We start from the raw sequence: 115,343 nt of genomic DNA on the forward strand, positions 1-115,343 counted from the left end.
AAATCCTGGGCGGACAGCAGCACGCTGGTTTGCCGCTGGAACAGGGGGAACACTTCCCGCAGCTGCTCCAGCAGCAGGGCGTGTTTGTCCTGGCTTAGAGCGAAGAAGGTTTCGTTCTGCGTCTGGCGCAGGCTGTCGCGCAGGATCTCTTCGGTTTCCGGCGTCAGCAGCCAGACCTGTATCCCGCCGTCGTGGCTGTACTGGTGGCAAATGTGTTCTTTGATGTCGATGCGAACCTGGTCGACCAGCAGGCCCACATCGCGCTCGTGCTGGCCATGCACAATCAGCGATTCGGTAATGCTGCGCACCGAACGCAGCGAAATACGTTCGGCCACCAGGCGCTGCAATACGGCGCTCAGGCGGGTGATCGGGAAGATGCGCTGGAATTCCTGCGCCAGCTCCGGCAGGTCCATCTCCAGCCACGAGATAATGGCGCGGGTCTCCTGCAGGCCGATAAAGCGCGGGCCGCTGGCAAAGAGCGCTTCTTCCATGCGGGCCAGCAGCAACTGGTGCGAACTCCAGGATTCCATCTGGAATTTATCCAGTAGCGGATCGTTTTCTTCCAGCCACGCCCAGCCTTTTTCCTGCGGATAGGTTTCGGTGCTGAGTTCGGTGCCGGTCTCTTCCTGGGCCAGCAGGCGGTAGTCCAGCGCCCGCTTGCTTGAGGTAAAGGTGCCAATCACTTTCGGCACTTCATACACCAGAAAGCGAAATTCATCGTCAGGCTGGTACGGCGAAAAATCGATGTTGAAGACCGGCAGCGTGAAGCCGTACTGGTTCACGATTCGGTTCCGCAGGCGACGAATGTCTTCGATAAGCGCCATGGCCGCCGGGTCACCCGCGCGAGCCGACGAGAAGCTGAGGACAAACAGGCGGCTGGGGTTGAAGGTACGAATATCTTCTTCGCCGTTGGCTTCCGGGGCGACAACTTCGCCGCCGGTGCTGGTGGCCGCCGCGCGTTTGGCGCGCCACAGCTGGAACAGCCCCGAGCCCAGGGTGATGATGCCGAGCACGATAAATACCGCCGTGGGCATGCCCGGCAGCAGGCTGAAGCAGAACATGCCGATGGCGGACATGATCCACGCCTTGGGCTGATTGGTCAGCTGGTCGCTGATTTCGCGGCCAATGTTGTTGTTGGGGATATCCTCGTTGGCCGACACGCGTGTGATCATCATCCCGGCGGTCAGGGAGATAAGCATCGCCGGGATCTGGTCAATCAGGCCGTCGCCGATGGTCAGAATGGAGTAGACATTGGCGGCATCGCCCGCGGCCATGCCCAACTGCAGCACGCCAATACAAAAGCCGCCCACCATGTTGATGCTGAGGATCACGATCCCGGCAATGGCATCGCCTTTCACGAACTTCATGGCGCCGTCCATTGCCCCGAAAAGCTGGCTCTCTTTCGCCAGATCTTCACGTTTGCTTTTGGCCTGCTGGACGTTAATAAGCCCGGCGCGCAGGTCGCTGTCGATAGACATCTGCTTGCCCGGCATGGCATCGAGGGTAAAGCGGGCGGCCACTTCGGCGATACGCTCCGAGCCTTTGGTGATCACCAGGAAGTTCACCACCGTCAGGATCAAGAACACCACCAGCCCCACCGCCAGGTTGCCGCCGACCACAAAGTTGCCGAAGGCGGTGACGATATGCCCGGCGTTTTGCTGCAGCAGGATCTGGCGCGTGGTGGAGATAGACAGCCCGAGGCGGAACATGGTGGTCAGCAGCAGCACCGCCGGGAACGTGGTGAACGCCAGCGGTTTAGGCAGGTACATCGCCGTCATGATAAGCAAACACGACACGCTGATATTGACCGCAATCAGCACGTCAATCAGCCCCAGCGGCAACGGGATGATCAGCATGAACACCACCGCCAGCGCGATGAAAGCCCCGACGACTTCGGAGCGTTGCATGGCGGTAATTGCCAGCCGGTTAAGAAGGTTAAACAAAGCGTTCATGGCTATTCAATCCTGGTGAAGTCCGTTTACTGCGCCAGCTGGCTGCGTTTTTCCCACGCGGCGTATTCGCCGTTCAGGGTGCGCAGCAGAAGCAGGGCGTTGCTGCGGGTTTCATCATTCCCGCCCCAAATTTTTTCCGGCAGCGCCTGAAGCAGCGTCAGCAGACCGTTGAAAAAGAGCGACTGCTGCAAGGGTTTTTCACCCACCACCTGCAGTCCAAGCTGGGTAAGGTCGCGGGAATAGAAGCCGTTGCGGCACATGCTGAGCAAAGAGCGCGTCATGACATCGGCCCCCATCGTGACGTGGGAATATTTGCTCTTCAGACGGTCGAGGAACTGGGCGACTTCCGACAGCGTGTGCGTAATTGCGCGGGTGTCGTTCAGCCCGGAAAGCAGGCGGCGCAGGGCCGTCGGCGGGGCGGAAGGGGCCAGCGCGGCGATGTCATCGGAAAGCGCGCGCTGTAATGTGCGCAGTGCGGGCACGAAGCCGTCGACGCCAAACTTGTCCAGCAGCACGTCCATGATGTTGTCGGCGGACTGCTGGTTGATCACGCCGCTGTAATAGAGCTTGCGCATTTCGCGCTTCTGCGCCGGATCGCTACTGAACGCGGCAATCGCCGGGGCGGTATTCACCCCCGCGTTAATTTTTTCCGGGTGCTGCTGTTGCAGGTCGGCAAGCATTTGCTCGACGCGTGCCGCCAGCGCCGGATTGCTGCCGTTGCGCAGACGCATCGCCATCAGGCTGAGGGTGACAAATGCGGAGGCCGGGTCGTGATTGGCCTGTTCGAGCAAATCATCCAACGTCGGGGTCTTCCCGTCGCCACCCGACAACATCCGTTCGAAAACCGATTCCTGCTCGGCCTGCTCTTTCCCCGACGGGCTTTCCAGCAGTTTCCCCAGCTCCACAAGGTGAGTGACCTTGATAGCCGCCACGGAGATACGGCGCAGCTGGGTGGCCTGCGTGCGTTGCTCCTCGTGTTTGATTTTCTGCTCGATGCTTTCCGCAAAGGTCGATGCCATCGACTCCTGGGCGGCACCGGGCCGCTGCGGCGCGGGTGCTGCACGGGTAGCGGACGATGAACTACTCGCCGCGCTCTTGTCGTTGTTAGTGTCGCTGATTAGCTCATCGACCAGCGCGTCCGCCTGTTCGGTTTCGAGACGCAGATTATGGTGATGGTGGTGCTGGGGGATTCTCATGTTCATTGCGGTGTGCCTTACCCGATTCGCCTGTCAGTGTGTGGGCTAAGGCCTGGGGCGGTTCCCCGATAAATAAAAAATTTCCGCCGCTGGGGATGTGTAAAAAGTTGCACAAACTCGTTTTCTGGCTGTGTGTGTTTTTGCTCATATTAATCTGATTTGTAAAAATTAAACGTTAATAATCAGTATGTTAACTTGGTGTTTTTCGCTGGCATGGCACTTGCTATAGGACGAACTCCTGAATCTATTCCATAAAAGGTGTTCACTATGTCAGCAATGTTTGATTTCGAATCACAGGTTTTCCCGGATGCACAGTCTGCTTTTGAGTCCAACGTTGTGCAGGGCGAGTTTCCGGTGGTTAACTGGGAGCGCGTGATGCGCGACAACGAACAGCGGCTGTATAATTTTATTCGTAAACGCGTGGCAAACTTTGCCGATATAGAAGACCTTGTGCAGAACACCTGGTATGAGGTGATCCGTAACAAGCACAAGTTTTGCGGCACATCGCGCCCGGAAACCTGGATGTTCGGGATTGCGGTAAACCTGGTGAAAAATCACTATAAATCGGTCAAAGTGAGCTATCTGCACGATGAGTTAAACGATGATGTGCTCGGTACGCTGCTGCATTCGGAGCAGCCGGAAGGGGTGACTGAGGGTAAGGACATCCTGTCGAAAGTGTTGCAGCGCATTGCGCAACTCCCTGAAGATTATCAGCAATTATTACAGCTGATCGTTGATCACGATATCAGCTACCAGGAAGCGGCTGACCGGATGACTATTCCTATCGGTACCGTGCGTTCCCGTCTTTCCCGCCTCCGGCAGTCTTTGAAACAGGATCTGGGGTGGGACAGTCTGAACTGAGCGAGCGGTGCTTCGTTACTCCCTGAACGAGAAGAATCACACTCTATGAAACAAGACGGCGGGCCGCACCCACGGCCCAATGATACTCAGGCATTGCTGAGCGCCGCTTTCAATAGCATGCGCGAGCTGGTTTTCATTGTTGACAGGGATTTCAATATTGTTTTTGCCAACCACAAGGCGCTCAGTCTTTGCCAGCCGGAAGATGCCGGCCAGGCAAGGGCCGGGCATCTGGTGGGCGAAAATATTTTTACCCGGCTGAGAGGCTATGGCGATCTGCCGCTGCTGGCGGTGGTTGAGCAGCAGTTAGATCGGCCAGAACATTCGCCTTACGGCGATAAAATTAACGCCCGGTTTCAGGCGGCAACGCAGGCTATCCCGGTTGAAGTTTGCCCGAGCCGCTTCGAGTTTCAGCGGCAGAACTGGGTGATGATGGTGGTGTGCGATACTCGCTATCGTAATGATATTCATCGTTTTTACTACGATCGTGAAAACGAACTTCGCGACATTCTGGACAATATGCCGGATGCGATTCTGCGTGTGGACAGTGAACAGAGGCTGCTCTATGCCAACGAAACGGCGCTACAGTGTATGCCCAAGAGCGCGGCGGCCATCGGGCTGAAGATAAATTCGCTTATCGGGGATTCGACGCTGATGGAGCAGATCAGCTGGTCGTTGCAGCTGGTGCTGAATAAGCATATTCAGCTGGAGGCCGTGCTGCACGGCGTGCGGTCCGACTTGCGGGTGTCGAGGATTTACCAGGCGCGTTTTATTCCTGAATTTACCCAGCAGCAGACGCTAAAGTCCGTGTTGGTGATCGCTCGCCCTGCCTCCCGGCAATATTTTGCCGAACAGCAGGTGCGGCAGACTCACGAACAGCTGCGGCAAATGACCCAGAAACTACAAAGTAGCGTCGAAAACGAACGCAAACATATGGCGCGGGAAATCCATGATGAGTTGGGCCAGCACCTGACTTCGCTGCGGGTGGGGATTTCTCTGCTGGGTCAGAACCATCCTGCGCTGCAGCATGAAGTCGAACCGCTCACGCAACTGGTGGATGGCACCATCAAAGTGGTGCGAGATATCGCCACCCAGCTGCGCCCGGCGGTGCTGAATATGGGGCTAAAGCCCGCGCTTATCTGGCTGCGGGACCAGTTCAACAAGCACCGTTCCGGCGTGTGTACGCTGACGATTCAGCCGCTGCCGGTGTCGCTGTGTGACGATGAGGTCACCGCGATTTTTCGCGTGGTGCAGGAGTCGCTCACTAATGTGCAGCGGCATGCCAAAGCGCGGGAAGTGGAGGTGAAGGTGCTCACAAGGGGCAACGTCGTGCTGATTTGTATTAATGACGACGGGCAAGGGTTTGACCCCGGCCAGGTATCAGATGGGGCCTTTGGATTATTGAGTATGCGGGAGCGCTGCATGATGAAAGGTTGGACGTTTAACATCCACAGTTCGCCGGGCAAAGGGAGCTGTGTGCATATCGAGATCCCTTATGCCCTGCCGGCTCCGGCTAAAGTTTATGATAGCGAATAGCAAACTTGATGATGTCGGCGTTGTTGTCGAACTGCATTTTTTCCATCATCCGGGTCTTGTGGGTGCTGACCGTTTTGTTGCTGATGCTTAGCGTTTCTGCGATGCCATTGATGTTTTCGCCGCTGCTCAGCAGGCGGAGGATCTGCTTCTCGCGCTGGGATAGCGTGGCGTAGCGGCGAAGCTGGTCGTTTTCCTGAGTTGAAAAGACGATAGCTTCCGCCAGCGAAGGGTCTATGTAGCGTTGGCGAGAGGCGACGCGATGGATAGCGTGCAGCAGCGTTTGCGGAGCCTGATCTTTAGTAATGAACCCGTGGGCGCCGCTGGCGAGGACCATTTGGGCGATTTGCGGCTCGTTGTGCATGCTCAACACCAGCACTGGCAGCATCGGCCACAGGCGGGTGATTTGCTGTACCAGCTCCGGCCCGGAGTCGCCGGGCATGGAGAGATCCAGCAGCAGGACATCAACATCGATTTCCGTCAGCAGCGACAGCACCGTTTTGCCACAGCCCGCTTCCGCCACCACTTTGATTTTCTTATCCAGTGAAAAAATCTGTTTCAGTCCCTCGCGCATCAAAATGTGATCGTCCGCGAGGAGGAGTCTGATTGCCATACCGTCTGTCATCCATAATTTATAGTTATTAAATCGTTCTTTTTTATAAAAATAATTATCACGCACGATTTGCAAAGACGCGTGTTAAATGAACATAGCAGCCTCGCTGCGGCGAATCTAGCTTTGCCGGGGGTGATAAGGTTGCAGCTTGTTACAAGTTCTCCCCGGAACCCGCTCCGTCTGTCTGCCACTTACGCCCCATGTTCCTCACTGAGACAGGTGAAATCATGGTGATTGCAGAGCAGCTTTACCACAAACTCCAGCCGCTGTTTAAACAGCTGAATGCCCCCGGCATGGTGTTCAACGCCCAGGGCTACTACTCGTTAACCCTCGACGGCGGCCAGCAGGTTTTCCTGGAGCTGACGGAAAACCTGACGCTGGCAATGATGGGCCTGCTGGCGCTGCCGGACAATCCCGGCGAGGCGCTGCTTCTCGAGCTGTTACAGGCCAATCTGAACATTGACCAGCGGCCGGCCATCACCGTTGCTGCCGACAAAGACCGTGCGCAGCTGGTCGTCTGGGCGGCGTTGCCGCTGGACGAGCTGCACCTCGACACGCTGCTTCCCTTGTTGGAGCGTTTGAGCTGGACGCTGTCGGTGATTGGCCGCTGGTGCCAGCCTGCCGCGCCGCGCGAGCGCCAGGCAACGCCAGAGGCAGAAAAAGATCGGCTGCAGCGCCGCCAGATTGAAGCGCTGATGCTGCGACGTTAACGCCCCACCAAGGAGAAAAGATGAGTACGATTTCTGCCAGTCATGTTGCACCACATATCGCCATTGAATATCACCGCCCGGAAGATTATCTCGCTGCCGAAAGCGCTTTGCATAAGCTGCTCAGCCGGCCCAATGGCCGAAGCCTGGTGGATGAACTGCGTAATCTCAGCACCCAGGGGCGGTTCGTTAAAGTGAAGGTGACGGCGATGGCGAATACGGTTGCCCGCCCGGTGTTGACCGACTCTCAGGTTCGTCGGTTTCACCTCCCCGGCAGCGAATACGATAAGGCGCACAATAAAAAAGCGACGCAATTAGCCCAAAAACAGCCGCTCGGTAAGAAAGGCGAGGGGACCAGCGTCAGCGTCGACTGGAACCCGCGGCAGTCCGTGGCTATTGACGCCCATGGCCGCCCAAGCCTGCTGGACGATCCTTCGCTGGCTTTTGTGTCGCTTGCCCATGAGCTGGTTCACGGCTACCGCATGATGAAAGGGACATACACCGGAGGGACTTCCGACCGCTACGATACGGGCTCGCCGGCCGGGCAGGAGGAATCCCGCGCGGTGGGCATCGGCAAGTATGCAGGCGAAGCGCTGTCCGAAAACGGTATTCGCCAGGAGCACGGTCTGCCGCTGCGCGGGCAGTACGCCGCAGGGTAAATTCTTCCGCAGCAGGAACCACCGCGCCGCTCTCCCCACATAACCTGTTGACGTAACAACTAAAGTGGGGAGATATCATGCCGTTAAACAACGTTGATACCAGCCTGCGGGTCGATCCTGGCCTGATAAGCGGTAACTCAAACCGACGGGTCTCCATGCGCCTCGCGCTGGAGCCTAATAACACTCAGCATTTCGATTGCACCGTGAACGTGTCGTCGCGCCGGGCGGACGCGCTCTATTACGCCAATAAGGCAATAGATGATACCTGGCGCATTCTGGACATGGGGTCGGGCAACCAAAAGAACCACGTTCGCGCCACGATGGCCGAATCCTATAAGCGAACGCTTCTGTCGCAGAAGGGAACGGGTAACGGGGACTACACCGTGCGCGCCTGGGAGGCCTCTAAGTTTCGGGCGGGCAACTGCGGCGAAATGGCGGCGGTGAATGCGCTATTGCTGGCGAACTCCCGCGTCAAACAGCCCGTATCCGTGGTGCATAACCGCGCAGTAGACCACGCCTTTGTGATCATCGGCGACCCGCGCGAAAACGGGCGGTCTGTGGTGTCTGACCCCTGGCCGGAATTTGGCCGGGCGATGCGAATAGAAGACGCCAAATTTGGCGATACTTTTGACGTAGTGCATTCGTATCCTGTTGGCCACAGGGACGATGATGTCCGCGAGAAGCTGCTGCGTGGGGAGAAAGCGACGCAGGCGGAAGTGGATAAAGCGTTCCGCAAGGCCGCGCCAAAACTCGCCAAGCTCAGCCCTGAAAAACTGCGTGACTCGGTGGTGGCGGGGCCAGGATACGTGCAGCGCCATGCCTCCAATAACCTGGGGATTCAGTACAATGGCACCGACAGCCGCGGCGTTGTGCAGCACTTTGACCAGTCGCTGTCCGTCGGGCAGATGCGCTCCCGAATGATCGGGCCGCAGGCGGCGGTAGATGCGCAGCAGCGTGGAACGCCTGCGCCTACGTTCACCAGTAACGACAGGCCTCGTCAGCGCACGGAATCGTTCGCCGCAGAATCGTCTTCCCGTGGTCGTCGTCCGAGAACGGCATCCAATGCAGTCCCACCCGCAGCGCCTCGCCGCCGGGCAAACTCCGTAGATATTCGTCCGGCCCCGGTGCCGATTTATGCCCCACCGCCTCCCGCGCCGGGAGGAATGTACAGCACGGTTCCGCTGCCGGGTCATGGCCCCGCGTTCAACTACGGCCCGCCGCCTGCAGCCGCGCCGGTTTACAGCTACGGCCCGCCGCCCGCCGCCGCACCGGTTTACAGCTATGGCCCGCCGCCGATGCACGCCCACGCGCCTGTGCACCCGATGGCCAGCCGACCGGTTTACCGTGAGCCGCCTGTTATCCCGCCTGATGTCTATGGCACCGCGCCAGCCCCGACCCGGACGCGGCCTCGCTCTAACTCAGTCACTGCCGCTTTCCGGCGAATTATAGGTAACTAACGATGCCCGCACCTTCAAAATTAGCGCAAATTTTGCAGCCGCTGTTGACCGATGAGCTTGGGCAAAGAGTTGAGCTTGAGAATGCAGAAGGCTATTCCGTTGAGCTTGGCGAGGGCGTGACGCTGGAGATCAGTGAATCTCCGGTTGGGCACCTGCTGCTGAGCTGCATGTTGCCCGTTCAGCCCACCCGGCTTAGCGACACCGACACACTCACGGTGCTGCTGCAGGCCAATTTGCTGGGGATGGATTATCCCCCGGTGCTCACCGGGCTGCTGCCCGACCAGCAGCAGGTTGTGCAGTGGAGTAGCCTGCCGTTCCATCAACTGGAGCCGGAAGTGCTGAAGCGGCTATTTAACCGTTTTGCGCAGCAGGCCGAAAAGCTGGCCGCGTGGTTAGTGTAAAAGCGGTCTCCACGTTTTAGCCGCCCCTGTGCGGTTAAAACGTTTTTCTGAATGCACCTCCCAGAAGAGGCAAAAAACGGCAGGGTCAGGGGAGTAAAAGTAAAACAATAGTGGCTGTTTATACAGTATCTCGTCATAATTCGGGCCACAGACGCCGTTCTGTGACTTAAATTATTCAGAGAAAGAAGTGAAGTTATGGCTTTGTCGTCGGCGCAAAAAGCGCAAATCGGTGCCTGGTATAAGGCGTTACAGCAGCAGATCCCGGATTTTATTCCGCGAGCGCCTCAGCGGCAGATGATCGCCGAGGTGGCGAAGACCCTTGCCGGTGAAGAAGGGCGGCACCTGGCTATTGAAGCGCCGACCGGCGTCGGCAAAACCCTCTCTTACCTGATCCCCGGCATTGCTATTGCCAGAGGGGATCAGAAAACCCTGGTGGTCAGCACCGCCAACGTAGCGCTGCAGGACCAGATTTACAGCAAAGACCTGCCGCTGCTGCGCAAAATCATTCCCGACCTGAAGTTTACCGCCGCCTTTGGGCGTGGGCGTTATGTGTGCCCGCGCAACCTGGCCGCTCTGGCGACCGACAATTTTACGCAGGGCGATCTGCTGGCGTTTCTGGACGATGAGATGTCGCCTACCAGCAAAGCCGAACAGCAGCGCTGCGCCAAACTTAAAGCCAGCCTCGACGGCTATAAATGGGATGGGCTGCGGGATCACACCGATGAGGCGATTGACGACGATCTCTGGCGGCGGCTAAGCACCGATAAAGCCAGCTGTCTGGGGCGAAACTGCCACTGGTATAAAGAGTGCCCGTTCTTTGTGGCGCGCCGGGAAATCGACGAAGCGGAAGTGGTCGTGGCTAACCACGCGCTGGTGATGGCGGCGCTGGAAAGCGATGCGGTGCTGCCGGAGGCGAAAAATCTGCTGCTGGTGCTGGACGAAGGCCATCATCTGGCGGACGTAGCCCGTGACGCGCTGGAAATGAGCGCGGAGATAACGCCGGGCTACAGCCGCCTGCAGCTCGACCTGTTCAGCAAGCTGGTGGAAACCTGCATGGCGCAGTTCCGGCCCAAAAGCCCGCCGCCGCTGACCGTGCCGGAACGCCTGACCAATCACTGCGACGAAGTGTACGAGCTGCTGCAGTCGTTTAACGCGATCGTTAGCCTTTGGCTGCCGGGGGAACGGGAAGGCGAACACCGCTTTGAAATGGGCGTCCTGCCCGAAGAGATCATGGTGATTTGCCAGCGCCTCGCGAAACTGATGGAGGCGCTGCGCGGCCTGTCGGAAGCGTTGCTTAACGATCTTAGCGAAAAAACGGCCAGCCACGATATCGTGCGTTTGCACCGGGCTCTGCTGCAAATGAACCGGGCGTTAGGCTTCTTTGAAGCGCAGAGTAAGCTGTGGAAGCTGGCGGCGATGGAGCAGGCCTCCGGTGCGCCGGTGTCGAAGTGGGTGACGCGCGAAGTTCGCGAGGGGCAGCCGCATTTGTTCTTCCACTGCGTGGGGATCCGCGTCAGCGATCAGCTGGAGAAAATGCTGTGGCGCAAAGTGCCGCATGTGATTGTGACATCCGCCACGCTGCGCTCGCTCAACCGCTTTGACCGCCTGCAGGAGATGAGCGGTCTGCGCGAGAAAGCGGGCGACCGGTTTATCCATCTGGACTCGCCGTTTAACCATATTGAGCAGGGGAAAATCGTTATCCCCAAAATGCGCTTTGAGCCGCTGATGGAGCACGAGGCGCAGCACATTGCCGAGATGGCCGCCTTCTTCAGGGCGCAGCTGGCGAAAGGCGAACATAAAGCGATGCTGGTGCTGTTCGCCAGCGGCCGCGCCATGCAGCAGTTTTTAACCCACGTTACCGATCTGCGGCTGATGCTGCTGGTGCAGGGCGATCAGCCCCGTTACCGGCTGGTGGAGCTGCATCGCCAGCGCGTTCAGGCCGGGGAAACCAGCGTGCTGATTGGCCTGCAATCTTTTGCCGAGGGGCTGGATTTGAAAGGCGAGCTGCTGACCCAGGTGCACATTCATAAGATTGCCTTCCCGCCGGTAGACAGCCCGGTGGTGGTCACCGAAGGGGAGTGGCTGAAAAGCCTCAACCGCTATCCTTTTGAAGTGCAGAGTTTACCCAGCGCCTCTTTTAATCTGATTCAACAAGTTGGGCGTTTAATTCGCAGCCACGCCTGCTATGGTGAGATAGTCATTTACGACCGCCGCCTGCTGAGTAAACGCTACGGCGAGCGTCTGCTGGCCGCGCTGCCGGTGTTCCCGATTGAACAGCCCGACGCGCCGGAAGCAAAAGTGATAATAACGACGCCGAAACACACTGTACGGCGCAAACGTGTGAGCAAGAAATAGCAAGGAGAGTCTGAATGGACTATCGCAAAATCATTAAAGAAATTGGTCGTGGGAAAAACCACGCCAGAGATCTCGATTTTGATACCGCGCGAGGGCTGTATAGCCACATGCTGAAGGGCGAAGTGCCTGAGCTTGAGCTGGGCGGGGTGCTGATTGCCCTGCGTATTAAGGGCGAAGGCGAAGCGGAGATGCTCGGTTTTTATGAGGCGATGAAGCAGCATGTCATTACGCTCACGCCGCCTTCTGGCAAGCCGATGCCGATTGTCATTCCTTCCTATAACGGCGCCCGTAAGCAGGCTAACCTCACGCCGCTGTTGGCGCTTTTGCTCAATAAACTTGGCTACCCCGTTGTGGTTCACGGCGTGAGTGAAGATCCCACCCGAGTGCTGACGGAAACTATTTTTACGCTGCTGGGCATTGAGCCGACCCGCCATGCCGGGCAGGCGCAGGCGAAGCTTGAATCTCATCATCCCGTCTATCTGCCGATCGGCGCGCTTTGCCCGCCGATGGAAAATCAGCTGGCTATGCGCTGGCGTATGGGCGTGCGTAACAGCGCGCACACACTGGCGAAACTGGCCACCCCGTTTGAGGAGAATGCCGCGCTGCGTTTGGCGAGCGTTTCTCACCCGGAATATGTCCCGAAAGTGGCGAAGTTTTTTGCGGATATCGGCGGGCGTGGGCTGTTAATGCACGGCACGGAAGGTGAAGTGTATGCCAACCCGCTGCGCTGCCCGCAAATAACGCTGATTGATGGGCAGGGCACCCGTATCGTGAGCGAGCGGCAAGCCGAACATGAAGGTGTTGCGCTGCCATCAGGCAAAGATCCTGAAGTTACCGCCCGCTGGATTGAGCGCTGCGTGGCGGGCGTTGAGCCGGTGCCGCAGTCGCTGAAAATTCAGATGGCCTGTTGCCTGGTTGCCACCGGAGAGGCTGCAACGCTTGAGGCCGGCCTGGCGCGGGTTGCCGAAGTTTTCTGAATACTAAACAAAAAAAAGCCCGCGACAGGCATCGCGGGCAAACAAGGGTAACATCAGGGTTAAACAAGGGTAGTGCAATCAAGGCCGATGAGGGTACCAGCCTTGATGAGGGTATGACTTGAGCGCGGGATTATTTGTAGATAACCGCGGTGCCGCTCATTTGGCCTTCGGTGTTAGCAGAGGTGATCGCGTAAGAGCTTGCGCCGGCGGCTTCTGCTTTAGCGGCCAGTTTTGCTTCCAGGCCGTCCAGAGTTGTTGCGCCAGTGGCGGAAACAACGCCAATTTTATTCAGGTTTTGCGCCTGGGCTTCGTTTACGGATTGGGCAGCGAAAGCACCGAAAGACAGAGTAGAAAGAGCAATTGCAGCTACAGCATATTTGATGGTTTTCATGGCTAAATTCTCGCAGGTTGTTCTGTTAAGGTGACGTTGTTCCGTCGATGTGATTATGGTCACACTTTTCTGCGGAAGAATAAATCGAAGAGAATTGACGACCTTAATCAAAAAAATTGAATTAGTTATAACGTATTGAAATAAATAGTGATTACGGGGTAAATAGTTTCACTGCGTGACGTTAACCCTGGAAACACTTAGTTTGCGCACATTTTGCTACTCTTTTTGTCAACGCTGGTCTTACCTGATGAGCAATCGCTTGCGCCTCTTTTTCAGCCTGATGTTGATGATTTGCGCAGTAAGCTGGCGGGGAAGCTTTTATACTGTTGTCTTTCCTTTTTAACCCGACGGATGAGGTTCGATGGAGATAAAGCTGCACTCCAACGCCACAACAACGCCGCGTACGCGAAAGTACATTCAGGAGTCCGCGAAAACGGACGGTGAGCTGGCGGAGGAGCTGAACATTTCTGTCGATACCGTTCGGCGCTGGCGTAAACGCGACGACTGTTACGACAAATCTCACCGACCGAATACCATTCATCGCGCATTAAGCCACGAGCAGGAGTCGATGCTGGTGTTTCTGCGCGTGCGCCTGGCGCTTTCCCTGGATGAACTTCTCGAAGCCGCTCGTTTGCTGATTCAGCAGGGGATTTCCCGCGCTAGTGTCAGCCGTATGCTGCAAAACTGGCAGCAGTCGCGCATGGCTAAACCGACGCTCAGCCAGACGCCGGGTCATATTGTGCTGGATAGCTTCCCGCTGCCGGAAATCATTAGCCATAAGCAAGGTGAACTGCTGGTGTTCAGCGAAAGAACCTCGGGGTATATGGCCGTTGCGCTACGTGAGCGCGGCAGTGAAGAGGTTCCTGAGCCGTTGGTGGGCTTTCTACGGGAGGGGTTGCCGCTGACCGTGCTTTCCTTAACGGCGAAATCCTGCCCGTTTACGCAGAAGCTTGCCGGAGCGCTGGATGTGCCTTTACATGCGGCGGCGCAGGAGAACTGGCTGGAAAAAGCCGGGCAGGGCAACTACCAGCAGCCGCTGGAGACGCTACTTAACGGCGAGCGCTTTGATAAGCGGCTGGGGCTAGGGGCAGTGCTGCTGGAGTTTGAGGATCTGCTCAATAAAAGGATTATTCGCAGCCGGCTGAAAAACCTGACGCCCGAAGCGTGGTTGAAGCTTCATCATCCCAATCGTTAGAGCGCCCCTTCGGGCGCTTAATTCATGGCAACGCTATTTCCCCTCACACAGAGACAGGAAATACTGCGTCAGCAAATGCGCGGGGCGGCCGCTGGCCTGGGTGAATTTCCCTCGCGACAGCGCGGTACCGCTGACGTCCAGATGCGCCCACGGACGCTGGTGGCAGAACTTACTCAGGAACTGGGCGGCGGATACCGCAATGGCGGCGTTGTTGGGCGGCGTGTTGGTGTAGTCGGCAATCGCACTTTTGACCTGGCCGTCAAAGCTTTCGTCCAGCGGCAGCGGCCAGACGCGATCCTGGGTCAGGTTACCCGCCTGCTGCAGGCGCTGGCTTAGGGCTTCATTGTTACTCATCAACCCTGAAATATCGTAGCCCAGCGCTTTGACTACCGCGCCGGTCAGCGTGGCAACGTCAATCATTTCGGCGGGCTTAAAACGTGCTGCGGCATAGCTGAGCGCGTCGGCGAGAACCAGTCGGCCTTCGGCATCGGTATTAATGATTTCCACGCTGGCACCTGCGTGGGAGCGCACGACGTCACCCGGCATCATTGCTGTGCTACCGGGCATGTTTTCCGCCAGCGCCATAACGGCCACGACGTTAATGGGCAGGTTAAGGCGCTTCACCGTTTCCATCATGCCGAATACCACCGCCGCACCGCACATGTCGTATTTCATGGTGCGCATGCCTTCGCCTTCTTTCAGCCACATGCCGCCGGTATCAAAGGTGATCCCTTTCCCTATGAGAGCATATACCGGCGATTCTTCGTGAGCACCCTGCCAGCGTAGCGTCACCAGCCGGGGAGGGTTGACGCTGCCTTTACCCGTGGCGTGCAGGCAGCCGAGGCCGTGGTCAAAAATAGCCTGCTCATCCAGAATCTCACACTGGGTTTGCGGGTGCTGGCTGGCCCAGGTTTCTGCCTGCAGTGCCACATCCTGCGGGCGGCAATCCAGCGCGGGCAAATCCGCCAGCTGGCGAGAGAGCAGCATGCCCTGGGCGATGGCTTCGGCCTGGGAAGCCAGACGGCGAGCCAGCGCATTGTTGGGTTCGGTAATCAGCCACAGTTCGCCATTGCTTTGCCGCTCGTCTTCGCGATAGCCCAGCTGCGGCAGCTGATAGAAGCGGTTGAAAAGGGCAATTAGCAGCGTGCGCAGGCGAATAAACGTGGTTTCATCCGCCAGATTAAAGCCAGCAAGATCCAGTGCAACGGGCTGCAAAACAGGGGAGGGCAACAGCGTTTCAACGGCAGAAAGCAGCTGGCGAAGCACGGCGGGTTGAGCTATTTCTGCTGAAGGCAGCAGCGACAGCCGCTCACAAATACCCTGTAAACCAAAGATGGTTGTTTGCGGCTCATCGTGGGCAGACATCTCTTCCAGCAAGGGCTGAAGCGCATTTGGCCAGCGGCTTAGCGAGGTGTCCCACAAGATAAGATGGGCGTTGTTAAAGGCTGCATCGGGCGAAACGAGTCTACATTTCATTGGATTACCTCCGCAGTGATGCGCTGTTTGTAGGCGTCCAGCCACTCGCTGTCTGCCGGGCGGATGACCGTGCGGTCGCCGTCCCTGGCGGTAAGAAACACCTGGGCGGGTTGCGCCGGGGTGGCAACAGAGAAGGAGAAGTTGTCGATGGTTGTCGCCGCGCCGTATTCGCCCCGGTTATTCATGCAGACGACGGACAGGTCGCCTGCCCGGCCATAGCGGGCAATCAGTCGGGCTTCAAGATCGTACACGGCGGACTCAGCCGCACGCTGGGGCGACATGCCGCGCGCCATGCGGCTGACGATTTCATAGCTGATACAGCCTTTCATCAGGTCTTCCCCGAGGCCCGTCGCCGTCGCGGCACCCACTTCGCTGTCGGCGTAGAAGCCGGAGCCGGAGACCGGTGAGTCGCCCACCCGGCCAGGGCGTTTCATAAAGAGGCCGCTGGTGGAGGTGGCGACCGACATTCGTTTCTGGCCGTCAAGGGCGATAACGCCCACTGTGTCGTGCCCGGTATACGGGCTCAAGCCGCGATCCAGCGTTTCTCGCTTACGCTTCAGGTAATGGTTGTACGCACGCTCGGTCAGCATGGTTTTTCTTTCGAAGCCCCGGTCTTTAGCCCAGACTTCGGCGCCCTGGCCGACCATAAAACTGTTGAACCGCTCTTCGCTCAGGGCTTTGGCCACCAGAATCGGGTTGGCGATGTTTTTCACCCCGGCGACGGCACCGAGCGCGAGGCTGGTCCCGTCCATAAAGGCTGCATCGAGTTCGACTTCGCCTTGCTCATTCGGCAGGCCGCCATAACCGACCGATTTATAGAAGGGATAATCTTCCACGCATTTAACCGCGTGCACGACGGCATCGCTCGCCGAACTGCCTTGCTGCAGGCGTTCAGCGGCTTCGCCTATCCCTTCCCATGCCATACGCCAGGTGGCGATCGTTCCCCAGTTTGCTGCTAACGTCATGTTTAACTACTCCGTGGCGGGTTTACGTTCAGTCACTTGAGCCGGTGATTCATTGGCCCGATATTGCCGGTCGACCACTTTCAGGAACGGCATATAAATCAGCGCCCCGATGCACAGGTTGATTATCTGGATAACCGCGCCGCTCAGGTGGCCGGTGACGATAAATCCGCTTAACACCGGCGGCAGCGTCCAGGGGATATACACCCCGGTGGTGGTGGCTACCATGCCGATGGACATCGCGATGTACTGCACGGTGACCAGCACCAGCGGCACAAGGTTGAACGGGATCAGCATGACCGGGTTCATGATGACCGGCAGGCCAAAGAGCACCGGCTCGTTAATGTTGAAGATGGAGGAGCCGACGGCCAGGCGCGAAACGTTTTTGATGTGCTGGCTGCGGGCAAACAGCAGCATAGCAATCACCAGAGACAATGTAGCGCCCGCGCCACCCATCCAGATCATGTCGTAGAACTGTTCCGTGACTACGTGCGGCGGCGGCATCCCGGCCTGCGTGGCGGCCAGGTTATCCATTTGGTTTTCCATCCAGAAGGGGCGAAGGATGCCGTTGACCATCGAGCCGGAGTTAATGCCCACCGACCACAGGCTGGTGATGCTGAAGCAGGTGAACAGAGCGCCAATGTAAGAGGTGCCGAAGTGGCGAATAGGCGTCGCCAGCACTTCATACACGAACTGGTGAATGGTGTGGTAGTCGGTTTTGGCGAACAGCACGCGAACCGCCAGCGCGATAATCAGAATCAGCAGCGACGGAATGAGCGCAGCAAAGGATTTCTGCACCGCCGGTGGGACGCCATCCGGCATTTTGATCACCCAGTTCTGGCGCAGCATCCAGGCAAAAAGCTCCGTGCTTGCCAGCGCGCCTAACATCGCCACAAACAGCCCCTTCGATCCCAGCCATTCCATTGGGATAATATTGCCGATGTCCGGGTGCTTAGCGAAAGGCGTGAGGATCAGAAAGCAGGAGAGGGACAAAATGCCCGACGACATTCTGTCGATGTTGTAGCGTTCTGCCAGCCGGTAGGCCACCAGAAAACTGATAAACACCGCCATCGTAGAGAAGATGGCGTTAAAGGGGATCTCAACGGTGGCGGACCACCCCTCACCAAAAACTGAAGCCATAAACTGCTGGTAATGGGTGCTTGGGAAGGACGAGATCACCAGCAGAATGGAACCAACGATAATAAACGGCATGAACGAGATATAGGCGTCGCGAATGGCACCGAGGTGGCGCTGTTGCGCCATTTTGGCAGCCAGGGGCATCAGCCGGGCTTCTAATGCGGCCATCAGGTTTTTCATTTTACCGCTCCGTAAGTAATCACAAGAGACAATTCTTGCGTGCCTCTACCTTAGTGGTTGTTCGGGGCGAATAAAGTGAGTTAATTCACAGATGAGTCACATAAGTATCATATGATTACTTAAATTATTTTAGAGGAAAAGTGCAATAAAAATGCCCCGCAAAGCAGGGCATTATGTTGGCTGGGAAGCGGACTATTTGTAGATAGTGGCGGTCCCGTACAGGCGGTTATCGCCGCCGGCGGAGTTAATCACATAGCCGGTTGCACCCTGTTCTTTGGCTTTTTCCGCCAGTTTGGCCTGCAGATCGTCAAGGTTGCTTGCTTTGGCCGTTACGGTGCCGATAGGTTGCATCTGTCCGACGTTTGCGTCACTCATTTCCTGGGCTGCCATGGAGGCAAAAGGCAGTGCAGCAAGAGAGATAACCGCAGAGAAATACAGCAGTTTTTTCATCTTTACATCCTCTTGAGCGTTGAGAGCAAAACACCTTTTTGTTGTCTGACAATTACAGTCTAGTTCCCCTTGGCACAGACAATGACGCAAAAAATTGATGGACTTGTGCGTGTTTTTTGAACGATAAAACTTGACCGAAAACTGACAAAAAACAGACATGTAGGTGGCTGATATTGTTGGTTTAGCGCGCGTCGGGGCGAACCAGGTCAAAACGCTGCGATTCATCAACCGTGTAATAAGCGGTTGGCCCTCCGGCCCGCAGCACGGGTTGAGCCAGTGCGGTCTGGTAAATACCGTCGATGAGCAAGTGTTCATCGATGTGCACGGCAACCACTTCCCCCAGCACCAGCCAGCTGTTCAGCTCGTCGCCGTCGGCAGAGGTCAGGCGAATACACTGCGACAGGCGGCATTCAAAATTGACCGGGCTTTCTGCCACCAGACTTGCGCTGACCTTCGTGCCTGCAATCGGAGTCAGGCCAGCACGCAGGAACTCATCTTCTCCTCTGGGGAGCGTGACGGAGGTTTCATTCATCCGTTCTGCCAGCGGGCGCGTGGCCAGGTTCCAGACGAATTCTTTGGTGTCGAGGATATTCTGGACGCTGTCTTTCCAGCCGGTGCTGGAAAAACCAATGATCGGTGGACGATAGTTAAAGCAGTTAAAGAAACTGTAGGGCGCGAGGTTGCGCTGGCCCTGCAGGTTGCAGGAGGAGATCCAGCCGATAGGGCGCGGCCCGACAATGGCGTTCAGCGGATCGTGCGGTAAACCGTGGCCTTCCGAGGGCTCGTAGTAATAACGTTTTTTACTCATTACGCACCTGAATTCATGTTGGAAAGGTCAAATCGTCAGCGATGTATTTACCCGACGCGGAGAGCAGAGTATCTTACGCGCCCACACAAGGAGAAGCCCCCAATGAAAACCCCTGCCGACACCAAGCCTGGTTTGCATCCGCGTAACCGTCACCGTAGCCGCTATGACTTTGCCGCATTAACCGCGAGCAGCCCGGCGCTGGCCGAGTTTTTACGCCCGGGGCCACACGGCGACACAACCGTTGATTTCGCAAATCCGCTGGCGGTGAAGGCGCTGAACCAGGCGCTGTTGGCGCATTTTTATCAGGTTAAGCAGTGGGATATCCCCGAAGGGTTCCTTTGCCCACCGGTGCCGGGACGGGCGGATTATATTCACCATCTGGCCGATCTGCTGGCGGAAGGCAACGGCGGCGTGGTGCCTGCCCAGGCTTCCGTCCTGGATGTCGGCGTCGGCGCGAACTGCATTTATCCGCTCATCGGGCAGCACGAATACGGCTGGCGTTTTACCGGCTCCGAGCTGGACGGCGATGCGTTTCGCAGCGCGCAGCAAATTGTAGACGGCAATCCAGAGCTTAGCCGCATGATCCGCCTTCGTCGCCAGAAAAATGCCGACTGCATTCTGGACGGTATTATCCACAAAAATGAAACCTATGATGCCACGCTATGTAATCCGCCGTTCCACGATTCAGTTGAGGCGGCACGCAGCGGCAGCGAGCGTAAGCGCCGCAATCTTGGCCAGGACGCAGGGGCCGCGCTGAACTTTGGCGGTCGCGAGCAGGAGCTGTGGTGCGAGGGCGGCGAAGTAGCCTTCGTTAGCCAGATGATCAAAGAAAGTAAAGCGTTTGGCCGCCAGGTGCTGTGGTTTACGTCGCTGGTTTCAAAAGGCGAAAACTTGCCTGCACTCTACCGCGTGATGCAGGAAAACGGCGTGGTGAAAGTGGTGAAAAAAGAGATGGCGCAGGGACAAAAACAGAGCCGTTTCATCGCCTGGAGCTTTATGGATGATGCCCAGCGTGCACGCTGGGCGAAAACTCGCGGGAAATAAGTTAATCCGTTGGGTTAGCAGGCGGCAGGCACCGGGCCTGCCGCCTGAGAAGAACGTTATGCGACGTGCTGCAGGAACTCGCGCAGGCGCGGGCTCGGCGGGTTGTCGATAAGTTCTTGCGGGTTGCCGTCTTCCGCCACGCGACCTTTGTCGATAAAGATCAGGCGAGAAGCCACTTTCGCGGCAAAGCCAACTTCGTGGGTAACGATAACCATGGTCATGCCTTCTTCGGCCAGGTCCTGCATCACTTTCAGCACTTCATGACGCAGTTCCGGGTCGAGGGCCGAGGTTGGCTCATCAAACAGCATCATTTTCGGCTTCACTGCAAGGGCACGGGCAATGGCCACACGCTGTTGCTGGCCACCAGAAAGCTCTGACGGATAGTGATGCGCGCGTTCCGCCAGGCCAACCTTCGCCAGCAGCTCTTTCGCCAGCTTCTCAGCCGCATCTTTTTTCATGCCGCGGACGCGAATCGGACCGAAGGCGACGTTTTCCAGCGCCGTCAGGTGCGGGAACAGATAGAACTGCTGGAACACCATGCCAGCTTCCTGACGAATCAGGCGATCGTCTACCTTCGGATCATTCACTTTCAGGCCGTCAACAATCAGGTCACCGCTGGTGATCTCTTCCAGCTTGTTGATGCAGCGCAGCAGGGTCGATTTGCCGGAGCCGCTTGGCCCGATAATCACCACCACTTCACCCTGTTTGATGTTCAGGTCAATATTGTGCAGCACCTGGGTTTGGCCAAAGTGCTTAGAAACGTTTTTAAATTCAATCACAGGATTTTCATCCTTCTTTCAAGGCGACGCAGCACGAAGCTCAGCACCAGAGTAATAATCAGATAGAAGACCGCAACGGCGCTCCAAATCTCCAGCGCGCGGAAGTTACCGGCGATAATTTCCTGACCCTGACGAGTCAGCTCTGCTACACCGATAACGATGAACAGCGAGGTATCTTTGATGCTGATGATCCACTGGTTACCCAGCGGCGGCAGCATACGGCGCAGTGCCAGTGGCATAATGACGTGACGGATGGTTTCACGTTTTGATAGCCCAAGCGCAAGGCCCGCTTCCTGGAACCCTTTATGAATAGAGAGCACCGCACCACGGGTGATTTCTGCGATGTAGGCTCCGGAGTTGATCATGATGGTGACGACCGCCGCGCTGAACGGATCGATACGCAGATCGGTAAAAGCCATCGGCAGGGCGAAGTAGATAAACATCACCTGCACCACAATTGGCGTGCCGCGAATCACTTCGATGAAAACAAGCGCTACGTGGTTGGCAATCCAGCCGCCGTAGGTACGAGCAAAGCCCGCCACTAAACCAATTACTAAACCGCCGCAAAGACCCAGGATAGAAATCCATAGGGTCATCTTAGCGCCTTCAAACAAGATGGGAATTGCAGGCCAAATGGCGCTCCAGTCAAACTGCATGATGTGTTCCTGTTGTCTACCGTGATTCACCTCTTGGGCTTTCAGGCCGGGGCCTGGCAGCGTGAGAGGCGTTTAATAATAAGAGGGGCGAAAGGCGCCCCTCAGAACTTATTCATACTTAGAATTATTATTTAGGTTCGGTACCGAACCATTTTTTGTAGATTTCGTTGTACGTGCCGTTCTCTTTCAGGGTTTTCAGCGCGCCGTTGATTTTGGTGCGCAGTTCGTCGCTGCCTTTAGGCAGAGCGATACCGTACTGCTGGGCTTCCAGAGACTCACCTACGGCTTTGAACTGACCGTTACCGGCGGTTTTGATGAAGTACAGGATGTTTGGCGTGTCGTGCAGAACCGCGTCAGCGCGGTTGGTGCCCAGTTCCATGTAGGCGTTGTCGATGTTCGGGAACTGACGCAGGTCTTTGGTTTTGATGTTAGCTTTTGCGTAATCAACGGAACCGGTGCCGCCTTTAACAGCAACCACTTTACCGTCCAGATCTTTCACGCTTTTGATGTCGTTGTTATTGGCTTTGACCATCACCAGCAGGCCGCTTTTGTAGTAGCCGTCGGAGAAGTCGATCGCTTTTTCGCGCTCAGGGGTGATGGTGATCCCGGCCAGCGCCAGGTCAACGTTTTTAGTTTGCAGGGCAGGGATAATGCCGCTGAAGTCCATTGGCTTCAGGGTATAGTCCAGCTTCAATTCTTTGGCGATAGCCGCCCACAGATCCACGTCAAAGCCGACATACTGATCGCCTTGTTTAAATTCAAAAGGAACGAACGCGGTGTCGGTCGCAACGACCAGTTTTTTATCTGCGGCATGGGAAGATACAGCGAAAGCCAGGGTAAGTGCAGCCAGTGAAACTTTCAAAATCGACTTCATAGCATTTCCTTTGTTAATCCACGGGGCGATCCCCTGCGTCAGCGGCGACTCATGAAAGAATCGTGCCAAATTTGCAACTTACTGTTTTTGCAAGGATGTGATTATTTAACATTGCACATTGAGCGTTGCAAGCGGGTCATAACGCACCGTTATGGTGCACCATTTTGGTGCGCGAAATGGACCGGCAGGGCAGGGGTTAGTTTTACCGCGAAATCAGTGGACAAAACAATCATTCGTTAACGATTGTGTGAGGTGATTATTACATTTGATTAACTTTAGACTATGAATTAATCGATGGTCTGCGCTGTTTTGGTGCAGGCTCCGCCCCCGGGCGGAGGAGGAGCCATAGGAAAATGCTCTGATTACTCGATATTGGACTCAATGAACCACAGGAATTTGTCCAGATCGCGGGAAGCAGCGGTCAAAATATCTGCGGTATCTTCGTCTTTTGCTTCCCCAACTGCTTTACGCACATCGTTTGCCACAATGGCATAGCGATCGGCCAGCTCTTTCAGGTGTTCCTGAACGGTGTGAATATCCAGCGGGTAGCTTTTCAGCGGGGTTTTGCTGTTGATCACCTGAGTGGTGCCCAGCGCTACGCCGCCAAGCTGCACGGCACGTTCTGCCATGGTGTCCAGGTGCTCGGTCAGCGCCGTGCGGAAGCCGTCCAGCATTTCGTGTACGGCAATAAAGTTAGCCCCGCGCATATTCCAGTGAGCCTGTTTGGTAATCAGCGACAAGTCGATGAACTGGACGACCTGGCGATTCAGCAGCTCGATGGTGGCTTTTTTCTCGCTGTCTTTCACATCATTGCGGGTATATAGCAGGTTTGTAGATTTAGTTTTTACCAGTTTAGCGGTACTCATAATCTTTCATCCTCTTGATGTTGGTGTCCCAATGAATTACCGGCAATAAGTATAGCACCACATTTTAACTTTGCTGGTGAGGGTAATACCTATCAAACTGATAGTAAGAGAAAAGTGGAAAACAACAATTTGTTAATTAACAGATGGTTATTGAGTGTTTTTAATTTATGTCAAAAATGATGAATAAATATGACGGCGAAAAGAAAATAATTCTTATTGAGTATTACAGTTGGCGGAGAATATAAGTGCTTGATTAGGAGTGAGGCATTTAATGCGGTAATTATCACCGCATTAAATGCAGGGTGACAGATTAATTTATGTCGACGTTTTTAATCTGTGCTTCGCGCTTCATGGTCAGGGTTGAGCCCACCGATGCCGCGATAATAGAGAGCAGCGCTAACCACTGAACCAGCGTCAGATGTTCGCCGAGGAATAGCATACCTGACAGCGCCGCAAGGCCAGGCTCGAGGCTCATTAGCGTGCCAAAGGTGCGGGTAGGGAGTCGCGTTAACGCAATCATTTCAAGCGAGTAAGGCAGCGCCGTGGAAAGCACGGCAATTGCCAGGCCGACAGGCAGCAGCGACCACTGCAGCAGCGAGCTGGTGGCTTCCCAGGCGCCCAGGGGCACAAAGATAATGGCCGCTATCAGAGAACCAAACGCGACCGTGGCCGGGCCGTGCTCCGCGCCCGCTTTTTGCCCGGCGATAATGTAGATGGCCCAGCAGGCACCGGCCCCAAGTGCACAGGCGGCACCGGCCAGATCTACGTGGGATATGTCCTGGCCCAGGGGAAGCAGGAACCACAGCCCCGCAACCGCCAGCACCACCCAGATAAAGTCCACGGCACGGCGTGAGGCAAAAAGCGCCACGGCTAGCGGCCCGGTAAACTCTAGCGCCACCGCAATGCCCAGCGGCACGGTGCGCAGAGAGACATAAAAGAGGTAATTCATGCTGCCCAGCGCCAGCCCATAAAACAATAAAGGCAGGCGTTGTTCCGGCTGAAAACGCAGGCGCCAGGGTTTAAAAATCATCGCGAGAATAAGGGTGCCTAAAAACAGGCGCAGTGAAGTGACGCCCTGAGGACCTATTAGCGGGAATAATGATTTTGCCAGTGAAGCGCCGCTTTGAATCGAGGTCATGGCGATAAGTAAAACCACGATCGGCAGCCAGCGCGGCATATTACGGGAGGTTTGCGGCATCCTGTACCTTGTCAGTATTTGTCTGTGTTTGGTCAAGAAAATAAAAGTCTGCCCAGTCTAAAGGATTAAGTTATGGCTGGTTGAACTTTCATTAAGAAAAATTCTCATGACGTGGAGTACGATCGGGGAACTTTTGTCAGTTTGTGTCAAAAAAAATTCCAGAATTATCTGAATGACGATGTTGTTAAAGGGATTAGAATTTGCCGTCGAAAGGTGGTATCTGCTGATTTTTTAGTGATTTAGCATGTAGTGGAAATGTTATGTTACAGGAAAAAGATCGTTAGACAACACAATTGGCGAAGAGTTTCTGTCATGGTTTTGTTATATTTAAAACTTAGGACTTACTTGAAGCACATTTGAGGTGGATATTATGAAAAAAATTGCATGTCTTTCAGCTCTGGCCTGTGTTCTGGCCGTCTCCGTAGGTACCGCATCTGCAGCAACCAGCACCGTAACCGGTGGCTATGCTCAGAGCGATATGCAGGGCGTTGCTAACAAAGCTGGCGGTTTCAACCTGAAATACCGTTACGAAAATGATACCCCGCTGGGCTACATCGGCTCCTTCACCTACACCCAGAAAAGCGACACTTCTGACGGCGTGTACAACAAAGGCCAGTACTACGGTATCACCGCTGGTCCTGCTTACCGCATCAACGACTGGGCAAGCATCTACGGTGTTGTCGGTGTTGGCTACGGTAAATTCCAGCAGACTGCATTCCCAGAGCATAACTCTGTGAGCGACTACGGCTTCTCCTACGGTGCTGGCCTGCAGTTCAACCCAATCGAAAACGTTGCTCTGGACTTCTCCTACGAGCAGAGCCGTATTCGTAGCGTTGACGTTGGCACCTGGATCGCTGGCGTAGGCTACCGCTTCTAATATCCCTTCCGGGATATAAATAAAAAATCCGCCCAAGTGGCGGATTTTTTTTATCGATCAACTGGCAAAAGTTAACGTGTCCTGGTTTCAAACATATCCGTCTGCAGGTGAGTATAGTCCACTTTCTTCAGGTTGAAGTTGGTGATCCAGATGGGGCCGGCCTTTTGCTCGGAAATAAACTTGTACTTTGGCGTAAGTTCTTTCGCCTTAATTCCCGTCCATGCAGAGAAGAAGTTGAGAAAATCATTGGCGCTGCGGCGTGCTTTGATTAGCCGGTGCGTGGTGTCATCGCTCGACAGCACCATAAACGGTACCTGGAAATTCTGCTGGAACTTATCGTCGTGCGCCAGATATTGCACGTCGGTGCCACGTTCTTTGAACGCCAGTCCGTGGTCAGAGAAATAGACCATTGAGAAGCTGTTCCCGGTGTTTTGCAACTGCAGATAAAGCTGTTTTAGCAAGTCGTCGGTTTGCGTCATGCTGTAGAGATAGCAGGACGTCTCTTTAGACTGTACAAAATCTTTGTATTTCCCCTGGGTGCGATCGCAGGCCTGCGGGTGTGAGCCCATCAAATGCAGCACAATCAGCTGCGGCGTATTGCGCTGAGTGGCAAAAACCTGAGCCGTCATTTTTAACAGGGCTTCATCGCGTGTGTTTTTGTCAGCCTCAAAATCCCCGTTTTTCAGGAACTGCACTTCGTCCGCACGTTTGGCTATGCTGGCGATGGCGGTATCGTACTCGCCGATTTGCCCCTGGTTTGAGAACCACCAGGTCTGGAAGCCCGCGCGGTTTGCCAGGGTAACAAAATTGTCCTGATACTGGGGTTTACCATCCACGACGCGGTTCAGCGTCAGCCCCAGCGATTTTTGCGTTGAGCCGCTGGCGGAGACGTAATCCATAAACAGGCTGCCTTTCACCTGGCTTGCGAAAGGGGTGTTGTCCCAGTGGCCGCCGAAGGCACCCAGCGCATCACGCCGAGCGCTTTCGCCAATTACCACGACATAGGTATGATATTTAGGCTGAACCGACAGCACGTTCCACGAGTCTTTTTGCTGCGACAGTTCTTTCATGCGCGCCTGTTCCTCGACAACTTCGTGGTTGTTGACCACGACATCTTTCACAAAGCGCACCACCGGGTAGCCGGTATCTTTAAATTTAAACACGCCGCCATAGGCGAGGTTAGTTACCGGCGTGACAAAAAAACAGACCACGCTGACGGCCAGACATAAGCTATCGAAATGACCCCAGGAACGTTTTTCTTCAGGTTTGCGGCGCAGCGCCATCACGCCAAGGGCGAGAATAAAGAGAGAAACCACGTAGCTGTACCACGGGAAAATGGTCATGATTTCCGTGGACTCTTCAAAGTTGGTTGAGTGCAGCGCCAGCAGGGTATTGAAGTTAGGGGAGCCGTAGGCCTGGCCGAACGGGAAGTACATCGCCGCCACGAGGCTGCAAAGCCCAAGCAGGATCTTTTGTGCTCGCGGAGCCGTGCGCCACAGCAGCATCAGTACGCAGCTAAAGGCGATGGCGTAGAGCAGGCTGAAGGCATAGCCCAGCGCAAAGTTTATCAGCAGAGACTGCAAAAAATAGAAACCAGCCCACGGATTCAACATGATTCCGCGTGCAGTCAGGGTATCTTTAACCGTTACATTCATCTTTATTATGGTCTTGCAAAACGCCATGCGGTGACCCTGGCGATAAGGGTAGAGCCTGCCTGACAGACGGAAACGAAGGGGAATTGCACCGCATCTGCGAGCCGCTTCATGTGCAGGGCTGCAAGAAGATAGAGCTGTGAGATAAGAATATCAACTGATAACAGAGCGAGGTTTTGCGAGGCTGATTGCAAATCCGACAAATGATGGGGTTAAAGCTCGGCCAGATTAGCCATTAACGGGAATTTTGCAGGGGGATTGTGACAAAAGAATGAACGCTTGCGTGAAAGACTAAACAAAATCGCCAGGCGGCGGGGCCTGGCGTTATTGTTGTTTTTCTTCTTTCTGCTGGGGTTTACCGGCAACCCAATCACAAATCATGTTCAGCAGCATTAAGCGTACCTGGAAGGGAGATTGTGTAAACACGTTGATGCACCTCTTAAATTCGTTCATAGCGTCCTCCTGTTAGCCGTGTGACCGTTTTTCCATAAACAAGCCTGACTGGATTACATACAGGTATAGCACAGGCTATATTTTATAGCCATGGCTATTTCGTTAATTTTTTGTGGATGAGCAATGCTGGTTTACAATAAAGCCTTCCGTCGTCAGATGACGACGCCGCGCCACTGGAAGAGGAAGCACTATGAGCCGTCGGGCAGGGCAAAAGAACAGCGAAAAAGTGACGCCATTACCGAATATTGAAGAGCATGTTGAGGGCTTCAGGCAGGTACGCGAAGCGCACCGTCGTGAGTTAATTGATGATTATGTTGAGCTGATTTCGGATTTGATTCATGAGGTCGGCGAAGTTCGCCAGGTGGATATGGCGGCCCGTCTTGGAGTTTCCCAGCCGACGGTTGCCAAGATGCTAAAGCGTTTAGCATCCGTTGGGCTGATTGAGCAGATTCCATGGCGTGGCGTCTTTTTAACACCGGAAGGTGAAAAACTGGCGCAGCAGAGCCGGGAACGGCACCAGATTGTTGAAAACTTCTTCCTCGCGCTGGGCATCAGCCCGGAGACCGCGCGTATTGATGCAGAAGGTGTGGAACACCATGTCAGCGAAGAGACGCTGGAGGCTTTCCGCAAATTCAGCGCTGAGCGGGGTATAGGCTAAACATGCTGCTGCGTCTTGCGCAGCCGTTCCTGCGCGATCGATTCCTGCATTTATTGTTGTTAATCGGCGTCGCCCTGAGCCTGGCGGTGCCATTCCGCCCGGCTTTATGGCCCGCCGCCATAGACTGGCACACCATTATTACCCTGGCCGGGCTGATGATGTTGACCAAAGGCGTCGAGCTGAGCGGTTATTTCGACGTGCTGGGCCGCAAGATGGTAGCGCGCTTTGCCAACGAGCGGCATCTGGCGCTGTTTATGGTTATGGCGGCGGCGTTGCTGTCTACTTTCCTGACCAACGATGTCGCGCTGTTCATCATCGTTCCGCTGACCATCACGCTGAAAAAGCTCTGCTCGGTACCGGCCAGTAAGCTGATTATTTTTGAGGCGCTGGCGGTCAACGCCGGCTCTTTGCTCACGCCTATCGGCAATCCGCAGAACATCTTGTTGTGGGGGCATTCCGGGCTCTCTTTCGGCGCGTTTACCTGGCAGATGATGCCGCTGGCGCTGGCCATGACCGTCAGCCTGCTGATCCTGGCGTGGATCTGCTTCAAACCAAAACCGCTGCGTTACCACGGCGAAGTGAATGACAGCCGCTGGCAGCCTAAGCTTGTCTGGTGCTGCCTGGCGTTTTACATCGTCTTTATTCTGGCGCTGGAGCTAAAGCTTGAGCTTTGGGGGCTGGGGCTGATTGCGCTTGGGTTCCTGGGGCTGGCGCGCAAAGTGCTGCTCAGTATCGACTGGAGCCTGCTGGTGGTATTTGTGGTGATGTTTATTGATGTGCACCTCATCACCCAGTTACCGGTACTGCAGCATTCGCTTCAGGGCGTGGCGCAGCTCCCTGCGGGCGAGTTGTTTGGCCTCGGTACTTTGCTGTCACAATTTATCAGCAATGTGCCTGCTACCATTTTATTGTTGAACTATGTACCTGCCTCGCTGTTGTTAGCTTTTGCGGTCAATATCGGCGGTTTTGGCCTGTTGCCTGGCTCGCTGGCGAACCTGATTGCCCTGCGTATGGCGAACGACCGCCGTATTTGGTGGCGCTTCCATCTCTATTCCCTCCCTATGTTGCTTTGGGCCGCGCTGGTCGGCTACGGCTTATTACTGCTTTTACGCTAGCGCCCACTCAGGCAGAAACAGGCAAGGAATGAGCAGAAATCCCCCATTCCAGAGTCGCGCGCGACGCGTATAACTGGCAGTCCGCACTCTTCCTTCCTGAAATCCTGAACATGAGGTACCGCTATGCGTTATAAAAAATTAGGAAATACCGGCCTGTTTGTTTCAGAGCTTTGCCTGGGCACCATGACTTTTGGTGGTGAAGACGGCATATGGGGCAAAATAGGCCAGCTCGCGCAAAATGATGCCGACAAGCTGGTTGCGCGCGCACTGGAAGCCGGGATTAACTTTATTGATACCGCCAATGTTTACTCCGGCGGGCGTTCGGAAATCATTACCGGCCAGGCGCTGAAAAACCTTAACGTGCCGCGCGAGAATGTGGTGGTGGCGACTAAAGCGTTTGGTGAAACCGGCACTGCCGGGCCGAACTCTCGAGGTTCATCGCGTTTTCATCTGCTGAACAGCGTCAAAGAGAGCCTGCAGCGGCTGCAACTGGACTATATCGACCTGTACCAGCTGCACGGTTTTGACCCCGCGACGCCGATAGAGGAAACGCTACGGGCGCTGGATTCGCTGGTGCAGCAAGGCCTGGTACGCTACATCGGCGTTTCCAACTGGGCGGCCTGGCAAATCATGAAGGCGCTCGGGATCTCCGAACGTCTGGGGCTGGCCCGCTTTGCCTCTTTGCAGGCTTATTACACCCTTGCCGGGCGCGATCTGGAGCGAGAGTTGGTGCCAATGATGCAAAGTGAAGGCGTCGGCCTGATGGTGTGGAGCCCGCTTGCGGGTGGGTTGCTCAGCGGCAAGTACGAGCGCGACGGTAAAGCCGAAACCGGCAGCCGTCGCCTGGAGTTTGACTTCCCGCCGGTTAACAGAGATCGCGCGTTTGACTGCGTGGATGTGATGCGTGAAATCGCCGAGGACAAAGGTGTTTCCGTGGCGCAGATTGCGCTGGCCTGGTTGCTGCATCAGCAGGCGGTGACGACGGTTATCATTGGTGCGAAGCGCATTGAGCAGCTTGAGGATAACATCGCCGCTACGGGCGTGCAGCTTAGCGCGGACGAGCTTGAAAGGCTAAATGCGGTGAGTGAGCTGCCGCGTGAATATCCGGGCTGGATGCTTGAGCGGCAGGGGGAGTATCGCCGGGAACAGCTGAGAAATCAGTTTTAGGTGGAGAGGCTGTTTTTCCCCTCACCCTAACCCTCTCCCCTGAGGAGAGAGGGGACCGATCGGTGTTTTTTATTGCTTTATGTTTCCCCCTCTCCTTTTTAAGGAGAGGGGCGGGTGAGGATAAAACTACCGGCTCAGCTTCAAATGCAGCAAAGGGAAAGGATTCCCTTCACCGTCAAGTTCAGACCGCCCGGTCTGAGCAAATCCCATATGCAGATAGAAACCTACGCCCTGCGGATTCTGCTCATTCACATCCACCTCATCGACCTGCAAACGTTCAATGGCGTATTGCACAAGCTGCTTGCCTACGCCCGTGCCGCGGCTTTCAGGCGAAACAAACAGCATTTCAATCCGGTTTTCGTGGCAGCCGATAAAGCCCAGAGGCTCTCCGGTTTTGCCGCATGCCTGCAGAATCGGGATCTGCGGCATGTAGAGTTCGCGCACCTGTGGCTTCAGCGCCCTGATATTTTCCTCAGGTAAAAAATCATGCGTGGCGCGAACGGATGCTTCCCAGATTTCCGCCAGCGCATCAAAATCCGCCGGAGTGGCTTGTCTTATCGTTAACATTCTTGTTCTCAGAGGTCGTTAGTTAAACGGCGCTTCTTTCTTCAGGATCTTGTCGATCACATCCAGCACGCCTTGTTGATTGCAGTGCCCGGCCTGATGGCTGGCAATGCGCTTGATCTTGTCCGGAGCGTTGGCCATCGCAAATCCGTATTGCGCCTGGGTCAGCATCTCGATGTCGTTGCCGCCGTCGCCAAAGGTCACCACTTCGCTGTCCTGGATACCCCATTTCTCCTGCAGGATCCGCAGGCCGTTAGCCTTATGAATGCCCGGAATAATCAGGTCGATAGAGCCGTGCCCGCTGGTGACCGGCACCATAATGCCTTCCAGCTCTGCGCCCAGGGCGTCCATGGTTTCATCGAGCTGGCTGTCCGGCAGGTTCAGGGCAAACTTGAAGAACACGTCGTCGAGGCCGGAGAAGTTTTCGACGTGTTCAAGGCGATGGTAGAACTTCGCCGCCAGCGCTTTGAAATCGTCACTATAGGCGTTGAGGGTATAGCCGTTATGCTTGCCGCAGGCGATGATCTCCACGTGAGGCAGGGTCAGCAGGTGATCGACCACAGTATTGAATTCTTGTTTGGTCAGCTCGCCGTTGAACAGGTCTTCGCCTTCGCTGACCACCCAGCCGCCGTTATCGGCGACAAAAGAGATCTCGTGGGCAATCTCCGGGAAGAAGGAGATCAGCTGGAAATACTGGTTCCCGCTGGCCACCACAAAGCGGATACCTTGCTCTTTCATCTGCTGGTATTGCGCGGCAAAGCGTTCACGATTGTAGGTTTTTTCGTCATTAAGAAAAGTGCCGTCCATGTCTACTGCAATCAGTTTGATGCTCATTGAACTCTCCATTATTCAGTTTCTAAAGTCTGCCCGGAAGAATGCCCCGGTTTAGCCACAGCGCGGGCGACCAGCGCCGCAATCACCATTAACGTCAGCACAACTAACATGGCCTGGCGCAGCCCATAATGCTCGCCGAGGAAGCCCAGCAGCGGCGGCCCCACTAAAAAGGCCACATAGCCCGAAGCGGCAACAACGCTGACGCGGCTGGCCGGATCGGGGCCGGTATCACCCGCGGCGGAAATGGTCAGCGGGAAGCCTAAAGAGGTGCCCAGCCCCCACAAAATCACCGACACGCCAGCAAGGAAGGCGTTGTCGACAAACACAATGGTGCCGATACCAATAATGCCCATGATCGCACAGGCGCGGACCACAATAACCCGGCTATAGCGGTCGATAAACCAGCCGCCGGTGAAGCGCCCGACCGTCATACCTAGGGTAAAGCCTACGTAGATAAGCGATCCTGAGGTCGGACTAAAGCCGTGCCCGTCCACCATCAGCAGCGGCAGCCAGTCGTTGGCTGAGCCTTCGGCAAAGGCCATCGCCAGCACGACAAAACCAATCAGCAATAGCTGAATATCTTTGTAAAACGGGCGATGCGGCTCGTGTGTTTCGGCTTTCTCCGGGTTGTCTTTGCCCACGCCGTGCGGCACGGCGATCAGCGCGATGGCAATCGGCGCAATGGTCAGCAGACCAATCAGCAGCAGGTGCCCCCAGGAAACGACGTTCCACGCGGTCAGGGTCAGGCCAATTCCGGCGCCCACCAGCGTCCCTAAGCTAAAGAAACCGTGCATCATTGGCAGCACCGTTTTCTTCATCAGGCTCTCAATAATGGCGCCTTCAACGTTCATGGCCACTTCTGATGAGCCCATCCCGCTGCCAAGCAGCGCCAGGCCGAAGGCAAATAGCACCGGGGAAGCAAGGTACAGCGCGAAGCTCATCATTAACATTCCGGCGACCATCAGCGTCATACCGCTGCGAATAATGGTGCGGGTGCCAAAGCGTTTCACCAGCCAGCCGGAACAGAGAATACCGCCCATCGAGCCTATCGACAGGCCAAATAATACGATGCCCATTCCGGCCGTCGAGACACTGAGCGTATCGCGGATGGCGGGCGTACGTGTGGCCCAGGATGCCATCACCAGGCCCGGAAGGAAGAAGAAGGTGAATAACGCCCAGGTACGGAGCTGTAAGGCTTTTCTCTGCGAAACAGACATGAACAACAACCAGTGAAAGAGAAACAGGGGAGCAGACTAGCAAGCTTGTGTACATTTGTACACATCCCGGTATAGACTCTTTGTCATACTCTAAATTCAGGTAGGTAATGATGAGCAAAGCCCCGCGCCGGAATGACCCCGAACGCCGCTCGCGTATTTTGCAGGCGACGCTGGATATGGTGGTAAAGCACGGCATCAGCGATATCACGCATCGCAAAATTGCCGCCGAGGCTGGCGTTTCGCTGGGGTCGATGACCTATTATTTTGCCGGGATCGAGTCGCTGCTTTGTGAAGCGTTCACTTTGTTTGCCCATCAGATGTCGGACAGCTACCGCGAGCGTATGCAGCAGGCCACCAATCGCGATGAGGCCTGCGAAGCGATTGTGGATATGATTTGCGGCGGCTGCGTGGCCACGCCGTACAACATGCAGGTGATGTACCAGCTTTATGCTTATGCCAGCTGCAACCCGCAGCTAAAAGACATCATGCAGGAGTGGATGATCCGCAGCCAGCAGGCGCTGGAGCCGTTTTTCGATCCGCTAACCGCCCGAGCGCTGGATGCTTTCCTGGAAGGCATGACGCTGCACTACGTCACCGATCGCGAGCCGATGAGCCGGGATGATATGCGGGTGATGGTGCTTAGGATTGTGGGGACGGGGGATGCAAAATAAAGCGAGCAGAGTGGTTAGTAAGCGTTTGTTATTATAGCCCTAAAAAATAAAAACCCATCAACCTTGAACCGAAAGCGGCGGGGTTGATGGGCTCCACAAATTGGGGACATCAAAGAAAAGCAGTGGCACTAATTCAGACTGACGCCCCGGAAGAAAGTTCGCTCAGGTATAAAAAAAAAGTATTTTTCTTTGTCTGTGGTTGCGATCACAAACCTGGCCATATCACGACAATTAACGTCCCGGCCAGCGTTAACAACACGTTAGCGATAGCGTAGGTGCCGGCGTACCCCAGCGCAGGAATGTTGCTGCGGGCGGTGTCGCTGATGATTTCCATCGCTGGCGCACAGGTACGCGCTCCCATCATCGCGCCAAACAGCAGGGCGCGGTTCATGCGTAAGACATAGGCGCCGAACAGGAAGCAGATAATCACTGGCACCAGGCTCACGATAAGTCCGGAAATCAACATCTGGCCGCCTACAGCACCGAGGCCGTTGCTGATGCCGCTGCCGGCGCTCAGGCCAACGCCCGCCATAAACACCATCAGGCCAAACTCTTTCACCATATTTAGCGCACCTTGCGGAATGTAGCCGAAGGTTGGGTGGTTGGCGCGCAGGAAGCCAAGCATGATGCCTGCGAACAGCAAGCCAGCAGCGTTCCCGATGCCGAAGCTGAACGAGCTGAACTGGAAGGTGACCATGCCCACCATCAGGCCAATAACAAAGAAGGCGCAGAAGGCCAGCAGGTCGGTTATCTGGCTGTGGATGGAGATAAAGCCGATGCGCTCGGCAACGGTTTTCACTCTTCTGGCATCGCCGCTGACCTGCAGGACATCGCCTTTGTTCAGCACAATATTGTCGTCGATTGGCATTTCAATCTGGCTGCGGATCACACGGTTCAGGAAGCAGCCGTGGTCGGTGAGCTTGAGCTGCGCCAGGCGACGGCCCACGGCATTGTGGTTTTTCACCACAATTTCTTCGGTGACGATGCGCATGTCCAGCAGATCGCGGTCGAAGACTTCTTTACCGTTTCTGAAGCTTGGGTCAAGGCGCGCATGCGAGTCGGGGTAGCCCACCAGCGAGATTTCATCGCCCATTTGCAGCACGGCATCGCCGTCCGGGTTAGCCAGAATGCCGTTGCGACGAATACGTTCGATGTAGCAGCCGGTCTGGCGATAAATCCCCAGTTCGCGCAGATTTTTACCGTCGGCCCAGGCAACCAGCTCTGGCCCGACGCGGTAGGCGCGGATCACCGGGAGGTAAACTTTGCGGCTGGCGTCGGTATCCAGACCGCGCTCGCGGGCAATTTGTTGGGCGCTGGTCTGCAGATCCTGATGCTGCAGCTTCGGCAAATAGCGAGCCCCCACGATCAGGCTGACCAGGCCAATCAGATAGGTCAGGGCATAGCCGAGGCTCAGATTATCCAGCGAGGTCGCAAGCTGCGCGGCGGGGATGCTTGAATGGCGCAGGGTATCGCCCGCTCCGACCAGCACGGGCGTGGAGGTCATAGCGCCGGCGAGCATACCGGCTGTCAGGCCAATATCCCAGCCAAACAGTTTGCCCAGCCCTAACGCAATCAACAGCGCGCTGCCGACCATCACCAGGGCCAGCATCAGGTAATTTTTGCCGTCGCGGAAGAAAATAGAAAAAAAGTTTGGCCCGGCTTCGACGCCTACGCAGAAAATGAACAGCATAAAACCCAGGTTTAGCGCGTCGGTATTGATCGAGAAATGCTGTTGCCCGAGTAATAAAGAGACCACTAAAACACCAATGGAATTACCCAGTTGCACCGGACCGAGGCGTAATTTCCCCAGGCAGAGTCCGAGCGTTAGTACAACAAATAACAAAAGGATGTAATTCCCGTTTAACAAATCTGCGACGTTTATATTCACGAAGGCTAACTTCTTGTTTACCAGTAAGCTGTTGAAAGAGATAGAGTTATGCGCTAAGGTTTTGACGGTTTCGTCAGCGACGACCGGCAAATTATCACGCATATAAATATCTCACGCGACGACCGAATTTCCGCCGCTAGTTTAATCTTTCTCTGTATCAGCGGCTAGTAAGAATATTGTGCTAAATGTGGCAATGCTTTATCGGCACGGATGGCCAGGCATTATCAAATCGGGTAAAGACGCTGCTGAATTTTCCGGCGGGGTATTTTCGAGCAAAAGCAGATGTCAGGAGGTAAAATGCACAGACGCGCGCAAAGGTGGCTAGGAATTACCTGCTGCTTCGTGCTCTTTATTCTGGTTTTTCTTTCGCTGCGCCTGGACGTGATGGGGCGGTTTATTGCCACCGGGCACTATGAGCTTGGACTGTTGTTTTTCCTCTTCCCGGGTGCCGCGGCCAGTTTCTTTTCCCAGGGCGATAGAGTCGTCAAACCGCTAGTAGGGGCAATGCTTGCGTCACCGTTCTGCCTGTTGATAGCTCACCTGTTTTTCCCCGTCACGCGCTCTTTCTGGCAGGAAATGGCCTGGCTGCTCAGCGCGGTCTTCTGGTCGTCCCTCGGTTCGCTGTGTTATCTGCTATTTTTTATGTGTAAGAACCGGAATCGCACGCATAAAAAAACCGACTCCTAAGAGTCGGTTTTCTGCATTCTTAAAGCTTACTGTGCGGTCTGGAACAGGTTCAGGTGTTCTTTGGCGTAAGCTTCAAAATCGGTGCAACCGCCAATGTGCTTCTGATCCAGGAAGATCTGCGGCACGGTTTCAACCGGTTTACCCACGGTTTTTTCCAGGTCAGCTTTAGTGATGCCTTCGGCGTGGATGTCAACATAGCGGAAGTTGAAGTCATCACGCTCGGCGGTCAGTTTCTCAGCCAGTTCTTTAGCGCGAACACAATATGGGCAGCCAGGGCGTCCAAAAATTACTGCAAACATGCTCTCTCCTCAGTTTTTATGGCCGATACGAACCGGCGAATGCGCTTATAATGCCGACATCCGTCACATTTTTAAAGAAGGTCGTGCCTGTTAGTTCGATGCCCGTAGACTATCTCCTTTAAGTGGGAGGGGCGCGGCCTCGATGACAGCTGGCCTGAACACAGGAGGCGCTGATATGCGCGCGGTCGGATCGTTACCCAAATCGGTGGTGGTGCTGGAAGCGGTGGGCATAGGCTTTTTGGCGCTTGCTTTTCTTTCGCTGCAGGGATACCTGACGCTGCCCGCATCTGTGGCCACTGCAACGGCGGCGATAGTCATGGTATTTATTGGCCTTGGGCTGATGCTGCCGGCGGCAATCATCATGACGTGGAATATTGCTAAACGTCTCGCACCGCAGCTGACGCAGCCTGATTCAGCTTCAAAACACTCTGATTTAAAAAAGCCAAAGGAAAATCGCGATGACGCCGACCATTGATCTGCTTCGTTCCCACCGTTCAATTCGTCATTTTACCGGGGAACCCATTACCGACGAGCAGCGCGAAGCTATTATTGCCAGCGCACAGGCGGCTTCGACTTCCAGCTTCCTTCAGTGCAGCTCAATCATTCGCATCACGGATAAAGCGTTACGTGAACAACTAGTACCCCTGACCGGTGGGCAAAAACATGTGGCGGAGGCGGCCGAGTTTTGGGTGTTCTGCGCCGACTTTAACCGCAACCTGGAAATCTGCCCGGATGCCCGGCTTGGGCTGGCGGAACAGCTGTTGCTTGGTGCGGTTGATACCGCGATTCTGGCGCAGAATGCATTTACCGCTGCAGAATCGCTGGGGTTAGGCGGCGTCTATATTGGCGGCATCCGCAACAATATCGAAGCGGTGGGAGAGCTGTTGGGCGTGCCGAAATACGTGTTGCCGCTGTTCGGGCTTTGCCTGGGCTGGCCTGCCGCCACGCCGGATATCAAGCCGCGTATGCCGGCTGCGATGCTGGTGCATGAAAACCGCTATCAGCCGCTGAACAGACCGCTGCTGGACGAGTACGACGAGCAGCTGGCGCAGTATTATTTGAGCCGGGACAGCAACACGCGGCGCGACACCTGGAGCGACCACATCAGCCGTACCATCATTAAAGAAAGTCGGCCTTTCATTCTGGATTACCTGCATAAGCAGGGCTGGGCGACCCGCTAATTCACCCGGTTGCCAGGTCATCAACGCGGCGATCGATACATTTTCAGTATTAATCGTGGCCTCAAACGGTATTGGTTTCATCCGTCGGTGAGTCGTTATAACTGCTGAAGTTATAACGACAATCTGACAAGGAACCTTCTATGCCTACCTCTGTTTTTGAGAATTCCCCTTTCTATGCCGCCGACATTATTCGCGCCCGCATTAACGGCCTGGTACCACGCGTTGCTTTCATTCTCGGCTCCGGGCTGGGGGAACTGGCGGAAAAAATCGACTCCCCAGTAACGTTTTCCTACGAAGAGCTGCCCGGGTTCCCCGTCAGCACCGTCCACGGTCATGCGGGTGAACTGGTCGTCGGCACGCTGGCTGGCGTACCGGTAGCCTGTATGAAAGGGCGGGGGCACTTTTATGAAGGGCGTGGGATGTCAGTGATGACCAGCGCAATTCGCACTTTTAAGCTGCTGGGATGTGAAATTCTGTTTTCTACCAACGCCGCCGGTTCTCTGCGCCCGGAAGTGGAACCCGGAAGCCTGGTGGCACTCAGCGATCATATTAATACGATGCCGGGCACGCCGACCGTTGGGCCAAATGATGAGCGGTTTGGTGAGCGCTTTTTCTCGCTGGCAAACGCCTATGATGCTGACTATCGCGCCGTACTCCAGCAGGTTGCGCGTGAGCAGGGGTTCCCGCTACACGAGGGGGTGTTTGTTTCTTATCCAGGGCCAAACTTCGAAACTGCAGCGGAAATTCGCATGATGCAAATCATTGGCGGCCATGTCGTGGGGATGTCGGTTGTGCCGGAGGTGATCAGCGCTCGCCATTGTGGCCTGAAGGTGGTTGCCGTCTCGGCCATTACCAACCTTGCCGAGGGGCTGGGGAGTATTCAACTTTCCCACGAACAGACGCTGAAAGCGGCTGCGCTGTCGCGGCAGAACTTCATTAACCTGATTTGCGGCTTCCTCGGCAAACTGGCCTGATCCCCCATTGACCAAGGCAGGGAAAACAGATGGCGATTAAACTCCGCTTAAAAATCATGCTGTTTTTGCAGTACTTCATCTGGGGGGCGTGGCTGGTCACTTTGGGCTCTTACATGATCAATACGCTCGGCTTTAAGGGCGCAGATGTTGGCATGGTTTACAGCACCAAAGGGCTTGCTGCGCTGCTGATGCCGGGCCTTATCGGCATTGTGGCCGATAAATGGCTCCCGGCCAATCGGGTGTACTCTCTCTGCCATTTTGTCGGAGCGGGGATGCTGGTCTGGGCGGCCAGCATCGACCAGCCTGGGTTGATGTTTTGGGCAATGCTGGGTAATGCGCTGGCCTTTATGCCGACTATCGCGCTGTCCAATACGGTATCTTACGCCTGCCTGGAAAAAAACGGACTGGATACGGTGACGCATTTCCCGCCTGTGAGGGTGTTCGGTACCGTGGGTTTTATTGCGGCGATGTGGACCGTCAGCCTGATGCGCATAGAGCTGAGCAGCATGCAGCTCTATGTTGCCGCAGGGGCTTCCGGGATGCTGGCGCTGTATGCGCTTACGCTGCCGACTATTCCGGTGATAAAAAGCCAGGCCACGCGCAGTTGGGTGAGCCGCCTGGGGCTGGACGCGTTTGTGCTGTTCAAAAAGCCACAAATGGCGGTTTTTTTCCTGTTCGCCATGCTGCTTGGGGCGGTGCTGCAAATCACCAATACTTTCGGCAACCCTTTCCTGCATGATTTTGCCCGTCAGCCAGAGTTTGCCAACAGCTTTGTGGTGCAGTATCCCTCTATTTTGCTGTCCGTCTCGCAGATGTCGGAAGTGGTCTTTATTTTGACGATCCCCTTCTTCCTGCGTCGTTTTGGCATTAAACAGGTTATGCTGATGAGCATGGTCGCCTGGGTGCTGCGCTTTGCGCTGTTCGCCTGGGGCGACCCTTCGGCTTTGGGCTTTGTGCTGCTGTTACTGTCGATGGTGGTGTACGGCTGCGCCTTTGATTTCTTTAATATCTCTGGCTCCGTTTTTGTTGAGCAGGAGGTGGACTCACGTATTCGCGCCAGCGCTCAAGGGCTGTTTATGACGATGGTGAACGGGGTTGGGGCGTATCTCGGGGCGATTGTCAGCGGTTATGTGGTGGATTATTTCACCATCGATGGCGTCAAAGACTGGCCGACCATCTGGCTGGTTTTTGCTGGCTATGCGCTGGTGCTCGCCGTCGTCTTCCACTTTAGTTTCCACTATCGCCACCGTCAGCAGAGTGATTCTTCGGCATCGCTCGCACATTAAGGCGCCCGGCCTTACAGCAAGCGTAAGCGATGGTAATTTATGAGGCTTGCCACTCAGGGAGCCTCATGAATACATCTCAGCGTATCTATCGCACCGATCTTAAGCTGCTGCGTTATTTTCAGGCCGTCGCCGAGGAGCTTCACTTTGGCCGGGCCGCCGCACGGCTGAACATGTCGCAGCCTCCCTTGAGCTTTCATATCAAAGAACTGGAAGCTCAACTGGGTACAGTACTGTTTATCCGCCATTCCCGGCACGTGGCGCTGACTCACGCAGGCGAAGTCCTGCTGGAAGAGACAAAACAGCTGCTGAACAACGCCAGCCTTGCCCTGGCCAGGGTTGAACAAATTGGCCGAGGAGAAGGGGGCAGGATCCAGTTAGGGATTGTCGGAACCGCCATTTGGGGCGGGCTGCGGCTTGGTCTACAGCGGTTTATTGCTGACTATCCCGCCATTGATGTGACCTTCCGCGAAAAATCCCCAGGGGATCAGCTGGCCTTGCTTGATCGCCACGAGATTGATGCCGGGATCTGGCGGATGGAAACCAGCCCGCCAGGTGGACTTAAGAGCGAAAAGCTGCATGAGGCGACATTTATGGTCGCGCTGCCGGAGCAGCACCCGTTAGCCCGGCAGCAAACGGTGGACATTACCCAACTGCGGCATGAAGCGTTTGTGACGATGACTGCCATTCACTCTGACTGGACTTTCCTACAGCGTGTTTGCCGTGAAGCTGGTTTTACCCCGAGGGTTGTTCGTGAGGCGGTGGAGCCGCAAACCGTGCTGGCGCTGGTGAGTATTGGTTTCGGGCTAACAATTATGGCCGACAGCTACGCGCAAATGAACTGGCCTGGCGTGGTGTTTCGCCCTCCGGTCAGGCCGATTCCTGCCGATCTTTATGCCGTTTTTGATCCGGTGCATCTTACTTCGACAACAAAGCAATTAATTGAGGCACTTAAGAAGTCTCCCGTCGATTAGCACATCGTTGAAAGGTGAGGGCAGTGGTATGATTAGCGGGCGGTTAATTTTGGTCTGGTTGCTTAGAGGTGCAGGTTGAAAATCGCTATTTTATCCCGGGATGGAACGCTCTATTCATGCAAGCGCCTGCGAGAGGCGGCAACGCGTCGCGGTCATCAGGTGGAGATCATCGATCCCCTTTCTTGCTATATGAACATTAATCCGGCCGCGCCTTCCGTGCACTACAAGGGGCGTCAGCTGCCGCATTATGACGCGGTTATCCCGCGTATTGGCTCGACTATTACCTTTTACGGCACGGCGGTGCTGCGCCAGTTCGAAATGCTGGGAAGCTATCCGCTGAATGAGTCGGTGGCGATCACCCGCGCGCGGGACAAGCTGCGTTCGCTGCAATTGCTGGCGAAGCAGGGAATTGATTTGCCGGTGACGGGGTTTGCCCACTCGCCGGACGACACCAGCGATCTGATTGATATGGTGGGCGGCGCGCCGCTGGTGGTGAAGCTCGTTGAAGGCACGCAGGGGATTGGCGTGGTGCTGGCCGAAACGCGGCAGGCGGCGGAAAGCGTGATTGATGCGTTTCGCGGCCTCAACGCCCATATTTTGGTGCAGGAATATATCAAAGAAGCGAAGGGCAGAGATATTCGCTGCCTGGTGGTAGGGGATGAGGTGGTGGCCGCCATTGAGCGGCAGGCCAAACCCGGCGATTTTCGCTCAAACCTGCACCGTGGCGGCGTCGCGCATCAGGTCACCATTACTGACCTCGAACGAGAGGTGGCGCTAAAAGCGGCCAGCACTCTGGGGCTGGATATTGCGGGGGTGGACATTTTACGCGCCGACCGTGGGCCGCTGGTGATGGAAGTGAACGCCTCGCCGGGTCTGGAAGGTATTGAAAATACAAGTGGTGTCGATATCGCCGGGCTGATGATTAAATGGATAGAGCGGCAGGCCCGCCCTGGGTACTGTCTTAAAACCGGGGGATAATCGCCAAATCGGCGCTAATGCATAGTATGACGTGTCATTTTTGCGTAAGATGGCACGTTAATTTTTGAACAGGTAATGAGGTTTTTGCGTTTATGGATTCACTCGTGGTCCCGACTCTGGACACTTTACGCCGCTGGCTGGATGAAACTGGCGTAACCTTTTTCGAGTGCGATACCTGCCAGGCATTGCATTTGCCCCATATGCAGAACTTCGATGGCGTATACGACGCGAAAATCGATCTCGTGGACAACATTATTCTGTTTTCCGCACTGGCAGAAGTTAAGCCGTCGGCGCTGCTGCCGCTGGCATCCGATCTCTCCTCGATCAACGCCAGCTCGCTGACGGTGAAAGCGTTCCTCGACATCCAGGATGATAACCTGCCCAAGCTGGTAGTGTGTCAGTCGTTGTCTGCCTCAGTGGGCATTACCCGCGAGCAGTTTGCCGCCTTCGTTCAGCAGAGCGAAGAGCAGGTTTCGATGGTGATCCTCGAGGCTTGCGCTAATCAGCTGCTTTTTGTGGCCGAAGAAGAAGAGCGCGACGGCACAATTATTCACACCCACTCTCTGCACTGATCCTTTCTTTTTTTAACGCAGCGGCCACCAGCGCCGCCGCGTTCTGCATGTTTTTATTCTGTCATAAAGCCGTCACAGCCAGACAAATCCCTGCCATAAGGCGCGTTTTTGCCGCCTGAATAGACGAAAGATGTCTAAAAAGTTGATAAAAGGCGTTTTTTCATCCGGGCTATAGTCGCCAACCCTGGCTACAGTTATTCTTGCTTGGCCGTAAAAACGAGCAACGTCTGCGTGAAGATTACCCAAATTCTTTTTCAGCAGAATGAATAGAGATGCATGAATTTTGCATGCTAAAAAAGCGTGCGGTGAATGCGGATAAGCCACATTGCGTAAATTCGGCTCATTCGAGCCTGGTTTGGCCTTTATTCAGAAGGAATGAAATTATGCTCTACCTACGTAAAAAAGGGTTGTTGGGGATGGTTGCTGGCGCGCTGATGGTGGCTTCTGCCGCCAGCTCTGCCGCCGAACAAAAGACGCTGCACGTTTATAACTGGTCTGATTATATTGCCCCGGATACCCTGGCAAACTTCACCAAAGAGACCGGCATCAAAGTGGTCTACGACGTGTTTGATTCCAACGAAGTGCTGGAAGGGAAGCTGATGGCGGGCAGCACGGGCTATGACCTGGTTGTGCCGTCTTCGCAGTTCCTTGAGCGCCAGGCGCAGGCCGGCATCTTCGAGCCGCTGGATAAAAGCAAACTGCCGAACTACAAAAACCTCGATCCGGAAATGCTCAAGCTGGTGGCGCAAAACGACCACGACAACAAATACGGCATTCCGTACATGATGGTGACGACCGGCATCGGCTACAACGTCGATAAAGTGAAAGCCGTGCTGGGGAAAGACGCGCCGGTGGACAGCTGGGATCTGATCTTCAAGCCGGAAAACCTTGAAAAACTGAAAAGCTGTGGCGTGTCGTTCCTGGATGCGCCAAGTGAAATTTACGCCACCGTGTTGCACTACCTGGGCAAAGATCCGAACAGCACCAACGCCGCGGACTACACCGGGGCGGCTAACGATCTGCTGATGAAGCTGCGGCCAAATATTCGTTACTTCCATTCGTCGCAGTACATCAACGACCTTGCCAACGGTGACATTTGCGTGGCGATTGGCTGGTCCGGGGATATTCTGCAGGCGGCAAACCGCGCCAAAGAAGCCAAAAATGGCGTGAATGTTGCTTATTCCATTCCTAAGGAAGGCGCGATGGTCTACTTCGATATGTTTGCCCTGCCGGTAGACGCGAAGAACAAAGACGAAGCGTACCAGTTCCTGAACTACCTGATGAAGCCGGACGTTATCGCCAACATCAGTAATCATATTTACTACGCGAACGCCAACAAAGAAGCTACGCCGTTACTGAGCGAAGAGGTCCGCAGCAATCCGGGAATTTACCCGCCGGCGGATATTCGTGCCAAGTTGTTCACACAAACGGTGATGCCAGCGAAGATTGACCGGGTTATCACCCGCGCGTGGACTAAGGTTAAAACAGGCAAATAGTCCTGTTACACCCTGCACCGGCGGTTGCACCAGAGTTGTGCAATCGCCCCAGCCTGAACGGAAGCCCTTGTTTCCAGAATGGCGAAAAGTACGGCAACCGGGCCGTATCTTCTTTTTGCTTTTGCCGGAGAGCAACAGAATTGAACGACGCAATCCCTCGCCCGCAGTCCAAAACACCCAAAGCGCTGACGCCGCTGCTGGAAATCCGTAACCTTACTAAATCGTTTGATGGCCAACATGCCGTGGATGACGTCAGCCTGACCATCTATAAAGGCGAAATTTTTGCTTTGCTGGGTGCTTCGGGCTGCGGCAAATCTACGCTGCTGCGTATGCTGGCGGGGTTTGAACAACCCAGCGCCGGGCAAATCATGCTTGATGGCGTTGATTTGTCGCATGTGCCGCCTTACCAACGCCCAATCAATATGATGTTCCAGTCCTACGCGCTGTTCCCGCACATGACCGTGGAGCAAAACATCGCCTTTGGCCTGAAGCAGGACAAACTGCCTAAGGCGGAAATTACCAGCCGGGTGGCAGAAATGCTGACGCTGGTTCACATGCAGGAGTTTGCAAAGCGCAAGCCCCACCAGTTGTCCGGCGGCCAGCGCCAGCGCGTGGCGTTAGCCCGAAGCCTGGCGAAGCGCCCCAAATTGCTGCTGCTGGACGAGCCCATGGGGGCGTTGGATAAAAAGCTGCGCGACCGGATGCAGCTGGAAGTGGTGGACATTCTTGAGCGCGTCGGCGTGACCTGCGTGATGGTGACCCATGACCAGGAAGAGGCGATGACCATGGCCGGGCGAATTGCCATCATGAATCGCGGCAAGTTCGTGCAAATTGGCGAGCCGGAAGAGATTTATGAGCACCCAACCACCCGCTATAGCGCCGAGTTTATCGGGTCGGTAAACGTCTTCGAAGGGCTGTTGAAAGAGCGCCAGGACGACGGGCTGGTGATAGACAGCCCTGGACTTGTGCATCCGCTGAAGGTGGATCCTGACGCTTCCGTGGTGGACGGCGTGCCGGTCTTCGTCGCGTTGCGACCGGAAAAGGTGATGCTTTGCGAGGAGCCGCCCGCCGATGGCTATAACTTTGCCGTCGGAGAAGTGGTGCATATTGCCTACCTCGGCGATCTCTCCATCTACCACGTTCGGCTGAAAAGCGGGCAGATGATCAGCGCCCAGCTGCAAAATGAGCACCGCTACCGTAAAGGAGCGCCCACCTGGGGGGATGAAGTTCGCCTGTGCTGGGATGCCGACAGCTGCGTGGTTCTGACGGTTTAAGGGGGCAAGATGACAACACTTTCTGAAGGCCCGGCAGAGACGGCGGTTCCTCAGCCCTCGGGCGTGAAGCGTTTGCTCGCCCGTTTGCAGATGGCGCACGGGCGCAAGCTGGCGATCGCGCTGCCGTATTTGTGGCTGATCCTGCTGTTTATGCTGCCGTTCCTGATCGTCTTTAAGATCAGTTTTTCGGAAATAGCCCGGGCGATCCCGCCATACAGCGATCTGGTGAGCTGGGCCGATGGCCAGCTGTCGATCACGCTGAATCTGGCGAACTACTTCCAGCTGACGGACGATCCGCTCTACTTCGAAGCTTATCTGCAATCCTTGCAGGTAGCGGCGGTGTCAACGCTGTGCTGCCTGGCGCTGGGCTATCCGCTCGCGTGGGCGGTGGCGCACAGTAAACCTTCAACGCGAAACATCCTGCTGTTGCTGGTGATCCTGCCTTCATGGACCTCGTTCCTGATCCGCGTGTATGCGTGGATGGGCATCCTGAAAAATAACGGCATATTGAATAACGTGCTGCTTTGGCTCGGGGTTATCGACCAGCCGCTGACGATTTTGCACACCAACCTTGCGGTCTACATCGGGGTGGTTTATGCCTATCTACCATTCATGGTGCTGCCGATTTATACCGCACTGACGCGTATAGATTATTCGCTGGTGGAAGCTTCGTTAGATCTCGGCGCGCGGCCGCTGAAAACGTTCTTCAGCGTGATTGTGCCGCTGACCAAAGGCGGGATTATTGCCGGTTCGATGCTGGTGTTTATTCCGGCGGTAGGGGAGTTTGTGATCCCGGAACTGCTTGGCGGGCCGGACAGCATCATGATTGGTCGCGTCCTGTGGCAGGAATTCTTTAATAACCGCGACTGGCCGGTGGCTTCAGCCGTGGCGATTATCATGCTTCTGCTGCTGATCGTGCCGATCATGTGGTTCCACAAATATCAGAACAAAGCGGCGGAGGATCACTCATGAACAACTTGCCGGTTGTGCGCTCTCCGTGGCGTATTTTGATTCTGGTGATTGGCTTTACCTTCCTGTATGCGCCCATGCTAATGCTGGTTATCTACTCGTTTAACAGTTCTAAGCTGGTGACGGTGTGGGCCGGCTGGTCAACGCGCTGGTATGGCGAGCTGTTCCGGGATTCGGCGATGATGAACGCCGTTGGCCTGAGCCTGACCATTGCTGCGGCTGCCGCCACGATGGCGGTTATCCTGGGGACGATTGCTGCCGTGGTGATGGTGCGTTTTGGTCGCTTTCGTGGCTCAACCGGATTTGCCTTTATGCTAACGGCGCCGCTGGTTATGCCGGATGTGATCACCGGGCTTTCGCTGCTGCTGCTGTTCGTGGCGCTGGCGCACGCAATTGGCTGGCCGAGCGACAGGGGGATGCTCACCATCTGGCTGGCGCATGTGACGTTCTGCACCGCCTATGTTGCCGTGGTGATTAGCTCACGCCTGCGGGAGCTGGACCGCTCCATTGAAGAAGCGGCGATGGATCTGGGGGCGACGCCGCTAAAAGTGTTCTTTGTGATCACCGTGCCGATGATCTCGCCTGCCATTATCTCCGGCTGGCTGCTGGCGTTCACGCTTTCGCTCGACGACCTGGTTATCGCCAGCTTCGTTTCCGGGCCGGGCGCGACCACGCTGCCGATGCTGGTGTTCTCGAATGTGCGTATGGGGGTTAACCCGGAAATTAACGCGCTCGCGTCAATTATTCTCGGCGTGGTGGGCGTTATCGGCTTGATTGCATGGTGGTTTATGGCGCGGGCAGAAAAGCAGCGGCTGCGCGATATCCAGAGTGCAAGACGTGGTTAAAACGCCTAAAATCTGCAATGATGTGCCTCCGGTGCCGCGCTTGTCGCGGCACCGTGACGTAAGGAACGCGAGGTTGTGGAAATTATCAGGAAACAGCGGTCATCCCATGCAAAATTAAACGTCCCCACGCTGGTGATGGTGGCGGCTATCGGCATCGTCACTACCCGATGCCTCGACCTGCTGCTGCTGTTTAATATGCTCGGGGTGAGCGGGGTGATGGATTTTGTCCATCGCAGCGTGCAAACCTGGCCCCTGACGCTGGTTTTTCTCGGCAGCCTGTTGATGCTTTTTGTCGAACTGCGCTGCGCGTTCGTCATCGTCAAAGGGCGTAACTGGGGGCGCTGGCTGTTCCTGCTGACCCAAATTATTTCCGTGGTTTGGTTGTCTCTGTCCTCCCTGGGCTGGGGATACCCCGAACTATTCAGCGTTGCCGGGGGCACTAAGCGCGAGATCTTCCGTTCGCTGTTTACCCAAAAGCTGCCCGACATTCTGGTGCTGCTTTTGCTGTTTGTCCCCGCTCGTAGCCGGCTTTTTTTCAGACTTCAGTAAGCGCAGAGTGCTACAATCTGCGCCCTCGTTTTTTCTCAGGGTTTTTCTATGCAATGCGCGCTCTATGATGCCGGCCGCTGTCGTTCCTGCCAGTGGATTGAACAACCGGTTGAAGACCAGCTTCTCGCTAAAATGACCGATCTCCGGCAATTGCTGGAAGGCATTGCCGTGGGCGAGTGGTGTCAGCCGGTGAGCGGCCCTGAGCGTGCGTTTCGCAATAAAGCCAAAATGGTGGTCAGCGGCAGCGTGGAAAAACCGCTGCTGGGGATGTTACACCGCGACGGCACGCCCGAAGATTTAACCGACTGCCCGCTTTATCCTGTTTCATTTGAGCCTGTTTTTGCGGCGCTGAAGCCCTTCATTGCCCGGGCGGGATTAACGCCCTACAACGTAGCGCGTAAGCGTGGCGAGCTGAAGTATCTGCTGCTGACCGAAAGCCTGGCGGATGGCGGCATGATGCTGCGCTTTGTGCTGCGCTCGGAAAGCAAGCTGGAGCAGTTGAAAGCGGCGCTGCCGTGGTTACAGCAGCAACTTCCTCAGCTCAAGGTGATTTCGGCCAACATTCAGCCCGTACACATGGCGATTATGGAAGGTGAGCAGGAAATTCCGCTGACCGAACAGCGTGCGCTCGAAGAGGTATTCAACGGCGTGCCGCTTTATATTCGTCCGCAAAGTTTCTTCCAGACTAACCCTGAGGTTGCTTCCCGGCTGTATGCCACCGCTCGCGACTGGGTGCGCGCGCTACCCGTCAACCATATGTGGGATCTGTTCTGCGGCGTGGGAGGATTTGGCCTGCACTGCGCCACGCCGGAGATGAAGCTAACCGGGATTGAAATTGCCCCCGAGGCAATTGCCAGTGCAAAGCAGTCGGCTGAAAAACTTGGCCTGCATAATATTCATTTTCAGGCGCTGGATTCCACGCAGTTTGCCGTTGCCCAGCAGGATATACCGCAGCTGGTGCTGGTGAACCCGCCGCGCCGTGGGATAGGCAAAGCGCTGTGCGATTATCTGACGCAGATGGCCCCGGCGTTTATCGTCTACTCAAGCTGCAACGCGCAGACCATGGCGAAGGATATTCAGATGCTGCCGGGTTATCGCGTGGTGCGTACCCAGCTGTTTGATATGTTCCCGCATACCTCGCATTACGAAGTGTTGACGTTGCTGGAGCGTTGTCCCTAACTTTGACATTTGTGCTAGCGGCTTCTGCAGACTCGGCTAAGGTTCCTTTCACTTCCAGTTCGGTTTCCATATGCCACCACCGCATCGGTGAACGTCTCAGGGGAATCACCGTTGTACTGAACCCCAGATCCTGGGTCTGCTGAGATGCGTTCCCTACGCTCCCAGCCACAATGTATTTGCTTCTTTTACCCTCACCCTAACCCTCTCCCTGGAAGGGAGAGGGAATAGATTGCGTATTGCTCTGCCTGTTGTTTTCCCCCTCGCCCCTTTGGGGGGAGGGCCGGGGTGAGGGGGAAAATTTACTGCGGGAACCACTGAGTGCTGATCTTCTGGTACGTCCCGTCCGCTTTAATTGCCGCCAGCGCGTCGTTCAGCTTCTTCAACAGGGCCTGATTATCCGGACGCACTGCAATCCCTAAACCGGTGCCAAAGTACTGTGCGTCGGTCACATGCTCGCCTACGGTGCCCAGCTGCGGGTTGGTCTTCAGCCATTCGTTCACCACGGCAGTATCGCCAAACACGCCATCGATACGGCCATTTTTCAGGTCAATAATCGCGTTCTGGTAGCTGTCGTAGGAGACGGTTTTGATCTCAGGATGTTTATCCTGCAGATATTTCTGGTGCGTGGTGCCGTTTTCCATCCCGATACGTTTGCCTTTGAGATCGTCCAGCGAAGCAAACTGGCCTTTTTTCGCAATCACTACCGCTGAGTTGGCGTAGTACGGGTTGGTAAAGGCGACCTGTTTGGCGCGTTCAGGCGTAATATCCATCCCGGAAATCACCGCGTCGTATTTACGGAACTTAAGGGAAGGGATCAGGCTGTCGAAAGCGTGGTTGGTGAAGGTACATTCTGCCTGCATTTGTTTGCATAATGCCTTGGCCAGATCAATATCGAAACCGACGATCTGATTGCTGGCGTCCAGAGATTCAAAAGGAGGATAGGTTGCCGAAGAGCCGAAGTTGATTTTCTCCGCTGCAGCCGCGCTGAATGCGGTTGTAGCGAACATGGCGGCTAACAGTAACTTTTTCATGCGTGTTGCTCCTGTCTGTCAATATTGTTTTAAGTCGCCGTTTTCCGGCGTCAGACCACCATGCCAAAGTGTGAATTTATATGCAATTAAAATGTATAATTATATTTTCATGGGCGTAAAAAAAGCGGGTTGCCCCGCTTTTTCTGTTAGCTGCTCTAGTTGCGGCGTTCAAACGCCAGCGCCCGGCGTTCGATCAGGCGCATCAGCAACGTCAGCAGCCCGTTGACGATGAGGTAGACCAGACCGGCGGCACCGAACACCGCCACATCATAGGTACGGCCATACAGAAGTTGCCCATAGCCCATCACTTCCATCAGCGTGATGGTGTAGGCCAGCGAGGTGCTCTTGAACACCAGCACGACTTCGTTTGAGTAAGAAGAGAGCGCGCGCTTGAAGGCATAAGGCAGCAGAATAGCCAGCGTGTCTTTCTTGCTCATCCCTAAGGCGCTGCAGGACTGCCACTGACCTTCCGGAATGGCGCGAATTGCCCCATAAAACAGCTGCGTAGTGTACGCGGCGCTGTTAAGCGAGAGCGCAATTAACGCGCACAGCCACGGTTCGGAAAGCAGATGCCACAGCACCGGATAATGCTGGAGCGACGGGAACTGCCCCGGACCGTAGTAAATCAGGAAGATCTGCACCAGCAGCGGCGTGCCGGTAAACAGCGTGATGTAGGCGCGCACAATGTGCACCAGTCCCGGCGTTTTCAGCGTCAGAACGATGGTGAACAGCAGCGACAGCACGAGCGCGACGGCAATGGAAGCGGCGGTGAGCGTCAGGCTGGTGTGCAGACCCTTCATCAGCTCCGGTAAATACTCGAGCATCAGCCAGGTCTCCGTTCAAAGCGCGTGGCGCGCAGGTCAATGCGCTTCAGGATGTACTGACTCAGCAGGGTAATGACCAGATAAATGGCCGCAGCGATGACGTACCAGGTAAACGGCTCCTGGGTGCGTGTGGCAATACTTTTGGTTTGCAGCATCAGGTCGTTCACGCTGATAAGCGACACCAGCGCGGTGTCCTTCAACAGCACCAGCCACTGGTTACCCAGGCCCGGCAGCGCGTGACGCCACATCTGCGGCATGACCAGCCGGAAGAAAATCGCGGTTTTGGATAAACCCAGCGCCTGGCCCGATTCCCACTGCCCCACCGGCACCGCTTTCAGCGCGCCGCGCAGCGTCTGCGACGCGTAGGCGGAGTAGAGCAAGGAGAGGGCAATCACACCGCAGAGGAACGGGCTGACGTCAAAATTCTCAATCTCCATTTTGACCGGGATTGCGGTAAAACCGAGGTTGAGGGTAAAGCCGTCAGAGAGTATCAGCAGCAGTTGGGAGGAGCCGAAGTAGATGAACAGCACCACCAGAATTTCAGGCAGGCCGCGGAACAGCGTGACCACCCCGGAGCCTATCCATGCCACCGGGCGCCATTTGGCGGATTCCCAGACGGCAAAAATCATCGCCAGCACGAGGCCGACGATGAGGGCACAAACGGCAAGGCCGACGGTCATCCCGGCGGCGCTTGCTAATGGAAACAATTCGTTCATCGAGTCGATTACTTCTGGAACCATTTGTCGTAGATGGCTTTGTAGGTGCCATCTTGTTTCACTTTATCCAGCGCGGCGTTGAATTTGCTCTGCAGGTCAGTGTTGCCCTGGCGCAGGGCGATGCCGAGGCCGGTGCCGAAGTAATCTTTGTCGGTCACTTTGTCACCCACGGCAACCAGTTCCGGGCTGGCTTTCAGCCACTCGGTCACCACGGCGGTATCGCCAAAGACAGCGTCGATACGGCCATTCTGCAGATCCAGCTTAGCGTTCTGGTAGCTGTCGTAAGGCACGGTGGTGATTTCCGGGTGCTTGTCGGTGATGTATTTCTGGTGGGTGGTGCCGTTCTGGATACCCACTTTTTTGCCTTTCAGCGCGGCAATATCAGCGTACTTACCCTTCACGCCAACGAACAGCGCGGAGTTGTCATAGTAAGGTTTAGTGAACAGTACCTGTTTTTCACGCTCAGGGGTGATGTCCATCCCCGCCATTACCGCGTCAATACGGCGGAATTTCAGGCTTGGGATCAGGCTGTCGAAGGCCTGATTGGTGAAGGTACAGGTGGCATCGATCTGCTTGCACAAGGCATTAGCAAGGTCAACGTCAAAACCGACGATCTTGTTGTTGGCGTCGATAGACTCAAACGGAGGGTAAGAGGCTTCGGTAGCAAAACGGATAGTCTGTGCGGCGGTAGCAGAAAGGCTCAGAGTGGCTAAAAGAGTGGCCAGCAAAACTTTTTTCATTGTCGTTTTCCCGTTCAACATCAGTGAGAGAGATAGAATTTAAACGCATCGGTTTGCGGGTTAGCAAAGCAGCCGGCATCACCTTGTTCGATGATGTGGCCGTTTTCCATATACACCACGCGGCTGGCGGTTTTACGCGCCACTTCTACTTCATGGGTCACGATGACCTGAGTAATGTTGGTTTCCGCCAGTTCGCGGATAATGCTGACGATCTGCGCGGTGATTTCCGGATCCAGAGCGGCGGTAGGCTCATCAAACAGCAGAATCTGCGGCTCCATCATCAGGGCGCGGGCAATGGCCACACGCTGCTGCTGGCCGCCGGAAAGGTGCAGCGGATAGCGGTCCATGTAAGGCTTCAGGCGCAGGCGCTCAAGCAATTTATCGGCGCGTTCACGCGCCTGATCTTTGCTTAATCCGAGCACGCGGCACGGCGCTTCAATCAGGTTTTGCAGTACGGTTAAGTGCGGCCACAGATTGTATTGCTGGAAGACCATGCCGACGTTCTGGCGCAGATCGCGAATCGCTTTGTCGCTGGGGGCTTTGGCAAAGTCGAAAGTCGTGCCCGCAATGCTCAGCTTGCCGGAACGCGGCATCTCAAGCAGGTTAAGGACGCGCAGCAGAGAACTCTTGCCGGCGCCGCTCGGGCCCAGCAATACCAGCGTCTCGCCCTGCGGGCAGTGTAGTGTGATATCGAACAGCGCCTGATGGGCACCGTAAAAGCAATTAATGCTGTCTAGTTGAATACTCATGCGCTGAAGTTGAATAGCAATTGAGGCCGCAAAGGGTACCTTTAACAGAATAGTTATGCAATCTTTGTGCGTTAAAACTTATAAGTAACCACTTATCTTGCCTGAAGTTAGCACAAAATAGCGAGGCGGGTGGTGGCTAAGTATAAAAAACCGGGATCCCTGAATATACCAGACTATTTACAGGGGTTACGTTTCCCCCACCCGCATAGCGTAAGCATAAATTGCCGCTATTTGCCTTCAATTGCCTGACGCAGCGTGCCGGTTGGCGCGTGGCTCGCCGCGCCGAGGTAACGCACATCGTCCACCGCCCAGCACTGGCCTTCACGGACCATCAACACTTCATCTTTCCAGGTCTGGCTGCCGCGGGTCAGCTCGACGCGCAGAGGAATATTTCGCGCATCGGTGTTCGGGATAGTTGACGCCGAAGCCACGCTGGCTTTGTCAGGCCCTTCAGACTGGCTGGAGAAGATATCACTGCGAGTAAATGCGCTTTGCGCCGCCAGAGAGGTGCTGGATTTTTGCAGAAGCTGGAACAGGGAATCGCTCAGGTAGGGGCGCAGCGCGGCAACGGAGCTCAGGCCTTCACCCTTGTGCGCGATACGGTAATCATAGAACTGCTGAGCGACGTCATCCGGGCCGCCGCTGACGCAGGGGCCGCTGCGGGTGCCGATGTCTTTGAAGGCCGGAGTGACGGTGGTACAGGCCGACAACACCAGCGCACAGGGAAGAAGAACCAAAGCTGAGCTGCGCATTTTTATTTCCTTATTTTCTCAGGAGGACTACCTTAGCATAGCGTATTGGCTCAAAATCGCGTGGCGATTGCCGGGCTAACATGTTGATGGCAAAGAGAGGAGAACGTGATGCAGTTTACAACGACGCCAGGCCTGGAAGGCCACACCATTGCTGAATACTGCGGCGTGGTGACCGGGGAAGCTATCCTGGGTGCCAATATTTTCCGCGATTTTTTTGCCGGGGTTCGCGATATCGTCGGCGGCCGCTCCGGGGCTTATGAAAAAGAGTTACGCAAAGCGCGGGACATCGCGTTTCGTGAAATTCAGGAACAGGCGGAAAGCCTGGGCGCTAACGCCGTGGTCGGGATTGATATCGACTATGAAACCGTCGGCAAGGACGGCAGCATGCTGATGGTTTGTGTCAGCGGGACGGCGGTGAAAACGCGTAAATGAAAACCAGGATCTTAGCGATTGCCCTGGCGCTGTTGCTGGCAGGCTGTGCCGGACAAAAAGGGATTGTCGATCGGGGCAGTTATAAAGTGGACACCACGCATCAGGCTCAGGCCGCTTATCCGCGTGTGAAAATTCTGGTGATCCACTACACGGCGGATGATTTTTCAAGTTCGCTCTCCACGCTTACCGATCGTAACGTCAGCGCCCACTACCTTGTTCCTGCCGAGCCGCCTCTGTCCGGCGGGAAGCCTGTTGTCTGGCAGCTGGTGCCGGAAGATCAGCTGGCCTGGCATGCCGGGGTCAGTTTCTGGCGAGGGGCTACGCGGATTAACGACACGTCCGTTGGCATTGAGCTGGAAAACAAAGGTTATACGAGAATAGGGGGCGTTCAGCGCTTCTACCCCTTCAGCCAGCCGCAGATTGCGGTGCTTGAGGATTTAGCGAAGCAGATTATTGCGCGCTATAACATCGCGCCGCAGAACGTGGTCGCTCACGGCGATATTGCGCCGCAGCGCAAGGTTGATCCTGGCCCGCTGTTCCCCTGGAAGCAATTCGCGGAAAAAGGGATTGGCGCATGGCCGGACGCCGCTAGAGTGGCGTTTTATCTTAACGGCCGCGGTCCGCTGCAGCCCGTGGATAAAACCGAGCTGCTGGATGTGCTTTCCCGGTATGGCTACGAAGTGCTGCCAGGCATGACCGAGGCGCAGCAGAAAAGGGTGATTACCGCCTTCCAGATGCATTTCCGCCCGGCCAACTACAGCGGCGAGGCGGATGCGGAGAGCCTGGCGATTGCCGAGGCATTACTGGAAAAATATGGTCAGGGTTAACCGCGGTGTAGCGTGCCGTGATCTTTCAACCACAGCGCGGTACGGCGAATGCCTTCATCGAGGGTGACGATAGGCTGGTAGCCCAGCTCCGTTTCCGCGCGCGTGGTGTCCAGCGTTAAGTCGAAGTTCAGCTTGGAAACACCGTAGTGCGTGAGCACCGGCTCTTTGGCCGATTTATTGCCAAAGTGCTCCAGGCTGCGGGCGATGATATCCAACATCGGGTATGGCACCGAGCGAATGCGGCATTTGATGCCCAGTTCGTCGATCAGCTTCTGCACGATAGTCCGCAGCGGGCGCGCTTCCATATTGGTGATGTTGTAGGCGCGGCCAGAAGGCAAATCCTGTTTCTGCGTCGCCAACCACATCGCGTGTACCGCGTTTTCCAGATAGGTCATATCCACCAGCGCATCGCCGCCGCGCGGCAGCAGCACGCTCCCGTAGTGGCGCATCATCTGCACCAGACGCGGGAAGAATACTTTGTCGTGCGGCCCAAACAGGCTTTGCGGGCGCAGAATTGTAAAACGGGTATTCGGGTTGGCCTGCGCCAGCAGCTGAATCACCTCTTCGCTGGCGGCTTTGCTGCGGGCAAATTCGTTGGCGAAGCGCACCGGGCGAAAATCTTCGCTGATGTTGCGGTGGTGGTGGTAGTCGAAGTAAAGCGACGGCGACGAGATATGAATAAAGTCACGCACGCCCCAGGCCACGGCCCATTCGCCCAGACGGCGCGTGGCGCGGACGTTGGCGAGGTCGAAGGCTTGCTGGGTTCCCCACGGCGAGGTGAAGCTGGAGCAATGCCAGAGCGTGTCGACGTCGGCGAGCATCACCTTTGCCTGGGAAGAAACCAGCTCCGTCAGATCGGCATGGACAAATTCGGCGCCCATTTTCTGCAGCAGTTTGCCCATCGCTTCGTTGCGCCCGGTGGCCCGAACGCTGATGCCCCTGGCGCGTAAATACTCGACCGCGTTTCGGCCTAAACCGCTGGTTGCGCCCGTGACCAGTACCTTCATGTGACCAACTCGTTATGTTTTGGATTAACGCTGCGCATTTTTCCGTGAAACGGCAGCGCATGCAATGGGAATACTGAAAGATTAGGAGCTAACTTCTCTTTTTGATCGAGTTTTGTTCCGCTAAATGAACAATTCGCCGCGCCATTCCCCTAAAGATAAATAAATGGGCGGGGATCATCGCCAGCCAGTAGAGCAAACCGGCGCAGCCGTGAGGGTGCCACCAGGCTCTGACGTCCAGCCGGCGCTGCTTGCCATCATCCTGTAAGGTGAACGACAGCCGCCCCAGGCCCGGAGCCTTCATACCGAACAGCAGCGTCAGCTCTTTTTCCGGCTCGGCGATAATCACTTTCCAGCTATCGACGGCGTCGCCCACTTCCAGCATGGCTTTATCAGGCCGCCCTTTGGCAAGCCGATGCCCGACCAGCAAATCCATCAGCGCGCGAGTTTTCCACAGCACGTTGCCAAAAAAGTAGCCTTCTTTGCCGCCTAGCTGGTTGATGACCTGCCAGAGCGAAGAGAGAGAGGCCTGGGTGGTCAGCGTGCAGCCTGCCTGTTTAGCAAAAAAACCGTAGTCGGGCCGCCAGCGGGCAAACGCCTGGGCGTCGTAGCCCCAGTCCTGCGAGTTAGCAAGCTGGTGTTCGTTGGCCAGCGTCAGGCGCATGGCGTCGTCGAAGCTGATGAGCTGCTGCGGGATAAGTTCACGCAGGCTGCGGTCGTCTGCCAACAAATCGTGCTCGAGCCCCTGAATCAGCGCCTTAGCAATGCCGGGCGGCACCGAGGTAATGACATTCAGAAACCACACGGAAATCCAGCTGGTGGGGAGTGGTACGGGGATCAGAGGGCGGTGGCGGCCGCTGATAGCCATAAAGCGTTCAAACTGTTGCTGATAGCTCAGGACTTCCGGCCCGGTGGCTTCAAACAGGCGATGTTCCGTGGCCGGATGGTCCAACAGCGCGACGAGGTAATGCAGCAGGTTATCCAACGCTATCGGTGAAGTACGGGAGCGAACCCAACGCGGCGGCGTCAGCACCGGCAGGTTGTACACCATATCCCGCATGACTTCGAAGGCTGCCGAGCCAGCGCCCACAATAATCCCCGCGCGCAGTTCGATGACCGGTACGCCGGAGTCTCGCAGGATATCCGCGGTGATTTGCCGGGCTTTCAGGTGCTTCGAATGCGTTTGCCCGCTTTTGGCCTGCAATGAGCTGAGGAAAATGACCTGCTTAACCGGATGTTCGGTCAGCGCGTCGCGCATATTCAGCGCCGCCTGGCGTTCGAACTCCAGAAAATTATCGCCGTCTCCCATGCTGTGGATCAGGTAGTAGACGGTATCTGCCCCTTCGAGCAGGGCACCCAGGCGGTGCGGCCAGTGCAAATCTACATGTCGGCATTCCACGCTTGGCCAGGGCTGTTTTTTCAGCCAGTCAATGCGACGGGCGGCGGCGGTGACGTGATGCCCCGCCGCCACGAGTAACGGCACCAGGTGCTGGCCAATGTAGCCGCTGGCGCCGAGGACCACTATCCTTTGAGGTTCTGCCATCGTCCCTGAGTTCCGTTAGTTTTGCAGGAAGCTGCGCCAGTGGGCGACGACTTCTGCCAGCTGAGTGCGGGTGACGTCCAGATGGGTGACCAGGCGAGTTGCCGGGCCTGCGCTGAGGATGATGCCGCGCTCACGCATATATGGCCCTAAATCTTCTGCTTCTTCCGCCGTCATGCGGACAAAGACCATGTTGGTGTCCTGACGCATCACATCGACGCCGATTTCTCGTAGCTCGCCTGCCAGCCAGTGGGCGTTGTCGTGGTCTTCTTTCAGCCGCTCGACGTTATTTTTCAGCGCATACAGGCCTGCCGCCGCGAGGATACCGGCCTGGCGCATACCGCCGCCGGTCATCTTGCGCCAGCGCACAGCTCGCTTGATGTACTCTTTACTGCCCACCAGCAGGGATCCCACCGGCGTGCCCAGGCCTTTCGACAGGCAAATGGTGAAGCTGTCGCAGTAGCGAGTAATCTCTTCCAGCTGGCAGCCGTAGGACACCACGGCGTTAAAAATACGCGCGCCGTCTACGTGCAGCGCCAGGTTGTGTTTGCGGGTGAATTCCCAGGCCTGCTGGAGGTATTCGCGTGGCAGCACTTTGCCGTTATGGGTGTTTTCAAGGCTCAGCAATTTAGTGCGGGCGAAGTGAATGTCGTCCGGTTTAATTTTTGCCGCCACTTTATCCAGCGGCAGCGTGCCGTCGCGATCCGCTTCAATCGGCTGAGGCTGAATGCTGCCCAGCACCGCTGCGCCGCCCGCCTCATACAGGTAGTTATGCGCGGCCTGGCCAACGATATACTCTTCGCCGCGTTCGCAGTGGCTCAGCAAAGCCACGAGGTTGGCCTGCGTGCCGGTAGGTAAAAACAGGGCAGCTTCTTTCCCGCTGATTTTTGCCGCGTATGCCTGAAGCTCGTTAACAGTGGGGTCATCGCCGTAAACATCATCCCCGGTTGGGGCGGCCATCATTTGTTCCAGCATGGCGCGGGAAGGGCGGGTAACGGTATCGCTGCGTAAATCGATCATGACGGGTCCTTTATCGAGAGGCTGCGCCCGGATGGTTATCCGGGCGCCTGAGGCAACCTTCTTTTTTACCGGAACCAGTTGGTTTTCGCCAGCTCGATCACTTCATCTCCTCGCCCGCTGATAATGGCGCGCAGCATATAAAGGCTGAACCCCTTCGCCTGCTCCAGCTTGATCTGCGGCGGGATAGCCAGCTCGTCTTTGGCGACGACGACATCGACCAGTACCGGGCCATCAATGCTGAAGGCTCGTTCCAGCGCGGCGTTCAGCTCCTCGGGTTTCTCAACGCGGATACCGGTAATGCCGCAGGCTTCGGCTATACGGGCAAAGTTGGTGTCGTGCAGTTCGGTGCCGTCGGTGAGGTAGCCCCCGGCTTTCATCTCCATCGCCACAAAACCGAGCACGCTGTTGTTGAACACCACGATTTTAATCGGCAACTTCATTTGCGAAACGGACAGGAAGTCGCCCATCAGCATGCTGAAGCCGCCGTCACCGCACATCGCCACCACCTGGCGTTCGGGCGCGGTGGCTTTGGCGCCTAGTGCCTGTGGCATAGCGTTGGCCATTGAGCCGTGGTTAAACGAACCCAGCAGGCGGCGCTTACCGTTCATTTTCAGGTAGCGCGCGGCCCAGACGGTGGGTGTGCCCACGTCGCAGGTAAAAATGGCGTCATCGGTGGCGTAATGGCTGATTTGCTGCGCCAGATATTGCGGGTGAATTTGCTTGCCTTCGGTGGGTTTGGCTAGCTCATCCAGTCCTTCCCGCGCTTTGCGGTAATCCTCCAGTGCTTTGTCGAGGAAGCTGCGATTGGTTTTCTCTTCCAGCATGGGCAGCAGGGCAGACAGCGTGGCTTTGATATCGCCCACCAGCGCCATGTCGACTTTGCTGTGCGCGCCGATGCTACCGGGGTTGATATCAATCTGGATAATTTTTGCGTCCGTCGGGTAGAACGCGCGGTAGGGGAACTGGGTGCCGAGCAGGATCAGCGTATCGGCGTTCATCATGGTGTGGAAGCCGGATGAGAAGCCGATTAATCCGGTCATGCCAACGTCGTAAGGGTTGTCGTACTCAACGTGCTCTTTGCCGCGCAGGGCGTGAACAATGGGCGCTTTCAGGGTTGCTGCCAGCTGCACCAGCTCAGTATGCGCTCCTGCGCAGCCGCTGCCGCACATCAGGGCGATATTGTCGTTGTAGCGCAGCAGTTGGGCGAGTTTTTTAAGCTCATCGTGAGGGGGAACCACGATGGGCTGCGGTGCAGGATACCAGTGCGTCGTGGCATGTTCTGGCGCGGGTTTGAGCGCCACGTCACCAGGCAGCACTACCACGGAAACGCCCCGGTTCAGAATAGCTTTGCGCATGGCAATCGCTAATACCTGCGGGATCTGCTCCGGGTTAGAAACCAGTTCGCAATAGTGGCTGCATTCGCGGAAAAGCTCTTCGGGGTGCGTTTCCTGGAAGTAACCGCTGCCAATTTCGCTGGAGGGAATATGGGCTGCAATGGCGAGAACAGGCACGTGATTGCGGTGGCAATCGTACAGGCCGTTTATCAGGTGCAGGTTACCTGGCCCGCATGAACCGGCGCAGACAGCAAGCTCGCCGGTGAGGTGCGCTTCGGCCCCGGCGGCGAAAGCGGCCACTTCTTCATGGCGAGTTGGCATCCATTTAATCGTGCCCATCCGGTTGAGGCTGTCGCTGAGGCCGTTCAGCGAATCACCAGTGACGCCCCAGATACGTTTCACGCCCGCGCTCTCAAGGGTTTTGGCCAGCCAGGCCGCTACGGATTGTTTCATCGGTTTTCCTTGTCCAGTGTGATAGCGCTTACAAGCTTAGTTCAATTCCACGTAACGGCGGGGAATGGCCTCCCTAAAATTGGGGCTATTTGTTAGCAAATATTAAGCGTAAATTATTCTCGTTATCATTTTAAAAGGGTGGCAATTCATATGGTTACTAAATTGTTAAATGCAGTGAATGGCGCGCTGAATAAAGACGATCTGGGGAAACTTTTACTGCGTCTGGCGGTAGGCGGCCTGATGCTGTTTCACGGCCTGCACAAGTTGTTTGGCGGTGTGGGCGGAATTAAAGGAATGCTGGCGGCGCACGGCATCCCGGAGTTTGTCGCCTACGGCGTGCTGCTGGGCGAGGTGCTTGCGCCGCTGCTGATTATTTTAGGGATCCTAACGCGCCTGTCCGCGCTTGGGCTGGCGTGCACGATGATTGTGGCCTGGCTGCTGGTGGGCGTGGGGGAAACCTTTATGCTGGATAAAACCGGGGCCTGGGGCATTGAAAGCCTGATGTACTTTTTCCTCGGCGCGCTGGCGATAGTCTTTTGTGGTGGAGGGCGTTACGCGTTTGGCAAGTCTGCCTGGCGGTAGAAAAAGAAAAGGCACCGTGAAGGTGCCTCTTTAAGGTCAAGCTAGCACAAGGTCGCTTTGAGGATGGCAGGAGCAGGCCAGCACGTAGCCGCTGGCAATTTCCTCTTCCGTCAGCGTCATGGTGCTGGAGACGGTATAGTCGCCTGACACGACTTTCGTTTTACAGCAGCCGCAAACCCCGGCGCGACAGGCGGCATTCACCGGCACACTGTTGCTCTCCAGGGCGGCTAGCAGCGTACTGCCCACAGGTGAGTAAAACTCGCGCATCGGCTGGAGGGTGGTGAACTTCAGGCCGCCCGCTGAGGGTGCTGCGGCTGGTGTGAAGAACACTTCCTGATAAAACGCCGTGACGCCCAACGCTTTTACTTCCTTCTCAACCATAGCCATATAAGGCGCAGGCCCACAGGTCATGACCGTCCGGCCGGTGATATCCGGCACCGCGGCCAGGATCTCGCGAGTCAGTCGCCCGGCGATAAAGCCGTGCGTGGCGTTGTTTTCTGCCACCAGCGTGACCGGATAATGCCGCCATTCGTCAGCAAAAATCACATCCTGCGGGGAGCGCACGTTATAGATGACCTGCACGTCCGCCTGTGGGCGATGCTTTGCCAGCCAGCGGCGCATGGACATGATCGGCGTGACGCCGCAGCCCGCCGCCAGCAGCAGATAGCGCTCCGACACGATGTTTTCACAGCTGAACTCGCCCTGGGCTTCAGACAGCCACAGGTAGTCGCCGATTTTCACTTCTCCGGTCAGCCACTCCGAGCCAGCGCCGCCGTCGATGCGCCGTACCGTCAGCGTGATGAATTCACTGAGGCCCGGTGTGGAAGAGATCGTGTAGGCCCGCAGCGTCTCGCTGCCGTTGCGGATGCTCACCAGCGCATATTGCCCGGCTTTGTAGGGATAGAAGTCGTGGTTAATCAACGACAGCGTCCAGACATCCGGAGTTTCCTGATGAATATGGTGTACCTGCATACGGTGCGGGCACAGCGGCGTTGGCATGGTCATGGCTACTCCTTACGCGCTCATTAACTGTTGGATGTCTTGCTCAACGGTAGTGATGGCGCGCAGGCCAAATTTCTCGTTCAGTACCGCCAGCAGATTTGGCGTCAGGAAACCCGGTGCGGTCGGGCCGGTGACGATATTTGTGACGCCGAGCGACAGTAGCGTGAGCAGAATCACAATCGCCTTTTGCTCAAACCAGGAGAGCACCAGACTCAGCGGCAGGTCATTCACGCCACAGCCGAGTTTCTCTGCGAGGGTGACGGCCAGAATAATCGCTGAATAAGCGTCGTTACACTGGCCGGCATCCACCAGGCGAGGCAGCCCTTCGATGTTGCCGAAGTCCAGCTTGTTGAAGCGGTATTTGCCGCAGGCCAGGGTCAGGATCAGGCAGTCCTTCGGTACGCTGGTGGCGAAGTCGGTGAAGTAGTTACGTTCTCCGCGTGCGCCGTCGCAGCCGCCGACCAGGAAGATGTGGCGAAGTTTTTCACGGCTGACCAGATCGATGAGCGTGTCCGCCGCACCCAGCAGCGTCTGGCGGCCAAAACCGACGGTGATCAGATGCTCGATTTCGCTGTACGGGAAACCGGCCATTTGCTGGGCCTGGGTAATCACCGGGCTAAAATTGTCGCCTTCGAGGTGGCTGACGCCCGGCCAGCCAACGATGCTGCGGGTCCAGATACGGTCATCGTACGAGCCCACGGTTGGGTCGATGATGCAGTTGGAAGTCATGACAATAGGGCCAGGGAAGCGGGCGAATTCCGTTTGCTGGTTCTGCCAGCCGCTGCCGTAGTTGCCGACCAGGTGTTTGAATTTACGCAGTTCGGGATAGCCGTGCGCCGGGAGCATTTCGCCGTGGGTGTAGACGTTCACGCCGGTGCCTTCGGTTTGTTCGAGCAGGTTATAGAGATCTTTTAGGTCATGGCCGGAAATCAGGATGCACTTCCCGGCTACCGGGCGAACGTTAACCTGGGTTGGGGTTGGATGGCCGTATTTACCGGTTTCCCCCAGATCCAGAATGCTCATCACTTTGAAGTTCATCTGGCCGATTTCCATGGAGCAGTCCAGCAGGGCGCCCATGTCCGCAGGCCAGGTGCCGAGCCACGCCATGATTTTGTGGTACTGGGCGTAGATATCGTTGTCGTACTGGCCCAGGACGTGCGCGTGTTCCATGTAAGCGGCAGCGCCTTTCATGCCGTACAGGCACAGGAGACGCAGGCCGAGAATATCTTCGCCAATGTCGGCTTTGTCACGGTTTGGCGTGAATTCGGCGGCCTGGCGCTGTAGCTCACCGAGGTCGCTGCTGGTCAGCTGAAGTTCTGCCATCGGGTTGGCTACGGTTGCTGCAGGATCGACAGCCAGCGTGCGGGTTTTCAGGTCTTCGCGCATAGCAATGGCATCGCGGGCGTAGCCAACGATGCGGGCGGAGTCGAAGTTCACGTTGGTCAGCGTTGAGAAAAAGGCGCGGGGAGCAAAGTTATCAATCTCGTGGTCGATAATACCGCGTTCGCGCGCGGCAACCGCCCAGGCGGACAGGCCTTGCAATGTCGCGATCAGCAGATCCTGTAGGTCGGAAGTCTGGGCCGTTTTACCGCAGACGCCCTGGGCATAGGCGCAGCCGTCGCCGGCCGGGGTACGGATGGTCTGTTCACATTGCACACAAAACATGATGTCACCTTAAAATTATATTTTAAATACATGTTTAAGGTTAGGCTGCGGCTTAACAGGTTAAAAGGACTTTTTGGTGCAACTTAAAGGGAGATTGATATAGCTCAACTTTGGCGGCAGCAGGCTACCGCCAGAGAGGTATCAGGCGGCGAAGAAGGCGATGAGCAGCGGAGTCAGCAGGCTAAGAATAAATCCGTGCACGATGGCGGCAGGCACGATTTCCACGCCGCCGCTGCGCTGCAGCACCGGTAGGGTGAAGTCCATCGAGGTGGCACCACAAAGACCCAGCGCCGTTGAGCGGCTGCGGCACACTAGCGCCGGAATAAGCATAATAGCCAGTAATTCCCGCACCAGATCGTTAAAGAAGGTCGCGCTGCCAATCACCGGCCCGTAGGACTCGGTCATCAGGATCCCGGACAGCGAATACCAGCCGAACCCGGAAGCCATCGCGAGGCCTGTTTTTATCGGCAGGCCAAGCAGCAGGGCGTTAATCACCCCTGCGACCATTGAGCTGAACACGACCACAATGGCGACGATAATGCCGCGACGATTAAGCACGATTTGCCGGAAGGTCATGCCGCTGTTGCGAAGCTGGATCCCGACCAGCAGCAGCAGGAAGATAAGCGTGTATTCGCTGGCCTCAGTGGCGTATTTGAGCACGTCGAACCCGGTCAGCCCCAGCAGGAAGCCCAAGGCCACAACGCCGCAGAGCTGTAAGGACTCCAGGGCCATCGCCAGGCGCGAGGGCAGTTTTTCCTGTTTATGCTGATGCCGCCACGGGAGAGAGCGTTCCAGCAGCAGAAGGCCGGCGATGTTACACAGCAGGATCACTATGACGCTTATCACCGAGTAATGCAGGATAGTCAGCAGGTTGCTGGCGAGATTATCCAGAAACGCCAGGCTAATGCCCATCAGGAACAGGATCACGTAAACAATCCAGCCCAGCAGCCGGTGAATCAGCCTGAGCAGATGAGTTTGTTTCAATGGGATCAGGTAACCGACGAGCAACGGCACCAGGATAATAAGTAATCCTGACAGCATGGGAGGGACAATCCTTGTAGTTAAAATGTTACGACGGATGTCACACTACCGAAAGAAAGGAATCGAGTCGAGTAGGGGAGAAGAAAAAGGTTTGCGCGGAGAAAAAAAGAAAATAGCAGGCTTACCGGGGTAAGCCTGCCTGGGAACTTAGCTGCGTTTTTCCAGCAGAGTACGGTAAATAATACCGCCCAGGATCCCGCCAATAATAGGCATGACCCAGAAAAGCCACAGTTGATCCAGCGCCCAGCCACCCTGGAAAATAGCCACTGCGGTACTGCGCGCAGGGTTTACGGAGGTGTTGGTAACCGGAATACTAATTAAGTGAATTAAAGTTAATGCCAGGCCAATAGCTATTGGCGCAAAACCCGGTGCAGCAAATTTGTCCGTTGCACCGTGAATAACAATCAGGAAGCCACAGGTTAATACGATTTCAATCACAATGGCGGACAGCATGGAATATCCACCCGGTGAATGTTCGCCGTAGCCGTTAGAAGCAAAACCGCTGGCTGCTGCATCAAAGCCTGCTTTACCGCTAGCGATTAAATAAAGGATAGCGGCTGCGACAATCCCGCCAATCACCTGGGCAATAATGTAGCCAATCACTTCTTTAGCCGGGAAGCGGCCACCGGCCCAGAGGCCAAGGGTGACAGCCGGGTTAAAGTGACCACCGGAAATATGACCGACGGCAAAAGCCATGGTCAGCACGGTTAAACCAAATGCCAGCGCGACGCCGACAAAGCCAATGCCTAATTCCGGGAATGCTGCCGCTAATACTGCGCTACCGCAGCCACCAAATACCAGCCAGAACGTCCCGAAGAACTCGGCTGCTAATTTTCTAAACATAACCACCTCTGATAAAAGCCAGAAACAATGCAAGGTTCAGGCGCTAAATCACATGACCCTGACTGTCGCTAATTCACCGTCATTAAGTGAATGACGAAAGTAATATTAAATGCGCGTTAATATTAGGTATTTCGCCAATTCGCCACCAGCACAATAAATTCCAGTTTTTTGATTTAGGGCAATGAGGTGTTATTCCTTTTCTGAGGAGAGGTAGCAGAAGTATAGGTTATCTTTGAATGAAGTAAGAATATTCTGGATAATAAAAAAATACGTCTCAGCACGAATTGATTATGGTAAGTGCGGCACGTGTTTATCGCGTAACGCTTTGACATTGTGTGGTTACATTGCCCTTCGGGTTGCCGCTATACTCGAAAAGGACGCTGGATGAAAGCGGATGCACAGGAGGCGGTATGTTTCTCGAGCGAGTTGAGATGGTTGGTTTTCGCGGTATTAACCGTTTGTCGTTAATGCTTGAGCAAAACAACGTGCTGATTGGCGAAAATGCCTGGGGTAAATCCAGCCTGTTAGATGCGCTGACCTTGTTACTTTCCCCGCACAGGGAGCTGTACCATTTTGTTCGCGAAGATTTCTACTTTCCCCCTGGCGAGCTGCATGGGCGCGAGAGTCACCTGCAAATCATCCTGACCTTCCGCGAGGCGGCGTCTGGCCACCATTTAGGACGGCGGTATCGTAATCTTTCCCCGGTTTGGGTGGAAGGGAACGACGGCTTTCATCGCATTTATTACCGTCTGGAAGGAGAGCTTGGGGATGAAGGGACGGTTTTAACCCTGCGAAGCTTTCTCAATGCCCACGGCCAGCCGCTGGCGCTGGACGAAATTGACGACATGGCCATGAATATCACGCGGCTGAACCCCGTGCTGCGCCTCAGGGATGCCAGATTCATGCGGCGACTGCGCAACGGCAGCATGCCCGAAATGCCGGAAACGGAGCTGACCGCGCGCCAGCTCGATTTCCTGGCGCGAGAGCTGGTATCAAGGCCGCAAAACCTTACCGATGCGCAGCTACGGCAGGGGCTGTCGGCCATGGTGCAGCTGCTTGAACACTATTTCTCTGAACAAGGCGCGATAGCTCACCAGCGGCTGATGCGACGACGCTCTCATGATGAGCAGCGCAGCTGGCGCTATCTGGATGTGATCAACCGCATGATCGACAAGCCCGGCAGCCGTTCGCATCGGATGATCCTGCTGGGCATGTTTTCCACGTTGCTGCAGGCGAAGGGGAGTATTGCGCTCGACAGGGACGCTCGCCCCTTGCTGCTGGTGGAAGATCCTGAAACTCGTTTGCACCCGATTATGCTCTCTGTTGCCTGGCACTTGCTGAATTTGCTGCCGCTGCAAAAAATTACTACGACAAATTCCGGAGAGTTGCTCTCGTTGACGCCGGTAGAACAGGTTTGTCGGCTGGTGCGTGAATCCTCCCGGGTAGCTGCATGGCGGTTAGGACCGGGCGGCATGAATGCGGAGGACAGCCGGCGAATTGCTTTTCACATTCGTTTTAACCGCGCGTCCTCGCTTTTTGCTCGCTGCTGGTTGCTGGTAGAAGGCGAGACCGAAGTGTGGGTGATGAACGAACTGGCGCGGCAGTGTGGACATCATTTCGATGCTGAAGGCGTGAAGGTTATCGAGTTTGCACAATCCGGCCTGCGCCCGCTGATTAAGTTCGCTCGCAGGATGGGCATTGAATGGCATGTGCTGGTGGACGGGGATGATGCCGGTAAAAAATATGCGGCAACCGTACGCGGCTTGCTGGACAACGACCGCGATCGGGAGCGTGAACATCTGACGGCGTTACCTGCGCTGGATATGGAGCATTTTATGTATCGGCAGGGTTTTTCAGATGTGTTTCATCGCGTGGCTCAGTTGCCCGAAAATGTGCCGATGAATTTGCGCAGGATTATTACCAAAGCGATTCATCGCTCGTCAAAGCCGGATTTAGCCATCGAAGTGGCGCTGGAAGCCGGGCGCCGGGGCGTGGATGCGGTCCCGCCTTTACTGAGGAAAATGTTCTCCAGGGTACTCTGGCTGGCGCGTGGCCGGGCGGATTAGCGCCCGGCTGATAATGCAGATTTAGAAATGACTGTTGATGCTGTTCATCATACCGTCGAGCAGTTCATAGCGGCGACGATACTCCGCACGTTTTTTGCTGGCAATATCTTCCAGCGGTTTGCGTTCCACGCTGGACGGTAAGGCAAACAGGCCATCGGCGCGAGGTTCGCCGCTCATGGACTGCCAGAAACTGTCATAGTCTGCATGTAGACTGTCTTTTTTCTTCTTCTCGTAGCGCCATGAACGGTAAATATGCGTGCTGTTGCCTACGGCCAGAATGCGCTCTGCGTCGAAAAGTTTTGCCAGTTCACACGCAACCTCAAGCAGTATGCGTTTAGGGAACAATCCGTGGCAGGCTTTAGTTGCAGCCTGTATAGCTTCATGAGGCACCCAGGGTTTTGCGCCCTGCAGGCAGCCAATAAAGAAAGTGTTCTTACCTTCGAACTGGTTGAGCGTGAAGGTTATGCGCGCCAGGGGAACGCCCTCTTCATTACAGAAATTAAGGAAGGCTTCACCTTCTTTACCTTCTATATCGTGCGAGGTGAGATCGATAAACATCAACTCGTTGTTTTTACCTACCAGCGAGGCCAGACGGTAACCTTCGGTAGAGAAATGCCCGTTAAGCAACTTTTTCGGCATTTTCTCGGCAATTTTCTGGTAGTGGTAAGCGATAGTATCCCGCGTATCCTTACGTTTCAGCGGCATCGCAAGGTAAGGGCGATGCAGTCGGCATGGCAGACCCGGTTGAGCGTTCAGCATGTTGGCAAGATGTGGCTGGCTTGCCAGGTTTTTCATCAGGCTGGCGGTATACACCGGCATCGCCAGCGAGCGTAAAATAAACTTGCGGCGGTAAGCCTTCTTGCCCCAGGATGCTCCCGGCTGCCACTCCCCCGTCGCGAGGGAAAGGAAGAGTTTCCAGCCTGTTTGAGGCAGGGTTTCGGTAACATGCGCGGCAGCGATCTGGGACATAATAACAACCTGATATTCGGGAAAGATGGCACTATTTCAGCACGCCGGATGTCAACCGACGTTCAATAACTGTTACATATCTTCACATTGTGCAGTTTGTTTAAGAACCGTTTAATCATGCGTTAGCTATTTCAGGATTTATATGAAAATTAAGGGAAAATTTAAAAAACGTTATTGGCTTTACGCGCTGTTGGTGGTGATATTTTTCCTCTGGCTTTGGCAGTTTTTGCATACGCCAACCCCACAATATCAAACGATGATCGTGCGTAAGGCTTCGCTTCAGCAAAGCGTTCTGGCAACCGGAAAGCTCGATGCCGTACGCAAAGTTGACGTCGGGGCTCAGGTGAGCGGGCAGTTAAAAACGCTGTCAGTTAGCATCGGCGATAAAGTAAAAAAAGATCAGCTTTTGGGGGTTATCGATCCCGAACAGGCAGAAAACCAGGTCAAAGAGGTTGAAGCCACGCTGATGGAGCTGCGTGCCCAGCGCATGCAGTCCGAGGCCGAAAGTAAACTTGCCGCGGTGACGCTCTCCCGCCAGCAGGCACTGGCAAAAACTCAGGCGGTATCCCGCCAGGATCTTGATAAAGCGGCAACCGATTTGGCGGTAAAACAGGCGCAGATTGGCACCATTGACGCTCAAATTAAACGCAATCAGGCCTCTTTGAGCACCGCGAAAACTAACCTCGAGTTCACCCGTATCGTCGCGCCAATGGCGGGGGAAGTGACGCAGATCACGACGCTGCAGGGGCAAACCGTGATTGCCGCGCAACAGGCGCCAAATATTCTGACGCTGGCGGATTTAAGCACCATGCTGGTGAAGGCGCAGGTTTCTGAGGCCGATGTTATCCACCTCAAGCCGGGCCAGAAAGCCTGGTTTACGGTACTTGGCGACCCGATGACGCGCTATGAAGGAGTGCTGAAAGATATCTTGCCAACGCCAGACAAAGTCAATGAGGCTATTTTCTATAATGCACGTTTCGAGGTGCCGAATCCGAAGGGCATTCTGCGCCTGGATATGACTGCTCAGGTGCATATTCAACTCGGCGGCGTAAAAGATGTGCTGACGATTCCGCTGGCCGCGTTAGGCGAGCCGATTGGTGATAATCGCTATAACATCACGGTGCTGCGCAATGGGGAAACCAAAACCCGTGAGATAACTATCGGTATGCGTAACGACACGCAGATTCAGGTCGTTAACGGGCTGGAAGAAGGCGAAGAGGTGGTGACTGGTCGCGCCAATGCCGGGAGTGGTAAATGACGGCGCTGCTTGAATTAAAGGACATTCGCCGCAGCTACCCATCTGGTGAAGAGCAGGTTGAGGTGCTGAAGGGCGTCAGCCTGACGATTGAAGCCGGGGAAATGGTGGCGATTGTCGGCGCGTCCGGTTCCGGTAAATCGACGCTAATGAACATCCTCGGGTGCCTGGATAAACCCAGCGGCGGCAGCTATAAAGTGGCGGGCGTGGATGTGTCGGGGCTGGATAACGATGCGCTGGCGACGCTGCGTCGCGAGCATTTCGGCTTTATCTTCCAGCGTTATCACCTGCTTTCTCACCTTAATGCTTCGCAAAATGTTGAAGTCCCTGCGGTGTACGCCGGGACAACCAGGGCCCAGCGTCAGCAGCGTGCGCATGAATTGCTTGGGCGTTTGGGGCTAAAGGAGCGGGTGGAATATCTGCCTTCGCAGCTTTCTGGCGGGCAGCAACAGCGCGTCAGTATCGCCCGCGCGTTGATGAACGGCGGCCAGGTGATTCTGGCGGATGAGCCCACGGGCGCGCTGGATAGCCATTCCGGCGAAGAGGTGATGGCCACGCTGAAGCAGCTTTGTGAGCGTGGGCATACGGTGATTATCGTGACTCACGATCCGGCCGTGGCGGCGCAGGCTCAGCGTATTATTGAAATTCGCGACGGAGAAATTATCAGTAATCCTCCGCCTGTTCATCAGCCGGCCGCGAGGAAGATTGAAAATCAGGCTCTGCGGAGCGGCTCGTCAATACAGCAACTCATCAGTAGCTTCCGCGAGGCGCTCGGTATGGCCTGGCTGGCGATGGCTGCGAACAAGATGCGCACGTTGCTAACCATGCTTGGCATTATTATTGGCATTGCCTCAGTGGTCTCTATTGTTGTGGTGGGCGATGCCGCTAAGCAGATGGTGCTGGAGGATATTCGTTCTATCGGCACCAATACTATCGACGTCTACCCCGGTAAAGATTTTGGTGATGACAATCCGCAGTTCCAGCAGGCATTAAAATATGATGATTTGCTGGCTATCGGCCAGCAGCCCTGGGTGAGTTCGGCCACGCCTTCTATTTCCAGCAATTTACGCCTTCGCTACGGCAACGTGGATGCGGCGGCCAGTGTCAATGGCGTCAGCGGCGACTATTTTGATGTTTACGGTATGACTATGAGCCAGGGCGCGAGCTTTAACGACGAGCAGATGAAGGGCCGTGCGCAGGTTGTGGTGCTGGACGCCAATAGCAAAAGACAGCTTTTCCCGAACAAAAGTGATGTTGTCGGGGAAGTTGTGCTGGTAGGCAATATGCCCGCCACGGTGATTGGCGTGGCGGAAGAGAAACAATCGATGTTCGGCAGCAGCAAAGTGCTGCGCGTCTGGCTGCCTTATAACACGATGGCCGGGCGAGTAATGGGGCAGAGCTGGCTCAACTCGATAACGGTGCGTGTTAAAGAAGGGTATGACAGCCACGAAGCCGAGCAGCAGCTGAATCGCCTGCTGTCGCTGCGTCACGGCAAGAAAGACTTTTTCACCTATAACATGGACGGACTGTTGAAAACGGCGGAAAAGACCACACGTACTCTTCAGATGTTCCTGACGCTGGTGGCGGTTATTTCGCTGTTGGTCGGGGGGATTGGGGTCATGAATATTATGCTGGTGTCGGTCACTGAACGTACCAAAGAGATAGGTATCCGTATGGCGGTGGGCGCGCGAGCCAGCGATGTGCTGCAGCAGTTTTTAATTGAGGCGGTGCTGGTTTGTCTGGTCGGTGGCGCGCTGGGGATATCGCTGTCGCTGGTTATCGCGTTCACGCTACAGCTGGTGCTGCCGGGCTGGCAGATAGGTTTCTCGCCGGTGGCGCTGCTGACCGCGTTTGGCTGCTCCACGGCAACGGGTGTGCTCTTTGGCTGGTTGCCGGCCAGAAACGCGGCACGCCTGAACCCTATCGATGCATTAGCCCGTGAGTAATCCCGGCGGTTGGTCATAAAAATGCCAGCCTTATGGGCTGGCATTTTATTTGCGGGATGTACACAATCAATGGGGAACTACGCGACCGCTTCCGCCTCGTGGGGAACGATCAGGCTGGCATGGTTGCCTTTAGGTCCCTGATGCACATCAAACCTGACAAGCTGTCCGGCTTTTAGCGTTCTGTATCCGTCCATTTGAATGGTGGAGTAGTGGGCGAAGATGTCTTCGCCGCCGCCTTCCGGGCAGATGAAACCGAACCCTTTGGCGTTATTGAACCATTTAACAGTACCCGTCTCCATGCTTCGACATCCTTCGTAACTCTTAATAGTGAGATGGAATCAACCGGTGGGTAAGGGCGGGCTGTTCAAAACCTCGCCAACTCACCCCGCTACAATGTAGATATTTTATACACTGCGTCAAGCGTCTGGCGGGGCAGGTAAGGCAACAATGAGTCAAAAATTTGAAGCAGTTAACGCTATTGCTATTAATGTGATGTAGCTCGCTTACGGAGATTCGTCACGGGATCGAATACGTTGTCATACGTTTGCGAAAAGCGTATTACACTCAATATAAGGCCTTGCCTGACAGTATGTTGGGCTTCAACAAACGATGATAAATCGCAATGGGTAAGACGAACGACTGGTTGGACTTTGACCAAATGGCGGCGGATAAACTGCGCGAAACGCTAAAACCGCCCTCCATGTATAAAGTTATACTGATGAACGATGACTACACGCCAATGGAATTTGTTATTGACGTACTGCAAAAGTTCTTTTCTTATGATGTTGAACGTGCCACGCAGTTGATGCTCACGGTTCACTATCAGGGTAAAGCTATCTGTGGCATCTTTACTGCAGAAGTAGCGGAAACCAAAGTGGCGTTAGTGAACCAGTATGCAAGGGAGAACGAGTACCCGTTGCTGTGTACGCTAGAAAAAGCCTGACAAGGCCGATAATTTGGGGAGGTGCCTATGCTCAATCAAGAACTGGAACTCAGTTTAAACATGGCTTTCGCCAGAGCGCGCGAGCACCGACATGAGTTTATGACCGTCGAGCATCTGTTACTGGCATTGCTCAGTAACCCATCTGCCCGCGAAGCGCTGGAAGCGTGTTCTGTGGACATGGTGGCGCTGCGGCAGGAACTCGAAGCCTTCATCGAACAAACGACGCCGGTCCTGCCACCCAACGTTGAAGAGCGCGACACGCAGCCGACGCTCAGCTTCCAGCGTGTGCTGCAGCGAGCGGTGTTCCACGTGCAGTCCTCCGGGCGCAGTGAAGTGACCGGCGCCAACGTGCTGGTTGCCATTTTCAGCGAGCAGGAATCCCAGGCAGCCTATCTGCTGCGCAAACATGAAGTGAGCCGCCTCGATGTGGTGAACTTTATCTCTCACGGCACGCGTAAAGATGAACCGAATCAGTCTTCGGGTTCTGAAAATCCGGTCAACGAAGAGCAAGCAGGCGGGGAGGAACGTATGGAAAACTTCACCACCAATCTTAATCAGCTTGCGCGCGTGGGCGGGATTGATCCGCTGATTGGCCGCGATAAAGAGCTGGAGCGTGCTATTCAGGTTCTGTGCCGTCGCCGTAAAAACAACCCGCTGCTGGTCGGTGAATCAGGCGTGGGTAAAACGGCGATTGCCGAAGGGCTGGCGTGGCGAATTGTGCAGGGTGATGTGCCGGAAGTGATGGCCGACTGCACCATCTACTCTCTGGATATCGGTTCTCTGCTGGCTGGTACCAAATACCGCGGCGATTTTGAAAAACGTTTTAAAGCGCTGCTGAAACAGCTCGAACAGGATCAAAACAGCATCCTGTTCATCGATGAAATCCACACCATTATTGGTGCGGGTGCGGCTTCCGGTGGCCAGGTCGACGCCGCTAACCTGATTAAACCGCTGCTTTCCGGCGGTAAAATTCGGGTGATTGGCTCGACGACTTATCAGGAGTTCAGCAACATCTTCGAAAAAGATCGTGCCCTGGCGCGCCGCTTCCAGAAGATTGATATTACTGAGCCAAGCGTTGAAGAAACGGTGCAGATCATCAACGGGCTGAAACCGAAATACGAAGCGCACCACGACGTTCGCTATACCGCGAAGGCGATTCGCGCGGCGGTTGAGCTGGCGGTGAAATACATCAATGACAGGCATCTGCCGGATAAGGCTATCGACGTTATTGATGAGGCGGGCGCACGTAGCCGCCTGATGCCGGTCAGCAAGCGTAAGAAAACCGTTAACGTGGCGGACATCGAAACCGTAGTCGCCCGCATTGCGCGCATCCCGGAAAAAAGCGTTTCCGCGAGCGATCGCGATACGCTGAAAAGCCTGGGCGATCGCCTGAAAATGCTCGTGTTTGGCCAGGATAAAGCGATTGAAGCGTTGACCGAAGCGATCAAGATGAGTCGCGCCGGTTTGGGGCAGGATCATAAGCCCGTTGGTTCGTTCCTGTTCGCTGGCCCTACCGGGGTTGGTAAAACTGAAGTCACGGTACAACTAGCGAAGTCGCTGGGCATTGAGCTGCTGCGCTTTGATATGTCTGAGTACATGGAACGCCATACCGTAAGCCGCCTGATTGGTGCCCCTCCAGGCTATGTTGGTTTCGATCAGGGCGGGCTGCTGACGGACGCGGTGATTAAGCATCCGCATGCTGTTCTGTTGCTCGATGAAATCGAAAAAGCGCACCCGGATGTCTTCAATCTGCTGTTGCAGGTGATGGACAACGGTACGCTGACAGATAATAACGGGCGTAAGGCGGACTTCCGTAACGTGATTCTGGTGATGACCACCAACGCCGGGGTACGGGAAACCGAACGTAAATCTATCGGGCTTATCCGCCAGGATAACAGCACCGATGCGATGGAAGAGATCAAAAAGATCTTTACGCCGGAGTTCCGTAACCGTCTTGACAACATTATCTGGTTCAACCATCTCTCCACCGAGGTGATTCATCAGGTGGTGGATAAATTTATCGTCGAGCTCCAGGTACAGCTGGATCAGAAAGGCGTTTCGCTGGAAGTCAGCCAGGAAGCGCGTGACTGGCTGGCAGAGAAGGGCTATGACCGTGCGATGGGTGCTCGCCCAATGGCGCGGGTCATTCAGGACAGCCTGAAAAAACCGCTGGCCAACGAACTGCTGTTCGGCAGCCTGGTTGACGGTGGGCAGGTCACCGTTGCGCTGGATAAAGACCAGCAGCAGCTGACCTACAGCTTCGTGAGTGCCCAGAAACACAAGCCGGAAGCGGCGCACTAGTGCCGTGAAACGAGCATAAAAAAGGCCGGGCATTGCCCGGCCTTTCTATTACAACTAACTCTCAACGCCGCCCATCTCAGGCCGCGGAATAAAAACTATCAACGGCTACGGAAGACAATGCGGCCTTTGCTCAGGTCGTACGGGGTCAGCTCAACGGTGACTTTGTCGCCCGTCAGAATGCGGATGTAGTTTTTGCGCATTTTACCGGAGATATGAGCGGTAACCACGTGCCCGTTTTCCAGCTCAACGCGGAACATGGTGTTAGGTAACGTATCAAGTACGGTACCCTGCATTTCAATATTGTCTTCTTTGGCCATCTAATCCTCTGGGGTATCACTACCGTAGTTTGAACCGGCAAGATAATGCCGAAGTTCGCTTATCATGTAAAGAATTGTTGGTGAAATCACCAGTGAAAGTGCATTTTGCTTATTACCCGCCGGTCACCCGCTTGCCGCATGGCAACGGCTGCGATGACGAACGCAAGGAGATAAATGAGAGGGTATTCCCTTAAACAATAAATCCCAGATAACGGCGGGGTAGCAGGCAAAAGCCACTTAGCGGCGCTAATTATAACACCCTCACATAAAATGTGTTGTTAAACATTATTGCTCAAGCGTCTGTGGAACCCAGCAATGAGAGCCTAAGTGTTGCGGGCGAAGTTCCGCTAATGCCTGCAGATACTCCCGACGGGGAATTTCAATCACGCCCAGTGAAGCCGTGTGCTCATTTAATACCTGGCAGTCGATCAATTTGCCACCGTGGCGAATAAAGTGCTGACAGAAAACCAGCAGCGCCGTTTTGGAGGCATTCACCCGGCGGCTAAACATGGATTCGCCGCAAAATAATGCCCCCTGCGCCACACCGTACATGCCGCCCACCAGCTCTTTTCCTTCCCATACTTCAATGGAATGAGCATGCCCTAATTCATGCAGCCGCAAATAGGCTTCTACAATGTCAGCGGTGATCCAGGTGCCTTCATTACGGTCGCTTGCGCAGCCGTAGAGTACGCGCTCAAAAGCATGGTTGAGCGTGATGGTGTAAGGCGAAGTGCGGTGAAAGCGCTTCATGCTGCGGCTAAGGTGAAACTGTTCCGGGTAAAGAATGGCACGGGGATCGGGCGACCACCACAAAATAGGATCGCCGGGAGAAAACCACGGAAAGATACCTCGCTGATAGGCCATCAGCAGGCGTGCGGGGGTCAGGTCGCCGCCAAGCGCCAGTAACCCATTAGGTTCACGCAACGCCCCTTCCGGCGAAGGAAAGGCAATCGAGTCACGAGACAGCTGTATCAGGCGCATGACGACCAATACTCCAGAGCAATAATAAATTGATAATAGTCTATTCAGAACGCCTACAGGCGCTGGCGAAATTGATAATAACGTCCACCGGACGCCATTAATTCGGCGTGATTACCTTGCTCAATTATTTGCCCGTTGTCCATCACAATTATGCTGTCAAAAGCGTTCAAACCGCGCAGGCGGTGAGTGACCATCAGCACAGTCTTATCTCTGGTGACTTCAGCTAACAAATCAAGTATTTGGCGCTCTGTTTCTGCATCCAGGCCTTCGGTAGGTTCATCCAGCAGCATAAGAGGAGCGTTATGCAATATTGCTCTGGCAATCGCAAGGCGACGAAGTTCCCCGCCGGAAAGCTGACGACCACCTTCGCCGAGCCAGCTATTAAGCCCGCCGTCTTCAAGCAATTTTTCAAGTCCTACCTGAGTCAGGGCGATGCTGAGTTGCTCATCGTTGGCTTCTGGAGACGCCAGTAAAAGGTTATCGCGAAGTGTGGCACTAAACAGGTGTACGCGCTGCGGGACAACACTCGTAGCTTTGCGCAGAGTGGCTTCATCAAAAGCGCTAAGGGCTATGTCGTTAAGTTGAATATCGCCCTGCTGAGCATCCCAAGCGCGCGTTAGCAATTGCAGTAAAGTGGATTTACCGCAGCCGGTTTTACCGAGGATCGCTACTCTCTGCCCGGCACTGACAGACAGTGAAATGTCTTTCAATGCCGGCTGGCTCTGGCCTGGATAGGTAAAGTTCAGCCCGCGAATGTCCAGAGCAGCCTGCCGTTGCTCGGGCTGCGTTGCTTCGGGAAAAATAACTTCGGGTGTCTGGCTGGTGATTTGCGTCACGCGGAGCGCGGAGGCAATGACCTGGCCAAGATGCTGAAAGGCGCCGGTAACCGGGGACATCGCTTCAAAAGCGGCCAGGGCACAAAAGACGAACAGGGCAATCAGCGCGCCGGGAGACTGGCTCTCGCCTACGCCTGCAGAAGCCATCCACAGCATCGTCAGCACGGCAATACCGCTGATGAGCAGCATGACAGCCTGTGACAGGGCAGTTAGCCCGGCCTGGCGGCGTTGTGCTTCCTGCCAGCTGTTTTCCGTGGCATCTAATTGTTCGCGTGCGCGGTTTGCAGCGCCGAAAATGGTTAATTCCGCGTGGCTTTGCAGCCAGGAGGTTAGCTGTTGGCGATAGTTACCGCGTTGAACGGTTAGCGCTTCTCCGGTTGGCTGCCCGGCGCGGTAGAACAGCGGCGGTAGCAAGATAAGCGTCGCGAGTAAAATTCCTCCAAGCGTTAAGGCGAGGGAAACATCAAGGAAACTCAGACCAAAAGTGACCACCAGGATCACCACAAACGCGCCGACCAGCGGGGATATAACCCGTAAATAAAGGTGATCGAGCGTATCGACATCTGCCACGACGCGATTGAGCAATTCTCCCTGGCGAAAGCGCGCCAGTCCGGCAGGGGAGAGGGGCAGCAGCTTGCTGAAGGTTGAAACGCGTAAATGCTGCAGGACGCGGAAGGTGGCATCGTGGCTGACCAGACGCTCAAAATAGCGACCCGCAGTGCGGGTGATAGCCGCTCCGCGAACGCCTGCGGCAGGTAGCATATAGTTAAAGCTGTAGAGCCCGGCTACGCCCACCACGGCCGAGGCAGAAAGGAACCAGCCGGAAAGCGTTAACAGGCCAATGCTGGCAAGCAGCGTGATAATCGCCAGCACAACGCCTAAAGACAGTAACCATTTGTGACGACGATAAAGCGCCAGATAAGGCAGCAATGCGCGCATTAAATCTCCTCCTGGCGGCTTGCCAGTAATACAGCAAAGGGGCCTTCTTCAGCGGAGAGCTGTTCGAAGTTTCCCCGCTGAACAATCTGTCCGTTACGCATCACCCAAATTTGATCCCAACTGCTGATGTAGTCGAGTTGGTGAGTCACCATCAGCGTGGTTTGTTTGTGGGACGCTTCCGTGAGCGCTTCCATTACGCGCTGTTCGCTGTGAGCATCCAGGCTTGCGGCAGGCTCATCCAGCAGCAAAATACCGCAAGGGGACAACAACGCTCTGGCAACGGCTACTCGCTGCGCCTGACCCACGGATAACCGGATAGATTGATCGCCAATTGGGGTGTCAATTCCTTCTGGCAACTGCGGCAGGAACTCTGTCACCGACGCTTTATCCAGAGCGGCGTGTAAACGAGCGTCGTCAGCTTCTGGCATCCCAAGAAGTACGTTGTCACGTAGGGTAGCTGCCGGTAGCTGCGGGTTTTGTCCCACCCAGCTAAGCTGCGTGCGCCACCATTCAGGTGAAAGCTGTGCCAGCTCGACGCCATTGACCAGCAACTGCCCCTGATAGGGCAGGAAGCCGGACAGTACATTTAGCAGGGAGCTTTTGCCCGCACCGCTTTGGCCCACCAGGGCCACGCGTTGCCCGGCGGGAAGCATGAAATTCAGCGGCCCGGCCAGCACTTTCCCCTCTGCGGACAGAATTGACATCTCTCGGGCTTCAAGAGTAAAAGTCCCGTTGCCTGAAAGCTGCACGGTTCCTTGTTCGGGATGTTGCAGCGGTGCGTCGAGGAAGGTCTTGAGGGTCTCAGCCGCGCCCACGGCCTGAGCCCTGGCGTGATAGAAGGTACCCATATCACGTAGAGGCTGGAAAAACTCAGGCGCAAGAATGAGTGCCAGGAAGCCAGCGAATAGCGTCACTCCGGTTCCGTAGTGACCGAAATTGAGCTCGCCCAGGTAAGAGAAGCCGAAATAGACGGCCACCACGGCGATAGATAACGAGGCGAAAAACTCCAGCACGCCGGAAGAAAGAAAAGCCATACGCAGCACTTCCATGGTGCGCTGACGAAAGTCCTGGCTTGCCGCACGAATATTTTCAGTTTCCGCCGCACCGCGGTTAAATACCCGGAGTGTTTCCATCCCACGAAGACGATCGAGGAAATGACCGCTGAGCCTTGCCAGCGCCTGGAAATTACGGCGGTTCGCATCGGCTGCGCCCATGCCTACCAGCGCCATGAAAATGGGGATAAGCGGCGCGGTGCCCAGCAAAATGAGTGCTGCTGCCCAGTTGATCGGGAAAATGGCAATAATAATCAGCAGAGGCACCATGACCGCCAGCGACATCTGCGGCAGGTAGCGCGCATAGTAGTCGTGCATGTCTTCTATTTGCTCAAGTACCAACGTCGCCCAGCTGCCGACCGGTTTGCCCTGAATCCAGGCAGGACCTGCCTGATGCAATCTGTCGAGTACCTGGCGGCGAATTTCCTGGCGAATGTGCAGCCCTGCGTGGAATCCGACCTTTTCGCGTAACCACACGACCCACGCGCGCAGCACAAATACCAGAACCAGCAAAATAAACGGCATGAGCAGTGCTTCACGCGGAATATTTTCCATGATCATGTGCTGGAGAATGCGGGCAAGCAGCCAGGCCTGGGCGACAATCAGTAAACCACTGACCAAACCGAGCAGACGTGACAAGCCGAGCCAACGGCGAGAGATAAGACTTTGCTGCTTTAGCCAGAGGCTAAGTTCTTGCTGACGGGTTTTATTCATCGCGTGCCAGATGCTGGTAGAAGAAGGAATTCTCAGGCAATTTTGACAGGCAATGTTACATGGCAGAAACAAGAAAGGCGACCTGCAAGGCCGCCTTTTTTAACATCTTTAAATTATTTACACTGTTCGGCCAGGCCGTCGAGATAGCGCTCGGCGTCCAGAGCAGCCATACAGCCGGTTCCGGCGGAGGTAATGGCCTGACGATAAATATGATCCATCACATCGCCCGCGGCAAATACGCCCGGAATGCTGGTCTGCGTGGCGTTGCCGTGGATGCCGGACTGCACTTTAATGTAGCCGTTTTCCAGCTCCAGTTGACCGTTAAAGATGGCGGTGTTCGGGCTGTGACCAATAGCCACAAACAGGCCGGCGACTTCCAGCTCTTCAGTAATATCGGTGTTTTGCGTGTCGCGCAGGCGAAGACCGCTGACACCCATTTGATCGCCTGTGACTTCTTCCAGCGTGCGGTGGGTGTGCAGCACAATGTTGCCATTCTGCACTTTATCCATCAGACGGTTAATCAGGATCTTCTCCGCACGGAAGCTGTCGCGGCGGTGGATCAAATGCACTTCTGAGGCGATGTTGGCCAGATAAAGCGCTTCTTCAACAGCGGTATTCCCGCCGCCGATAACCGCGACTTTCTGGTTGCGGTAGAAGAAACCGTCACAGGTGGCGCAGGCAGAAACGCCGCGGCCTTTGAAGGCTTCTTCGGAAGGCAGGCCAAGGTAGCGTGCAGATGCGCCGGTCGCGATGATCAGCGCGTCACAGGTATATTCGCCGCTGTCGCCCACCAGGCGGAAAGGACGGTTCTGCAGATCGACACTGGTGATGTGGTCGAACAGAATTTCAGTTTCGAACTTAGCCGCATGCTCGTGCATACGTTCCATCAGCAACGGACCAGTCAGGTCGTTAGGATCGCCAGGCCAGTTTTCGACTTCGGTTGTGGTGGTCAGCTGACCGCCTTTTTCCATCCCGGTAATCAGAACCGGTTTTAAGTTGGCGCGTGCAGCATAGACCGCTGCGGTATAGCCCGCAGGGCCGGAGCCAAGAATAAGCAGCTTACTGTGTTTAGCTGTGCCCATGAGATCCTCATTGAACGTTTACAGACAATGGGGATGATTGTAGGGAATTCGTTGCATTAAAAAAAGAGTGCAGCAATGTTGTTAACGATGTGTGTCATTGATGCTGCCTATAAGCCCAATGAATATCGCCGTCATGTGCATAAATAATCATTGTAATAGCACGGTAATCACGGGGCGAAAATGATGAATAATCATCAGCCAAAAGGAATATCTGGCACGTTCCACTAAAAATAGATGTTTTGCTTTGACAATCCCCTAAGCATTTGCGAAAACATTCGAGGAAGAAAAACATTTGGTGATGTGGAAGCCGCGTGCTCTCGCGCAAACCTGATGCAAATTTACCGAGTTATTGAAATTTACGCATGACGTGGACAGACGCTATGCGTGATGTCGATAGCAGCCGCAAGGCATCGGTCTTCTCACGTACACCCTGAACATTGACGTCACCAGGGTTATGGCAGGTGAAGGAAGGAATAGAGAGAGACAATAATAATGGTAGATAGCAAGAAGCGCCCGGGCAAAGATCTCGACCGTATCGATCGCAATATTCTCAACGAATTGCAAAAGGATGGGCGCATTTCTAACGTTGAGCTTTCCAAGCGTGTTGGGCTTTCGCCGACGCCGTGCCTTGAGCGCGTTCGTCGTCTGGAACGTCAGGGTTTTATTCAGGGCTATACGGCACTGTTAAACCCGCATTATCTGGATGCCTCGCTGCTGGTATTTGTTGAGATTACTCTGAATCGTGGCGCCCCGGATGTGTTTGAGCAATTTAACGCCGCAGTGCAGAAACTTGAAGAAATTCAAGAGTGTCATCTCGTATCCGGTGATTTCGACTACTTGTTGAAAACACGCGTGCCGGATATGTCGGCGTATCGTAAACTCTTAGGTGAGACCCTGCTGCGTCTGCCGGGCGTGAACGACACCCGTACTTATGTTGTCATGGAAGAGGTCAAACAGAGTAACCGTTTGGTCATTAAGACCCGTTAATACGGGCCAGGTGCAAAATTGGCGTATTTTGGTTACACTCCTGGGAATCCATACAGCAACAGCTCCGGCAGGCCGCCGGTGCTGTTGTCTCCATTGAGTTTAAGGACCTGGAGAGCCTTTCTTGAGCCAGGAATATACCGAAGATAAAGAAGTAACATTGCGGAAACTGAGCAGCGGGCGCCGTTTACTCGAGGCGTTGCTGATCCTTGTTGCCTTATTCGCCATCTATTTGATGGTTGCCTTGTTAAGTTTTAACCCCTCAGACCCCAGTTGGTCGCAAACCGCATGGCATGAGCCAATCCATAATCTGGGTGGCGCACCGGGAGCGTGGTTTGCCGATACGCTGTTCTTCATTTTTGGCGTGATGGCCTACACCATTCCGGTGATCATCATCGGTGGCTGTTGGTTCACCTGGCGCCAGCGCGACAGTGAAGAGTTCATCGATTATTTTGCCGTTTCGCTGCGCCTTATCGGCGTCCTTGCGATGGTGTTGACCTCATGCGGACTGGCGGCCATCAATGCGGATGATATCTGGTATTTTGCCTCGGGCGGCGTACTGGGCAGTTTGCTTAGTACGGCTATGATGCCGCTGTTGAACAGCAGTGGTGGCACAATTGCGCTGCTTTGTGTTTGGGCCGCGGGCCTGACACTGTTCACCGGCTGGTCATGGGTCAGCATCGCCGAGAAACTTGGTAGCGCAGTGCTTACCGTGCTGACTTTTGCCAGCAACCGCACCCGTCGGGATAACACCTGGCAGGATGAGGATGAATACGAAGAAGAGCATGACGCAGACGTAGCGCCGCAGGTTTCTGCTGAGAAACGCGAATCCCGTCGTGCGCGTATTTTACGCGGTGCACTTGCGCGCAAGCAGCGCCTGTCACAGAAGTTTGCTAATCCTAACGGCCGCAAAACGGATGCTGCATTGTTCTCTGGCAAACGTATGGACGATGCTGAAGACGACGTGTTGTTCAGCGCGCGTGGGGTAGAAGCCGATCCGAACGATGTACTGTTCTCCGGGCATAAAGCGACTTTGCCTGAAGATCAGGAATACGATCCGCTGTTCAGTGGGCATTCTGCCGTTGAACCTATAGCTGCTGCGGTCGCGGCGACAACGGCTAATCAGTCTTGGGCTGCGCCAGTACCGCCGGTTGCGCCAATGCCGCCAGTATCAACACCGGCACCTACTGTTGACGCTGAGCCTGCTGCCCCAGCGATTGCCTGGGAACCGGCACCGACAACGGTCACACCAGAACCGGTTATTGCGCCAGCCCCGGATCATTACACTTCGCCGCACCCGGCAAGCATACAACAGCAGATTGTGCCTGAGACACATCAAAGCTGGTCTGAACCTGTTGTGCCAGTGGCTCAGCCAGTCGTTGAACCACAGCCTGCACCTGAACCGGTAGAAGAGGTGAAATACGTTCGCCCGCCGATGTACCACTTTGAAGAAGTCGAAGAGAAGCGAGCTCGCGAACGTGAACAGCTTGCGGCGTGGTACCAACCAGTCAATGAGCCAAAGCCTGATCCTTACAACTATGCGCCTGTAAAATCTGTGACACCGGAGCAGGCTCAACCTTCAATACCGACACCTGCGCCCGTTTCCGCGCCGTTATCGGCACCAGAAATGCCAGTGTCGGATGTAACGCAGGCTGCCTCAGGTGTTCAGCAGGCAGTAAAAACTGCGGCGACTGCGGCAGCATTTTCACCCGTATTCAGTATCGCCAGTGATGCGCCACGTCCGCAGGTAAAAGAAGGCATTGGCCCTCAACTGCCGCGCCCAAACCGGGTACGCGTTCCAACTCGTCGTGAACTGGCGTCCTACGGCATAAAACTGCCTTCCCAGCGAATGGCTGAAGAGCAGGCAAGACTCGCTGAGAACCAGCAGTCTGAAGACGATTACGGCGATGAAGGCGATGCGCTGCAGCAGCACGAACTGGCCCGCCAGTTTGCAGCTCAGCAACAGCAGCGCTATGGCGAAGAATACGAAGACGAAAGCTGGTCTGAAGAACAGCAGGCTGAGGCGGAAGAAGCGGAACTTGCGCGTCAGTTTGCTGCGCAGCAGCAACAGCGCTACAGCGAGCAGCCGCAGCAAAATAATGCGCCGTTCTCCCTGGACGATTTTGATTTCCAGTCATCGTTGAAGGAGCTGGTGGATGATACGCCGAGCGAGCCGTTGTTTACCCCGAGCTTTGAACCGGCCCCGCAGCCAGTTCAGCACAGTCAACCAGCGGCACAGCCTTCTCAATATGCTCAGGCGGCTCAGCATCAGCCCGCTGCGCCAGAGCCAAAAGAGAGCCTGATCCATCCGTTCCTGATGCGTAACGGTGACGACCGCCCACTTCAGAAACCGACCACGCCGCTGCCGTCACTGGATCTACTGACTTCTCCTCCAACTGAGGTTGAACCAGTAGATACCTTTGCGATGGAGCAGATGGCGCGTCTGGTAGAAGCGCGTTTGGCTGATTACCGTATCAAAGCCGACGTCGTGGACTATTCTCCGGGCCCGGTTATCACCCGATTTGAACTTGATTTAGCTCCGGGCGTGAAGGCTGCCCGTATCTCTAACCTTTCCCGCGACCTGGCGCGTTCACTCTCCACTGTCGCCGTGCGTGTGGTTGAGGTTATTCCGGGTAAACCTTACGTTGGCCTTGAGCTGCCTAATAAAAAGCGCCAGACCGTGTATCTGCGTGAAGTGCTCGACTGCGCTAAATTCCGCGACAACGGCTCTCCGTTGACCGTGGTTCTGGGTAAAGACATCGGCGGTGAGCCTGTGGTTGCAGACCTGGCGAAGATGCCTCACTTGCTGGTAGCCGGTACAACGGGTTCCGGTAAGTCGGTCGGCGTAAACGCCATGATCATCAGCATGTTGTATAAAGCAACACCGGAAGACGTTCGCTTCATTATGATCGACCCGAAAATGCTCGAACTGTCGGTCTATGAAGGCATCCCACATCTGTTGACCGAAGTGGTTACGGATATGAAAGACGCCGCGAATGCGCTGCGCTGGAGTGTGAACGAGATGGAGCGCCGTTATAAGCTGATGTCCGCGCTTGGGGTGCGAAATCTTGCGGGCTACAACGAACGCGTGCTGGAAGCTGAGCGCATGGGGCGCCCGATTCCTGACCCGTTCTGGAAGCCTGGCGACAGTATGGAAGTCAGCCACCCGATGCTGGAGAAACTGCCGTACATCGTGGTGCTGGTGGATGAATTTGCCGACCTGATGATGACGGTAGGTAAAAAAGTAGAAGAGCTGATCGCTCGCCTCGCACAAAAAGCGCGCGCCGCAGGTATTCACCTTGTTCTGGCTACCCAACGTCCTTCGGTTGACGTCATTACCGGCCTGATTAAAGCTAACATTCCAACCCGTATCGCGTTTACGGTGTCGAGCAAAATTGACTCGCGTACCATCCTTGATCAGGGCGGCGCTGAATCACTTCTCGGCATGGGGGATATGCTTTATTCCGCGCCAAACTCCACGACGCCGATTCGCGTGCACGGTGCCTTTGTCCGTGACGAAGAAGTGCATGCGGTGGTGCAGGACTGGAAAGCACGTGGTCGTCCGCAGTACATCACCGGCATTACCGATGATGAAGGCAGCGGTGAAGGTAGCGGCGGCGGTATGGACGGCGACGAAGAGCTGGATCCGCTCTTCGATCAGGCTGTCGCTTTCGTGGTTGAGAAACGGAAAGCATCTATCTCTGGCGTGCAGCGCCAGTTCCGTATCGGCTACAACCGGGCCGCGAGGATTGTCGAGCAGATGGAGGCGCAGGGGATCGTGAGCCCACAAGGGCATAACGGTAACCGAGAGGTGCTTGCGCCGCCTCAGTTTGAGTAATCTGACCAAGCGCTAGTCCACTGAGTAAAAAAGAGCCGCGTCTGCGGCTCTTTTTGCAAAGATGGGTAAATTACCGGAAAATCAGCTTATTCTTCTGTTGCGGTAGCCAAAGACTTCACTAGAGTGAGCAGCAGAAGCGCCATCATCAGGTGGTCAATGAATCCAGAGGGAAAATAATGAAAAAAATCGTAATGACCTGCGCGCTGTTAGCTGGCCTGACCGCAACCGGAGCCTGGGCTGACGCAGCCGGGGATTTGCAGGGCCGCCTTGATAAAGTTGGCAGCTTCCACGCCAGCTTCACCCAGAAAGTCACCGATGGCAGCGGCGCTGCCGTGCAGGAAGGTCAGGGGGACCTGTGGGTTAAGCGCCCAAACCTGTTCAACTGGCACATGACTCAGCCGGATGAAAGCATCCTTGTTTCCGACGGTAAAACCCTGTGGTTCTACAACCCATTTGTTGAGCAGGTTACGGCCACCTGGCTAAAAGACGCCACCAGCAATACGCCGTTTATGCTGATTGCCCGCAACCAGTCCAGCGACTGGAAGCAATACAACATCAAGCAAAACGGCGATGACTTCGTGCTGACGCCAAAAAGCAGCTCGGGTAACCTGAAGCAATTCACCATCAACGTCGGTCGTGACGGCACTATCCATCAGTTCAGCGCAGTGGAGCAAGACGACCAGCGCAGCAGCTATACTTTGAAGGCTCAGCAAAACGGCGCAGTGGATGCCGGTAAGTTTACGTTCACCCCGCCAAAAGGCGTCACGGTGGACGACCAACGTAAGTAGAGGCTTGAGTGAGCAACCTGTCGCTCGATTTTTCAGAGAATACCTTCCAGCCGCTGGCCGCGCGTATGCGGCCAGAAAATTTGGCGCAATACATCGGGCAGCAGCATCTGCTGGCCGATGGAAAACCGCTGCCCCGAGCCATTGAAGCAGGTCATCTGCATTCCATGATTCTTTGGGGGCCACCGGGCACCGGTAAAACGACCCTCGCTGAAGTGATTGCTCGCTATGCCAGCGCGGACGTCGAACGTATTTCTGCGGTAACCTCAGGCGTAAAAGATATTCGTGAGGCCATCGAACGTGCACGGCAAAACCGCAATGCCGGGCGGCGCACCATTTTGTTTGTCGACGAAGTTCACCGCTTCAATAAAAGCCAGCAGGATGCTTTCCTGCCGCATATTGAAGACGGCACCATTACTTTCATTGGTGCGACAACCGAAAACCCTTCTTTTGAGCTGAACTCGGCGCTGCTTTCCCGTGCCCGCGTCTATCTGCTGAAATCACTGACCGTGGCGGATATTGAGCAGGTACTCAATCAGGCGATGAACGATAAAGCCAGGGGCTATGGTGGGCAAAATATCATTCTGCCAGACGAAACGCGTAAAGCCATTGCCGAGCTGGTAAACGGCGATGCGCGCCGGGCACTGAATACGCTCGAAATGATGGCGGATATGGCTGAAATTGACGCCAGCGGCAACCGGATTTTGCAAACCCAATTGCTAACGGAGATTGCTGGCGAACGCAGCGCGCGTTTCGATAATAAAGGCGATCGCTTTTACGATCTGATTTCAGCGGTACATAAATCAATTCGCGGCTCTGCCCCGGATGCGGCCCTTTACTGGTACGCTCGCATTATTAGCGCAGGCGGCGATCCGCTCTACGTCGCACGACGTTTACTGGCGATTGCCTCTGAAGACGTTGGCAATGCCGATCCGAGAGGTATGCAGGTGGCGATTGCCGCCTGGGATTGCTTCACCCGCGTAGGTCCGGCAGAAGGGGAGAGGGCTATTGCTCAGGCGATTGTTTATCTGGCCTGCGCCCCGAAAAGTAACGCCGTTTACACGGCATTCAAAGCCGCAATGGCCGATGCGCGCGAACGCCCCGATTATGACGTGCCCGTTCATCTGCGTAACGCTCCAACGAAATTGATGAAAGAAATGGGCTATGGCCAGGAATACCGTTACGCCCACGATGAGCCGAATGCCTATGCCGCCGGGGAAGACTATTTCCCACCTGAAATGGCACAAACTCGCTACTATCGGCCGACCAACAGAGGTCTGGAAGGGAAGATTGGTGAAAAGCTAGCCTGGCTTACCGAGCAGGATCAGAAAAGCCCCACAAAACGCTACCGCTAATGCAGGCGTTGCGGTAAGGTTAGCAAGACTATCAAAGCGGCCGCAGGCTGTGGCCGCACTCCTATAAATTCAATTCGATAAGCACAGGATAAGCATGCTCGATCCCAATCTGCTGCGTACAGAGCCAGACGCAGTCGCTGAAAAACTGGCACGCCGGGGCTTTAAGCTGGATGTAGACACGCTGCGCTCTCTGGAAGAGCGTCGTAAAGTACTGCAGGTCAAAACGGAAAATCTGCAGGCTGAACGTAACTCGCGATCGAAATCCATCGGCCAGGCGAAAGCGCGCGGAGAAGACATTGAGCCGCTGCGCCTGCAGGTTAACCAGCTGGGCGAAGAGCTGGATGCAGCGAAAAACGAGCTTGATTCTCTGCTGGCAGAAATTCGCGATATCTCGCTGACCCTACCAAACATTCCTGATGACTGCGTGCCGTTGGGCAAAGACGACAGCGAAAACGTCGAAGTCAGCCGCTGGGGCGAGCCGCGTAAATTTGATTTCGAAGTGCGCGATCACGTGACTCTGGGCGAAATGGCCAAAGGTCTGGATTTCGCTGCGGCGGTTAAACTGACCGGTTCCCGCTTTGTCGTAATGCAGGGGCAGGTGGCGCGTATGCACCGTGCGCTGAGTCAGTTTATGCTGGATCTGCACACCGAGCAGCACGGCTACATGGAAAACTATGTTCCGTATCTGGTTAACCAGGACACGCTGTACGGTACCGGCCAGTTGCCTAAGTTTGGTGGCGACCTGTTCCACACCCGTCCGCTGGAAGAAGAAGCGGACAGCAGCAACTATGCGCTGATCCCTACCGCAGAAGTGCCGCTGACCAACCTGGTTCGTGACGAGATCATCGACGAAGATTCCCTGCCGCTGAAGCTGACTGCGCACACGCCGTGCTTCCGCTCTGAAGCTGGATCCTATGGCCGTGATACTCGCGGGCTGATTCGTATGCACCAGTTCGACAAAGTTGAGATGGTGCAGATCGTTCGCCCCGAAGACTCTATGGACGCGCTGGAAGAGATGACAGGCCATGCGGAGAAGGTTCTGCAACTTCTGGGGCTGCCATATCGTAAAGTGCTGCTTTGCAGCGGTGATATTGGTTTCGGTGCGCGCAAAACTTACGATCTGGAAGTCTGGCTGCCGGCACAGGATACGTACCGTGAGATCTCTTCCTGTTCCAACTGCTGGGACTTCCAGGCTCGCCGCCTGCAGGCCCGCTGCCGCAGTAAAGCAGACAAGAAAACTCGCCTGGTTCACACCCTGAACGGTTCTGGTCTGGCGGTTGGCCGTACTCTGGTCGCTGTCCTGGAAAACTACCAGCAGGCTGATGGCCGCATTCAGGTACCAGAAGTGCTGCGTCCTTACATGAACGGCCTGGAATACATCGGGTAATCCACCGTTTGTGATGCATTGAAAAAGCGCCTCAGGGCGCTTTTTTTATACCTTAATTCCGAGGTTTTACGTCAACACCGCCTTTCTTGATACCAGACAATAACCCCTACTCCCAAAGAAGTATTATTGCTCACCGGAAGCGGGTGATGATTGTTCAATTAAAACTTCAATCTAATCATCATTTGGCGGCTGTGCTTCACAAGGCGTGACGCGGCCTGGTCAATCCTTCAATAAAAATAAACCGGACACCCCTTTCATCCTTTAGCTGCGCAACGGAATGTGGGCTCTCAACCCGCGTGACCGCTGTCGGCTTATTTTAACTGTGAGCAAAACAAGTAGGTCACTATGACTGATAAAACCCCTAACGCGATCCTCGCGGCAGAGGTCAGCCGTCGTAAGCTGGTCCAAACCACGGCAATCGGTGGTTTAGCTGCTGCAACTAGCGCCTTCTCACTTCCTTTTTCCAGGCTTGCTTTTGCCTCCCAACCGGATAACCCTGGTGGTGATGAGAAAGTAGTCTGGAGCGCCTGTACGGTAAACTGCGGCAGCCGCTGCCCGTTGCGTATGCATGTGGTGGATGGCGAAATTAAATATGTCGAAACCGATAACACCGGTGATGACGATTATGAAGGTTTACACCAGGTTCGGGCCTGCCTGCGTGGACGTTCCATGCGCCGTCGGGTCTATAATGCTGACCGCCTGAAATACCCGATGAAACGCGTTGGTGCGCGCGGAGAAGGGAAGTTCGAGCGCATCAGCTGGGATGAAGCGTTTGATACCATCGCCCACAGCATGCAGAGCATCATTAAAGAGCATGGTAACGAAGCTATTTATCTGAACTACGGTACCGGTACGCTGGGCGGAACCATGACGCGTTCCTGGCCGCCGGGTTCCACGCTGATTGCCCGCCTGATGAACTGCTGTGGGGGTTACCTCAATCATTACGGGGACTATTCCACCGCACAGATTGCCGCTGGTCTGAATTATACCTACGGTGGCTGGGCAGACGGCAACAGCCCATCCGATATTGAAAACAGCAAGCTGGTGGTGCTGTTCGGCAATAATCCGGGCGAAACGCGAATGAGCGGTGGCGGGGTGACTTATTATCTCGAGCAGGCTCGCCAAAAGTCCAATGCCCGAATGATCATCATTGACCCACGTTACACCGACACTGGTGCTGGCCGGGAAGACGAATGGATCCCTATTCGTCCTGGCACCGATGCGGCACTGATTTCCGCGCTGGCGTGGGTAATGATGGACGAAAACCTCGTGGATCAGGCTTTTCTGGACAAATACTGCGTTGGCTATGATGAAAAAACGCTCCCGGCAGGTGCGCCGCGCAATGGCCACTATAAAGCTTACATACTCGGCCAGGGAACAGACGGCGTTGCCAAAACACCTGAATGGGCTTCGCAGATAACCGGTATTCCGACCGATCGTATTATCAAGCTTGCCCGAGAGATTGGCAGCGCTAAACCGGCCTTTATCAGCCAGGGTTGGGGGCCGCAGCGTCACTCCAACGGCGAACTGGTTTCCCGCGCAATCGCCATGCTTTCTATTCTGACCGGTAACGTCGGTATTCAAGGGGGTAACAGCGGGGCGCGTGAAGGCTCTTATAGCCTGCCGTTTGTGCGAATGCCTACGCTGGAAAACCCGGTTCAAACCAGCATCTCCATGTTTATGTGGACCGACGCCATAGAGCGCGGCACGGAGATGACTGCCACCCGCGACGGAGTACGCGGCAAAGAGAAGCTCGATGTACCGATTAAAATGGTCTGGAACTATGCCGGGAATTGCCTGATTAACCAGCATTCTCAGATCAACCGCACGCACGACATTCTGCAGGATGATAAAAAATGCGAAATGATCGTGGTGATCGACAACCACATGACGTCCTCTGCGAAATACGCCGATATTCTTCTGCCAGATTGCACGGCCTCTGAGCAGATGGATTTCTGCCTCGATGCTTCCTGCGGCAACATGTCGTATGTGATTTTTGCCGAACAAGCCATCAAGCCGCGTTTTGAATGCAAAACCATCTATGAAATGACGACTGAACTGGCGAAACGTATGGGAGTGGAGCAGCGTTTCACGGAAGGACGGACCCAGGAAGGCTGGATGCGTCACCTGTATGCTCAATCTCAGGCTGCGATCCCTGAGCTACCTGGCTTTGATGAATTCCGCCAGTTGGGGATGTTTAAAAAGCGTGACCCGGAAGGACATCACGTCGCCTACAAAGCCTTCCGTGAAGATCCCCATGCCAACCCACTAACGACACCGTCGGGGAAAATTGAGATCTATTCCGCTCAGCTTGCAGATATTGCCGCCACCTGGGAACTGCCGGAAGGGGATGTCATCGACCCGCTGCCGGTGTATAGCTCAGGTTTTGAGAACGTTGGCGATCCGTTGGCGGAAAAATGGCCGCTGCAGCTGACCGGCTTCCATTACAAAGCGCGGACGCATTCAACCTATGGCAACGTTGACGTGCTGAAGGCGGCCTGTCGTCAGGAGATGTGGATCAACCCGCTGGATGCAAAACAGCGCGGCATCGCCAATGGTGATGAGGTCCGTATTTTTAACGATCGTGGGGAAGTACGCATTAACGCCAAAGTCACGCCACGCATCATTCCTGGCGTTGTCGCTTTAGGAGAAGGAGCCTGGTATAGCCCGGATGCCAACAAGGTAGACCGCGCGGGAAGCATCAACGTGCTGACCACTCAGCGCCCGTCACCGCTGGCAAAAGGCAATCCATCCCACAGTAACCTGGTTCAGGTTGAAAAGGCGTAAGGAGCAGTAAATGACAACCCAATATGGCTTTTATATCGACTCCAGCCGCTGCACCGGCTGCAAAACCTGCGAACTGGCGTGCAAGGATTTTAAGAACCTGAGTCCGGAAGTCAGCTATCGCCGCATTTATGAATATGCAGGCGGTAACTGGCAGGAAGATAACGGTGTTTTCCACCAGGATGTTTTCGCCTACTACCTTTCTATCTCCTGTAACCACTGTGAAGATCCGGCCTGTACTAAGGTCTGCCCGAGCGGCGCGATGCACAAGCGGGAAGATGGGTTTGTGGTGGTGAACGAAGAGGTTTGCATCGGTTGCCGCTACTGCCACATGGCATGCCCGTATGGTGCGCCGCAGTACAACGAAGAGAAAGGCCACATGACCAAGTGTGACGGCTGTTATGAGCGCGTCGCTGAGGGGAAAAAGCCGATTTGCGTGGAGTCCTGCCCGCTACGTGCGCTGGACTTGGCGCCTATCGATGAATTACGCCAAAAGTACGGTACTCAGGCCGCCATTGCTCCGCTGCCTGCAGCGCACTTCACAAAACCAAATATCGTGATTAAACCTAACGCCAACAGCCGCCCAAGTGGGGATACCAGCGGTTATCTGGCCAACCCGAAGGAGGTGTGAGATGGGAAACGGATGGCATGAATGGCCGCTGATGGTCTTTACGGTGTTAGGCCAGTGCGTTGCAGGTGGGTTTATCGTTATGGCCCTGGCGCTGTTGTATAGCATGAAGGACAGGGCGGTTCGCAAGCGCACCGAGTTGCTGATGGTGGTGCTGTGGATCCTGATGGGCATCGGCTTTATTGCCTCTATTTTGCATCTCGGGTCGCCGCTGCGAGCATTCAACTCATTGAACCGTCTCGGTAGCTCAGCGCTGAGTAATGAAATTGCCAGTGGATCGGTATTTTTTGCGGTGGGTGGTTTCTGGTGGCTTTTGACCGTGCTTGGCAAAATGCCTCAGACGCTCAGCAAAGTTTGGGCCGTAATCACCATGATTCTGGGTGTGGTGTTTGTCTGGATGATGAGTCGGGTTTATTTGATCGACACTGTCCCTACCTGGTTTAGCGTCTGGACGCCACTGAGCTTCTTCCTGACGATGTTCATCGGTGGCCCACTGCTGGGCTATTTGCTGCTTTCTGCAGCCGGGGTTAGCGGCTGGGGGATGCGTATATTGCCTGTCGTCTCGCTGCTAGCTTTGCTGGTTAGCATGGTTGTTGTGCTGATGCAGGGCATGGAGCTGGCAACGCTGCATAACTCTATTCAACAGGCATCTGCGCTGGTGCCGGAGTACGGTTCACTGATGGCCTGGCGGATGGTTCTGCTGGTGATTGCTCTGGTCGGCTGGATTGTACCGCAGCTGAAAGGCTACCGGCCTGGCGTCGGCTTGATGACGCTGGCGATGGTATTGGTGATTGCAGGCGAACTTATCGGTCGTGGCGTTTTCTATGGGCTGCATATGACGGTTGGTATGGCGATCGCGAGCTAACATTTCATCGAGTTATAAGCGCGTCTGTGGGCGCGCTTTTTCATGCTTTCAGATAAGAAAATCTCACCTGAATATCCATGAAATTTTTCATTGCTCATTTTTGCCTGCTTCCCGCTATATCGCATCAAAAACAGGGAGATACAATTTACGTGACCCCGGTCACTTATTAGCAGGATAAGTTTTTCAAATCGTTCCCGTCAAAACCCCTCTCACCCCCCATTATTGCTGGATTGACAATCAATTTGCCGGTGGCATGATGCGCACAAATTTCCTGATTTCCTCACGGTTTGATACCCATGACCACCTATACCCGTCCCGTATTGCTCCTGCTTTGCGGGCTTTTGCTGCTGACTCTGGCGATGGCGGTTTTAAACACGCTCGTCCCGCTTTGGCTGGCTCACGATAATCTTCCTACCTGGCAGGTCGGGATGGTGGGCTCCGCCTACTTTACCGGCAACCTGGTCGGGACATTGATTACTGGATGGGTGATTAAGCGTCACGGGTTTAACCGCAGCTACTATCTTGCCTCCATTATCTTTGCCGTGGGTTGTATTGGCCTCGGGCTGATGGTTGGTTTCTGGAGCTGGATGGTTTGGCGGTTTGTGGCAGGTGTAGGCTGCGCCATGATTTGGGTTGTGGTTGAAAGCGCGCTGATGTGCAGCGGGACTTCCCGCAACCGAGGCCGTCTGCTGGCGGCTTATATGACCGTTTACTACATCGGGATGGTTGTCGGCCAACTGATGGTCAGCAAGCTTTCGACTGAGCTGATGAACGTTTTACCGTGGGCTACCGCGCTGGTGCTGGCCGCTATCCTTCCGCTGCTGTTTACCCATATCGTCAGCGACGGCGATGAGCATCGGGATAACACTCCGGTCTGGCCGATGCTGCGTCTGCGTCAGGCCCGGCTGGGCGTGAACGGCTGCATTATGTCAGGTATCGTACTTGGCTCTCTATATGGCCTGATGCCGTTGTATTTGAACCATCAGGGCGTGAGTGATTCCGGTATTGGCTTTTGGATGGCGCTAATGATCAGCGCGGGTATTGTTGGTCAGTGGCCGATGGGGCGTCTGGCGGATAAATATGGCCGTCTGTTGGTGCTGCGTGTGCAGGTGTTCGTGGTGATTCTCGGCTGTCTGGCAATGCTCAGCAACGCCGCCATGGGGCCTGCGCTATTCGTGCTTGGGGCTTTCGGTTTCACGCTCTACCCAGTGGCGATGGCCTGGGCTTGCGAAAGAATTGAACGTCATCAGTTGGTGGCGATGAATCAGGCTCTGTTGCTGAGCTACACCATCGGGAGCCTGATTGGGCCGACGGTTACTGCGCTACTGATGCAAAATTATTCTGATAACGTGCTGTTTATCATGATGGCCGCAGTGTCATTTGTTTATCTGATGATGCTGCTGCGTAAGGCGGGTCATCATCCAACCCCGGTGGCTCACGCTTAATCCGTTTATTGTGTCCAGGATTCAATAACACCGAAATTTGTGACTGGTACAGTCTTACTGAGAAGTAAACAGGCCGGAACGGAAATATACGTGCTCCCACAGAGGGGAGCACGGTTCGAATCAGTACATCACTTTATGGCCGTACTGCTCCAGAATACCTTTCACCCGCTCCATTGTTTCTTTCTTCGGCGGATGTACGCCATCCAGCTTGTATTCTTCGCCCATCGCCACCCACTTGTGTTTGCCCAGCTCGTGGTACGGCAGTAGCTCGATTTTTTCAACGTTGCCCATGTCACGGGTGAACTCACCCAGGCGATGCGCAGAATCATCATCGTCAGACCAGCCCGGCACGACCACGTAGCGGATCCACACTTTAATGTCTTTTTTCGAAAGATATTGCGCAAATTCGAGCGTGCGGTGGTTGGAAACCCCGACCAGATTCTGGTGGATTTCATCATTCATTTGCTTGAGATCGAGCATCACCAGATCGGTGACCTCCAGCAACTCATCAATCACAGGATCGTAGCGGCGAACAAAGCCGTTGGTGTCCAGGCAGGTATGAATCCCTTCTTTGTGGCAGGCGCGGAACCAGTCACGTACGAACTCGGCCTGCAGGATAGCTTCGCCGCCGGACGCGGTGACGCCACCGCCGGAGGCATTCATGAAGTGGCGATAGGTGACAACTTCTTTCATCAGATCTTCTACCGTCACTTCTTTGCCACCGTGGGTGTCCCAGGTGTCGCGGTTGTGGCAGTACAGGCAGCGCATCAGGCAGCCCTGGAAGAAGGTGATAAAGCGGATACCGGGGCCATCCACGGTACCACAGGATTCAAAAGAGTGAATTCGTCCGATTGCTGACATTGCGGTGATCTCTCCAGATGTGGCCCGTCCAGGGCCTGTGTCGTGCACAGCTCAAGCCGGCTGTGTTAAGTCTGTTTTGACAGATACCCAGAGTATAGATAGCTGGCAAAGCAGGCTGAGGGTAGGGAGGTGAGTAAAAAGGCCCCACGGGAGTGGAGCCTTTATATAGTACGCTTCTTCAGTCTGACAAGGAATTAGATGGACTGAGTGAAGGTACGGGTAATAACGTCCTGCTGCTGCTCTTTAGTCAGCGAGTTGAAGCGAACCGCATAACCGGATACACGGATGGTCAGCTGAGGATATTTCTCAGGGTTTTCCATCGCATCCAGCAGCATTTCACGGTTCATCACGTTGACGTTCAGGTGCTGACCACCTTCGATGTTTGCTTCGTGGTGGAAGTAACCGTCCATCAGGCCTGCAAGGTTGGTTTTACGCACGTCATCGTCTTTACCCAGCGCGTTTGGCACGATGGAGAAGGTATAAGAGATACCATCTTTCGCGTAGGCAAACGGCAGTTTAGCAACGGAAGTCAGGGAGGCAACAGCACCTTTCTGGTCACGACCGTGCATTGGGTTAGCGCCTGGGCCGAACGGAGTACCTGCACGACGACCGTCTGGGGTGTTACCGGTTTTCTTACCATAAACCACGTTAGAGGTGATGGTCAGAACAGACTGGGTCGCGATAGCGCCACGGTAGGTGGTCAGTTTCTGAATTTTCTTCATGAAACGTTCAACCAGGTCAACGGCGATGTCATCTACGCGAGGATCGTTGTTACCGAACTGTGGATATTCACCTTCGATTTCGAAGTCGATAGCCAGGCCGTCTTCGTCACGGATAGGTTTTACTTTCGCGTATTTGATTGCAGACAGGGAGTCAGCTGCAACGGACAGACCCGCGATACCACAAGCCATGGTGCGAACAACGTCACGGTCGTGCAGAGCCATCAGAGACGCTTCGTAGCTGTATTTATCATGCATGTAGTGAATGATATTCAGCGCGGTCACGTACTGTTTAGCCAGCCAGTCCATGAAGTGATCCAGACGATCCAACACATTGTCGTAGTCCAGAACGTCGGCAGTGATTGGTGCTTCTTTAGGACCAACCTGCATTTTCAGTTTTTCATCAACGCCGCCGTTGATAGCGTACAGCATGGTTTTCGCCAGGTTTGCACGAGCACCGAAGAACTGCATTTGCTTACCAACGATCATCGGGCTTACGCAGCATGCGATAGCGTAGTCATCGTTGTTGAAGTCAGGACGCATCAAATCGTCATTCTCGTACTGCAGAGAAGAGGTATCGATGGAGACTTTAGCTGCGTATTTTTTGAAGTTCAGTGGCAGTTTTTCAGACCACAGAATGGTGATGTTTGGCTCCGGAGACGGCCCCATGGTGTACAGGGTGTTCAGGAAGCGGAAGCTGTTTTTGGTCACCAGAGTACGGCCATCAACGCCCATACCGCCGATAGATTCGGTTGCCCAGATTGGGTCGCCGGAGAACAGCTCATCATATTCAGGGGTACGCAGGAAACGAACCATACGCAGTTTCATGACCAGGTGGTCAATCATTTCCTGAGCGTCTTGCTCGTTGATTTTGCCTGCTTTGATGTCGCGCTCGATGTAAGCATCCAGGAAGGTGGATACGCGACCGAAGGACATTGCAGCGCCGTTCTGAGATTTAACTGCAGCCAGGTAGCCGAAGTAAGTCCACTGAATAGCTTCCTGAGCGTTGGTCGCAGGACCGGAGATGTCGTAGCCATATTTAGCAGCCATCTCTTTGATCTGACCCAGCGCGCGGTGCTGTTCAGAGATTTCTTCACGCAGACGGATAGTCGCTTCCAGATCTTCACCGTTTTCCAGTTTGGTTTGCAGTGAGTTGAACTGAGCGAACTTGTCTTTCATCAGATAGTCGATACCGTACAGCGCAACGCGACGGTAGTCACCGATGATACGGCCACGGCCATAGGCATCTGGCAGACCGGTAATAACGCCGGATTTACGGCAGTTCAGGATGTCTTTGGTGTAAACGTCAAACACGCCCTGGTTGTGGGTTTTACGGTATTCGGTGAAGATCTTTTTCAGCATCGGGTCAAGTTCACGACCGTATACTTTGCAAGAGCCTTCGACCATTTTGATGCCGCCGAAAGGAATGATGGCGCGTTTCAGAGGAGCATCGGTCTGCAGACCCACGATGGTTTCGAGGGACTTGTTGATGTAGCCCGCATCGTGAGCGGTGATGGTAGACGCGAGGTCGGTATCAAAGTCAACTGGCGCGTGAGTGCTGTTTTCCAGTTTGATGCCTTCCATCACGCTGTCCCACAGTTTGGTAGTTGCGTCGGTAGCACCTGCCAGGAAGGACTCGTCACCCTCGTACGGGGTGTAGTTTTTCTGAATGAAGTCACGGACGTTAACTTCATTCTGCCAGTCGCCTTTAGCAAAACCTTCCCAGGCTGTGGCTAACTTTTCATTTTGCTCGGACATGTAACACCTACCTTCTAATGTGGAGTTCTTAAACCTGCGTACTGACTTAGCTTAGTGCTTGTCGCCACCGCGCAGATAAATTACCCAGTATGTCAACCCAACCAGTAAACCTCCGCCGATGATGTTTCCGATGGTGACTGGAATCAGGTTATCGGTGATGAAGTTCAACACGGTCAGATGCGAGAAACTTTCCGGAGAAGACCCTACTGCGGTCCAGAATTCCGGGCTGGCAAAGTCACGAACCACGATAGCCATCGGGATCATGAACATATTTGCGATGCTGTGCTCAAAGCCGCTGGCAACAAACATGGCAACCGGAAGGATCATAGCAAACATTTTGTCCATCAGGCTGCGGCCGGAGTAGCTCATCCAGACGGCGAGACACACCATCAGATTTGCCAGGATGCCAAGGCAGACGGCCTCAACAAATGTGTGATGCATTTTATGGTCGGCAGTTTGCAGGACATTCAGCCCCCATGCGCCGTTGGCGGTCATATACATGCCAGACAGCCAGATCAGCAGCACAAAGAGTAGAGCACCGACCAGGTTACCGATGTAGACGTTAGCCCAGTTACGCAGTAGCTGGCCCCAGGTGATACGGCCGCTGGCTTTGGCAACGACAATCAGCACGGTGGAGGTAAAGAGGTCTGCACCGCAGATAACGCAAAGAATTAAACCTAATGAGAAGCATGTGCCGCCAATCAGCTTGGCGATTCCAAAAGGAATCGTGGATGTGCCGGTGGTGGCGGTGATGTAGAACACGAAGGCAATCGAAATGAAGACGCCGGCGGTAATCGCTAAGTAAAAGGTCGTTAGCGGTTGTTTCGTTGCTTTATAGACGCCAGCATCTTCGGCAATTTTCGCCATCGCTGGTGGAAGTACTAGATCAAAAGGGTTGTCAGCTTTCACACTAACTCTCTCTTATTTAATTCGGCGAGGAGATACTAACAAAGCATTATAGAGTAAAAATTGATGTGGATCATATCTCGCCAAGCTAATAGGCACTGAAAAAGCAGGTCTTTTCCTGTTTTTCATCTTATTTTATTGATTTTAAAAGAAAAAATAAATTTTAATTATTATAAATAAAATTGAATTTAGCTTCTCCCTTACGCGAGATTGGTTAATTATAATGGGGTATTTTTATATTTTGATAACATTATTACCGTTGTCAAAAAATAACCATTTACCTGAAGTTAACCAAAAAATTACATAATAAATTATTATTGTTGCAATAATAAAAAGGGGCGAAAAAAAGCGCCCCATAATATAGATCAGACAAGGTGCTGTGCGCACCTGGAAGTTGTCAGGAAATTACTTTACCTGCCAATATTTGGCTTTAGCACGCTGTAATTTTTCGTATGCGGCCAGCAGAGCCTGATGCGCCGGGAAAGCTTTCAAATCCTTATCCACTGGCTGCAGCCCGTAGAATGCAGCTTCACCGCTCATTGCCGCGCTGGCGGCATCCACGGCTTCAGCCCCGTACATACGCACGAATGCATTCAGGTATTGCAGAGGCTCGCGCTCTTCTTCCTGAGACAGCAGAAGCAGAGTTTGCAGGCAGCGGTAGTAGTTGGCACGTTCCGGGCTAAAGATAGAGGCGTTGAACTCCATGGTCCATTCGGTCCAGATCAGCGCCTGCTCAAGATCGCCGCCCGCTAGCGCCAGCATGGCTTTCAGCTCGCCAATGCGCAGCGTGTACCAGCCGTTATCTTTCCCGGTTGCCAGGCCCAGTAACTCACGCACGCGGGTGAAGTCATCATGGCCTTCATCGTCCAGTTGGGCAATCAGATCCAGGTAATCCTGCTGCTCCCATTCGCTGTCCGGCAGAGCAAGAATCGTTTCACGCAGGTGGCTGCCCATGCTGTTGTTGGCCAGCAGCAGGTCGTCGGCAGGGTAAATATCAGACATGCCCGGGACGATAATACGGCAGGCGTAGACGTCCAGATGCTCGTAGTCGGCGATATACACTTCTTGATCTTCCGACTTGAAGATAGCCATCAGTGTGGCGAACTCTTCTTCCGTTGTGCCTGCAAAGCTCCAGTCGGCGAACGGGTAGTCCGCATCCTGCTTGAACATATCCCAGGAAATCAGGCCGCTTGAATCGATGAAGTGTGTTTCCAGATTTGCGTGTTCAGCAACTTCTTCATCGTCGAAGCTTGGCGGCGTAAAGACATCCAGATCTTTCAGACCGCGCCCCTGGAGCAACTCGGTGACGGTACGTTCCAACGCAACGCCAAAATCAGGGTGTGCGCCGAATGAGGCGAAACAGGTTCCGTTGGCCGGGTTGAACAGTACGACGCAGATAACCGGGTACTTACCGCCCAGAGAACCGTCATACGCAAAAATAGGGAAGCCTTCAGCTTCAAGCTTTTTAATGGACTCCACGACGCCCGGATAGCGGGCCAGCACATCTTGTGGGATCTCTGGCAGGCTGATGCTTTCAGCGATGATGCGGTTTTTGATATGGCGTTCGAAGACTTCAGACAGGCCTTGTACCCGCGCTTCATTAGCGGTGTTGCCCGCAGACATGCCGTTGGAAACATACAGGTTACCAATGATGTTCATCGGGATATAAACGGTCTGCAGGTCTGACTGGCGGGTGAACGGCAGAGCGCAAATACCGCGCTCGTCATTCCCGGACTGCAGATCGATCAGCATCCCGGCGCCGACTTCGTTTTCCGGGTCGTAGAAAGCGCGCAGACGATCGTCGAGGATGCCTTCAGGCAGTTGGTCATCTTCCGGCAGCGGGAACCATTTCTCGTTCGGGTAATGCACGAACGGGCCGTTTGCAATCGTATCGCCCAGCCAGAAGTCAGCGAAGAAGTAGTTGGTCGACAGACGTTCAAAATATTCACCCAGCGCGGATGCCAGCGCCGCTTTTTTGGTCGCGCCTTTACCGTTGGTGAAGCACAGGGCGCTGTCTTTGTCACGGATATGCACTGACCAAACGTTTGGTACCGGGTTAAGCCAGGAGGCTTCTTCGATATTAAAACCGAGATCGGTCAGCTTTTTCTGGAAGCGAGCGATGGAGTCTTCCAGGGCGGCATCTTTGCCAGGGATAAATGTCTGGGTCATGGGGTTCACTTTAATGGTACGCAAAACGCGCAATGATACGGGTTTTACCGGGCAGACGCTATCTTCAGCCCGGTGCAGGCGACGCTAGCATAACAGGCTATGCCTGCTTACAGTAACTCGCTGTTATGGTAGTAAAATGACTGACCGTTATTGGGCATGTCCGTCATATCGCGTTACCGTCGGAAATCGGGCAATTTTTTCGCCTGCCGGAAGATTGTGTTGTGTGATTTTGCTCACATTGGTCTTCCGCGAGGGATTAACCGTTGCAACACTGCGCCGCTGAATGATAAAACCGATAATGTAATAAAAACTTATTGCTCGAGGCGTGGTGAGGGGAAATGACACAGGTATACAATTTTAGTTCTGGCCCGGCGATGCTGCCGGCTGAAGTACTTCGTCGTGCACAACAGGAGCTGTGCGACTGGCACGGTCTGGGCACTTCCGTAATGGAAATTAGCCACCGTGGTAAAGAGTTTATTCAGGTCGCTGAAGAGGCGGAAAAAGATTTTCGCGATCTGCTGCAAATCCCCTCCAACTATAAAGTTTTATTCTGCCACGGCGGCGGGCGCGGTCAGTTTGCAGGCGTGCCGCTGAATATTCTCGGTGACAAAACCACCGCCGACTACATTGACGGCGGCTACTGGGCAAATAGCGCAATTAAAGAAGCGAAAAAATACTGTCAGCCGGTTGCCCATGACGTAAAAATCACCGTGGACGGTAAGCGCGCTATCAAGCCGATGAGCGAATGGCAGGTGTCTGATAACAGCGCGTTTCTGCATTATTGCCCGAACGAGACAATTGACGGTATTTCGATAGACGAAACCCCTGATTTTGGTGATACCGTCGTTGCCGCTGATTTCTCTTCTACTATTCTGTCTCGCCCTATCGACGTCAGCCGTTTCGGTGTGATCTATGCAGGTGCACAGAAAAACATCGGCCCTGCGGGCCTGACGCTGGTCGTTGTTCGTGAGGATCTGCTGGGCAAAGCGCATAAAGCGTGCCCGTCGATTATCGATTACACCGTGCTGAACGACAATGACTCAATGTTTAACACGCCGCCGACTTTTGCCTGGTATCTGGCAGGCCTGGTCTTTAAATGGCTGAAAGAGCAGGGCGGCGTTGCCTCGATGGATCGTATCAATCAGGCCAAGGCTGAATTGCTGTACGGCGTGATTGATAACAGCGATTTCTATCGTAACGATGTTGCGGCTTCCAACCGCTCCCGCATGAACGTTCCGTTCCAGCTGGCGGATAGCGCGCTGGACAAAGTGTTCCTTGAGGAGTCTTTCGCTGCTGGCCTGCATTCTCTAAAAGGCCACCGCGTTGTCGGTGGCATGCGCGCGTCGATTTATAACGCGATGCCGCTTGATGGCGTCAAAGCGTTGACTGACTTCATGGTGGACTTCGAGCGTCGCCACGGTTAATTAATGTATTAGCACTTCGCCCCGCGGCCCGTCTGCGGGGTTTTTATTCTGTTTGAGTTGAGAGTATTTTTCCCATGCTGGAATCCCTGACGTTACAACCCATCGCGCTGGTCGACGGCACCATTAATCTGCCGGGTTCAAAAAGCGTGTCTAACCGTGCGCTGCTGCTGGCCGCTCTGGCCAATGGCACGACGGTGCTGACCAATCTGCTGGATAGCGATGATGTCCGCCATATGCTTAACGCGCTGAAAGCGCTGGGCGTGAGCTATACGCTTTCGGCGGATCGTACCCGTTGTGAAGTCACCGGCGTGGCCGGGCCTCTGCAGGCACAAGGTGAGCTGGAACTCTTTTTAGGGAATGCTGGTACCGCTATGCGTCCGCTGGCTGCAGCGTTGTGTCTGGGTAGTAACAATATTGTGCTGACCGGCGAGCCGCGCATGAAAGAGCGTCCAATCGGCCATCTTGTCGATGCGCTGCGCCAGGGCGGGGCGAACATTGAGTATCTTGAGCAAGAGAATTACCCGCCGCTGCGTCTGCGTGGTGGCTTTGGTGGCGGCAAGGTTGAAGTGGACGGCAGCGTATCCAGCCAGTTCCTGACCGCACTACTGATGACCGCGCCTCTGGCTGCACATGACACTGAAATCACCATTAAAGGTGAGTTGGTTTCCAAGCCTTATATCGATATCACGCTGCATCTGATGAAAACCTTCGGCGTGGAAGTTGAAAACCGTGACTATCGCAGCTTCCTGATTCGCGGTGCACAGCAGTATCAATCTCCAGGAGCATACCTCGTAGAAGGTGATGCATCCTCAGCTTCTTATTTCCTGGCCGCAGGGGCAATTAAAGGCGGTGTGGTAAAGGTCACCGGCATCGGGCGTAACAGCGTGCAGGGCGATATTCGCTTTGCTGATGTGCTTGAGAAAATGGGCGCAAAAGTGACCTGGGGCGATGACTTCATTAGCTGTGAACGTGGTGAACTAAACGCTATCGACATGGACATGAACCATATCCCGGATGCGGCAATGACTATCGCGACAGCGGCCCTGTTTGCTAAAGGCACGACCACGCTGCGCAATATCTATAACTGGCGTGTAAAAGAGACCGATCGTCTGAGCGCAATGGCGACGGAGTTACGGAAAGTTGGCGCAGAAGTTGAAGAGGGCGAAGACTATATTCGCGTTACGCCACCGGCTAAACTGACGTTTGCTGAGATTGGCACTTACAACGATCACCGTATGGCGATGTGTTTCTCGTTGGTGGCGTTGTCTGATACGCCAGTGACGATTCTTGATCCAGGCTGCACGGCGAAAACTTTCCCTGATTATTTCGAGCAGCTAGCACGCATCAGTACCCCAGCATAATGTTTGTAAAACCGCATCGCCTGATGCGGTTTTTCTTTCTCTCTACGATTCCTTACAACGCCCGTTGCGCAATTCTTCTACACTCAGCCTGATTCCCGTGGATATTTGCCTGGAAAGATAACAGTCCTGGCGGTTGCGGCGTATAATGCGCGGCGTTTACCACCCGCGAATCCAGCGATAGAGGAGAAAACGATGACGGCATCCGCCCCGGTAATAACGATTGATGGCCCAAGTGGCGCCGGTAAAGGCACGCTTTGTAAGGCCATGGCCGAAGCGCTGCAGTGGCATCTGCTGGACTCTGGTGCGATTTATCGCGTTCTGGCGCTCGCTGCGTTACATCACCATGTTGATGTGGCTTCCGAAGACGCCCTGGTGCCTCTTGCGGCCCACCTGGACGTTCGGTTTATTTCTACCGAAGGCAATCTGGAAGTGGTCCTGGAAGGGGAAGACGTTAGCGCTGAAATCCGCACTCAGGAAGTGGCAAATGCGGCTTCTCAGGTGGCGGCGTTCCCTCGCGTGCGGGAAGCCTTGCTGCGTCGTCAGCGTGCTTTCCGTGAAGCGCCGGGTCTGATTGCCGACGGGCGGGATATGGGAACCGTTGTATTCCCAGACGCGCCGGTGAAAATTTTCCTTGATGCCTCCTCTGAAGAGCGCGCCCACAGGCGCATGCTACAGTTGCAGGGGAAAGGCTTTAGTGTTAACTTTGAGCGCCTTTTGGCCGAGATAAAGGAACGCGACGATCGCGACCGCAATCGGTCTGTAGCGCCGTTAGTGCCTGCTGCCGATGCTTTAGTACTGGATTCAACCAGTATGAGCATTGAGCAAGTAATTGAAAAAGCGCTACAATACGCCCGCGAAAAGCTGGCGCTCGCTTGAGATAGCGACCCATTTTGTAGTACCCCCGCTGCAACGGAGTGTGAGCGGGTATGTAAAACAACCCCATCCGGCATGACGCCAGATGGACGTTAATCTAACTTTTGAAGATTAAACATGACTGAATCTTTTGCTCAACTATTTGAAGAATCCCTTAAAACAATCGAAACCCGTCCGGGTTCCATCGTTCGTGGCGTTGTTGTTGCTATCGACAAAGACGTCGTTCTGGTTGATGCGGGCCTGAAATCTGAATCTGCAATCCCTGCAGAGCAGTTCAAAAACGCAGCTGGCGAACTGGAAATTCAGGTTGGCGACGAAGTTGACGTTGCGCTGGACGCAGTAGAAGACGGCTTCGGTGAAACCCTGCTGTCCCGTGAGAAAGCTAAACGTCACGAAGCTTGGATCACGCTGGAAAAAGCTTACGAAGAAGCTGAAACTGTGGTCGGTGTTATCAACGGCAAAGTTAAAGGTGGCTTCACTGTTGAGCTGAACGGTATTCGTGCGTTCCTGCCAGGTTCCTTGGTTGACGTTCGTCCAGTTCGTGACACTCTGCACCTCGAAGGCAAAGAGCTTGAGTTCAAAGTGATCAAGCTGGACCAGAAACGCAACAACGTTGTTGTTTCCCGTCGTGCGGTTATCGAGTCTGAGAACAGCGCAGAGCGCGATCAGCTGCTCGAAAACCTGCAAGAAGGCATGGAAGTTAAAGGTATCGTTAAGAACCTCACTGACTACGGTGCATTCGTTGACCTGGGTGGCGTTGATGGCCTGCTGCACATCACCGATATGGCATGGAAACGCGTTAAGCATCCAAGCGAAATCGTGAACGTTGGCGACGAAATCACTGTTAAAGTGCTGAAGTTCGACCGCGAACGTACCCGTGTTTCCCTCGGCCTGAAACAGCTGGGCGAAGATCCATGGGTAGCTATCGCTAAGCGTTATCCAGAAGGTACCAAACTGACTGGTCGCGTGACCAACCTGACCGACTACGGCTGCTTCGTTGAAATCGAAGAAGGCGTTGAAGGCTTGGTTCACGTTTCCGAAATGGATTGGACCAACAAAAACATCCACCCATCCAAAGTTGTTAACGTTGGTGATGTAGTGGAAGTTATGGTTCTGGATATCGACGAAGAACGTCGTCGTATCTCCCTGGGTCTGAAGCAGTGCAAAAACAACCCATGGCAGCAGTTCGCTGAGACCCACAACAAAGGCGATCGCGTTGAAGGTAAAATCAAGTCTATCACTGACTTCGGTATCTTCATCGGCCTGGACGGCGGCATCGACGGCCTGGTTCACCTGTCTGACATCTCCTGGAACGTTGCAGGCGAAGAAGCAGTACGTGAATACAAAAAAGGCGACGAAATTGCAGCCGTTGTTCTGCAGGTTGACGCAGAGCGTGAGCGTATCTCCCTGGGCGTTAAACAGCTCGCAGAAGATCCGTTCAACAACTACGTTGCGCTGAACAAGAAAGGTACTATCGTTACTGGTAAAGTAACGGCAGTTGACGCGAAAGGTGCTACAGTTGAATTAGCAGATGGCGTAGAAGGCTACCTGCGTGCTTCTGAAGCTTCCCGTGACCGCGTTGAAGATGCAACTCTGGTTCTGAACGTTGGCGACGATGTTGAAGCTAAATTCACCGGCGTTGATCGTAAAAACCGTGTTGTGAGCCTGTCTGTTCGTGCTAAAGACGAAGCTGACGAGAAAGATGCAATTGCGACTGTTAACAACAAACAGGAAGAAGGCAACTTCTCTAACGCAATGGCTGAAGCATTCAAAGCAGCTAAAGGCGAGTAATCGTCCGAGCGTTGTATCCCGGCTTCTGCCAGGGTATAAAATCAGGGCGGCTTCGGCCGCCCTTGTTCGATTGATAGCTGTAAGCTAATTTTCCTGAAAGGAAACCGGAGGAATCATGACCAAGTCAGAATTGATCGAAAGACTTGCAACCCAGCAATCTCACATCCCTGCGAAAGCAGTAGAAGATGCGGTGAAGGAAATGCTGGAGCATATGGCCTCTACGCTCGCCGAGGGTGAACGTATTGAAATCCGGGGTTTCGGCAGTTTCTCCTTACACTATCGCGCTCCTCGCACCGGACGTAACCCAAAAACCGGCGACAAAGTGGATCTGGAAGGCAAATACGTTCCACACTTTAAGCCAGGCAAAGAGTTGCGTGACCGCGCCAATATTTACGGCTAATTCCTTAGAGTTAGCAAAAATGGCACCTCAAATGAGGTGCCATTTTTTTTACTGATTTTACTATTTTGCGAGCGCCTTCCCGCAGGCTAACGCAACATTGTGAAGTCAGGCTCAGTGCACCCCATCCCATCACGTATTTCCCCGATCGCTTTCTGATTTAATCTCAAGATTCCCGCACACTGCCTGCACCAAGGAGGTGGATGTGTTTTCTATTCCTGCCGTTGCTGGCGCCGTTCTGATTAGCGCTTTTCCATTGCTATGGTTGCCTGTTATCCCGGAGCAAAAGAGTATTTTGCTACTTCTGGCGGCTACGCTGGTACTGGCAAGCATTTTAGGCCGTATCGCCTGGATCCGTTATCTGGTGTTGTGTCTTTTGTTATTAATCTGGAACCTGCTGAGTGCGCGGCAAATGCTGGATATGTTCTCTGAATTCGGGGAGAAACCGCTGACCGTGCAGGTGAAAATTATGAGAAGTGATGGCGAAAAACGGCATGAACTGCGAATAGTCAAACGGGATGATCGTTACCTGTTTCCTGCTCCAGGTGTTGTGTTGCAAAACAGCGTATTGCCAGAGCCCGTTTGTGAAGGGCAAACGTGGTTAATGACGCTACGTCTTCGCCCGGTGCATGGGCGTCTTAATGAGGGCATTTTTGACGGGCAGCGCTATGCGCTTTCGCAGATGCTGCCGTTTAGTGGCAGAGTATTGAAGGCAAACTTACTATCAGATAGCTGCAATATTAGAGGCAAATGGCTCCAGCAAGCTCAACATGCCACTGCACATCTCCCATGGCAGGGAGTGCTTATCGCGCTGGGTTTTGGGGAGCGAATAGATGTCAGCGCAGACGTCAAAAAAATCATGCGTGACACCGGCACAGCGCATCTGATGGCTATTTCTGGGCTGCATATTGCGTTAGCCGGTGGGATTGGCTGGCTGTTCGCCCGGGCTGTGCAATTTTGTCTACCCGCCTCGATGATAGGGTTTCGTTTCCCTTTATTGATGAGCTTTAGCGTTGCGCTCTTTTACACCTGGCTATCGGGGATGAATCCGCCAGCGGTCAGAACCCAGGTTGGGATGGGCATTTGGGCAATACTACGTTTGAGCGGCAGAAAGTGGTCATCCTGGGATGTGTTGTTGTGTTGTGTCGCGGGCATCGTGTTTAGTGAACCGATGACGATTTTGTCTGAAAGTCTTTGGCTTTCCGCGCTTGCGGTCTGTGGGCTTATTTTTTGGTACCAGTGGGTGCCGCTGCCACGTATGACGGTAAATCGTTGGCTCCGGCCTTTTACCGATCTGCTTTATTTGCAAATTGGAATCACGTTACTGCTTATCCCACTGCAGGTGGTCCTCTTTCATGGCATCAGTTTGACTTCGTTGGCCGCTAATCTCTTCGCTGTGCCGTGGATTACCTTCGTTAGCGTCCCCTTAATTTTAGCCGGCATGGCGCTCGGAGAAGTCCCTGTCACTGGCGAGGTGCTTTGGACACTGGCCGATAAATCACTTGGGGGGGTATTCGGGTTATTGGCTGGGTTGCCGGAAGGGTGGAAAGAACTCGATCGCCGTTATCAATTTCTGTCGTTCATTGCCTGGTGGGCCATAGTGATATGGCGATTCGGTTTTTGGCGAAGCTCTTCCGCTACGGCTGCGGCAGTGTTGCTTATGATGACGCTTCCCTTTTGGCGTAAGCCGGGGGCCAATAGCTGGGCCGTCCATATGCTTGATGTCGGGCATGGGCTTGCCATGGTGATTGAGCGTGAAGGGAAAGCGTTACTCTACGACACGGGCAACGCATGGCCTGGGGGAGACGCGGCTAAAACCGTGATTATTCCCTGGTTAAAATGGCGAAACCTTCAGCCAGAGCACGTCATTATTAGCCATGAGCACCTTGATCATATCGGCGGATTGAAAAGTCTTAAGCAGCAGTGGCCTGCCTTAAATATTCGTAGCCCTTTGCGCTGGGAGGGACATGAGCCTTGCTTTCGTGGTCAACAATGGGCATGGCAAGAGATTCAATTCGATGTGCTGTGGCCACCCGAAGAGTATGAGGGGAGCAGCAACAATCGCTCTTGTGTGGTTAAAGTTAGTCACGGAGGATTCAGCCTTTTGCTTACGGGGGACCTGGAGGCAAATGCAGAATTGGCTATGCTGAGAAAACGGTGGCAAACGCTAGAAGCCAATATCTTGCAGGTACCTCATCACGGGAGCCGCACGTCGTCCAGCGGCCCTTTACTGAGAGCCATTTCAGGCAGCGTGGCGTTGGCTTCTGCTTCCAGGTTCAACGCCTGGCGTTTACCGTCTTCAACAATTATCAATCGTTACCGGCAATACGGTTATCAGTGGCATGACACGGCTCAATCAGGGCAGCTGACAATTGAAATAAAGGGTGATAAATGGCAAATCTCTGGCTTCAGAGAACAAATATTGCCCCGTTGGTATCATCAGTGGTTTGGCGTCACCCGAGATAATGGGTAGAATATGCGGCTATTTCATAAAAGGCTGGTTCGACTTAATGCAGAACGATAAAGATCTCTCCACATGGCAGACTTTCCGCCGGCTCTGGCCGATGATTTCCCCCTTTAGAACGGGTCTGATTGTGGCTGGGATAGCGTTAATCCTTAATGCGGCGAGTGATACCTATATGCTTTCGCTGCTTAAACCATTACTGGATGATGGTTTTGGTAAAACGGACTCTTCTGTACTGCTATGGATGCCTCTGGCGGTGATTGCGTTGATGCTACTGCGCGGCGTGACCAGCTATGTTTCAAGCTACTGTATTTCATGGGTGTCTGGCATGGTGGTCATGAACATGCGCCGTCGCCTGTTCAGCCACATGATGGGGATGCCGGTTTCATTTTTCGACCAGCAGTCTACCGGAACGTTACTCTCCCGTATTACCTATGACTCTGAGCAGGTTGCCTCCTCCTCCTCTGGCGCACTGATCACCGTTGTTCGTGAAGGGGCATCAATTATTGGCCTGTTTGTACTGATGTTCTGGTACAGCTGGCAGCTTTCAGTGATCCTGATTGTGTTAGCACCCATTGTGTCTTTTGCTATTCGCTTTGTTTCTAAGCGCTTCCGTAATATCAGCAAAAACATGCAGAACACCATGGGGCAGGTGACGACCAGCGCAGAGCAGATGCTGAAGGGGCACAAAGAAGTGCTTATTTTCGGTGGCCAGCAGGTAGAGACCGATCGTTTTGACAAGGTCAGTAACCGCATGCGTAATCAGGGGATGAAGCTGGTTTCAGCCTCTTCTATCTCCGATCCGATTATTCAGCTCATTGCTTCCCTGGCGTTGGCCTTTGTGCTTTATGCCGCCAGCTTCCCAAGCGTTATGGAAACCCTGACTGCCGGTACCATTACCGTGGTGTTCTCCTCGATGATTGCGCTAATGCGTCCGCTTAAGTCACTGACTAACGTCAACGCTCAATTCCAGCGCGGGATGGCAGCATGCCAAACGTTGTTCTCTATCCTTGACTCGGAGCAGGAAAAGGACGAGGGCAAGCTCGTTATCGAACGTTCTAAGGGTGATGTTGAATTCCGCAACGTGACCTTCACCTATCCAGGCCGTGATGTTCCTGCTCTGCGTAACATCAATCTGACCATTCCTGCCGGAAAAACCGTTGCGCTGGTAGGGCGCTCAGGTTCGGGTAAATCGACTATTGCCAGTCTGATCACGCGTTTCTACGAGCAGCAGGAAGGTGAAATCCTCATTGACGGGCATGATGTACGTGAATACACCCTTGCATCTCTGCGCAATCAGGTGGGGCTGGTGTCCCAAAATGTTCATCTCTTTAACGATACCGTAGCGAATAATATTGCCTACGCTCGTACCGGCGAGTATTCCCGTGAGGATATCGAAAAGGCCGCGCGTATGGCCTATGCGATGGACTTCATCAGCAAAATGGACAACGGGTTGGATACCATGATCGGTGAGAATGGTGTGCTCCTCTCCGGCGGCCAGCGTCAGCGTATAGCCATTGCTCGTGCACTGCTGCGTGACAGCCCAATCCTGGTTCTGGATGAGGCAACTTCTGCGCTCGACACGGAATCAGAGCGTGCTATTCAATCCGCTTTGGATGAACTGCAAAAAAACCGTACATCACTGGTGATTGCTCACCGTCTGTCGACGATTGAGCAGGCTGATGAAATCGTGGTGGTAGAAGATGGCCGCATTGTCGAGCGCGGGCCTCACCTGGAGCTGCTGGCCCATCGCGGCGTCTATGCCCAGCTACATAAGATGCAATTCGGCGAATGATAGAGCGTATCTGGTCGGGAAAATCACCTCTCTACCTGCTGCTGTTGCCGCTTTCCTGGCTTTATGGCCTGGTGAGCGGCGTTATTCGCCTGTCTTACCGTCTTGGTCTGCGTGCCACATGGCGTGCCCCTGTGCCTGTGGTGGTGGTTGGAAACCTGACGGCGGGGGGAAACGGGAAAACGCCTGTTGTTATCTGGCTTGTGGAGCAGCTCCAGCAGCGCGGTGTGCGAGTTGGCGTTGTGTCCCGGGGCTACGGCGGGAAAGCCGCTGCTTATCCTTTGCTGCTTGACGCAAAAACCACGTCCTCGGAAGCAGGAGACGAACCGGTACTTATTTTTCAACGTACCGGAGCCCCCGTTGCCGTTGCCCCAAAACGCAGCGAGGCTGTAAAAGCCCTCATCGCAGCTGAAGCTCCGCAAATCATTATTACCGATGATGGCCTGCAGCATTACGCCCTGGCGCGTGATAAAGAAATTGTTGTTATTGATGGTGCCCGCCGATTCGGTAATGGCTGGTGGTTGCCTGCCGGGCCAATGCGCGAAAGAGCGGGGCGTCTACGCAGCGTGGACGCGGTCATCGTAAACGGTGGGGAGCCTCAGGCTGGCGAAATCGCCATGCGCCTGAAGCCAGGTTTCGCCATTAACGTACTCACGGGTGAACGTCGCCCGGTAACAGATTTTACTGACGTGGTGGCAATGGCCGGGATTGGTCATCCACCGCGTTTCTTTGCCACGCTGGAGCAGTGCGGTATTGTGCCGGTTAAAACTGTTGCACTGGCCGATCATCAGGCCATTACCGAGCAGGACATGTCAGCTATCGCGACGGCGGAACAAGTCGTACTAATGACGGAAAAAGATGCCGTAAAATGCCGTGCGTTTGCTGGGGGCCATACAAACTGGTGGTATCTGCCTGTAGATGCGCAGCTCGATTCACCTCTCGCGGAAACGCTCCTCAAGCAATTACTGGCGCTGGTGCGTTAATCTCTGCGGCACCGGTTATTCGTTCGTTGATTACAGGTGTGCCATGGCCGTTTCACAACTTTCATTACGAGCAGCCCGAAATCTTCACCTTGCAGCCCAGGGGTTACTTCAAAAACCTCGCCGTCGTGCACGTCCCTCTGACGTCACCGACGCGATATCCCGCATGTCGTTGCTGCAAATTGACACCATTAATATTGTTGCCCGCAGCCCTTACCTGGTCTTGTTCAGCCGCCTTGGGCAGTATGAATCTGGCTGGCTTGATAGTGCCCTGGCGAGCGGAGAACTAATCGAATACTGGGCGCATGAAGCCTGTTTTTTGCCGAAAAAAGATTTTGCGCTCATTCGCCACCGGATGCTGAGCCCTGAAAACATGGGCTGGAAATATCGGCCTGAATGGATGAAGGAGCATGCGGAAGATATCGGCCAGCTGCTCGCTTATATCAAAGACAATGGCCCCGTCCGCTCCGCTGATTTTGAGCATCCACGCAAAGGCGCGAGCGGCTGGTGGGAATGGAAGCCTCAGAAAAAACATCTTGAGGGGTTATTTACCGCCGGGCAGGTGATGGTGACGGAGCGGCGTAATTTCCAACGAGTATATGATTTAACCCATCGCGTTATGCCGCAGTGGAACGATGCCCAGCATCTGATTGAGCAGCCCGAGGCTGAGCTACTCATGTTGGAAAACAGCGCCCGTAGCCTGGGGATCTTTCGTCCGGAATGGCTCGCTGATTACTACCGACTGAAAAACATTGCGTTAAAACCCCTGATAGAAAGCTGGCTTTCATCGGGGAACGTCATTCGCGTCCAGGTCGATAAACTGGGCGATATGCTGTTGCATCATTCGCTGCTCCCGCTGCTTGAAAAAGCGCAACAAAATCAGCTTAACGCGACCCACAGCGCTGTGCTCTCACCGTTTGACCCGGTCGTTTGGGATCGCCGCAGAGCAGAAGTGTTGTTTAACTTTTCCTATCGGCTGGAATGCTATACCCCGGCGGAAAAGCGCCGCTATGGTTATTTTGTTTTGCCACTACTGCACAAAGGGACTCTCGTTGGCAGGATAGATGCAAAAATGCATCGCAAGCTGGGGCAACTGGAGGTGATAAGCCTCTATCTGGAAGAGGGTGTAAAAGTCACCGAGGCTTTGCAGGAAGGGCTTCGAGGCGCATTGACAGAATTTGCTCGCTGGCAATCCGCCACGCATCTTACCCTGGGTATTTTGCCTGCCGAACTAAGAGAAAACTGGGGCGATGGTTGGGAAATGGCCCCGGCTGGCTAGTCATTTATGCTATTCTGGTGCCGTTGATGGCACTCATCTGGAGTAATTATGGAAAGTCGTTTACTTGAAATCATTGCCTGCCCGGTTTGTAACGGCAAGCTCTACTATAATCAGGAAAAGCAAGAGCTTATCTGCAAGCCTGATGGCCTGGCCTTCCCGCTGCGTGACGGTATTCCGGTTCTGCTGGAAAGTGAAGCACGTACGCTGACTTCAGACGAGACCAATCCATGAGTTTTGTCGCCATTATTCCAGCGCGATATGCGTCTACGCGTCTGCCGGGTAAGCCTTTAAAAGAGATTAACGGCAAAGCAATGGTTCTGCATGTTCTGGACCGTGCACGTGAATCCGGCGCTGAGCGTATCATCGTCGCGACCGATCACCCGGAAGTTGCGCGCGTCGTCGAGGCTGCGGGCGGAGAAGTTTGCCTGACCAGCCCCGATCATCAGTCCGGTACCGAACGCCTGGCGGAAGTGATTGAGAAATGTGGCTTCAGTGACGACACGGTAATCGTGAACGTACAGGGCGATGAGCCAATGATCCCACCGGTGATTATTCAGCAGGTTGCTAACAACGTTGCGAACAGTAAAGCCGGCATGGCGACCCTCGCAGTTCCCATTGAATCAGCGGAAGAAGCGTTTAATCCGAATGCGGTAAAAGTGGTCATGGATGCGCAGGGTTATGCGCTCTATTTCTCTCGCGCCACTATTCCGTGGGATCGCGAGCGTTTTGCCGCTTCACGTGAAGAGATTGGCGATACCTTCCTGCGCCATATCGGCATCTATGGCTATCGTGCTGGCTTCATCCGCCGCTACGTCAGCTGGGCACCGAGCCAGCTCGAGCAAATCGAAATGCTTGAGCAGCTTCGCGTCTTGTGGAACGGCGAAAAAATTCACGTTGCCGTGGCGAAAGCCATCCCAAGTATCGGTGTGGACACTCCGGAAGATCTTGAGCGCGTCCGTCTCGCAATGCGTTAATTCACCTGCAGCGTGAAGAATAAAACCGGCTAACCAGGCCGGTTTTTCTTTTTCTGAAACCCAATTGATCTGGAGTGGTGACAACTTCGCCTGGTGCGCTCATTATTAAATCAACAGTATTACCAGGGGAAATCGGTATGGAATTGCTGCGTAAGGAGCTAAGTCACCTGCTGGGTGAGAAATTAAGCCGTATTGAGTGCATCAGCGAACATGCGGAAACGGCGCTTTGGTCGCTCTATGACAGCGGCGGTCATGCGATGCCGCTGCTTGCAAAAAGCTTTACCTCGCCGGGCCTGGCGACGCAGTTGGCCTGGAAAATGTCGATGCTGGCGCGTTCAGGCACAGTCCGCATGCCGGTGGTCTACGGCGTGCTGACTCATGAAGAACATCCAGGCCCGGACGTTTTGCTAATGGAGCGCCTGCGAGGGGTTCCCGGTGAAGCGCCGACCCGCACCCCAAACCGCTGGGAGCAGCTCAAAGACCAGATT

104 protein-coding genes (2 of these 104 only partly in view) are annotated in these 115,343 nt (G+C 54.7%); 58 read left to right on the forward strand and 46 right to left on the reverse strand.

What is annotated here, in order from left to right; genetic code table 11:
- Positions 1-1,952, reverse strand: partial view of a type III secretion system export apparatus subunit SctV gene (sctV, locus tag LH23_RS12100; protein ID WP_039291388.1) — the 5' portion only. Its footprint begins 145 nt before the window's first position; only the first 1,952 of its 2,097 coding nucleotides appear in the window; its start codon is at positions 1,950-1,952; its stop codon lies off the left edge, out of view.
- Positions 1,953-1,978: 26 nt separating this feature from the next.
- Entirely contained in the window at positions 1,979-3,154 is a 1,176-nt protein-coding gene (gene sctW, locus LH23_RS12105; RefSeq protein WP_039291390.1) for a type III secretion system gatekeeper subunit SctW, read from the reverse strand.
- Positions 3,155-3,415: 261 nt separating this feature from the next.
- Between sctW and LH23_RS12110 the strand changes: the two genes are divergently transcribed.
- Both LH23_RS12110 and LH23_RS12115 read left to right on the forward strand, forming a co-directional pair.
- Positions 3,416-4,009 carry an RNA polymerase sigma factor gene (locus tag LH23_RS12110; protein ID WP_039291392.1) on the forward strand — a complete coding sequence of 198 codons (594 nt, stop codon included), beginning with the start codon at positions 3,416-3,418 and terminating at the stop codon, positions 4,007-4,009.
- A 45-nt stretch (positions 4,010-4,054) separates the two neighbouring features.
- The gene (locus LH23_RS12115) at positions 4,055-5,542 is read left to right on the forward strand and encodes a histidine kinase (protein ID WP_039291394.1); all 1,488 of its coding nucleotides are present in this window, start codon (positions 4,055-4,057) and stop codon (positions 5,540-5,542) included.
- Here LH23_RS12115 and LH23_RS12120 read toward each other — a convergent pair.
- Complete coding sequence (locus tag LH23_RS12120; protein ID WP_008461003.1) at positions 5,520-6,152, reverse strand: response regulator transcription factor; 633 nt, start codon at positions 6,150-6,152, stop codon at positions 5,520-5,522. The genes LH23_RS12115 and LH23_RS12120 overlap by 23 nt on opposite strands.
- A gap of 227 nt (positions 6,153-6,379) precedes the next feature.
- Here LH23_RS12120 and LH23_RS12125 point away from each other — a divergent pair, with 227 nt between their 5' ends.
- The 6 genes from LH23_RS12125 to ybiB all read left to right on the forward strand — a co-directional run bounded on the left by LH23_RS12125 (position 6,380) and on the right by ybiB (position 12,708).
- The gene (locus LH23_RS12125; protein ID WP_039291395.1) at positions 6,380-6,862 is read left to right on the forward strand and encodes a CesT family type III secretion system chaperone; all 483 of its coding nucleotides are present in this window, start codon (positions 6,380-6,382) and stop codon (positions 6,860-6,862) included.
- Positions 6,863-6,882: 20 nt separating this feature from the next.
- Complete coding sequence (xopG, locus tag LH23_RS23085; RefSeq protein WP_052050207.1) at positions 6,883-7,518, forward strand: XopG/HopH/AvrPtoH family type III secretion system effector; 636 nt, start codon at positions 6,883-6,885, stop codon at positions 7,516-7,518.
- A 77-nt stretch (positions 7,519-7,595) separates the two neighbouring features.
- Positions 7,596-8,975: a hypothetical protein gene (locus LH23_RS12135; RefSeq protein WP_039291396.1), complete on the forward strand. Its 1,380-nt coding sequence runs from the start codon at positions 7,596-7,598 to the stop codon at positions 8,973-8,975.
- Between the two features lie 2 nt (positions 8,976-8,977).
- Positions 8,978-9,376: a CesT family type III secretion system chaperone gene (locus tag LH23_RS12140; protein ID WP_039291397.1), complete on the forward strand. Its 399-nt coding sequence runs from the start codon at positions 8,978-8,980 to the stop codon at positions 9,374-9,376.
- A gap of 195 nt (positions 9,377-9,571) precedes the next feature.
- On the forward strand, positions 9,572-11,731 hold the full coding sequence (gene dinG, locus LH23_RS12145; RefSeq protein ID WP_039291398.1) for an ATP-dependent DNA helicase DinG: 2,160 nt from the start codon (positions 9,572-9,574) through the stop codon (positions 11,729-11,731).
- Between the two features lie 14 nt (positions 11,732-11,745).
- Positions 11,746-12,708 carry a DNA-binding protein YbiB gene (gene ybiB, locus LH23_RS12150; RefSeq protein ID WP_039291403.1) on the forward strand — a complete coding sequence of 321 codons (963 nt, stop codon included), beginning with the start codon at positions 11,746-11,748 and terminating at the stop codon, positions 12,706-12,708.
- A gap of 130 nt (positions 12,709-12,838) precedes the next feature.
- On the opposite strand, the gene ybiJ is transcribed toward ybiB, so the two are convergent.
- Complete coding sequence (ybiJ, locus tag LH23_RS12155) at positions 12,839-13,099, reverse strand: DUF1471 family protein YbiJ (RefSeq protein WP_008461011.1); 261 nt, start codon at positions 13,097-13,099, stop codon at positions 12,839-12,841.
- Positions 13,100-13,460: 361 nt separating this feature from the next.
- Here ybiJ and LH23_RS12160 point away from each other — a divergent pair, with 361 nt between their 5' ends.
- Complete coding sequence (locus tag LH23_RS12160) at positions 13,461-14,294, forward strand: helix-turn-helix domain-containing protein (protein ID WP_039291404.1); 834 nt, start codon at positions 13,461-13,463, stop codon at positions 14,292-14,294.
- A 33-nt stretch (positions 14,295-14,327) separates the two neighbouring features.
- On the opposite strand, the gene LH23_RS12165 is transcribed toward LH23_RS12160, so the two are convergent.
- From LH23_RS12165 to LH23_RS12185, 5 genes are all read right to left on the reverse strand, one after another.
- Complete coding sequence (locus tag LH23_RS12165; RefSeq protein WP_039291405.1) at positions 14,328-15,770, reverse strand: leucyl aminopeptidase; 1,443 nt, start codon at positions 15,768-15,770, stop codon at positions 14,328-14,330.
- On the reverse strand, positions 15,767-16,735 hold the full coding sequence (locus tag LH23_RS12170; protein ID WP_039291407.1) for a N(4)-(beta-N-acetylglucosaminyl)-L-asparaginase: 969 nt from the start codon (positions 16,733-16,735) through the stop codon (positions 15,767-15,769). Before LH23_RS12170 ends, LH23_RS12165 begins: the two co-directional genes overlap by 4 nt.
- 6 nt (positions 16,736-16,741) lie before the next feature.
- Positions 16,742-18,049 (reverse strand): PTS cellobiose transporter subunit IIC, encoded by a 1,308-nt coding sequence (celB, locus tag LH23_RS12175; protein ID WP_039291408.1) that lies wholly within the window; start codon positions 18,047-18,049, stop codon positions 16,742-16,744.
- A 192-nt stretch (positions 18,050-18,241) separates the two neighbouring features.
- Positions 18,242-18,499: a multiple stress resistance protein BhsA gene (gene bhsA, locus LH23_RS12180; RefSeq protein WP_039291409.1), complete on the reverse strand. Its 258-nt coding sequence runs from the start codon at positions 18,497-18,499 to the stop codon at positions 18,242-18,244.
- Between the two features lie 181 nt (positions 18,500-18,680).
- On the reverse strand, positions 18,681-19,307 hold the full coding sequence (locus tag LH23_RS12185) for a flavin reductase family protein (protein WP_039291410.1): 627 nt from the start codon (positions 19,305-19,307) through the stop codon (positions 18,681-18,683).
- 102 nt (positions 19,308-19,409) lie between these two features.
- Here LH23_RS12185 and rlmF point away from each other — a divergent pair, with 102 nt between their 5' ends.
- Positions 19,410-20,351 carry a 23S rRNA (adenine(1618)-N(6))-methyltransferase RlmF gene (gene rlmF / locus LH23_RS12190; protein WP_039291412.1) on the forward strand — a complete coding sequence of 314 codons (942 nt, stop codon included), beginning with the start codon at positions 19,410-19,412 and terminating at the stop codon, positions 20,349-20,351.
- Between the two features lie 56 nt (positions 20,352-20,407).
- On the opposite strand, the gene glnQ is transcribed toward rlmF, so the two are convergent.
- From glnQ to rhtA, 5 genes are all read right to left on the reverse strand, one after another.
- Positions 20,408-21,130, reverse strand: coding sequence for a glutamine ABC transporter ATP-binding protein GlnQ (gene glnQ, locus LH23_RS12195; RefSeq protein WP_008461025.1), 723 nt, complete (start codon positions 21,128-21,130; stop codon positions 20,408-20,410).
- Positions 21,127-21,786 (reverse strand): glutamine ABC transporter permease GlnP, encoded by a 660-nt coding sequence (gene glnP, locus LH23_RS12200; protein ID WP_008461026.1) that lies wholly within the window; start codon positions 21,784-21,786, stop codon positions 21,127-21,129. Before glnP ends, glnQ begins: the two co-directional genes overlap by 4 nt.
- A 127-nt stretch (positions 21,787-21,913) precedes the next feature.
- On the reverse strand, positions 21,914-22,660 hold the full coding sequence (gene glnH, locus LH23_RS12205) for a glutamine ABC transporter substrate-binding protein GlnH (RefSeq protein ID WP_008461028.1): 747 nt from the start codon (positions 22,658-22,660) through the stop codon (positions 21,914-21,916).
- A 362-nt stretch (positions 22,661-23,022) separates the two neighbouring features.
- A complete protein-coding gene (gene dps / locus LH23_RS12210; RefSeq protein WP_016535541.1) occupies positions 23,023-23,526 on the reverse strand; it encodes a DNA starvation/stationary phase protection protein Dps in 504 nt (167 codons plus the stop codon).
- A 310-nt stretch (positions 23,527-23,836) separates the two neighbouring features.
- Complete coding sequence (gene rhtA, locus LH23_RS12215; RefSeq protein ID WP_039291415.1) at positions 23,837-24,724, reverse strand: threonine/homoserine exporter RhtA; 888 nt, start codon at positions 24,722-24,724, stop codon at positions 23,837-23,839.
- 370 nt (positions 24,725-25,094) lie between these two features.
- Here rhtA and ompX point away from each other — a divergent pair, with 370 nt between their 5' ends.
- Positions 25,095-25,601: an outer membrane protein OmpX gene (gene ompX, locus LH23_RS12220; protein ID WP_039291417.1), complete on the forward strand. Its 507-nt coding sequence runs from the start codon at positions 25,095-25,097 to the stop codon at positions 25,599-25,601.
- 71 nt (positions 25,602-25,672) lie between these two features.
- On the opposite strand, the gene LH23_RS12225 is transcribed toward ompX, so the two are convergent.
- Positions 25,673-27,256: a phosphoethanolamine transferase gene (locus LH23_RS12225; protein WP_039291419.1), complete on the reverse strand. Its 1,584-nt coding sequence runs from the start codon at positions 27,254-27,256 to the stop codon at positions 25,673-25,675.
- Between the two features lie 321 nt (positions 27,257-27,577).
- The gene (gene mntS, locus LH23_RS12230; RefSeq protein ID WP_008461033.1) at positions 27,578-27,706 is read right to left on the reverse strand and encodes a manganase accumulation protein MntS; all 129 of its coding nucleotides are present in this window, start codon (positions 27,704-27,706) and stop codon (positions 27,578-27,580) included.
- A 190-nt stretch (positions 27,707-27,896) separates the two neighbouring features.
- Between mntS and mntR the strand changes: the two genes are divergently transcribed.
- From mntR to LH23_RS12245, 3 genes are all read left to right on the forward strand, one after another.
- Complete coding sequence (mntR, locus tag LH23_RS12235) at positions 27,897-28,364, forward strand: manganese-binding transcriptional regulator MntR (RefSeq protein ID WP_008461034.1); 468 nt, start codon at positions 27,897-27,899, stop codon at positions 28,362-28,364.
- Positions 28,365-28,366: 2 nt separating this feature from the next.
- Complete coding sequence (locus LH23_RS12240; protein WP_039291420.1) at positions 28,367-29,479, forward strand: SLC13 family permease; 1,113 nt, start codon at positions 28,367-28,369, stop codon at positions 29,477-29,479.
- A 123-nt stretch (positions 29,480-29,602) separates the two neighbouring features.
- Positions 29,603-30,646, forward strand: coding sequence for an aldo/keto reductase (locus tag LH23_RS12245; RefSeq protein WP_039291421.1), 1,044 nt, complete (start codon positions 29,603-29,605; stop codon positions 30,644-30,646).
- 126 nt (positions 30,647-30,772) lie between these two features.
- Here LH23_RS12245 and LH23_RS12250 read toward each other — a convergent pair whose 3' ends face one another.
- The 3 genes from LH23_RS12250 to LH23_RS12260 are packed head-to-tail and all read right to left on the reverse strand — an operon-like array spanning position 30,773 to position 33,261.
- On the reverse strand, positions 30,773-31,213 hold the full coding sequence (locus LH23_RS12250) for an acetyltransferase (RefSeq protein ID WP_039291423.1): 441 nt from the start codon (positions 31,211-31,213) through the stop codon (positions 30,773-30,775).
- A gap of 18 nt (positions 31,214-31,231) precedes the next feature.
- Complete coding sequence (locus LH23_RS12255) at positions 31,232-32,044, reverse strand: Cof-type HAD-IIB family hydrolase (protein WP_039291425.1); 813 nt, start codon at positions 32,042-32,044, stop codon at positions 31,232-31,234.
- An 11-nt stretch (positions 32,045-32,055) separates the two neighbouring features.
- Positions 32,056-33,261 (reverse strand): MFS transporter, encoded by a 1,206-nt coding sequence (locus tag LH23_RS12260; protein ID WP_039291427.1) that lies wholly within the window; start codon positions 33,259-33,261, stop codon positions 32,056-32,058.
- 110 nt (positions 33,262-33,371) lie between these two features.
- On the opposite strand from LH23_RS12260, the gene LH23_RS12265 reads away from it, so the two are divergent.
- Complete coding sequence (locus LH23_RS12265; RefSeq protein ID WP_039291430.1) at positions 33,372-33,932, forward strand: TetR/AcrR family transcriptional regulator; 561 nt, start codon at positions 33,372-33,374, stop codon at positions 33,930-33,932.
- A 205-nt stretch (positions 33,933-34,137) separates the two neighbouring features.
- Here LH23_RS12265 and LH23_RS12270 read toward each other — a convergent pair whose 3' ends face one another.
- On the reverse strand, positions 34,138-35,820 hold the full coding sequence (locus tag LH23_RS12270) for an aspartate:alanine antiporter (protein WP_039296624.1): 1,683 nt from the start codon (positions 35,818-35,820) through the stop codon (positions 34,138-34,140).
- A gap of 297 nt (positions 35,821-36,117) precedes the next feature.
- Between LH23_RS12270 and LH23_RS12275 the strand changes: the two genes are divergently transcribed.
- Positions 36,118-36,507 carry an inner membrane protein YbjM gene (locus LH23_RS12275; protein WP_052050210.1) on the forward strand — a complete coding sequence of 130 codons (390 nt, stop codon included), beginning with the start codon at positions 36,118-36,120 and terminating at the stop codon, positions 36,505-36,507.
- 26 nt (positions 36,508-36,533) lie between these two features.
- Here the strand turns inward: LH23_RS12275 and LH23_RS12280 are convergent, their stop codons facing one another.
- Positions 36,534-36,806: a GrxA family glutaredoxin gene (locus LH23_RS12280; protein WP_008461049.1), complete on the reverse strand. Its 273-nt coding sequence runs from the start codon at positions 36,804-36,806 to the stop codon at positions 36,534-36,536.
- Positions 36,807-36,981: 175 nt separating this feature from the next.
- On the opposite strand from LH23_RS12280, the gene LH23_RS12285 reads away from it, so the two are divergent.
- The 13 genes from LH23_RS12285 (at position 36,982) to rlmC (ending at position 49,080) form a co-directional block, all read left to right on the forward strand.
- Entirely contained in the window at positions 36,982-37,281 is a 300-nt protein-coding gene (locus tag LH23_RS12285; RefSeq protein WP_039291432.1) for a YbjC family protein, read from the forward strand.
- Complete coding sequence (gene nfsA, locus LH23_RS12290) at positions 37,265-37,987, forward strand: oxygen-insensitive NADPH nitroreductase (protein ID WP_039291434.1); 723 nt, start codon at positions 37,265-37,267, stop codon at positions 37,985-37,987. Before LH23_RS12285 ends, nfsA begins: the two co-directional genes overlap by 17 nt.
- 140 nt (positions 37,988-38,127) lie before the next feature.
- On the forward strand, positions 38,128-38,961 hold the full coding sequence (xapA, locus tag LH23_RS12295) for a xanthosine phosphorylase (RefSeq protein WP_039291435.1): 834 nt from the start codon (positions 38,128-38,130) through the stop codon (positions 38,959-38,961).
- A 29-nt stretch (positions 38,962-38,990) separates the two neighbouring features.
- Positions 38,991-40,247, forward strand: a complete 1,257-nt coding sequence (locus tag LH23_RS12300; protein WP_039291437.1) for a nucleoside permease — start codon at positions 38,991-38,993, stop codon at positions 40,245-40,247.
- A 65-nt stretch (positions 40,248-40,312) separates the two neighbouring features.
- A complete protein-coding gene (locus LH23_RS12305; RefSeq protein ID WP_039291438.1) occupies positions 40,313-41,218 on the forward strand; it encodes a LysR family transcriptional regulator in 906 nt (301 codons plus the stop codon).
- A 75-nt stretch (positions 41,219-41,293) separates the two neighbouring features.
- Positions 41,294-42,196, forward strand: a complete 903-nt coding sequence (gene rimK, locus LH23_RS12310; protein WP_039291439.1) for a 30S ribosomal protein S6--L-glutamate ligase — start codon at positions 41,294-41,296, stop codon at positions 42,194-42,196.
- Between the two features lie 92 nt (positions 42,197-42,288).
- Complete coding sequence (locus LH23_RS12315) at positions 42,289-42,768, forward strand: YbjN domain-containing protein (protein WP_008461058.1); 480 nt, start codon at positions 42,289-42,291, stop codon at positions 42,766-42,768.
- Between the two features lie 383 nt (positions 42,769-43,151).
- The gene (gene potF, locus LH23_RS12320) at positions 43,152-44,264 is read left to right on the forward strand and encodes a spermidine/putrescine ABC transporter substrate-binding protein PotF (RefSeq protein WP_008461059.1); all 1,113 of its coding nucleotides are present in this window, start codon (positions 43,152-43,154) and stop codon (positions 44,262-44,264) included.
- A gap of 140 nt (positions 44,265-44,404) precedes the next feature.
- On the forward strand, positions 44,405-45,538 hold the full coding sequence (gene potG, locus LH23_RS12325) for a putrescine ABC transporter ATP-binding subunit PotG (RefSeq protein ID WP_038474177.1): 1,134 nt from the start codon (positions 44,405-44,407) through the stop codon (positions 45,536-45,538).
- Positions 45,539-45,547: 9 nt separating this feature from the next.
- Positions 45,548-46,510 (forward strand): putrescine ABC transporter permease PotH, encoded by a 963-nt coding sequence (potH, locus tag LH23_RS12330; RefSeq protein WP_039291441.1) that lies wholly within the window; start codon positions 45,548-45,550, stop codon positions 46,508-46,510.
- Positions 46,507-47,352: a putrescine ABC transporter permease PotI gene (gene potI, locus LH23_RS12335; protein ID WP_008461065.1), complete on the forward strand. Its 846-nt coding sequence runs from the start codon at positions 46,507-46,509 to the stop codon at positions 47,350-47,352. Before potH ends, potI begins: the two co-directional genes overlap by 4 nt.
- A gap of 135 nt (positions 47,353-47,487) precedes the next feature.
- Positions 47,488-47,901: a YbjO family protein gene (locus tag LH23_RS12340; protein ID WP_208330029.1), complete on the forward strand. Its 414-nt coding sequence runs from the start codon at positions 47,488-47,490 to the stop codon at positions 47,899-47,901.
- 48 nt (positions 47,902-47,949) lie between these two features.
- A complete protein-coding gene (rlmC, locus tag LH23_RS12345; protein ID WP_039291445.1) occupies positions 47,950-49,080 on the forward strand; it encodes a 23S rRNA (uracil(747)-C(5))-methyltransferase RlmC in 1,131 nt (376 codons plus the stop codon).
- A gap of 299 nt (positions 49,081-49,379) precedes the next feature.
- Here the strand turns inward: rlmC and artJ (LH23_RS12350) are convergent, their stop codons facing one another.
- The 6 genes from artJ (LH23_RS12350) to LH23_RS12375 form a co-directional block, all read right to left on the reverse strand.
- Entirely contained in the window at positions 49,380-50,111 is a 732-nt protein-coding gene (gene artJ, locus LH23_RS12350) for an arginine ABC transporter substrate-binding protein ArtJ (RefSeq protein ID WP_039291446.1), read from the reverse strand.
- Between the two features lie 155 nt (positions 50,112-50,266).
- Positions 50,267-50,935 carry an arginine ABC transporter permease ArtM gene (artM, locus tag LH23_RS12355; protein ID WP_039291448.1) on the reverse strand — a complete coding sequence of 223 codons (669 nt, stop codon included), beginning with the start codon at positions 50,933-50,935 and terminating at the stop codon, positions 50,267-50,269.
- Entirely contained in the window at positions 50,935-51,651 is a 717-nt protein-coding gene (artQ, locus tag LH23_RS12360) for an arginine ABC transporter permease ArtQ (protein WP_008461075.1), read from the reverse strand. Before artQ ends, artM begins: the two co-directional genes overlap by 1 nt.
- Positions 51,652-51,659: 8 nt before the next feature.
- Positions 51,660-52,391, reverse strand: coding sequence for an arginine ABC transporter substrate-binding protein (gene artJ / locus LH23_RS12365; RefSeq protein WP_008461077.1), 732 nt, complete (start codon positions 52,389-52,391; stop codon positions 51,660-51,662).
- A gap of 20 nt (positions 52,392-52,411) precedes the next feature.
- The gene (gene artP, locus LH23_RS12370) at positions 52,412-53,140 is read right to left on the reverse strand and encodes an arginine ABC transporter ATP-binding protein ArtP (protein ID WP_039291449.1); all 729 of its coding nucleotides are present in this window, start codon (positions 53,138-53,140) and stop codon (positions 52,412-52,414) included.
- Between the two features lie 227 nt (positions 53,141-53,367).
- On the reverse strand, positions 53,368-53,892 hold the full coding sequence (locus tag LH23_RS12375) for a lipoprotein (RefSeq protein ID WP_039291450.1): 525 nt from the start codon (positions 53,890-53,892) through the stop codon (positions 53,368-53,370).
- 108 nt (positions 53,893-54,000) lie between these two features.
- Here LH23_RS12375 and LH23_RS12380 point away from each other — a divergent pair, with 108 nt between their 5' ends.
- Both LH23_RS12380 and LH23_RS12385 read left to right on the forward strand, forming a co-directional pair.
- Positions 54,001-54,324 carry a heavy metal-binding domain-containing protein gene (locus tag LH23_RS12380; RefSeq protein ID WP_039291452.1) on the forward strand — a complete coding sequence of 108 codons (324 nt, stop codon included), beginning with the start codon at positions 54,001-54,003 and terminating at the stop codon, positions 54,322-54,324.
- Positions 54,321-55,151, forward strand: a complete 831-nt coding sequence (locus LH23_RS12385; RefSeq protein WP_039291454.1) for an N-acetylmuramoyl-L-alanine amidase — start codon at positions 54,321-54,323, stop codon at positions 55,149-55,151. The genes LH23_RS12380 and LH23_RS12385 overlap by 4 nt, the downstream gene beginning before the upstream one ends.
- On the opposite strand, the gene LH23_RS12390 is transcribed toward LH23_RS12385, so the two are convergent.
- From LH23_RS12390 to poxB, 4 genes are all read right to left on the reverse strand, one after another.
- On the reverse strand, positions 55,148-56,158 hold the full coding sequence (locus LH23_RS12390; protein WP_039291455.1) for an NAD-dependent epimerase/dehydratase family protein: 1,011 nt from the start codon (positions 56,156-56,158) through the stop codon (positions 55,148-55,150). The two genes, LH23_RS12385 and LH23_RS12390, sit on opposite strands and share 4 nt — an antisense overlap.
- 88 nt (positions 56,159-56,246) lie before the next feature.
- Positions 56,247-57,698 (reverse strand): SDR family oxidoreductase, encoded by a 1,452-nt coding sequence (locus tag LH23_RS12395; protein ID WP_039291457.1) that lies wholly within the window; start codon positions 57,696-57,698, stop codon positions 56,247-56,249.
- Between the two features lie 15 nt (positions 57,699-57,713).
- Positions 57,714-58,715: a low-specificity L-threonine aldolase gene (gene ltaE / locus LH23_RS12400; protein ID WP_039291458.1), complete on the reverse strand. Its 1,002-nt coding sequence runs from the start codon at positions 58,713-58,715 to the stop codon at positions 57,714-57,716.
- A gap of 65 nt (positions 58,716-58,780) precedes the next feature.
- Positions 58,781-60,502 (reverse strand): ubiquinone-dependent pyruvate dehydrogenase, encoded by a 1,722-nt coding sequence (gene poxB, locus LH23_RS12405; protein ID WP_039291459.1) that lies wholly within the window; start codon positions 60,500-60,502, stop codon positions 58,781-58,783.
- 150 nt (positions 60,503-60,652) lie between these two features.
- Here poxB and LH23_RS12410 point away from each other — a divergent pair, with 150 nt between their 5' ends.
- Positions 60,653-61,084: a DoxX family protein gene (locus LH23_RS12410; RefSeq protein WP_039291460.1), complete on the forward strand. Its 432-nt coding sequence runs from the start codon at positions 60,653-60,655 to the stop codon at positions 61,082-61,084.
- Between the two features lie 36 nt (positions 61,085-61,120).
- On the opposite strand, the gene hcr is transcribed toward LH23_RS12410, so the two are convergent.
- The 4 genes from hcr to aqpZ form a co-directional block, all read right to left on the reverse strand.
- Positions 61,121-62,089 carry an NADH oxidoreductase gene (gene hcr, locus LH23_RS12415; protein WP_039291461.1) on the reverse strand — a complete coding sequence of 323 codons (969 nt, stop codon included), beginning with the start codon at positions 62,087-62,089 and terminating at the stop codon, positions 61,121-61,123.
- A gap of 9 nt (positions 62,090-62,098) precedes the next feature.
- A complete protein-coding gene (gene hcp, locus LH23_RS12420) occupies positions 62,099-63,751 on the reverse strand; it encodes a hydroxylamine reductase (RefSeq protein ID WP_039291467.1) in 1,653 nt (550 codons plus the stop codon).
- A gap of 141 nt (positions 63,752-63,892) precedes the next feature.
- Positions 63,893-64,792 (reverse strand): lysine exporter LysO family protein, encoded by a 900-nt coding sequence (locus tag LH23_RS12425; RefSeq protein ID WP_039291468.1) that lies wholly within the window; start codon positions 64,790-64,792, stop codon positions 63,893-63,895.
- A gap of 147 nt (positions 64,793-64,939) precedes the next feature.
- Positions 64,940-65,635, reverse strand: a complete 696-nt coding sequence (gene aqpZ, locus LH23_RS12430) for an aquaporin Z (protein WP_039291469.1) — start codon at positions 65,633-65,635, stop codon at positions 64,940-64,942.
- A gap of 410 nt (positions 65,636-66,045) precedes the next feature.
- Between aqpZ and LH23_RS12435 the strand changes: the two genes are divergently transcribed.
- Complete coding sequence (locus LH23_RS12435; RefSeq protein ID WP_039291470.1) at positions 66,046-67,701, forward strand: ATP-dependent endonuclease; 1,656 nt, start codon at positions 66,046-66,048, stop codon at positions 67,699-67,701.
- A gap of 21 nt (positions 67,702-67,722) precedes the next feature.
- Here the strand turns inward: LH23_RS12435 and LH23_RS12440 are convergent, their stop codons facing one another.
- A complete protein-coding gene (locus LH23_RS12440) occupies positions 67,723-68,670 on the reverse strand; it encodes a VirK/YbjX family protein (RefSeq protein ID WP_039291471.1) in 948 nt (315 codons plus the stop codon).
- 142 nt (positions 68,671-68,812) lie between these two features.
- Here LH23_RS12440 and macA point away from each other — a divergent pair, with 142 nt between their 5' ends.
- The gene (gene macA / locus LH23_RS12445) at positions 68,813-69,928 is read left to right on the forward strand and encodes a macrolide transporter subunit MacA (RefSeq protein ID WP_039291472.1); all 1,116 of its coding nucleotides are present in this window, start codon (positions 68,813-68,815) and stop codon (positions 69,926-69,928) included.
- Positions 69,925-71,871 (forward strand): macrolide ABC transporter ATP-binding protein/permease MacB, encoded by a 1,947-nt coding sequence (gene macB, locus LH23_RS12450; protein ID WP_039291473.1) that lies wholly within the window; start codon positions 69,925-69,927, stop codon positions 71,869-71,871. Before macA ends, macB begins: the two co-directional genes overlap by 4 nt.
- Positions 71,872-71,948: 77 nt before the next feature.
- Here the strand turns inward: macB and cspD are convergent, their stop codons facing one another.
- A complete protein-coding gene (gene cspD, locus LH23_RS12455; RefSeq protein WP_008461102.1) occupies positions 71,949-72,170 on the reverse strand; it encodes a cold shock-like protein CspD in 222 nt (73 codons plus the stop codon).
- A 323-nt stretch (positions 72,171-72,493) separates the two neighbouring features.
- On the opposite strand from cspD, the gene clpS reads away from it, so the two are divergent.
- Together clpS and clpA are read left to right on the forward strand one after the other, a co-directional pair.
- Positions 72,494-72,814 (forward strand): ATP-dependent Clp protease adapter ClpS, encoded by a 321-nt coding sequence (gene clpS / locus LH23_RS12460; protein ID WP_008461103.1) that lies wholly within the window; start codon positions 72,494-72,496, stop codon positions 72,812-72,814.
- Positions 72,815-72,841: 27 nt separating this feature from the next.
- Complete coding sequence (gene clpA, locus LH23_RS12465) at positions 72,842-75,115, forward strand: ATP-dependent Clp protease ATP-binding subunit ClpA (protein ID WP_039291474.1); 2,274 nt, start codon at positions 72,842-72,844, stop codon at positions 75,113-75,115.
- 98 nt (positions 75,116-75,213) lie between these two features.
- Here clpA and infA read toward each other — a convergent pair whose 3' ends face one another.
- The 5 genes from infA to trxB all read right to left on the reverse strand — a co-directional run bounded on the left by infA (position 75,214) and on the right by trxB (position 81,036).
- Positions 75,214-75,432 (reverse strand): translation initiation factor IF-1, encoded by a 219-nt coding sequence (gene infA / locus LH23_RS12470; RefSeq protein WP_002211347.1) that lies wholly within the window; start codon positions 75,430-75,432, stop codon positions 75,214-75,216.
- A gap of 285 nt (positions 75,433-75,717) precedes the next feature.
- Positions 75,718-76,413 carry a leucyl/phenylalanyl-tRNA--protein transferase gene (gene aat, locus LH23_RS12475; protein ID WP_039291475.1) on the reverse strand — a complete coding sequence of 232 codons (696 nt, stop codon included), beginning with the start codon at positions 76,411-76,413 and terminating at the stop codon, positions 75,718-75,720.
- A gap of 53 nt (positions 76,414-76,466) precedes the next feature.
- Entirely contained in the window at positions 76,467-78,188 is a 1,722-nt protein-coding gene (cydC, locus tag LH23_RS12480) for a heme ABC transporter ATP-binding protein/permease CydC (protein ID WP_039291476.1), read from the reverse strand.
- On the reverse strand, positions 78,188-79,954 hold the full coding sequence (cydD, locus tag LH23_RS12485) for a heme ABC transporter permease/ATP-binding protein CydD (protein WP_039291477.1): 1,767 nt from the start codon (positions 79,952-79,954) through the stop codon (positions 78,188-78,190). The genes cydC and cydD overlap by 1 nt, the downstream gene beginning before the upstream one ends.
- A gap of 113 nt (positions 79,955-80,067) precedes the next feature.
- Entirely contained in the window at positions 80,068-81,036 is a 969-nt protein-coding gene (trxB, locus tag LH23_RS12490; protein WP_039291478.1) for a thioredoxin-disulfide reductase, read from the reverse strand.
- A 492-nt stretch (positions 81,037-81,528) separates the two neighbouring features.
- Here trxB and lrp point away from each other — a divergent pair, with 492 nt between their 5' ends.
- The 9 genes from lrp to LH23_RS12535 all read left to right on the forward strand — a co-directional run bounded on the left by lrp (position 81,529) and on the right by LH23_RS12535 (position 95,107).
- Positions 81,529-82,023 (forward strand): leucine-responsive transcriptional regulator Lrp, encoded by a 495-nt coding sequence (lrp, locus tag LH23_RS12495; protein ID WP_000228469.1) that lies wholly within the window; start codon positions 81,529-81,531, stop codon positions 82,021-82,023.
- Between the two features lie 121 nt (positions 82,024-82,144).
- Positions 82,145-85,858 (forward strand): DNA translocase FtsK 4TM domain-containing protein, encoded by a 3,714-nt coding sequence (locus LH23_RS12500; protein WP_039291480.1) that lies wholly within the window; start codon positions 82,145-82,147, stop codon positions 85,856-85,858.
- A 176-nt stretch (positions 85,859-86,034) separates the two neighbouring features.
- Positions 86,035-86,646, forward strand: a complete 612-nt coding sequence (gene lolA, locus LH23_RS12505) for an outer membrane lipoprotein chaperone LolA (protein WP_039291483.1) — start codon at positions 86,035-86,037, stop codon at positions 86,644-86,646.
- A gap of 8 nt (positions 86,647-86,654) precedes the next feature.
- Positions 86,655-87,998, forward strand: coding sequence for a replication-associated recombination protein A (locus tag LH23_RS12510; RefSeq protein ID WP_039291485.1), 1,344 nt, complete (start codon positions 86,655-86,657; stop codon positions 87,996-87,998).
- 94 nt (positions 87,999-88,092) lie between these two features.
- Positions 88,093-89,385 carry a serine--tRNA ligase gene (gene serS, locus LH23_RS12515; protein WP_008461154.1) on the forward strand — a complete coding sequence of 431 codons (1,293 nt, stop codon included), beginning with the start codon at positions 88,093-88,095 and terminating at the stop codon, positions 89,383-89,385.
- Positions 89,386-89,730: 345 nt separating this feature from the next.
- Entirely contained in the window at positions 89,731-92,172 is a 2,442-nt protein-coding gene (dmsA, locus tag LH23_RS12520) for a dimethylsulfoxide reductase subunit A (RefSeq protein ID WP_039291486.1), read from the forward strand.
- A 10-nt stretch (positions 92,173-92,182) separates the two neighbouring features.
- The gene (locus LH23_RS12525; protein WP_039291488.1) at positions 92,183-92,800 is read left to right on the forward strand and encodes a DMSO/selenate family reductase complex B subunit; all 618 of its coding nucleotides are present in this window, start codon (positions 92,183-92,185) and stop codon (positions 92,798-92,800) included.
- Position 92,801: 1 nt separating this feature from the next.
- Positions 92,802-93,662, forward strand: coding sequence for a dimethyl sulfoxide reductase anchor subunit family protein (locus tag LH23_RS12530; protein ID WP_039291490.1), 861 nt, complete (start codon positions 92,802-92,804; stop codon positions 93,660-93,662).
- A 296-nt stretch (positions 93,663-93,958) separates the two neighbouring features.
- Positions 93,959-95,107: an MFS transporter gene (locus tag LH23_RS12535; RefSeq protein ID WP_008461162.1), complete on the forward strand. Its 1,149-nt coding sequence runs from the start codon at positions 93,959-93,961 to the stop codon at positions 95,105-95,107.
- 120 nt (positions 95,108-95,227) lie between these two features.
- On the opposite strand, the gene pflA is transcribed toward LH23_RS12535, so the two are convergent.
- The 4 genes from pflA to ycaO form a co-directional block, all read right to left on the reverse strand.
- Positions 95,228-95,968: a pyruvate formate lyase 1-activating protein gene (gene pflA, locus LH23_RS12540; RefSeq protein WP_039291492.1), complete on the reverse strand. Its 741-nt coding sequence runs from the start codon at positions 95,966-95,968 to the stop codon at positions 95,228-95,230.
- 194 nt (positions 95,969-96,162) lie between these two features.
- Complete coding sequence (gene pflB / locus LH23_RS12545) at positions 96,163-98,445, reverse strand: formate C-acetyltransferase (protein ID WP_008461167.1); 2,283 nt, start codon at positions 98,443-98,445, stop codon at positions 96,163-96,165.
- Between the two features lie 51 nt (positions 98,446-98,496).
- Complete coding sequence (gene focA / locus LH23_RS12550) at positions 98,497-99,354, reverse strand: formate transporter FocA (RefSeq protein WP_039291494.1); 858 nt, start codon at positions 99,352-99,354, stop codon at positions 98,497-98,499.
- A 402-nt stretch (positions 99,355-99,756) separates the two neighbouring features.
- Positions 99,757-101,520, reverse strand: a complete 1,764-nt coding sequence (gene ycaO / locus LH23_RS12555; protein ID WP_039296630.1) for a 30S ribosomal protein S12 methylthiotransferase accessory factor YcaO — start codon at positions 101,518-101,520, stop codon at positions 99,757-99,759.
- Positions 101,521-101,858: 338 nt separating this feature from the next.
- Here ycaO and serC point away from each other — a divergent pair, with 338 nt between their 5' ends.
- From serC to LH23_RS12615, 12 genes are all read left to right on the forward strand, one after another.
- Positions 101,859-102,944 carry a 3-phosphoserine/phosphohydroxythreonine transaminase gene (serC, locus tag LH23_RS12560; protein ID WP_039291499.1) on the forward strand — a complete coding sequence of 362 codons (1,086 nt, stop codon included), beginning with the start codon at positions 101,859-101,861 and terminating at the stop codon, positions 102,942-102,944.
- Positions 102,945-103,021: 77 nt separating this feature from the next.
- Positions 103,022-104,305: a 3-phosphoshikimate 1-carboxyvinyltransferase gene (gene aroA, locus LH23_RS12565; RefSeq protein WP_039296633.1), complete on the forward strand. Its 1,284-nt coding sequence runs from the start codon at positions 103,022-103,024 to the stop codon at positions 104,303-104,305.
- 192 nt (positions 104,306-104,497) lie between these two features.
- Positions 104,498-105,181 carry a (d)CMP kinase gene (gene cmk / locus LH23_RS12570; RefSeq protein WP_039291501.1) on the forward strand — a complete coding sequence of 228 codons (684 nt, stop codon included), beginning with the start codon at positions 104,498-104,500 and terminating at the stop codon, positions 105,179-105,181.
- Between the two features lie 114 nt (positions 105,182-105,295).
- Entirely contained in the window at positions 105,296-106,969 is a 1,674-nt protein-coding gene (rpsA, locus tag LH23_RS12575; RefSeq protein WP_008461180.1) for a 30S ribosomal protein S1, read from the forward strand.
- 115 nt (positions 106,970-107,084) lie between these two features.
- Complete coding sequence (gene ihfB / locus LH23_RS12580) at positions 107,085-107,369, forward strand: integration host factor subunit beta (RefSeq protein WP_008461182.1); 285 nt, start codon at positions 107,085-107,087, stop codon at positions 107,367-107,369.
- Between the two features lie 202 nt (positions 107,370-107,571).
- On the forward strand, positions 107,572-109,839 hold the full coding sequence (locus LH23_RS12585; protein ID WP_039291504.1) for a ComEC family protein: 2,268 nt from the start codon (positions 107,572-107,574) through the stop codon (positions 109,837-109,839).
- A 37-nt stretch (positions 109,840-109,876) separates the two neighbouring features.
- Complete coding sequence (gene msbA / locus LH23_RS12590) at positions 109,877-111,625, forward strand: lipid A ABC transporter ATP-binding protein/permease MsbA (RefSeq protein ID WP_039291506.1); 1,749 nt, start codon at positions 109,877-109,879, stop codon at positions 111,623-111,625.
- Positions 111,622-112,605: a tetraacyldisaccharide 4'-kinase gene (gene lpxK, locus LH23_RS12595; protein ID WP_039291508.1), complete on the forward strand. Its 984-nt coding sequence runs from the start codon at positions 111,622-111,624 to the stop codon at positions 112,603-112,605. The genes msbA and lpxK overlap by 4 nt, the downstream gene beginning before the upstream one ends.
- A 43-nt stretch (positions 112,606-112,648) precedes the next feature.
- The gene (locus tag LH23_RS12600) at positions 112,649-113,881 is read left to right on the forward strand and encodes a winged helix-turn-helix domain-containing protein (protein WP_039291510.1); all 1,233 of its coding nucleotides are present in this window, start codon (positions 112,649-112,651) and stop codon (positions 113,879-113,881) included.
- A gap of 48 nt (positions 113,882-113,929) precedes the next feature.
- Positions 113,930-114,112, forward strand: a complete 183-nt coding sequence (gene ycaR / locus LH23_RS12605; protein WP_039291513.1) for a protein YcaR — start codon at positions 113,930-113,932, stop codon at positions 114,110-114,112.
- Positions 114,109-114,855 carry a 3-deoxy-manno-octulosonate cytidylyltransferase gene (gene kdsB / locus LH23_RS12610; RefSeq protein ID WP_008461192.1) on the forward strand — a complete coding sequence of 249 codons (747 nt, stop codon included), beginning with the start codon at positions 114,109-114,111 and terminating at the stop codon, positions 114,853-114,855. The genes ycaR and kdsB overlap by 4 nt, the downstream gene beginning before the upstream one ends.
- Before the next feature lie 137 nt (positions 114,856-114,992).
- A protein-coding gene (locus LH23_RS12615) for a YcbJ family phosphotransferase (protein ID WP_039291516.1) crosses the window boundary here: on the forward strand, positions 114,993-115,343 show its 5' portion. 543 nt of this gene lie beyond the right edge of the window; the window shows 351 of its 894 coding nt (coding positions 1-351); the start codon lies at positions 114,993-114,995; the stop codon falls past the right edge of the window.

Source organism: Cedecea neteri, assembly GCF_000758305.1.
GTDB classification, from domain to species: domain Bacteria; phylum Pseudomonadota; class Gammaproteobacteria; order Enterobacterales; family Enterobacteriaceae; genus Cedecea; species Cedecea neteri_C.

What these genes read in the sequence shown, in the direction of transcription:
- artP (WP_039291449.1), bottom strand. Translation starts at nt 53,140, where the DNA reads ATGAGTATTCAACTAGACAGCATTAATTGCTTTTACGGTGCCCATCAG.
- LH23_RS12280 (WP_008461049.1), bottom strand. Translation starts at nt 36,806, where the DNA reads ATGTTTGCAGTAATTTTTGGACGCCCTGGCTGCCCATATTGTGTTCGC.
- pflA (WP_039291492.1), bottom strand. Translation starts at nt 95,968, where the DNA reads ATGTCAGCAATCGGACGAATTCACTCTTTTGAATCCTGTGGTACCGTG.
- dinG (WP_039291398.1), top strand. Translation starts at nt 9,572, where the DNA reads ATGGCTTTGTCGTCGGCGCAAAAAGCGCAAATCGGTGCCTGGTATAAG.
- ycaR (WP_039291513.1), top strand. Translation starts at nt 113,930, where the DNA reads ATGGAAAGTCGTTTACTTGAAATCATTGCCTGCCCGGTTTGTAACGGC.
- dps (WP_016535541.1), bottom strand. Translation starts at nt 23,526, where the DNA reads ATGAGTACCGCTAAACTGGTAAAAACTAAATCTACAAACCTGCTATAT.
- LH23_RS12245 (WP_039291421.1), top strand. Translation starts at nt 29,603, where the DNA reads ATGCGTTATAAAAAATTAGGAAATACCGGCCTGTTTGTTTCAGAGCTT.
- cspD (WP_008461102.1), bottom strand. Translation starts at nt 72,170, where the DNA reads ATGGAGACGGGTACTGTTAAATGGTTCAATAACGCCAAAGGGTTCGGT.
- trxB (WP_039291478.1), bottom strand. Translation starts at nt 81,036, where the DNA reads ATGGGCACAGCTAAACACAGTAAGCTGCTTATTCTTGGCTCCGGCCCT.
- rhtA (WP_039291415.1), bottom strand. Translation starts at nt 24,724, where the DNA reads ATGCCGCAAACCTCCCGTAATATGCCGCGCTGGCTGCCGATCGTGGTT.
- serS (WP_008461154.1), top strand. Translation starts at nt 88,093, where the DNA reads ATGCTCGATCCCAATCTGCTGCGTACAGAGCCAGACGCAGTCGCTGAA.
- sctW (WP_039291390.1), bottom strand. Translation starts at nt 3,154, where the DNA reads ATGAACATGAGAATCCCCCAGCACCACCATCACCATAATCTGCGTCTC.
- LH23_RS12410 (WP_039291460.1), top strand. Translation starts at nt 60,653, where the DNA reads ATGGTTACTAAATTGTTAAATGCAGTGAATGGCGCGCTGAATAAAGAC.
- mntS (WP_008461033.1), bottom strand. Translation starts at nt 27,706, where the DNA reads ATGAACGAATTTAAGAGGTGCATCAACGTGTTTACACAATCTCCCTTC.
- glnH (WP_008461028.1), bottom strand. Translation starts at nt 22,660, where the DNA reads ATGAAGTCGATTTTGAAAGTTTCACTGGCTGCACTTACCCTGGCTTTC.
- LH23_RS12425 (WP_039291468.1), bottom strand. Translation starts at nt 64,792, where the DNA reads ATGCTGTCAGGATTACTTATTATCCTGGTGCCGTTGCTCGTCGGTTAC.
- ybiB (WP_039291403.1), top strand. Translation starts at nt 11,746, where the DNA reads ATGGACTATCGCAAAATCATTAAAGAAATTGGTCGTGGGAAAAACCAC.
- celB (WP_039291408.1), bottom strand. Translation starts at nt 18,049, where the DNA reads ATGAAAAACCTGATGGCCGCATTAGAAGCCCGGCTGATGCCCCTGGCT.
- LH23_RS12385 (WP_039291454.1), top strand. Translation starts at nt 54,321, where the DNA reads ATGAAAACCAGGATCTTAGCGATTGCCCTGGCGCTGTTGCTGGCAGGC.
- lpxK (WP_039291508.1), top strand. Translation starts at nt 111,622, where the DNA reads ATGATAGAGCGTATCTGGTCGGGAAAATCACCTCTCTACCTGCTGCTG.
- macB (WP_039291473.1), top strand. Translation starts at nt 69,925, where the DNA reads ATGACGGCGCTGCTTGAATTAAAGGACATTCGCCGCAGCTACCCATCT.
- LH23_RS12390 (WP_039291455.1), bottom strand. Translation starts at nt 56,158, where the DNA reads ATGAAGGTACTGGTCACGGGCGCAACCAGCGGTTTAGGCCGAAACGCG.
- ybiJ (WP_008461011.1), bottom strand. Translation starts at nt 13,099, where the DNA reads ATGAAAACCATCAAATATGCTGTAGCTGCAATTGCTCTTTCTACTCTG.
- LH23_RS12120 (WP_008461003.1), bottom strand. Translation starts at nt 6,152, where the DNA reads ATGGCAATCAGACTCCTCCTCGCGGACGATCACATTTTGATGCGCGAG.
- clpA (WP_039291474.1), top strand. Translation starts at nt 72,842, where the DNA reads ATGCTCAATCAAGAACTGGAACTCAGTTTAAACATGGCTTTCGCCAGA.
- rlmC (WP_039291445.1), top strand. Translation starts at nt 47,950, where the DNA reads ATGCAATGCGCGCTCTATGATGCCGGCCGCTGTCGTTCCTGCCAGTGG.
- potH (WP_039291441.1), top strand. Translation starts at nt 45,548, where the DNA reads ATGACAACACTTTCTGAAGGCCCGGCAGAGACGGCGGTTCCTCAGCCC.
- LH23_RS12380 (WP_039291452.1), top strand. Translation starts at nt 54,001, where the DNA reads ATGCAGTTTACAACGACGCCAGGCCTGGAAGGCCACACCATTGCTGAA.
- LH23_RS12265 (WP_039291430.1), top strand. Translation starts at nt 33,372, where the DNA reads ATGAGCAAAGCCCCGCGCCGGAATGACCCCGAACGCCGCTCGCGTATT.
- clpS (WP_008461103.1), top strand. Translation starts at nt 72,494, where the DNA reads ATGGGTAAGACGAACGACTGGTTGGACTTTGACCAAATGGCGGCGGAT.
- LH23_RS12185 (WP_039291410.1), bottom strand. Translation starts at nt 19,307, where the DNA reads ATGAGTAAAAAACGTTATTACTACGAGCCCTCGGAAGGCCACGGTTTA.
- LH23_RS12240 (WP_039291420.1), top strand. Translation starts at nt 28,367, where the DNA reads ATGCTGCTGCGTCTTGCGCAGCCGTTCCTGCGCGATCGATTCCTGCAT.
- pflB (WP_008461167.1), bottom strand. Translation starts at nt 98,445, where the DNA reads ATGTCCGAGCAAAATGAAAAGTTAGCCACAGCCTGGGAAGGTTTTGCT.
- cydC (WP_039291476.1), bottom strand. Translation starts at nt 78,188, where the DNA reads ATGCGCGCATTGCTGCCTTATCTGGCGCTTTATCGTCGTCACAAATGG.
- LH23_RS12260 (WP_039291427.1), bottom strand. Translation starts at nt 33,261, where the DNA reads ATGTCTGTTTCGCAGAGAAAAGCCTTACAGCTCCGTACCTGGGCGTTA.
- bhsA (WP_039291409.1), bottom strand. Translation starts at nt 18,499, where the DNA reads ATGAAAAAACTGCTGTATTTCTCTGCGGTTATCTCTCTTGCTGCACTG.
- aat (WP_039291475.1), bottom strand. Translation starts at nt 76,413, where the DNA reads ATGCGCCTGATACAGCTGTCTCGTGACTCGATTGCCTTTCCTTCGCCG.
- lolA (WP_039291483.1), top strand. Translation starts at nt 86,035, where the DNA reads ATGAAAAAAATCGTAATGACCTGCGCGCTGTTAGCTGGCCTGACCGCA.
- LH23_RS12315 (WP_008461058.1), top strand. Translation starts at nt 42,289, where the DNA reads ATGGATTCACTCGTGGTCCCGACTCTGGACACTTTACGCCGCTGGCTG.
- xopG (WP_052050207.1), top strand. Translation starts at nt 6,883, where the DNA reads ATGAGTACGATTTCTGCCAGTCATGTTGCACCACATATCGCCATTGAA.
- LH23_RS12305 (WP_039291438.1), top strand. Translation starts at nt 40,313, where the DNA reads ATGAATACATCTCAGCGTATCTATCGCACCGATCTTAAGCTGCTGCGT.
- poxB (WP_039291459.1), bottom strand. Translation starts at nt 60,502, where the DNA reads ATGAAACAATCCGTAGCGGCCTGGCTGGCCAAAACCCTTGAGAGCGCG.
- artM (WP_039291448.1), bottom strand. Translation starts at nt 50,935, where the DNA reads ATGCTCGAGTATTTACCGGAGCTGATGAAGGGTCTGCACACCAGCCTG.
- xapA (WP_039291435.1), top strand. Translation starts at nt 38,128, where the DNA reads ATGCCTACCTCTGTTTTTGAGAATTCCCCTTTCTATGCCGCCGACATT.
- LH23_RS12440 (WP_039291471.1), bottom strand. Translation starts at nt 68,670, where the DNA reads ATGTCCCAGATCGCTGCCGCGCATGTTACCGAAACCCTGCCTCAAACA.
- aqpZ (WP_039291469.1), bottom strand. Translation starts at nt 65,635, where the DNA reads ATGTTTAGAAAATTAGCAGCCGAGTTCTTCGGGACGTTCTGGCTGGTA.
- ihfB (WP_008461182.1), top strand. Translation starts at nt 107,085, where the DNA reads ATGACCAAGTCAGAATTGATCGAAAGACTTGCAACCCAGCAATCTCAC.
- LH23_RS12340 (WP_208330029.1), top strand. Translation starts at nt 47,488, where the DNA reads ATGGTGGCGGCTATCGGCATCGTCACTACCCGATGCCTCGACCTGCTG.
- LH23_RS12140 (WP_039291397.1), top strand. Translation starts at nt 8,978, where the DNA reads ATGCCCGCACCTTCAAAATTAGCGCAAATTTTGCAGCCGCTGTTGACC.
- LH23_RS12225 (WP_039291419.1), bottom strand. Translation starts at nt 27,256, where the DNA reads ATGAATGTAACGGTTAAAGATACCCTGACTGCACGCGGAATCATGTTG.
- ycaO (WP_039296630.1), bottom strand. Translation starts at nt 101,520, where the DNA reads ATGACCCAGACATTTATCCCTGGCAAAGATGCCGCCCTGGAAGACTCC.
- ompX (WP_039291417.1), top strand. Translation starts at nt 25,095, where the DNA reads ATGAAAAAAATTGCATGTCTTTCAGCTCTGGCCTGTGTTCTGGCCGTC.
- LH23_RS12250 (WP_039291423.1), bottom strand. Translation starts at nt 31,213, where the DNA reads ATGTTAACGATAAGACAAGCCACTCCGGCGGATTTTGATGCGCTGGCG.
- LH23_RS12135 (WP_039291396.1), top strand. Translation starts at nt 7,596, where the DNA reads ATGCCGTTAAACAACGTTGATACCAGCCTGCGGGTCGATCCTGGCCTG.
- artQ (WP_008461075.1), bottom strand. Translation starts at nt 51,651, where the DNA reads ATGAACGAATTGTTTCCATTAGCAAGCGCCGCCGGGATGACCGTCGGC.
- LH23_RS12395 (WP_039291457.1), bottom strand. Translation starts at nt 57,698, where the DNA reads ATGGCAGAACCTCAAAGGATAGTGGTCCTCGGCGCCAGCGGCTACATT.
- potF (WP_008461059.1), top strand. Translation starts at nt 43,152, where the DNA reads ATGCTCTACCTACGTAAAAAAGGGTTGTTGGGGATGGTTGCTGGCGCG.
- LH23_RS12435 (WP_039291470.1), top strand. Translation starts at nt 66,046, where the DNA reads ATGTTTCTCGAGCGAGTTGAGATGGTTGGTTTTCGCGGTATTAACCGT.
- LH23_RS12255 (WP_039291425.1), bottom strand. Translation starts at nt 32,044, where the DNA reads ATGAGCATCAAACTGATTGCAGTAGACATGGACGGCACTTTTCTTAAT.
- LH23_RS12275 (WP_052050210.1), top strand. Translation starts at nt 36,118, where the DNA reads ATGCACAGACGCGCGCAAAGGTGGCTAGGAATTACCTGCTGCTTCGTG.
- kdsB (WP_008461192.1), top strand. Translation starts at nt 114,109, where the DNA reads ATGAGTTTTGTCGCCATTATTCCAGCGCGATATGCGTCTACGCGTCTG.
- LH23_RS12110 (WP_039291392.1), top strand. Translation starts at nt 3,416, where the DNA reads ATGTCAGCAATGTTTGATTTCGAATCACAGGTTTTCCCGGATGCACAG.
- artJ (WP_008461077.1), bottom strand. Translation starts at nt 52,391, where the DNA reads ATGAAAAAAGTTTTGCTGGCCACTCTTTTAGCCACTCTGAGCCTTTCT.
- LH23_RS12535 (WP_008461162.1), top strand. Translation starts at nt 93,959, where the DNA reads ATGACCACCTATACCCGTCCCGTATTGCTCCTGCTTTGCGGGCTTTTG.
- infA (WP_002211347.1), bottom strand. Translation starts at nt 75,432, where the DNA reads ATGGCCAAAGAAGACAATATTGAAATGCAGGGTACCGTACTTGATACG.
- hcr (WP_039291461.1), bottom strand. Translation starts at nt 62,089, where the DNA reads ATGACCATGCCAACGCCGCTGTGCCCGCACCGTATGCAGGTACACCAT.
- LH23_RS12165 (WP_039291405.1), bottom strand. Translation starts at nt 15,770, where the DNA reads ATGAAATGTAGACTCGTTTCGCCCGATGCAGCCTTTAACAACGCCCAT.
- LH23_RS12375 (WP_039291450.1), bottom strand. Translation starts at nt 53,892, where the DNA reads ATGCGCAGCTCAGCTTTGGTTCTTCTTCCCTGTGCGCTGGTGTTGTCG.
- LH23_RS12125 (WP_039291395.1), top strand. Translation starts at nt 6,380, where the DNA reads ATGGTGATTGCAGAGCAGCTTTACCACAAACTCCAGCCGCTGTTTAAA.
- mntR (WP_008461034.1), top strand. Translation starts at nt 27,897, where the DNA reads ATGAGCCGTCGGGCAGGGCAAAAGAACAGCGAAAAAGTGACGCCATTA.
- LH23_RS12300 (WP_039291437.1), top strand. Translation starts at nt 38,991, where the DNA reads ATGGCGATTAAACTCCGCTTAAAAATCATGCTGTTTTTGCAGTACTTC.
- LH23_RS12525 (WP_039291488.1), top strand. Translation starts at nt 92,183, where the DNA reads ATGACAACCCAATATGGCTTTTATATCGACTCCAGCCGCTGCACCGGC.
- lrp (WP_000228469.1), top strand. Translation starts at nt 81,529, where the DNA reads ATGGTAGATAGCAAGAAGCGCCCGGGCAAAGATCTCGACCGTATCGAT.
- LH23_RS12115 (WP_039291394.1), top strand. Translation starts at nt 4,055, where the DNA reads ATGAAACAAGACGGCGGGCCGCACCCACGGCCCAATGATACTCAGGCA.
- dmsA (WP_039291486.1), top strand. Translation starts at nt 89,731, where the DNA reads ATGACTGATAAAACCCCTAACGCGATCCTCGCGGCAGAGGTCAGCCGT.
- serC (WP_039291499.1), top strand. Translation starts at nt 101,859, where the DNA reads ATGACACAGGTATACAATTTTAGTTCTGGCCCGGCGATGCTGCCGGCT.
- macA (WP_039291472.1), top strand. Translation starts at nt 68,813, where the DNA reads ATGAAAATTAAGGGAAAATTTAAAAAACGTTATTGGCTTTACGCGCTG.
- LH23_RS12170 (WP_039291407.1), bottom strand. Translation starts at nt 16,735, where the DNA reads ATGACGTTAGCAGCAAACTGGGGAACGATCGCCACCTGGCGTATGGCA.
- LH23_RS12160 (WP_039291404.1), top strand. Translation starts at nt 13,461, where the DNA reads ATGGAGATAAAGCTGCACTCCAACGCCACAACAACGCCGCGTACGCGA.
- LH23_RS12530 (WP_039291490.1), top strand. Translation starts at nt 92,802, where the DNA reads ATGGGAAACGGATGGCATGAATGGCCGCTGATGGTCTTTACGGTGTTA.
- cydD (WP_039291477.1), bottom strand. Translation starts at nt 79,954, where the DNA reads ATGAATAAAACCCGTCAGCAAGAACTTAGCCTCTGGCTAAAGCAGCAA.
- LH23_RS12600 (WP_039291510.1), top strand. Translation starts at nt 112,649, where the DNA reads ATGGCCGTTTCACAACTTTCATTACGAGCAGCCCGAAATCTTCACCTT.
- msbA (WP_039291506.1), top strand. Translation starts at nt 109,877, where the DNA reads ATGCAGAACGATAAAGATCTCTCCACATGGCAGACTTTCCGCCGGCTC.
- nfsA (WP_039291434.1), top strand. Translation starts at nt 37,265, where the DNA reads ATGACGCCGACCATTGATCTGCTTCGTTCCCACCGTTCAATTCGTCAT.
- artJ (WP_039291446.1), bottom strand. Translation starts at nt 50,111, where the DNA reads ATGAAAAAGTTACTGTTAGCCGCCATGTTCGCTACAACCGCATTCAGC.
- ltaE (WP_039291458.1), bottom strand. Translation starts at nt 58,715, where the DNA reads ATGATCGATTTACGCAGCGATACCGTTACCCGCCCTTCCCGCGCCATG.
- LH23_RS12285 (WP_039291432.1), top strand. Translation starts at nt 36,982, where the DNA reads ATGCGCGCGGTCGGATCGTTACCCAAATCGGTGGTGGTGCTGGAAGCG.
- potI (WP_008461065.1), top strand. Translation starts at nt 46,507, where the DNA reads ATGAACAACTTGCCGGTTGTGCGCTCTCCGTGGCGTATTTTGATTCTG.
- rpsA (WP_008461180.1), top strand. Translation starts at nt 105,296, where the DNA reads ATGACTGAATCTTTTGCTCAACTATTTGAAGAATCCCTTAAAACAATC.
- cmk (WP_039291501.1), top strand. Translation starts at nt 104,498, where the DNA reads ATGACGGCATCCGCCCCGGTAATAACGATTGATGGCCCAAGTGGCGCC.
- rlmF (WP_039291412.1), top strand. Translation starts at nt 19,410, where the DNA reads ATGAAAACCCCTGCCGACACCAAGCCTGGTTTGCATCCGCGTAACCGT.
- hcp (WP_039291467.1), bottom strand. Translation starts at nt 63,751, where the DNA reads ATGTTTTGTGTGCAATGTGAACAGACCATCCGTACCCCGGCCGGCGAC.
- glnP (WP_008461026.1), bottom strand. Translation starts at nt 21,786, where the DNA reads ATGCAGTTTGACTGGAGCGCCATTTGGCCTGCAATTCCCATCTTGTTT.